103 protein-coding genes (1 of these 103 cut by a window edge) are annotated in these 115,343 nt (G+C 63.6%); 38 read left to right on the top strand and 65 right to left on the bottom strand.

The annotated features are described in order from the left end of the window. Window positions 1-15 precede the first annotated feature (15 nt). A complete protein-coding gene (locus tag PanNE5_RS19660; RefSeq protein ID WP_261939878.1) occupies window positions 16-246 on the top strand; it encodes a PhzF family phenazine biosynthesis protein in 231 nt (76 codons plus the stop codon). Window positions 247-368: 122 nt separating this feature from the next. Here PanNE5_RS19660 and guaA read toward each other — a convergent pair whose 3' ends face one another. Genes guaA through guaB form a run of 3 tightly spaced genes read right to left on the bottom strand, consistent with a single transcriptional unit; the run spans window position 369 to window position 4,086 of the window. After that, window positions 369-1,952 carry a glutamine-hydrolyzing GMP synthase gene (gene guaA / locus PanNE5_RS19665; RefSeq protein WP_261938679.1) on the bottom strand — a complete coding sequence of 528 codons (1,584 nt, stop codon included), beginning with the start codon at window positions 1,950-1,952 and terminating at the stop codon, window positions 369-371. Beyond that, a complete protein-coding gene (locus PanNE5_RS19670; RefSeq protein ID WP_261938680.1) occupies window positions 1,927-2,619 on the bottom strand; it encodes a hypothetical protein in 693 nt (230 codons plus the stop codon). The genes guaA and PanNE5_RS19670 overlap by 26 nt, the downstream gene beginning before the upstream one ends. A gap of 6 nt (window positions 2,620-2,625) precedes the next feature. Then, a complete protein-coding gene (gene guaB / locus PanNE5_RS19675) occupies window positions 2,626-4,086 on the bottom strand; it encodes an IMP dehydrogenase (protein WP_017234118.1) in 1,461 nt (486 codons plus the stop codon). 286 nt (window positions 4,087-4,372) lie between these two features. Here guaB and PanNE5_RS19680 point away from each other — a divergent pair, with 286 nt between their 5' ends. Then, window positions 4,373-5,302: a DMT family transporter gene (locus PanNE5_RS19680; RefSeq protein WP_261938681.1), complete on the top strand. Its 930-nt coding sequence runs from the start codon at window positions 4,373-4,375 to the stop codon at window positions 5,300-5,302. 141 nt (window positions 5,303-5,443) lie between these two features. Here PanNE5_RS19680 and PanNE5_RS19685 read toward each other — a convergent pair whose 3' ends face one another. Both PanNE5_RS19685 and PanNE5_RS19690 read right to left on the bottom strand, forming a co-directional pair. Next, window positions 5,444-5,779, bottom strand: coding sequence for an RnfH family protein (locus PanNE5_RS19685; RefSeq protein ID WP_261938682.1), 336 nt, complete (start codon window positions 5,777-5,779; stop codon window positions 5,444-5,446). Beyond that, a complete protein-coding gene (locus PanNE5_RS19690; RefSeq protein ID WP_026131979.1) occupies window positions 5,769-6,203 on the bottom strand; it encodes a type II toxin-antitoxin system RatA family toxin in 435 nt (144 codons plus the stop codon). The genes PanNE5_RS19685 and PanNE5_RS19690 overlap by 11 nt, the downstream gene beginning before the upstream one ends. A 157-nt stretch (window positions 6,204-6,360) precedes the next feature. On the opposite strand from PanNE5_RS19690, the gene smpB reads away from it, so the two are divergent. Then, window positions 6,361-6,807, top strand: a complete 447-nt coding sequence (smpB, locus tag PanNE5_RS19695; RefSeq protein ID WP_017234122.1) for an SsrA-binding protein SmpB — start codon at window positions 6,361-6,363, stop codon at window positions 6,805-6,807. Between the two features lie 140 nt (window positions 6,808-6,947). On the opposite strand, the gene PanNE5_RS19700 is transcribed toward smpB, so the two are convergent. The 3 genes from PanNE5_RS19700 to ppsA form a co-directional block, all read right to left on the bottom strand. After that, window positions 6,948-7,934, bottom strand: coding sequence for an SPFH domain-containing protein (locus tag PanNE5_RS19700; protein ID WP_261938683.1), 987 nt, complete (start codon window positions 7,932-7,934; stop codon window positions 6,948-6,950). A gap of 138 nt (window positions 7,935-8,072) precedes the next feature. Beyond that, window positions 8,073-8,507 carry an NfeD family protein gene (locus PanNE5_RS19705; protein WP_017234124.1) on the bottom strand — a complete coding sequence of 145 codons (435 nt, stop codon included), beginning with the start codon at window positions 8,505-8,507 and terminating at the stop codon, window positions 8,073-8,075. A gap of 166 nt (window positions 8,508-8,673) precedes the next feature. Next, entirely contained in the window at window positions 8,674-11,064 is a 2,391-nt protein-coding gene (gene ppsA / locus PanNE5_RS19710; protein ID WP_017234125.1) for a phosphoenolpyruvate synthase, read from the bottom strand. Window positions 11,065-11,329: 265 nt separating this feature from the next. Between ppsA and PanNE5_RS19715 the strand changes: the two genes are divergently transcribed. Continuing rightward, the gene (locus PanNE5_RS19715) at window positions 11,330-12,208 is read left to right on the top strand and encodes a pyruvate, water dikinase regulatory protein (RefSeq protein WP_150564786.1); all 879 of its coding nucleotides are present in this window, start codon (window positions 11,330-11,332) and stop codon (window positions 12,206-12,208) included. A 109-nt stretch (window positions 12,209-12,317) separates the two neighbouring features. Here the strand turns inward: PanNE5_RS19715 and PanNE5_RS19720 are convergent, their stop codons facing one another. The 16 genes from PanNE5_RS19720 to rpsB all read right to left on the bottom strand — a co-directional run bounded on the left by PanNE5_RS19720 (window position 12,318) and on the right by rpsB (window position 27,866). Continuing rightward, the gene (locus PanNE5_RS19720; protein ID WP_017234126.1) at window positions 12,318-13,097 is read right to left on the bottom strand and encodes a TrmH family RNA methyltransferase; all 780 of its coding nucleotides are present in this window, start codon (window positions 13,095-13,097) and stop codon (window positions 12,318-12,320) included. After that, a complete protein-coding gene (rnhB, locus tag PanNE5_RS19725; protein ID WP_051060196.1) occupies window positions 13,094-13,729 on the bottom strand; it encodes a ribonuclease HII in 636 nt (211 codons plus the stop codon). The genes PanNE5_RS19720 and rnhB overlap by 4 nt, the downstream gene beginning before the upstream one ends. A 104-nt stretch (window positions 13,730-13,833) precedes the next feature. Next, the gene (lpxB, locus tag PanNE5_RS19730) at window positions 13,834-15,009 is read right to left on the bottom strand and encodes a lipid-A-disaccharide synthase (protein ID WP_026131980.1); all 1,176 of its coding nucleotides are present in this window, start codon (window positions 15,007-15,009) and stop codon (window positions 13,834-13,836) included. A 3-nt stretch (window positions 15,010-15,012) separates the two neighbouring features. Beyond that, window positions 15,013-15,804, bottom strand: a complete 792-nt coding sequence (gene lpxA / locus PanNE5_RS19735; RefSeq protein WP_017234129.1) for an acyl-ACP--UDP-N-acetylglucosamine O-acyltransferase — start codon at window positions 15,802-15,804, stop codon at window positions 15,013-15,015. A gap of 17 nt (window positions 15,805-15,821) precedes the next feature. Continuing rightward, window positions 15,822-16,280, bottom strand: coding sequence for a 3-hydroxyacyl-ACP dehydratase FabZ (gene fabZ, locus PanNE5_RS19740; RefSeq protein ID WP_017234130.1), 459 nt, complete (start codon window positions 16,278-16,280; stop codon window positions 15,822-15,824). Beyond that, window positions 16,277-17,347: a UDP-3-O-(3-hydroxymyristoyl)glucosamine N-acyltransferase gene (gene lpxD / locus PanNE5_RS19745; protein ID WP_017234131.1), complete on the bottom strand. Its 1,071-nt coding sequence runs from the start codon at window positions 17,345-17,347 to the stop codon at window positions 16,277-16,279. The genes fabZ and lpxD overlap by 4 nt, the downstream gene beginning before the upstream one ends. Before the next feature lie 14 nt (window positions 17,348-17,361). Beyond that, window positions 17,362-17,904: an OmpH family outer membrane protein gene (locus PanNE5_RS19750; protein WP_017234132.1), complete on the bottom strand. Its 543-nt coding sequence runs from the start codon at window positions 17,902-17,904 to the stop codon at window positions 17,362-17,364. A 47-nt stretch (window positions 17,905-17,951) separates the two neighbouring features. Next, a complete protein-coding gene (gene bamA, locus PanNE5_RS19755; protein WP_026131982.1) occupies window positions 17,952-20,255 on the bottom strand; it encodes an outer membrane protein assembly factor BamA in 2,304 nt (767 codons plus the stop codon). A gap of 71 nt (window positions 20,256-20,326) precedes the next feature. Beyond that, on the bottom strand, window positions 20,327-21,718 hold the full coding sequence (rseP, locus tag PanNE5_RS19760; RefSeq protein ID WP_261938684.1) for an RIP metalloprotease RseP: 1,392 nt from the start codon (window positions 21,716-21,718) through the stop codon (window positions 20,327-20,329). Window positions 21,719-21,761: 43 nt separating this feature from the next. Further along, window positions 21,762-22,961, bottom strand: a complete 1,200-nt coding sequence (ispC, locus tag PanNE5_RS19765; RefSeq protein WP_017234134.1) for a 1-deoxy-D-xylulose-5-phosphate reductoisomerase — start codon at window positions 22,959-22,961, stop codon at window positions 21,762-21,764. Window positions 22,962-22,963: 2 nt separating this feature from the next. Continuing rightward, entirely contained in the window at window positions 22,964-23,773 is an 810-nt protein-coding gene (locus PanNE5_RS19770) for a phosphatidate cytidylyltransferase (protein WP_261938685.1), read from the bottom strand. Then, complete coding sequence (uppS, locus tag PanNE5_RS19775) at window positions 23,773-24,555, bottom strand: polyprenyl diphosphate synthase (protein WP_026131983.1); 783 nt, start codon at window positions 24,553-24,555, stop codon at window positions 23,773-23,775. Before uppS ends, PanNE5_RS19770 begins: the two co-directional genes overlap by 1 nt. 64 nt (window positions 24,556-24,619) lie before the next feature. Then, window positions 24,620-25,180 carry a ribosome recycling factor gene (gene frr, locus PanNE5_RS19780; protein WP_017234137.1) on the bottom strand — a complete coding sequence of 187 codons (561 nt, stop codon included), beginning with the start codon at window positions 25,178-25,180 and terminating at the stop codon, window positions 24,620-24,622. 85 nt (window positions 25,181-25,265) lie between these two features. After that, window positions 25,266-25,979, bottom strand: coding sequence for a UMP kinase (gene pyrH / locus PanNE5_RS19785; RefSeq protein ID WP_026131984.1), 714 nt, complete (start codon window positions 25,977-25,979; stop codon window positions 25,266-25,268). A 97-nt stretch (window positions 25,980-26,076) separates the two neighbouring features. After that, entirely contained in the window at window positions 26,077-26,958 is an 882-nt protein-coding gene (gene tsf / locus PanNE5_RS19790) for a translation elongation factor Ts (protein ID WP_026131985.1), read from the bottom strand. A 155-nt stretch (window positions 26,959-27,113) separates the two neighbouring features. Further along, window positions 27,114-27,866, bottom strand: coding sequence for a 30S ribosomal protein S2 (gene rpsB, locus PanNE5_RS19795; protein WP_020372913.1), 753 nt, complete (start codon window positions 27,864-27,866; stop codon window positions 27,114-27,116). Window positions 27,867-28,386: 520 nt separating this feature from the next. On the opposite strand from rpsB, the gene map reads away from it, so the two are divergent. The 3 genes from map (at window position 28,387) to PanNE5_RS19810 (ending at window position 33,723) form a co-directional block, all read left to right on the top strand. Further along, a complete protein-coding gene (map, locus tag PanNE5_RS19800; protein WP_254441028.1) occupies window positions 28,387-29,214 on the top strand; it encodes a type I methionyl aminopeptidase in 828 nt (275 codons plus the stop codon). 76 nt (window positions 29,215-29,290) lie between these two features. Further along, entirely contained in the window at window positions 29,291-31,855 is a 2,565-nt protein-coding gene (locus PanNE5_RS19805) for a [protein-PII] uridylyltransferase (protein ID WP_017234142.1), read from the top strand. Continuing rightward, window positions 31,852-33,723 (top strand): pseudouridine synthase, encoded by a 1,872-nt coding sequence (locus PanNE5_RS19810; protein ID WP_261938686.1) that lies wholly within the window; start codon window positions 31,852-31,854, stop codon window positions 33,721-33,723. The genes PanNE5_RS19805 and PanNE5_RS19810 overlap by 4 nt, the downstream gene beginning before the upstream one ends. Before the next feature lie 197 nt (window positions 33,724-33,920). Here the strand turns inward: PanNE5_RS19810 and def are convergent, their stop codons facing one another. The 5 genes from def to PanNE5_RS19835 all read right to left on the bottom strand — a co-directional run bounded on the left by def (window position 33,921) and on the right by PanNE5_RS19835 (window position 42,930). After that, entirely contained in the window at window positions 33,921-34,454 is a 534-nt protein-coding gene (def, locus tag PanNE5_RS19815; RefSeq protein ID WP_017231402.1) for a peptide deformylase, read from the bottom strand. Window positions 34,455-34,470: 16 nt separating this feature from the next. Beyond that, window positions 34,471-36,564: an NAD-dependent DNA ligase LigA gene (gene ligA, locus PanNE5_RS19820; RefSeq protein ID WP_261938687.1), complete on the bottom strand. Its 2,094-nt coding sequence runs from the start codon at window positions 36,562-36,564 to the stop codon at window positions 34,471-34,473. 177 nt (window positions 36,565-36,741) lie between these two features. Then, the gene (locus tag PanNE5_RS19825; RefSeq protein WP_261938688.1) at window positions 36,742-38,265 is read right to left on the bottom strand and encodes a cell division protein ZipA C-terminal FtsZ-binding domain-containing protein; all 1,524 of its coding nucleotides are present in this window, start codon (window positions 38,263-38,265) and stop codon (window positions 36,742-36,744) included. 39 nt (window positions 38,266-38,304) lie between these two features. Next, complete coding sequence (gene smc, locus PanNE5_RS19830; protein WP_261938689.1) at window positions 38,305-41,820, bottom strand: chromosome segregation protein SMC; 3,516 nt, start codon at window positions 41,818-41,820, stop codon at window positions 38,305-38,307. Between the two features lie 123 nt (window positions 41,821-41,943). Then, complete coding sequence (locus tag PanNE5_RS19835; protein ID WP_261938690.1) at window positions 41,944-42,930, bottom strand: DMT family transporter; 987 nt, start codon at window positions 42,928-42,930, stop codon at window positions 41,944-41,946. A 354-nt stretch (window positions 42,931-43,284) separates the two neighbouring features. On the opposite strand from PanNE5_RS19835, the gene dapC reads away from it, so the two are divergent. The 7 genes from dapC to PanNE5_RS19870 all read left to right on the top strand — a co-directional run bounded on the left by dapC (window position 43,285) and on the right by PanNE5_RS19870 (window position 51,496). Beyond that, window positions 43,285-44,487 (top strand): succinyldiaminopimelate transaminase, encoded by a 1,203-nt coding sequence (dapC, locus tag PanNE5_RS19840; protein ID WP_150563529.1) that lies wholly within the window; start codon window positions 43,285-43,287, stop codon window positions 44,485-44,487. A gap of 24 nt (window positions 44,488-44,511) precedes the next feature. Next, window positions 44,512-45,339 carry a 2,3,4,5-tetrahydropyridine-2,6-dicarboxylate N-succinyltransferase gene (gene dapD, locus PanNE5_RS19845; RefSeq protein ID WP_017234110.1) on the top strand — a complete coding sequence of 276 codons (828 nt, stop codon included), beginning with the start codon at window positions 44,512-44,514 and terminating at the stop codon, window positions 45,337-45,339. Between the two features lie 87 nt (window positions 45,340-45,426). Then, complete coding sequence (locus PanNE5_RS19850; RefSeq protein ID WP_017234109.1) at window positions 45,427-45,774, top strand: ArsC family reductase; 348 nt, start codon at window positions 45,427-45,429, stop codon at window positions 45,772-45,774. Between the two features lie 4 nt (window positions 45,775-45,778). Next, window positions 45,779-46,930 (top strand): succinyl-diaminopimelate desuccinylase, encoded by a 1,152-nt coding sequence (gene dapE, locus PanNE5_RS19855; RefSeq protein WP_017234108.1) that lies wholly within the window; start codon window positions 45,779-45,781, stop codon window positions 46,928-46,930. 20 nt (window positions 46,931-46,950) lie between these two features. Next, window positions 46,951-47,844, top strand: a complete 894-nt coding sequence (gene prmB / locus PanNE5_RS19860) for a 50S ribosomal protein L3 N(5)-glutamine methyltransferase (RefSeq protein WP_017234107.1) — start codon at window positions 46,951-46,953, stop codon at window positions 47,842-47,844. A gap of 111 nt (window positions 47,845-47,955) precedes the next feature. Beyond that, complete coding sequence (cls, locus tag PanNE5_RS19865; protein ID WP_017234106.1) at window positions 47,956-49,383, top strand: cardiolipin synthase; 1,428 nt, start codon at window positions 47,956-47,958, stop codon at window positions 49,381-49,383. Window positions 49,384-49,555: 172 nt separating this feature from the next. Then, window positions 49,556-51,496, top strand: coding sequence for an ATP-binding cassette domain-containing protein (locus PanNE5_RS19870; protein ID WP_261938691.1), 1,941 nt, complete (start codon window positions 49,556-49,558; stop codon window positions 51,494-51,496). A gap of 81 nt (window positions 51,497-51,577) precedes the next feature. Here PanNE5_RS19870 and radA read toward each other — a convergent pair whose 3' ends face one another. Together radA and alr are read right to left on the bottom strand one after the other, a co-directional pair. After that, window positions 51,578-52,951 carry a DNA repair protein RadA gene (gene radA, locus PanNE5_RS19875; protein ID WP_261938692.1) on the bottom strand — a complete coding sequence of 458 codons (1,374 nt, stop codon included), beginning with the start codon at window positions 52,949-52,951 and terminating at the stop codon, window positions 51,578-51,580. Window positions 52,952-52,974: 23 nt separating this feature from the next. Continuing rightward, entirely contained in the window at window positions 52,975-54,045 is a 1,071-nt protein-coding gene (gene alr, locus PanNE5_RS19880; RefSeq protein WP_017234103.1) for an alanine racemase, read from the bottom strand. A gap of 337 nt (window positions 54,046-54,382) precedes the next feature. Between alr and lplT the strand changes: the two genes are divergently transcribed. Both lplT and thiD read left to right on the top strand, forming a co-directional pair. Beyond that, entirely contained in the window at window positions 54,383-55,675 is a 1,293-nt protein-coding gene (lplT, locus tag PanNE5_RS19885) for a lysophospholipid transporter LplT (protein ID WP_017234102.1), read from the top strand. Between the two features lies 1 nt (window position 55,676). Beyond that, window positions 55,677-56,501, top strand: a complete 825-nt coding sequence (gene thiD / locus PanNE5_RS19890) for a bifunctional hydroxymethylpyrimidine kinase/phosphomethylpyrimidine kinase (RefSeq protein ID WP_261938693.1) — start codon at window positions 55,677-55,679, stop codon at window positions 56,499-56,501. Window positions 56,502-56,562: 61 nt separating this feature from the next. On the opposite strand, the gene PanNE5_RS19895 is transcribed toward thiD, so the two are convergent. The 5 genes from PanNE5_RS19895 to PanNE5_RS19915 form a co-directional block, all read right to left on the bottom strand. Then, entirely contained in the window at window positions 56,563-57,705 is a 1,143-nt protein-coding gene (locus PanNE5_RS19895) for a DUF1853 family protein (RefSeq protein ID WP_261938694.1), read from the bottom strand. Then, complete coding sequence (locus tag PanNE5_RS19900) at window positions 57,666-58,736, bottom strand: uracil-DNA glycosylase family protein (RefSeq protein ID WP_261938695.1); 1,071 nt, start codon at window positions 58,734-58,736, stop codon at window positions 57,666-57,668. The genes PanNE5_RS19895 and PanNE5_RS19900 overlap by 40 nt, the downstream gene beginning before the upstream one ends. Next, window positions 58,723-59,202 (bottom strand): ribosomal protein S18-alanine N-acetyltransferase, encoded by a 480-nt coding sequence (gene rimI, locus PanNE5_RS19905; RefSeq protein ID WP_017232251.1) that lies wholly within the window; start codon window positions 59,200-59,202, stop codon window positions 58,723-58,725. Before rimI ends, PanNE5_RS19900 begins: the two co-directional genes overlap by 14 nt. Beyond that, complete coding sequence (gene tsaB / locus PanNE5_RS19910) at window positions 59,202-59,972, bottom strand: tRNA (adenosine(37)-N6)-threonylcarbamoyltransferase complex dimerization subunit type 1 TsaB (RefSeq protein ID WP_017232252.1); 771 nt, start codon at window positions 59,970-59,972, stop codon at window positions 59,202-59,204. The genes rimI and tsaB overlap by 1 nt, the downstream gene beginning before the upstream one ends. Before the next feature lie 185 nt (window positions 59,973-60,157). Continuing rightward, window positions 60,158-60,403: a hypothetical protein gene (locus PanNE5_RS19915; RefSeq protein ID WP_150563536.1), complete on the bottom strand. Its 246-nt coding sequence runs from the start codon at window positions 60,401-60,403 to the stop codon at window positions 60,158-60,160. Between PanNE5_RS19915 and PanNE5_RS19920 the strand changes: the two genes are divergently transcribed. Beyond that, window positions 60,402-62,201, top strand: coding sequence for a DEAD/DEAH box helicase (locus PanNE5_RS19920; protein ID WP_261938696.1), 1,800 nt, complete (start codon window positions 60,402-60,404; stop codon window positions 62,199-62,201). The genes PanNE5_RS19915 and PanNE5_RS19920 overlap by 2 nt on opposite strands. A gap of 177 nt (window positions 62,202-62,378) precedes the next feature. Here the strand turns inward: PanNE5_RS19920 and pip are convergent, their stop codons facing one another. The 3 genes from pip to PanNE5_RS19935 all read right to left on the bottom strand — a co-directional run bounded on the left by pip (window position 62,379) and on the right by PanNE5_RS19935 (window position 66,119). Further along, window positions 62,379-63,317, bottom strand: coding sequence for a prolyl aminopeptidase (gene pip / locus PanNE5_RS19925; RefSeq protein WP_261939879.1), 939 nt, complete (start codon window positions 63,315-63,317; stop codon window positions 62,379-62,381). 402 nt (window positions 63,318-63,719) lie between these two features. Continuing rightward, window positions 63,720-65,318, bottom strand: coding sequence for a malate synthase A (gene aceB, locus PanNE5_RS19930; RefSeq protein WP_261938697.1), 1,599 nt, complete (start codon window positions 65,316-65,318; stop codon window positions 63,720-63,722). Between the two features lie 93 nt (window positions 65,319-65,411). Beyond that, complete coding sequence (locus tag PanNE5_RS19935; protein ID WP_261938698.1) at window positions 65,412-66,119, bottom strand: haloacid dehalogenase type II; 708 nt, start codon at window positions 66,117-66,119, stop codon at window positions 65,412-65,414. Window positions 66,120-66,238: 119 nt separating this feature from the next. Between PanNE5_RS19935 and PanNE5_RS19940 the strand changes: the two genes are divergently transcribed. After that, complete coding sequence (locus PanNE5_RS19940; protein ID WP_150563538.1) at window positions 66,239-67,180, top strand: LysR family transcriptional regulator; 942 nt, start codon at window positions 66,239-66,241, stop codon at window positions 67,178-67,180. A 326-nt stretch (window positions 67,181-67,506) separates the two neighbouring features. Beyond that, window positions 67,507-67,941: a universal stress protein gene (locus PanNE5_RS19945; protein ID WP_026131659.1), complete on the top strand. Its 435-nt coding sequence runs from the start codon at window positions 67,507-67,509 to the stop codon at window positions 67,939-67,941. Window positions 67,942-68,175: 234 nt separating this feature from the next. On the opposite strand, the gene aceA is transcribed toward PanNE5_RS19945, so the two are convergent. Further along, window positions 68,176-69,498, bottom strand: a complete 1,323-nt coding sequence (aceA, locus tag PanNE5_RS19950; RefSeq protein ID WP_017232259.1) for an isocitrate lyase — start codon at window positions 69,496-69,498, stop codon at window positions 68,176-68,178. A gap of 333 nt (window positions 69,499-69,831) precedes the next feature. Next, window positions 69,832-70,743 carry a DMT family transporter gene (locus tag PanNE5_RS19955; protein ID WP_039829890.1) on the bottom strand — a complete coding sequence of 304 codons (912 nt, stop codon included), beginning with the start codon at window positions 70,741-70,743 and terminating at the stop codon, window positions 69,832-69,834. Window positions 70,744-70,983: 240 nt separating this feature from the next. Between PanNE5_RS19955 and PanNE5_RS19960 the strand changes: the two genes are divergently transcribed. Continuing rightward, on the top strand, window positions 70,984-71,850 hold the full coding sequence (locus PanNE5_RS19960) for an NADPH-dependent 7-cyano-7-deazaguanine reductase QueF (protein ID WP_261938699.1): 867 nt from the start codon (window positions 70,984-70,986) through the stop codon (window positions 71,848-71,850). Then, window positions 71,847-72,293: a VUT family protein gene (locus PanNE5_RS19965; protein ID WP_261938700.1), complete on the top strand. Its 447-nt coding sequence runs from the start codon at window positions 71,847-71,849 to the stop codon at window positions 72,291-72,293. Before PanNE5_RS19960 ends, PanNE5_RS19965 begins: the two co-directional genes overlap by 4 nt. A 127-nt stretch (window positions 72,294-72,420) precedes the next feature. Here PanNE5_RS19965 and PanNE5_RS19970 read toward each other — a convergent pair whose 3' ends face one another. Beyond that, window positions 72,421-72,915 carry a gamma-glutamylcyclotransferase gene (locus PanNE5_RS19970; protein WP_083902197.1) on the bottom strand — a complete coding sequence of 165 codons (495 nt, stop codon included), beginning with the start codon at window positions 72,913-72,915 and terminating at the stop codon, window positions 72,421-72,423. A 223-nt stretch (window positions 72,916-73,138) separates the two neighbouring features. Beyond that, entirely contained in the window at window positions 73,139-75,775 is a 2,637-nt protein-coding gene (gene clpB, locus PanNE5_RS19975) for an ATP-dependent chaperone ClpB (protein WP_017232264.1), read from the bottom strand. A 284-nt stretch (window positions 75,776-76,059) separates the two neighbouring features. Here clpB and PanNE5_RS19980 point away from each other — a divergent pair, with 284 nt between their 5' ends. Next, window positions 76,060-76,545, top strand: a complete 486-nt coding sequence (locus PanNE5_RS19980) for a group III truncated hemoglobin (RefSeq protein WP_017232265.1) — start codon at window positions 76,060-76,062, stop codon at window positions 76,543-76,545. Between the two features lie 57 nt (window positions 76,546-76,602). Here PanNE5_RS19980 and moaE read toward each other — a convergent pair whose 3' ends face one another. From moaE to PanNE5_RS20010, 6 genes are read right to left on the bottom strand one after another with little or no spacing between them, the layout of a single operon-like run. Beyond that, window positions 76,603-77,085, bottom strand: coding sequence for a molybdopterin synthase catalytic subunit MoaE (gene moaE / locus PanNE5_RS19985; RefSeq protein ID WP_017232266.1), 483 nt, complete (start codon window positions 77,083-77,085; stop codon window positions 76,603-76,605). A gap of 52 nt (window positions 77,086-77,137) precedes the next feature. Further along, window positions 77,138-77,395: a molybdopterin converting factor subunit 1 gene (gene moaD, locus PanNE5_RS19990; protein ID WP_017232267.1), complete on the bottom strand. Its 258-nt coding sequence runs from the start codon at window positions 77,393-77,395 to the stop codon at window positions 77,138-77,140. 39 nt (window positions 77,396-77,434) lie between these two features. After that, window positions 77,435-78,646, bottom strand: coding sequence for a gephyrin-like molybdotransferase Glp (glp, locus tag PanNE5_RS19995; protein WP_261938701.1), 1,212 nt, complete (start codon window positions 78,644-78,646; stop codon window positions 77,435-77,437). Between the two features lie 53 nt (window positions 78,647-78,699). Then, window positions 78,700-80,166 carry a threonine synthase gene (gene thrC, locus PanNE5_RS20000; protein WP_261938702.1) on the bottom strand — a complete coding sequence of 489 codons (1,467 nt, stop codon included), beginning with the start codon at window positions 80,164-80,166 and terminating at the stop codon, window positions 78,700-78,702. 40 nt (window positions 80,167-80,206) lie between these two features. After that, a complete protein-coding gene (locus tag PanNE5_RS20005; RefSeq protein ID WP_150563545.1) occupies window positions 80,207-81,517 on the bottom strand; it encodes a homoserine dehydrogenase in 1,311 nt (436 codons plus the stop codon). Between the two features lie 37 nt (window positions 81,518-81,554). Beyond that, entirely contained in the window at window positions 81,555-82,781 is a 1,227-nt protein-coding gene (locus PanNE5_RS20010; RefSeq protein WP_017232271.1) for a pyridoxal phosphate-dependent aminotransferase, read from the bottom strand. A gap of 324 nt (window positions 82,782-83,105) precedes the next feature. On the opposite strand from PanNE5_RS20010, the gene PanNE5_RS20015 reads away from it, so the two are divergent. The 11 genes from PanNE5_RS20015 to PanNE5_RS20065 all read left to right on the top strand — a co-directional run bounded on the left by PanNE5_RS20015 (window position 83,106) and on the right by PanNE5_RS20065 (window position 94,776). Beyond that, a complete protein-coding gene (locus PanNE5_RS20015) occupies window positions 83,106-83,492 on the top strand; it encodes an Mth938-like domain-containing protein (protein WP_017232272.1) in 387 nt (128 codons plus the stop codon). Next, entirely contained in the window at window positions 83,489-85,249 is a 1,761-nt protein-coding gene (locus PanNE5_RS20020) for a phospholipid carrier-dependent glycosyltransferase (protein ID WP_410007547.1), read from the top strand. The genes PanNE5_RS20015 and PanNE5_RS20020 overlap by 4 nt, the downstream gene beginning before the upstream one ends. A 143-nt stretch (window positions 85,250-85,392) precedes the next feature. After that, window positions 85,393-85,764, top strand: a complete 372-nt coding sequence (locus PanNE5_RS20025) for an SMR family transporter (protein WP_017232274.1) — start codon at window positions 85,393-85,395, stop codon at window positions 85,762-85,764. Between the two features lie 88 nt (window positions 85,765-85,852). After that, a complete protein-coding gene (locus PanNE5_RS20030) occupies window positions 85,853-87,019 on the top strand; it encodes a DegT/DnrJ/EryC1/StrS family aminotransferase (protein WP_261938703.1) in 1,167 nt (388 codons plus the stop codon). Beyond that, window positions 87,016-88,038, top strand: coding sequence for a glycosyltransferase (locus PanNE5_RS20035; protein WP_017232276.1), 1,023 nt, complete (start codon window positions 87,016-87,018; stop codon window positions 88,036-88,038). Before PanNE5_RS20030 ends, PanNE5_RS20035 begins: the two co-directional genes overlap by 4 nt. Continuing rightward, on the top strand, window positions 88,035-88,958 hold the full coding sequence (locus tag PanNE5_RS20040) for a formyltransferase (protein WP_261938704.1): 924 nt from the start codon (window positions 88,035-88,037) through the stop codon (window positions 88,956-88,958). Before PanNE5_RS20035 ends, PanNE5_RS20040 begins: the two co-directional genes overlap by 4 nt. A gap of 7 nt (window positions 88,959-88,965) precedes the next feature. Then, window positions 88,966-90,015, top strand: coding sequence for a bifunctional UDP-4-keto-pentose/UDP-xylose synthase (locus PanNE5_RS20045; protein ID WP_017232278.1), 1,050 nt, complete (start codon window positions 88,966-88,968; stop codon window positions 90,013-90,015). A gap of 210 nt (window positions 90,016-90,225) precedes the next feature. Next, the gene (locus tag PanNE5_RS20050) at window positions 90,226-91,131 is read left to right on the top strand and encodes a polysaccharide deacetylase family protein (protein ID WP_017232279.1); all 906 of its coding nucleotides are present in this window, start codon (window positions 90,226-90,228) and stop codon (window positions 91,129-91,131) included. 58 nt (window positions 91,132-91,189) lie between these two features. Next, a complete protein-coding gene (locus PanNE5_RS20055; protein ID WP_150563550.1) occupies window positions 91,190-91,651 on the top strand; it encodes a peroxiredoxin in 462 nt (153 codons plus the stop codon). Window positions 91,652-91,983: 332 nt separating this feature from the next. Further along, entirely contained in the window at window positions 91,984-93,726 is a 1,743-nt protein-coding gene (locus PanNE5_RS20060; RefSeq protein ID WP_017232281.1) for a PhoH family protein, read from the top strand. Window positions 93,727-93,957: 231 nt separating this feature from the next. After that, on the top strand, window positions 93,958-94,776 hold the full coding sequence (locus tag PanNE5_RS20065) for a C40 family peptidase (protein WP_150563552.1): 819 nt from the start codon (window positions 93,958-93,960) through the stop codon (window positions 94,774-94,776). Window positions 94,777-95,148: 372 nt separating this feature from the next. Here the strand turns inward: PanNE5_RS20065 and PanNE5_RS20070 are convergent, their stop codons facing one another. The 8 genes from PanNE5_RS20070 to PanNE5_RS20105 form a co-directional block, all read right to left on the bottom strand. After that, entirely contained in the window at window positions 95,149-96,159 is a 1,011-nt protein-coding gene (locus PanNE5_RS20070) for an inorganic phosphate transporter (RefSeq protein ID WP_017232284.1), read from the bottom strand. 13 nt (window positions 96,160-96,172) lie between these two features. Then, complete coding sequence (locus PanNE5_RS20075) at window positions 96,173-96,799, bottom strand: DUF47 domain-containing protein (protein WP_017232285.1); 627 nt, start codon at window positions 96,797-96,799, stop codon at window positions 96,173-96,175. A 114-nt stretch (window positions 96,800-96,913) separates the two neighbouring features. Further along, window positions 96,914-98,281: a replicative DNA helicase gene (locus PanNE5_RS20080; protein ID WP_026131664.1), complete on the bottom strand. Its 1,368-nt coding sequence runs from the start codon at window positions 98,279-98,281 to the stop codon at window positions 96,914-96,916. A 301-nt stretch (window positions 98,282-98,582) separates the two neighbouring features. Next, on the bottom strand, window positions 98,583-99,035 hold the full coding sequence (gene rplI, locus PanNE5_RS20085; RefSeq protein WP_017232287.1) for a 50S ribosomal protein L9: 453 nt from the start codon (window positions 99,033-99,035) through the stop codon (window positions 98,583-98,585). Window positions 99,036-99,062: 27 nt separating this feature from the next. Then, window positions 99,063-99,344 (bottom strand): 30S ribosomal protein S18, encoded by a 282-nt coding sequence (gene rpsR, locus PanNE5_RS20090; protein ID WP_017232288.1) that lies wholly within the window; start codon window positions 99,342-99,344, stop codon window positions 99,063-99,065. Window positions 99,345-99,346: 2 nt separating this feature from the next. Next, window positions 99,347-99,649: a primosomal replication protein N gene (gene priB / locus PanNE5_RS20095; RefSeq protein WP_017232289.1), complete on the bottom strand. Its 303-nt coding sequence runs from the start codon at window positions 99,647-99,649 to the stop codon at window positions 99,347-99,349. Between the two features lie 46 nt (window positions 99,650-99,695). After that, window positions 99,696-100,073 carry a 30S ribosomal protein S6 gene (gene rpsF, locus PanNE5_RS20100; RefSeq protein ID WP_017232290.1) on the bottom strand — a complete coding sequence of 126 codons (378 nt, stop codon included), beginning with the start codon at window positions 100,071-100,073 and terminating at the stop codon, window positions 99,696-99,698. A 118-nt stretch (window positions 100,074-100,191) separates the two neighbouring features. Continuing rightward, window positions 100,192-101,103: a LysR family transcriptional regulator gene (locus PanNE5_RS20105; protein ID WP_017232291.1), complete on the bottom strand. Its 912-nt coding sequence runs from the start codon at window positions 101,101-101,103 to the stop codon at window positions 100,192-100,194. A gap of 121 nt (window positions 101,104-101,224) precedes the next feature. Here PanNE5_RS20105 and gcl point away from each other — a divergent pair, with 121 nt between their 5' ends. From gcl to glxR, 3 genes are all read left to right on the top strand, one after another. After that, window positions 101,225-102,991, top strand: coding sequence for a glyoxylate carboligase (gene gcl, locus PanNE5_RS20110; protein ID WP_017232292.1), 1,767 nt, complete (start codon window positions 101,225-101,227; stop codon window positions 102,989-102,991). Between the two features lie 156 nt (window positions 102,992-103,147). Beyond that, complete coding sequence (hyi, locus tag PanNE5_RS20115; RefSeq protein WP_017232293.1) at window positions 103,148-103,939, top strand: hydroxypyruvate isomerase; 792 nt, start codon at window positions 103,148-103,150, stop codon at window positions 103,937-103,939. Window positions 103,940-104,178: 239 nt separating this feature from the next. After that, window positions 104,179-105,060: a 2-hydroxy-3-oxopropionate reductase gene (gene glxR, locus PanNE5_RS20120; protein WP_017232294.1), complete on the top strand. Its 882-nt coding sequence runs from the start codon at window positions 104,179-104,181 to the stop codon at window positions 105,058-105,060. A 126-nt stretch (window positions 105,061-105,186) separates the two neighbouring features. Here the strand turns inward: glxR and PanNE5_RS20125 are convergent, their stop codons facing one another. The 6 genes from PanNE5_RS20125 to PanNE5_RS20150 form a co-directional block, all read right to left on the bottom strand. After that, complete coding sequence (locus tag PanNE5_RS20125) at window positions 105,187-106,227, bottom strand: asparaginase (RefSeq protein ID WP_017232295.1); 1,041 nt, start codon at window positions 106,225-106,227, stop codon at window positions 105,187-105,189. A 186-nt stretch (window positions 106,228-106,413) separates the two neighbouring features. Next, window positions 106,414-107,352, bottom strand: a complete 939-nt coding sequence (locus PanNE5_RS20130) for a CysB family HTH-type transcriptional regulator (RefSeq protein WP_017232296.1) — start codon at window positions 107,350-107,352, stop codon at window positions 106,414-106,416. 269 nt (window positions 107,353-107,621) lie between these two features. Next, complete coding sequence (locus PanNE5_RS20135) at window positions 107,622-108,710, bottom strand: sulfate/molybdate ABC transporter ATP-binding protein (RefSeq protein WP_261938705.1); 1,089 nt, start codon at window positions 108,708-108,710, stop codon at window positions 107,622-107,624. Window positions 108,711-108,737: 27 nt separating this feature from the next. Further along, entirely contained in the window at window positions 108,738-109,643 is a 906-nt protein-coding gene (cysW, locus tag PanNE5_RS20140) for a sulfate ABC transporter permease subunit CysW (protein WP_261938706.1), read from the bottom strand. 20 nt (window positions 109,644-109,663) lie between these two features. Beyond that, the gene (gene cysT, locus PanNE5_RS20145) at window positions 109,664-110,464 is read right to left on the bottom strand and encodes a sulfate ABC transporter permease subunit CysT (protein WP_410007598.1); all 801 of its coding nucleotides are present in this window, start codon (window positions 110,462-110,464) and stop codon (window positions 109,664-109,666) included. Between the two features lie 97 nt (window positions 110,465-110,561). Continuing rightward, window positions 110,562-111,593, bottom strand: coding sequence for a sulfate ABC transporter substrate-binding protein (locus PanNE5_RS20150; RefSeq protein WP_261938708.1), 1,032 nt, complete (start codon window positions 111,591-111,593; stop codon window positions 110,562-110,564). Between the two features lie 257 nt (window positions 111,594-111,850). On the opposite strand from PanNE5_RS20150, the gene lexA reads away from it, so the two are divergent. After that, the gene (gene lexA, locus PanNE5_RS20155) at window positions 111,851-112,504 is read left to right on the top strand and encodes a transcriptional repressor LexA (RefSeq protein ID WP_017232301.1); all 654 of its coding nucleotides are present in this window, start codon (window positions 111,851-111,853) and stop codon (window positions 112,502-112,504) included. Between the two features lie 174 nt (window positions 112,505-112,678). Further along, complete coding sequence (locus PanNE5_RS20160; protein WP_150563581.1) at window positions 112,679-113,089, top strand: hypothetical protein; 411 nt, start codon at window positions 112,679-112,681, stop codon at window positions 113,087-113,089. A 38-nt stretch (window positions 113,090-113,127) separates the two neighbouring features. Here PanNE5_RS20160 and PanNE5_RS20165 read toward each other — a convergent pair whose 3' ends face one another. Together PanNE5_RS20165 and typA are read right to left on the bottom strand one after the other, a co-directional pair. Beyond that, window positions 113,128-114,240 carry an enoyl-CoA hydratase/isomerase family protein gene (locus PanNE5_RS20165; protein WP_261938709.1) on the bottom strand — a complete coding sequence of 371 codons (1,113 nt, stop codon included), beginning with the start codon at window positions 114,238-114,240 and terminating at the stop codon, window positions 113,128-113,130. A gap of 136 nt (window positions 114,241-114,376) precedes the next feature. Beyond that, window positions 114,377-115,343 carry the 3' portion of a translational GTPase TypA gene (gene typA, locus PanNE5_RS20170; protein WP_017232304.1) on the bottom strand. Its footprint extends 854 nt past the window's final position, so the window shows 967 of its 1,821 coding nt (coding positions 855-1,821); its start codon lies beyond the right edge, outside the window — the gene reads right to left on this strand; its stop codon occupies window positions 114,377-114,379.

Genomic DNA, 115,343 nt, shown 5'->3' on the forward strand with positions numbered 1-115,343 from the left:
TCATTCACGCCACGCATGACAGAAGACCCCGCGTCAGGCAGCGCAACAACAGCGACTGCAGCGCTCATCGCACACGTGCGCGGGGTGCTAGAGTTGGCATTATGCGTTGCTCAAGGCGTTGACATGGGCCGACCCAGCATTCTCAGGGCCAGAATTGACTTGCATGACGGGCCGACACGGATTCGTGTTGGCGGGAAATGGTTCAGCGACACGGAGGGATCGTTTCAACTTGAAGGCGATGATTGACGTTCGTGAGTGAATGCCCGGGACACCAGCCATTACCGGACAGGAATACAAAAAAGCCCGCAAAATCGCGGGCTTAGATGTGTTTTACTGCCAGTCGATGCCGGCCGGTGCCGGACGTCAATTCACTCCCACTCGATCGTCGCAGGCGGCTTGCCCGAGATGTCATACACGACCCGGTTCAAACCACGCACTTCGTTAATGATGCGGTTCGACACCTTGCCGAGCAGATCATGCGGCAGGTGTGCCCAGTGCGCCGTCATGAAGTCTTGCGTCTGCACGGCGCGCAGCGCCACCACCCACTCATACGTGCGGCCATCTCCCATCACGCCCACACTCTTGACCGGCAGGAACACCGCGAAGGCCTGGCTCGTCAGCTCGTACCACGTCTTGCCGCTGTTCGGCTCAACCGTGTTGCGCAGCTCTTCGATGAAGATCGCATCGGCGCGACGCAGCAGATCGGCGTAATCGCGCTTCACTTCGCCCAGAATGCGCACACCCAGACCCGGGCCCGGGAACGGGTGACGATAAACCATGTCGTGCGGCAGACCCAGCGCCACGCCCAGCTCGCGCACTTCATCCTTGAACAGGTCGCGCAGCGGCTCCAGCAGCTTCAGACCCAGCGTCTCCGGCAAGCCACCCACGTTGTGGTGGCTCTTGATCGTCGTCGCCTTCTTCGTCTTCGCACCGCCCGACTCGATCACGTCCGGATAGATCGTGCCTTGCGCCAGCCACTTCGCATTCTTCAGCTTCTTCGCTTCCGCCTGGAACACTTCAACGAACTCACGGCCGATGATCTTGCGCTTCTGCTCCGGATCGGTCACGCCCTTCAAATGCCCCATGAACTGCTCGGCGGCATCCACGTGCACAACCTTCGCATGCAGACGGCCCTCGAACATCTCCATCACCATCTGGCCTTCGTTCAAACGCAGCAGACCGTGATCGACGAACACGCACGTCAGTTGGTCGCCAATGGCGCGATGAATCAGCGCCGCCGCAACACTCGAATCGACACCGCCCGACAAGCCCAGAATCACTTCCTCGTCGCCCACCTGCTCGCGAATCGCCTTGACGGCTTCCTCGATGTGGTCGCGCATGATCCAGTCCGGCTTCGCCCCGGCAATCTCCAGCACGAAACGCTCGAGCAACTCACGTCCCTTCACGGTGTGCGTGACTTCCGGGTGGAACTGCACCGCATAGTAGTGACGCGACACGTCCGCCATGCCGGCGATCGGGCAGCTCGGCGTTGACGCCATCAGCACAAAACCCGGCGGCAAATGCGTGACCTTGTCACCGTGGCTCATCCACACCTTCAGCATGCCGTGGCCTTCAGCCGTACGGAAATCCTCGATACCGTCGAGCAGCGGCGTATGGCCCTGCGCACGCACTTCGGCGTAACCGAACTCGCGATGATGGCTAGCCTCGACCTGACCGCCCAACTGAACCGTCATCGCGAACATACCGTAGCAAATGCCCAGCACCGGCACGCCCAGATCCCAGACGGCCTGCGGGGCACGCAGATCCTGATCCTCATACGTGCTCGCATGGCTACCCGACAGAATGATCGCCTTCGGATTGAATTCACGAATGAACTCGTCCGACACGTCGTTCGGGTGGATCTCGCAGTAAACGTGCGCTTCGCGAACGCGGCGGCCGATGAGCTGGGTGACTTGCGAACCGAAGTCAAGAATGAGGATTTTGTCGTGCATCGTGAGGTACGGAGGAAGTGGATTCGTTGGACGTCGGCGCCGTGGCGGAAGGCACGGGCGTGACAATGCCGGTGGTGCCCGCAGGCGCGACCGGCGTGGTATTGACGGAAGCGGAGCCGCCGCGAGGCGCCTCCATGCGCGGCTCAGCGCGCTTGCCTCGGGCCTCGTCGCCGGCCCGGGCATCGGGATCATCGAACGGTGCGTCGCGCCGGGTGTCGCTCACGACCCCGCCACGCCCGCGACCGGCCGCCTGCTGTGCCGCCTGCACGCGCTCTTTCGTACGCACGCTCGACGCCAGCTTGACGAGAATGGCACCCACCACCAGCAAGACGGCCCCGAGCGCCGGCATCAACCACTTGCCGCCCCCCGTCACCGCCAACTGGCCGGAAATCAGCCACCCCAGCACGAAAGCACCGATCACCCAGTTGATATGCCCCGTCACTTTCGCGACGGTCGCCGTCAACTGGCCGTTCACGGTGGCGTGCCATTGCAGCCAGGCCACGCCGACGAAGGCCACACCAAGCGCCTGCGCATACAGCACGGGCGATGGCGCGGGCACTTCAATGGCCGCATACAGCGATGACCAGAACGACGCGATCAACAGCACACCGAGTGCCAGATTCAACGCCGCATCGAGGAACAGTACCGTACGCAACATGGCCTTCATGGGTGATTACTCCACGTGGTAGTTGGGGGCTTCCTTCATGATCTGGACGTCGTGCACATGCGATTCGCGCATGCCGGCGGCCGTGATTTGTACAAACTCCGCCTTCTCGTGCAGGTCCTGGATCGTCGGGCAACCCAGATACCCCATCGACGAACGGATACCGCCCGTCAACTGATGCAGGATGGCCATCACGCTGCCCTTGTAGGCCACACGGCCTTCAATGCCTTCCGGCACCAGCTTGTCGGCGTTGTTCGCCGGATCCTGGAAGTAACGGTCGGCGGCGCCATCCTTCATCGCCCCCACCGAACCCATGCCGCGATAGCTCTTGTACGAACGGCCCTGGTACAGGAACACCTCGCCCGGCGCTTCTTCCGTGCCCGAGAACATGCTGCCCATCATCACCGTGTGCGCGCCAGCGGCCAGCGCCTTGGAGATGTCGCCCGAGTAACGAATACCACCGTCCGCGATGAGCGGAACACCCGTGTCCTTGAGCGCTTCGGCTACGTTGGCAATTGCCGTGATTTGCGGCACACCCACGCCCGCCACAATACGCGTCGTGCAGATCGAGCCCGGGCCGATACCGACCTTGACGGCGTCCGCCCCATGTTCGACCAGCGCCACGGCGGCACTCGCCGTCGCGATGTTGCCGCCGACCACTTCGATCTGCGGGAAATGCTTCTTGACCCACTGCACGCGGTCCAGCACACCCTGGCTGTGGCCGTGCGCCGTGTCGACCACGATCACGTCGACACCCGCCGCCACCAGCAGCTCCACACGCTCTTCATTGTCCGCGCCCACGCCAACGGCGGCGCCGACACGCAGCTTGCCGTGTTCGTCCTTGTTCGCGAGCGGGTGCTCGGTCGCCTTCATGATGTCCTTGACAGTCATCAGGCCGCGCAGTTCGAAGGCGTCATTGACGACCAGCACGCGCTCCAGGCGGTGGCTGTGCATCAAGTGCTCGGCGTCGGCCGGCGACGCGCCTTCGCGCACGGTGATGAGCTTTTCCTTGGGCGTCATGATCGCGCGCACCGGCTCGTCCAGGCGGCTCTCGAAACGCAGGTCACGGTTCGTCACGATACCGATGAGCTGAGCGCCCTCGACGACCGGGAAACCGGAAATGCCATGCTGGCGCGACAACGCGATCACATCGCGCACCTTCATGTGCGGCGGAATCGTGATCGGATCGCGCAGAACGCCTGATTCAAAGCGCTTGACCTTCGACACTTCACGCGCCTGCTCGGCCGGCTTCAGATTCTTGTGAATAATGCCGATGCCGCCCTGTTGTGCCATGGCGATAGCCAGACGCGCTTCGGTCACCGTATCCATGGCGGCCGACAGCAAAGGCATGTTCAAGGTGATGTTGCGCGTGAGCTTGGTTTTCAGGCTGGTGTCGCGCGGAAGAACGGCAGAGTAAGCCGGGACGAGGAGCACGTCATCGAAAGTGAGTGCTTTTTGGATCAGACGCATGGCAAATCCTATAGGCGCAAAACCGAATTATACAGAAATCGCAGGACGCATGGCACGTCTGCCCCACATGTCAAGGGGCTTTTTCCCCGAGGGCCGGAACGAACGCGCATCCGCGCCTCGCGGCGACCGATTTGCCAACCCAGCCGACTGCCGGATTTCACAAGAGCGGCGCCCTGGGCCCATGCTATTCTTCGGCCCTTCCTGCACCGCCCCGGCCGGTATAACGAGGCGATGTCCGGCGCGGATCATCGGCATCTCGCCAACACGAACCACGGGTACGAATTTCATGGGGCAAGGCATTTCTTTCGGACTGGCTGCGGGCGCCTTGTGGGGCCTGGTCTTCCTGGCCCCTCGCCTGCTGCCCGGGTTCTCGCCGCTGGAACTGTCGGCCGCCCGTTACGTCCTGTATGGACTGGTATCCGCCGTGCTGCTCGCTCCCCTCTGGGCGCGTCTACGGCATACCGTCACTGGCAGTGACTGGCGGGCGCTGTTCCGGCTGAGTCTTGTCGGCAATCTCATCTACTACCTGTTTCTCGCGGGCGCGGTCCAGATGGCGGGGATTGCGCCGGCCTCGTTGATCGTAGGCGTGCTGCCCGTAACGGTCACACTGGTCGGCAGCCGTGACCACGGCGCCCTCCCCCTGTCGCGGCTGGCGGGGCCCCTGGTACTGGTCGCGGCGGGCATCGTCTGCATCAACGTCGACGTGTTCGCCCACGCCTCGGCAAGCGGCGGAGACTGGCGGCTCACCCTCGCCGGCATTGGCTGCGCAGTCGGCGCGCTCGTGAGTTGGACATGGTATGCGGTAGCCAACGCCCGCTATCTGGCGCGATTCGGACACTTCACGAGTCAGGAATGGTCGCTGCTGACGGGCGTCGCCACGGGCGTGCTCGCGCTCATGCTGGCGATTCCGGCCGTGTGGCTCCCGCACCCGGTCGTGCTCGACGCGCCGCGCGACTGGCAGATGTTTCTGATCGTGAACATCGCCGTAGCGGTGGGCGCATCGACCATTGGCAATGCGTTCTGGAATGCGGCAAGCCGACGGCTACCGCTCACCCTGTCGGGACAGATGATCGTGTTTGAAACGCTCTTCGCGCTGATTTACGGCTTTGTCTACGAACAGCGCTTGCCACGCCTGCTGGAACTCGCCGCCATCGCGTTGCTGCTAGCGGGTGTCAGCGCTTCGGTAAGATTGCATGCACGGAAATCGGTGCACTGATTCGCGCCCCGTGATTCGAATAAAGACGCTAATCGGCGCCCCCCCCCCGCTAGCGCACCACTTAACACTCCACTCAGCGCCCACGCGAGCGTTTTGGTTAGCTTGCCGGTCAGCGCGGCACCGGGTCACACACCGCAGACGTCAACTGCCGCGACGGCTACCGAGCCATTTCTGCCCTTCTCGGCTCCCTTCGTTGCGTACCTTTTCCACGCGTCGCTGACGCGCGAGCTTGGGATCGGCCTTCAACGCCCGGTAGATTTCGATGCGATCCCCGTCCTCCACGGCGGCGTCAAGCGCGCGCAGCTTACCGAAGACGCCGGCTTTCATGCGCGACATGTCCAACTCCGGAAACCGCTGCGGCAGCCCGCTGCGCTCGATCGCCTCGCGCATTGTGGCGCCTTGCGACAACGTCAGCGCGACGATCGTCTGCTCGGCGGGCAATGCGTAGCAAACCTCGACATTCACCTCACCCGGCATAAACGGTCTCCGCACGTTTGACAAAGGCGTCGACGAACGTATTGGCGATGTGGCTGAATACCGGGCCGATCACCTTCTCGAGCAGAAAACTCGCAAATTCGTAGTGAAGGCCGAACTCGATCTTGCAAGCGTTCTCGCGCAGCGGCGTGAACTTCCAGGTGCCGTGAAAACGTTTGAAAGGCCCTTCGACGAAGGTCATCTGAATGGAATGCGGGCGCTCCTGGAGATTGCGCGTCGCGAACGAGTGCTTCAGCCCTTTGAAGTCGATGATCAGCGACGCCTCCATGCTGTGCTCGTCCTGGTGCCGAATATCGACACCACCGCACCAGGGCAGGAATTTGGGGTAATCGGCGACATTGGTCACCAGGTCGTACATTTGCTCAGCGGAGAAATGCACGAGAACGGTTTTACTGACTTCGGCCATCGTCTGTCGGTCGAGGTGCATGCAGGACGCGTCGGCCATCGAGGTCATATCGATGCGCGCGCGACGCAAGCCGCCTGTTGCCGAGACTCTTTGTTAAAATCGGTATTTTACCCGAGCCCGACTCACCGGGTCCGACCAAGTTACCCGCCAAGGATCCATGAGCATCATCGACAACAAGAAGGCCTTCTTCGATTACTTCATCGAGGAGCGATACGAAGCCGGGATCGCGCTCGAAGGGTGGGAAGTCAAGGCCATTCGCGCCGGGCGGGCGCAGATCAAGGAAGGCTATGTCGTCATCAAGCATGGCGAGATCTTTCTGATCGGCACACACATCAGCCCGCTGCAATCCGCATCGACGCACATCAACCCCGACCCCGTGCGCACCCGGAAGCTCTTGCTCAAGGCCGACGAAATCAAGAAGCTCATCGGCAAGGTGGAGCAACGCGGCTACACGCTCGTACCGCTGAACCTGCACTACAGCAAAGGCCTCGTGAAATGCGAGATAGGGCTGGCCAAGGGCAAGAAGCTGCACGATAAGCGGGAGACGGAAAAGGCGCGCGACTGGGAACGCGAGCGAGCGCGCCTGATGCGCACGCCGACGTAAGGCGCTGCATCAGGGGGCGTGTGCATCGAGGCAGACCACCGCCTCCGCCCGCTACCCAGCGAAAACGGCCCGCATTGCACTGAACCCCAGACGTTGGGTGGTTCAGTTCAGCGCGGGCCGTTTTTCTTTGCGCGGCCGGACTAACGTCGTGCCCCCGAATGGCCGAAGCCCCCCACATCGTCACCGCTCGCCGTCGACCCACCCGCCGTCGAACCGCCTTCGGTACCACGCACAATCTTGAGCGCCGAGGCGATCATGCTGCTCATGTCCGTCAGATTCCCCGGCACGATCAAGGTGTTATTGGTTCGGGCGATCTTGCTGAACGCTTCCACGTACTGCTCCGCGACCTTCAGGTTGACCGCTTCCATGCCGCCCTGCGTCTGAATGGCCGTCGCAACCTTGTGGATGGCCTCGGCGTTGGCTTCCGCCACCGCCAGAATGGCCGAGGCCTGACCTTGCGCCTGGTTGATCGCGGCCTGACGCTCCCCTTCCGACTTCTGAATCGCCGCCTCCCTCGCACCGGACGCCAGGTTGATCTGTTCCTGCTTCTTGCCTTCCGACGCCGCGATCAACGCGCGCTTTTCGCGCTCGGCCGTGATCTGCGCCTGCATCGCATGCAGGATCTCCTTCGGCGGCGTGAGGTCCTTGATTTCATAGCGCAAGACCTTCACGCCCCAGTTCGACGCCGCCTCGTCGAGGGCATTCACCACACTGTGGTTGATGAATTCGCGCTCCTCGAACGTCTTGTCGAGTTCGAGCTTGCCGACCACGCTACGCAGCGTCGTTTGCGCCAGTTGCGTAATGGCGATGATGAAGTTGCTCGACCCATACGACGCCTTCATGGGATCCGTGACCTGGAAGTACAGAATTCCGTCGACCTGCAACTGCGTGTTGTCCTTCGTGATACAGACCTGGCTCGGCACGTCGAGCGGCACTTCCTTGAGCATATGTTTGTATGCCACGCGATCCACGAATGGCACAACGATGGACAGTCCCGGTGTGAGCGTCGCGTGATACTTGCCGAGACGCTCGACCACCCAGGCGTGCTGCTGCGGCACGATCTTGATCGAGCGTGCCGCAATGATCACGGCGATGATGAAGAGAATAAACGCGACGTTGGAAAACATGTTCCCCCCTTGAAGCGCCTGCCATGACGGCGGGCGAATTCCCCGTCACCCGCGACCACGGGCGATACGATGCAATGCATGCCATGCGACGACGCCGAAGCGAAAGCGAGACGCGCGTTTGCGCGCCGGTCCCGGCGACTATGCCGTCACGTGCGCGACGTACAGCCGGCTGCCGCGAACCTCGCAAATGACGAACCATCCTGCGCTGGGCAACTCGCCGGGCAAAAGTTCGACGTCCCATTCGGCACCGCGATACATCGCCCGCGCCTGACCGTCAGGACCCCAGACATCCACGCGCAGACGCTGCCCGATATCGAGGTTGGTATTGGGGTCGGCCGTCGCGTCGACCTTGATGCGCCGCTGACCGAAGCGGCTGCGGCGCAGAATCCAGACCGCCACGCCCGCGACCGCCGCCGCTGCCACCCACTGCAATGGCCAGTCGATACGCAACAGCGCCGCAATACCACCGGCCGTCATGCCGAGCGCCACCATAAGGAGATAGAACGTACCACTTGCCAGCTCCAGCACCACGGTCAATCCGGCAATGCCGAACCACAGCCAAGCCTGTTCCATTGCAACTCCCAGACACAAAAAAACCCCGGTGTGATACCGGGGTTTATAGCACGAAACCCACCGATCAGCGCGCGCATCCCAAGGGATGCGTCAGCCTTTCGGCAGCGTCCGAGGTGCCACTCGGACGCGTCCTAACCGAGGTCGATATCGTGACCGTCGGCGACGGTTACTTCGCCAGTTTGGCGAGTTGTTGCCACGTTTCCATCACCGTGTCCGGGTTCAACGACATCGATGCAATGCCTTCGTTCGCCAGCCACACGGCCAGATCCGGATGGTCCGACGGGCCCTGACCGCAGATGCCGACGTACTTGCCCTTGGACAGGCACGCCTTGATCGCACGACTGAGCATGAACCGCACCGCCGGGTCGCGCTCGTCGAAGTCCTTGGCCAGCAGCTCCATGCCCGAATCGCGGTCCAGACCCAGCGTGAGCTGCGTCAGGTCGTTCGAACCGATCGAGAATCCGTCGAAGTACTCGAGGAACTCATCGGCCAGAATGGCGTTCGACGGCACTTCGCACATCATCACCAGCTTCAGACCGTTCTCGCCACGCTTCAGGCCGTAACCGGCCAGCATGTTGACCACACGCTCCGCCTGGCCCAGCGTACGCACGAACGGCACCATGATCTCGACATTGGTCAGGCCCATTTCGTCGCGCACGCGCTTGAGCGCACGGCACTCCATTTCGAACGCTTCGGCGAAGTCTTCCGAGATGTAACGCGACGCGCCACGGAAGCCCAGCATCGGGTTTTCTTCATCCGGCTCGTAGCGCGAACCGCCAATGAGCTTCTTGTACTCGTTCGACTTGAAGTCCGACAGACGCACGATCACGCTCTTCGGATAGAAGGCAGCGGCAATCGTGGCGATCCCTTCGGCCAGCTTGTCGACATAGAACGCGCGGGGCGATGCATGACCGCGAGCCACCGATTCGACCGCTTTCTTCAGGTCGGCGTCGATGTTCGGGTACTCGAGAATCGCGCGCGGGTGCACACCGATGTTGTTGTTGATGATGAATTCCAGACGCGCCAGACCCACGCCTTCGTTCGGCAGTTGCGCGAAGTCGAAGGCGAGTTGCGGGTTGCCCACGTTCATCATGATCTTCACCGGGATCTTCGGCATTTCGCCGCGGTGGATCTCGGTGATTTCGGTTTCGAGCAGCCCGTCGTAAATCTTGCCTTCGTCGCCCTCGGCGCACGAGACGGTCACGAGCGCGCCATCCTTCAGCACGTCGGTGGCGTCGCCGCAACCCACGACGGCCGGCACCCCCAGTTCGCGCGCGATGATCGCCGCGTGGCAGGTACGGCCGCCGCGGTTCGTCACGATGGCGGCGGCACGCTTCATCACCGGCTCCCAGTTCGGGTCGGTCATGTCGGCCACCAGCACGTCGCCCGGCTGCACGCGTTCCATCTCGCTCGGGTCCATGATCACGCGCACTGCGCCTGCACCGATCTTCTGGCCGATGGCACGGCCCGTGGCCAATACCGGCGCCTCGCCCTTGAGCTTGAAGCGCTGCTCGACCTTGCCGATCGCCTGGCTCTTCACGGTTTCCGGACGTGCCTGCAGAATGTAGATCTTGCCGTCCTTACCGTCCTTGCCCCACTCGATGTCCATCGGACGGCCGTAGTGCTTCTCAATGATCAGCGCGAACTTGGCCAGCTCGACGCAATCGTCGTCGGTGATCGAGTAACGGTTGCGCAGTTCCATCGGCACGTCGATGGTCTTCACGCGGCCCGGCTCGCCCGGTTGCGTGAATTCCATCTTGAGCAGCTTCGAGCCGAGCGTGCGGCGAATGATCGGGTACTTGCCGGCCTTGAGCGTCGGCTTGAAGACGTAGAACTCGTCCGGGTTCACGGCGCCCTGCACAACCGTTTCCCCCAGGCCGTAGCTGGCCGTGATGAAAACGACGTCCTGGAAGCCCGACTCAGTGTCGATCGTGAACATCACGCCCGACGCGCCGCAGTCCGAGCGCACCATACGCTGCACGCCGGCCGACAACGCCACTTCGGCGTGCGTGAAGCCCTTGTGAACGCGGTACGAAATGGCCCGGTCGTTGTACAGCGACGCGAACACGTGCTTCATGCGATCGAGCACGTCTTCGATGCCGACGACGTTCAGATAGCTTTCCTGCTGACCGGCGAACGATGCGTCGGGCAAGTCTTCCGCGGTAGCCGAGGAGCGCACGGCGAACGATGCGTCCGGCTGATCGGCCGTGATACGGGCAAACTGCTCGCGGATATCCTTCTCGAGCTGCGGCTGCAGCGGGGCGTCGACGATCCATTGACGGATTTCGGCACCGGCTTGCGCGAGCGCCTTGACGTCATCCACATCCAAACCCTCAAGGCGCTGGGCGACACGCTCGGTCAGGTTGTTGTGATGGAGGAATTCGCGGAAGGCGTAGGCCGTCGTGGCGAAACCACCCGGCACGCGCACGCCGGCACCGGCCAGTTGGCTGATCATTTCGCCAAGCGATGCATTCTTGCCGCCGACCGACTCGACGTCGGTCATGCGCAGATGCTCAAACGGCACCACGTAGGCGCCGTCGTGTGCTGCGTTAGTCATAAAAGCCCCTAAGGTAAGAAAAAAAATTCTCGGAGGATCGGCTGGGACTGACAGGGGCCGATCGACCTGTTGGATAAGAAATCGCGCATACGCGGCGTCATGAACCGGGGGCAAGGTCTCGACGACGAGCGACGCCCCCTCCAGACTTCCCGCGACGCCCCGCCCCACGGGCCTGAAGCCGGGCGGCGCGCGACGGTCGCACAATTGCTTATCCAACAAGTTGCCGCTATTCTACCGTGCAACGCACCATTTTGCGATTCTGCGCATGACCGACGCCACGACACCCGGAAACTCCCCGACATCCCCCGCCGCACCGACCCAACCGGTGGCTGCGCGCCCGGTCTTCATCGTGTCCGACGGCACGGGGATTACTGCCGAAACCTTCGCGCATTCGATCCTCGCGCAGTTCGAGATGCGTTTTCGTCAGATTCGCGTTCCTTTCGTGGATTCCGTCGATAAAGCCTATGAAACGGCGCAACGGATCAATGAAATGTATCGGACCGACAACATCCGCCCGATCATTTTCAGCACGCTCGTCGATGCCCGGGCCAATGAGATCCTGCGCAATTGCCAGGGCGTGATTCTCGACATGTTCCAGACGTTCATCGAACCGCTGGAACTGGAGCTGGGCCTCAAGTCGATGCACGCCATCGGCCGCGTCCACCAGAACGCCGACAGTGAGGCGTACAAGAACCGGATCGAGGCGGTGAATTTCTCGCTCGCGCATGACGACGGGCAGTCCAACAAGAACCTGCAAAGCGCGGATGTGATCCTCGTGGGCGTGTCGCGCAGCGGCAAGACACCCACGACGCTCTATCTCGCCATGCAATACGGCGTGAAGGCCGCGAACTATCCGTTGATTCCAGAAGACTTCGTGCGTGAGAAGCTGCCCTCCACGCTCGATCAGTACAAGGAAAAGATTTTCGGGCTTTCCATCGATCCGCAACGCCTCTCGGAGATTCGCAACGAACGTCGCCCCGGCAGCAAGTATGCGTCGCTGGAAAACTGCCGATACGAGGTCAACGAGGCCGAGGCGATGATGCGGCGCGAGGGCATCAAGTGGCTGTCCTCGACGCACAAGTCGATTGAAGAAATCGCCACGACCATACTGCAGGAAATCAAGCTGGAGCGTGACGTCTACTGACGTTGCCCGCCGCGCATGCATGCGCCATGCCGAATGCAGGAAGGGACGCCATGAGCGTCCCTTCTTGTTGATATCCCGGATCTCCCCGTGCGCCCCGCCGCGCGTCGCCTCAGGAGAGCCGCTGACGCACCGCTTCGAACAGGCAGATGGCTGCACAAGCCGCCACGTTAAGCGACTCCATGCCGCCCGGCTGCGGGATACGGATCGGCCGTTGCACGCGTTCGAGCCACTGCGGGGACACACCGGCCCCCTCGTTTCCGAACACCCACGCCACCGGCGCACGCAGATCCTGCGCATAGAGCGACGTGCTGGCCTGCAAGCTCGTCGCCAGCAACGGCACCGACAAGCGCGGCGCGAGCGAATCCGGCGTGCAATGCTCCACGATGTTCAGCGAGAAATGTGCCCCCATACCGGCACGTAGCACCTTGCTAGACCAAGCGAGCGCCGTGCCCGACATGCAATACACGTCGCGAACACCGGCCGCCGCCGCGCTACGCAGGATCGAACCGACATTGCCCGCGTCCTGCACGGCGTCGAGAATGACGCAATCCGTCGTTTGCGTTGCCGGCAGGTGCCCCGACGGCATCTCGATCACGAAAAGCAGCGGCACACCGTTGACGAGCGTCGACAACGGCTCGAACAGCGCATGCGGCAGACACACGCGCCGATCACCGTCTACGCGCGCCCAGATCTGTGCCACTTCGGGGTTCTCCAGCGCCGATTCCGCTGCCACGCAAACAAGCGGCTGTCCGAGCGCGTCGAGATAGGCGTCGGCCAGGTGCACGCCTTCGAGCAGCGTCTGGCCGAGTTTGCGCCGCTGCGGATTCGACTGCGCCAACTGTTTTAGCCGCTTGTAGAACGGGTTGTCTTTGGAACTGATCAGCTTCATGACGAATGGCCCACGCGGGCGACGGTAAGCCCGCCGAACAATGCAAAGGCCTCGCGCACCGGCGCGAACGATTGGCGATGATGCGGACTCGGTCCGTGCAGACGCAGCGCGGCGAGATGGCGCGGCGTGCCGTAACCGACATGCTCATCGAAACCGTACTGCGGGAATGCCTCGTGCATCGCGACCAGTTGGCGGTCGCGTGTGACCTTCGCGAGAATCGACGCGGCTGAAATCGCAGGCACCTTGTCGTCGCCCTTGACGATGGCCTCCGCGCGCATCGGCAACGCGGGGCAGCGATTGCCATCGATGAGCGCCAGCGTCGGAACACGCGGGAGTCCGTTCACCGCGCGCTGCATCGCGAGCATCGTCGCGTGGAGAATGTTCAGTGAATCGATCTCCGCCACACTTGCCTCGGCAATGCAATAGGCGAGCGAACGTTCAACGATCTCCTCGTAAAGCGCCTCGCGACGCTGCGCCGTGAGCTTCTTGGAGTCGGCCAGCCCCTTGATCGGACGCGCCGGGTCGAGAATCACTGCCGCCGTCACGACAGGCCCTGCGAGCGGGCCGCGCCCCACTTCATCCACGCCGCAAGTCAGTTCGGCAGCCACGTCGGCGAACAGATCGAGCGCCATTTGCGGTAGCGTCGCCTTGGGCGCGCGGGGACGCGGCTTTGCGGCCGGTACGTCGTCGCCCGAGGTCCCCTTGCGCGCACCGCGACGCCCCTTCACTTCCTCGCTCATAACCGCCCCTTCTCACGCAGCACGCGCTCGATCACTTCTGCCGCGCGCGCGGCCGTATTTTGGCGCAGTTGCTCGTGGATCTTCGTGAAGCGCACCTGCAAGGACGCGCGCAACGCCGGGTCGGTCAATTGCTTCCAGACGGCGTCAGCGAGTGCTTCCGGGGTCGCGAACTGCTGCAACAACTCCGGCACGACGAACTCGCCCGACAGAATGTTCGGCAAACCTACGTACGGCAGATAACCCTGACGCTTCATGATCTGCGCCGTCAACCAAGGCACCTTGTAGGAGATGACCATCGGCTTCTTGTAAAGGGCCGCTTCCAGCGTGGCGGTACCGCTCGCCAGAAGCACGCTGTCCGCCGCCTCCAATGCGAGCGGTGCTCGGCCGTCGATCACGGTCAGGTTGAGATCGCTATGCGCGTCCACGATCGGTTGCATCAACGTGCGCAGCCGCGGCGTCGCCGCCGGGAGCACGAACTGAATCGACGGCTCGCGCTCGGCCAGCAGGCGCATGGCCGCGAAGAACACGGGCGTGAGCCGTTGCACTTCCGACGTCCGGCTACCCGGCAAAATAGCGACGACCGGGCCAGTGCCTTGCAGCGCCAGCCTGGCGCGCGCGCCTGCGACATCGGGCACCATCGGAATCTTGTCGGCCATCGGATGGCCGACAAACGTCGCGTCGATGCCTGCCCGACGGTAAATCTCCGGCTCGAACGGGAACAGGCACAACATGTGATCGACGGCGCGCTTGATCTTCTTGATGCGCCCCCCGCGCCACGCCCAGATCGACGGGCTCACGAAATGAATCGTGGGAATGCCCGCCTCACGCAGCTTGATTTCGAGATCGAAGTTGAAGTCGGGGGCATCGAAGCCGACGAACGCGAGCGGCTTCTCGGCCAGCCAGCGCTCGCGAAGTTGCTTGCGAATCGAGAGAATCTCGCGCAAATGCTTGATGACTTCGACATAGCCCATGACGGAGAGCTTGTCGATGGGCCAATAAGCATCGAAGCCCTCCTCCGCCATATGCGGACCGCCGACACCGGCGTAAGCGATGTCGGACGGAAGGCTCTGCTTGAGACCGGCAAGCACGTTGCCGGCAATGAGATCGCCGGACAGCTCCCCGGCCACCATCGCCAGGGTTCGCTGGCCGGCACCGGGAAGGGTCGGCGGCATGGGTCAGCGCACGATACCGCGCGTGCTGGCGTTGAGGAAGTCGAGCAGCGCGCGCACGGCATCGGACACGTCCGGGGCACCCGCGTTACCGAAGGCTTCGATCTGCACCTTCGCTTCGTCGAGCGTCAGCCCACTCTTGTAGAGCAGCTTGTACGCGTGACGCAGCGCCGTGATCGCGTCAGCCGTGAAGTTGCGGCGACGCAGCCCCTCGACGTTGATGCCGTAAGGCACTGCACGGTCGCCCGAGGCGATGACGAACGGCGGCACGTCCTGCACGAGCACCGACGCGCCACCGATCATCGAGTGCGCGCCGATGCGCACGAACTGGTGCACCCCGGTCATGCCGCCAACGATCGCCCAGTCGCCGACAATGACGTGACCCGCCAATTGCGCGTTGCTCGAGAAGACCGTGTGGTTGCCCACGTGGCAATCGTGCGCGATGTGCACGTAAGCCATGATCCAGTTGTCGTTGCCGACGCCGGTCAGACCGCCGTCCTGCACCGTACCGGTGTGAATCGTCGTGAATTCGCGAATCGTATTGCGATCGCCGATGACGAGCCGCGTCGGCTCGCCGGCGTACTTCATATCCTGCGGACTGCCGCCGATCGAGGCGAACGGGCCAATCTTGTTGCCCTCGCCCAGCGTCGTATGACCGTCGACAATCGAGTGCGAGAGAATCTGCGTACCGGCGCCGACTGTGACATTCGGCCCGATGATCGCATAGGGACCGACGACGACGTCGTCGGCCAGTTGCGCCTTCGCATCGACGACTGCAGTGGGGTGAATATTCGTCATGAGCGTCTTAATTCCGGTTATTCGCCGTTCTTCTTGACCATGCACATGAACTCGGCTTCCGCCGCGATCTTGCCGTCTACCAGCGCCTTGCCCTTGAACTTGTAGAAGCCGCGACGCTCGCTCAGGAAATCGATGTCGAGCACGAGTTGGTCACCCGGTTCGACCGGACGCTTGAAGCGAACGTTCTCGATACCTACGAAATAGTAGAGCGTGTTCTCGTCGTGCACCGGCTCGTCGGAGAACGTCAGGAGTGCGGCGGCTTGCGCCAGCGCTTCGACGATCAGCACGCCCGGCATCACCGGACGCTGCGGATAATGCCCCGTGAAATACGGCTCATTGATCGTGACGTTCTTGATGACCTGGATGTTTTTGTGCGGCTCCAGCCCGATCACGCGATCCACCATCAGCATCGGGTACCGATGCGGCAGCAGCTTCATGATCTTGTGGATGTCGATATTGATTGTGGTCTCGCTCATTTGTCTTGCAGGTCTTTGACCTTCGCTTCAAGTTGACGCACGCGATCGCGCATCTTGTCCAGATTGCGCATGATGGCCGCGTTTTTGTTCCATTCGGCGTTCGGGATGGCCGGAAAGGCGCTTGTATAGGTACCCGGGCCGGGAATCGACTTCGACACCCCCGACTTGGCCGTCACGATGACGCGGTCGCCAATCGTGACATGCCCGGCCACGCCCACGGCGCCGCCGAGCATGCAGAATTTACCGATGGTACTGCTGCCGGCAATGCCCGTGCACGCGGCAATCACCGTGAAGGCGCCGACCCGCACGTTATGCGCGATCTGCACCTGGTTGTCGATCTTGCAACCGCGCTCGATCACCGTATCGGCCATCGCCCCGCGGTCGATGGAGGTCGACGCACCGATTTCGACGTCGTCTTCGATCACGGCGCGCCCGACCTGCGGAATCTTCACCCATTCGCCGCCAGCGGCGGAGAAATCGGGTGCGAAACCGAAACCGTCCGAACCGATCACGGCGCCCGCGTGAATCACGCAACGCGCGCCGATCACACTCGCGTGGTACAGCGTGGCATTCGGATACACGAGCACGTCGTCGCCCAAGGTCGTGCCTCGACCGACGAACACGTTCGCCACCAGACGCACCCGCTCGCCCAGTCGAGCACCTGCCTCGATCACGACATTCGGGCCAATCACGCACGATGTGGGCACGACGGCCGTCGGATCGACGACCGCGCTCGGATGAATGCCTGCTGCGGGAACCGGCGCCGCGGCCTGCGCGAACATCTGCGCGACGCGCGCGAAGTACGCATAAGGATTCGGCGCGAGAATCCACGCCCGCCCCTCATGCGACGGCAGCTTGTCGAAGTCGGCCTTCGAGAGAATCACCGCCGCCGCGCCCGAGTTGGGCACTTCGGCGAGATACAGCGGATTGGACAGAAACGCGAGCTGATTCGCACCCGCATGATCAAGCGGCGCCAGACCGGCCACGGTGACTTCGCCATCGCCCACGAGGTCGCCGCCAAAGCGGGCGACCAGCTGTGCCAACGAAATCGACGGCGATCCCGGCATCAAAGGCGAGACCGTCACTTGCCGGCGGTGCCGCCGCCCGAACTTGCGTTCAGGGTCTTGAGCACCTTGTCAGTGATGTCGATACGCGGGCTCACGTAGACGGCTTCCTGCACGATCAGATCATACTTTTCCGTTTCGGCAATCTGCTTGATGACGCGATTGGCGCGATCGAGCACCGCGGCGAGTTCTTCGTTGCGGCGCTGATTCAGGTCTTCACGAAACTCGCGCTGCTTGCGCTGGAATTCCGTGTCGGCCGCGGCCAGATCGCGCTGACGCTTGGCGCGCTCGGCGTCGGACAACGTCGGGTTGTCCTTGTCGAGCTTGTCCGACATGGCTTTGAGGCGCTGGGCCATGGCCTGCAGATCCGAGTCCCGCTTGGAGAACTCGGCTTCGAGCTTGGCTTGTGCGGCCTTGGCCGGTGCCGAATCGCGCAAAATGCGATCCGAATTGACGGCGGCGATGCGCGCATCCTGAGCCATGGCAGCAAAGGCTGCCCCAGCCAGCAACGCTGCGGCGAAGCCGCGCAGGCAATGCTTACGGATACCGTTCAATGTCATACCCCTTTACAACGATAAAACGTTCGGAACCGATCGACTCGCCGTCGTTAGAACGACGTACCGACCTGGAACTGGAATTTCTGGTACTGATCGCCCACCTTCTTGACCAGCGGGAAGCCCATCGAGAGCTTGAGCGGGCCAATCGGTGAAATCCACGACAAACCGAAGCCGTAGGAATAACGCAGGTTATTGAAGGTAATCGCCTGGCCGTTATCGAACACGTTACCACCGTCCATGAACGTGAAGATACGCAGCGTACGGTCATACCCCGTACCCGGCAGCGGGAACGTCAGCTCGATGTTGCCGATCAGCTTCGACGCGCCCCCGAGCGGTTCGCCATTGGTGTCCTTCGGACCCAGCGAACTCGGCTCATAGCCGCGCACCGAACCGATACCGCCGGCAAAGTAGTTCTTGAAGATCGGGAACGGCTGACCGCCCATCCCGTGGCCGTAGCCGATTTCGCCGTTGAGTGCCAGCGTAAAGCCACGGCTCACCGGGTAGTAGTACTGGTGCTGATAGTAGGCACGGTAGTACTTGGTCGTGCCAATCGGCGTACCGATTTCAATATTGGCCTGCTGATAATGACCGCGGTTCGGGATCAGCGCGCTATCACGCGAATCGCGCGACCAACCGATGGTCAGCGGATAGTTGTTGCTGACGTAGCCGAATTGGTTGGCGTAGTCGATGTAGCGCTGCGGGGTCGAGCCGTCGCTCGTCAGATGCAGACGCGTCTGTTCGAAGCCCAGACCGAAGAACACCGTATCGACTTCCGAGAACGGCACGCCGAACTTCAGATTGCCGCCCAGCGTGTTGATACGGAAATCCGAATCGCTCGTGAGCAGCAGCGGCTGATACGTGCGGTAGTAGATGTCCGTGATACGGCTCACGCCATCGACCGTGAAGTACGGATCGACCTGCGTGACAGCCAACGTCCGGTACGTCTTACCGGTGTTCACGTTGACCGACAGCGACGTACCCGACCCGAACACGTTGTCCTGGCTGATACCGGCTTGCAGCACGACCTTGTCCGTCGACGAGAAGCCCGCACCGACGTTGATCGTGCCAGTCGGCTTTTCTTCGACCTTCACCTGGAGGTCGACCTGGTCGTTCGAACCGGCCACCGGCTCGGTCGTCACGTTCACGTCGGTAAAGTAGCCCAGGCGGTTGATACGATCCTGCGACAGCTTGAGTCGATCGGCGTCGTACCAGGAGCTTTCGAGCTGGCGCATTTCGCGGCGAATCACTTCGTCACGCGTACGCGAGTTGCCCACGATGTTGATCTTGCGAACGTACACGCGACGACCCGGATCGACCGTCAGCGTCAGCGCCACGGTGTGGTCCTTCCGATCGATCGTCGGCTGAGCGTTCACGTTCGCGAACGCGAAGCCGTAGTTGCCCAGCATGTCGGAAATTGCCTTCGTGCTGGCCTGCAGCTTGGCCGCCGAGAACGTGTCGCCGGCCTTGAGTTGCACGAGCTTGCGCACGTCGTCCTGCTTGCCCAGCATCTCGCCGGTCAGCTTGACGTCCGACACTTTGTACGGATCGCCTTCGTGCAAGTTGATCGTCAGGAACATCTCGTCCTTGTCCGGCGTAATGGAAACGTCGGTGGAGTCGATGTTGAATTCCAGATAACCACGGTTCAGATAGAACGAACGCACCTTTTCCAGATCGCCCGTCAGCTTGTCCTTGGAGTACAAGTCGTTCTTCGAATACCACGACAGCCAATTCGGCGTGCCAAGTTGCATCTCGGCCGTCAGATCCGACGACGAGAATGCCTTGTTGCCAACGAAGTTGATCTGCTGGATCGTGGCCTTCGGGCCTTCCGTCACGGCGAACTGGATCCCCACGCGATTACGTTCGAGCGGCGTGATCGTCGTCTTCACCTCGGCAGCGTAGTAACCGCGCGTAAGGTATTGACGCTTGAGTTCCTGTTCCGATTTCTCGAGCAGGTTTCGGTCGAAGCTGCGACCCTCGGTCAGGCCGACCGAACGCAAGGCCTTTTTCAAACCGTCCTTGTCGAATTCCTTGATACCGAGGAAGTCGATGGAAGCAATCGCGGGACGCTCGTTGACGTGCACCACCAGCACGTTGCCTTGCGCTTCGACGCTCACGTCCGAGAACAAGCCCGTTGCATAAAGGGCACGAATTGCTTCGGTGCCCTTATCGTCGTTGAACTTGTCGCCCGGCTTGACCGGCAAGTACGAAAACACCGTACCGGGTTCAATGCGCTGCAAGCCCTCCACTCGGATATCCTTGACCACGAACGGCTCGACGGCCCGCGCCAGGAAACTGTGTGCCGCCAGAACCGCAATCACCAGGGTCTTCGGAACAAGGTGGTATTTATTCGACAACTTGCTTCCCCAAGAAACAATTGAATCGTAACAACTCGGATTTGCCTGCGACGGCAGGCGCGTGACGCCGTCTAGTGCAACAATTTCGACAGGTCATTGAATAGGGCTACGGCAGACAGCGCGAGGATGCAAACGATGCCCACTCGTTGCAGTGCGCCCTGCCACCGCTCGGAGACTGCCCGACCGGTAATCGCTTCGACCGCATAATATAACAGATAGCCACCGTCCAGAACCGGAATCGGCAACAGATTCAATACGCCAAGGCTAATGCTGACAAGCGCGAGAAAGGCGACGAAATAATCCAGGCCGAGTCGGGCCGAACGCCCCGCATAGTCCGCAATCGTCACCGGCCCACTCAGATTCTTGAGCGATGCCTGCCCGGTGATCATCTTCCCGAACATTCGTACGCTGAACGAAGTGACATCCCAGGTGCGCTGCGCCCCCCTGCCGATGGCCTCGATCAGCCCATACCGGACCGTCACCGTATCGACCTGGGACGCCAGCGCCGCGCCGATCTTGCCCACGCGCGCACCGCCCGCCTCGGCCGGATCGACTTCCGCGCTTGGCGTCAGGGTCACGTTGTGCAACGCACCGTCGCGTCGCACGGTGAGCGTCATTGGCTTGCCCGGGTGAGCACGTACGGCGTCCACCAGCGCCTTGGCCGACGCGATGGGACTGCCGTCGACGGCCGTGATTTCGTCGCCGACACGTAGTCCAGCGGGCCCTGCCGCACCACCCGGCAGGAGCTGGCCCACCTTGACCCGCGCCGACGGCGTCAGACCGAGGCGCTGCATGAAGTCCTGCTCGCCATCGGCGTCGAAGTGCTGACCCGCCGCGTCCAGCATGTATTCAGCGCGCCCGTCGCGGGTACGCGCCACGAGCGTCACGCGCTGCCCTTCGATCATCGGATCGACCAGGCGCCAGCGAAGGTCTTCCCAGGACCGAACGGGCATCTCGTCTCCGACGGCTTCGTCAGGACTCTTCCCGTTCTCGCGAACGCCGGTAATCAACTCGCCACCGGACAGCCCCGCGCGAGCGGCCAGCGTACCGGCCGCCGGCGGAGCAATGCGCGCGACGGGTTCGGTCACGCCCGCGAGATTCAGGCCCGCATACAGGGCGATCGCCAGAAGGAAGTTCGCGCCCGGACCGGCCGCCACAATGGCAAATCGCTTATAGACCGATTGGCGGTTGAAGGCCCGCGCGCGATCCTCCGGGGCGACGACCTGGGTTTCATCGCGCTCGTCGAGCATTCGGACGTACCCGCCCAGCGGCAGCGCGCAAACCGTCCACTCCGTACGATCGCGCCCCATCGTCCACTTGAGCAGCGGCGTGCCGAACCCGACCGAAAAACGCAGAACCTTGACGCCGCACAGCCGCGCGACCGAGTAGTGCCCCAACTCATGGAATACCACCAGCACGCCAATGGCGACGGCAAACGCAAGCAACGTGGTCAACAGAGTCATGAGCGAATGGGGGCGCGAAGGCGTTACGACATAGGGTCAGGCGTCAGGACGACGCCCGGGCCGGCAGTTTGGCGACGATGGCCGTCGCCAGTTCGCGCGCGCGGCGATCGGCGTCGAGCACGACGTCGAGCGACGTCGCCTCACCGACGGCAACCGCGTCGAGCACCTGCTCGACCACCTGGCCGATGGCCGTAAAGCGAATGCGGCCTTCAAGGAAGGCGGCCACGGCGATCTCGTTGGCCGCATTGAGCAGCGCGCCCGCCGTACCGCCGCGATGCAGCGCGTCGAATGCCAGACGCAGGCACGGAAAACGGCGCAAATCCGGCGCTTCGAAAGTCAGCTTGCCGATGTCGGCAAGATTGAGGCTCGCCACGCCCGACGTCACCCGATCCGGGAACGCCAGCGCGTGGGCGATGGGCGTGCGCATGTCCGGGTTGCCGAGTTGCGCGAGCGTCGAGCCGTCCGTGTACGTCACCATCGAGTGAATCACGCTCTGCGGATGGATCAACACCTCGATCTTCTCGGGCGGCATATTGAACAGCCAATGCGCCTCGATGACTTCGAGGCCCTTGTTCATCATGCTGGCGGAGTCGACCGAAATCTTGCGGCCCATCACCCAGTTCGGGTGCGCGCACGCCTCGTCCGGCGTCACGTTCTCGAGCGACGCCAGCTCGCGCTCGCGGAATGGCCCGCCCGACGCGGTCAACACCAGTTTTTCAACGCCGCGCGTCGACACGCGGGTCTCGCCGGCCACTTGCGGCAGGCATTGGAAGATGGCGTTGTGCTCGCTGTCGAGCGGCAACAACGTCGCCCCGGCGCGTTCGGCCGTCGCCATGAACAGGGCACCGGAGAGCACCAGCGACTCCTTGTTCGCCAGCAGAATGCGCTTGCCGGCGCGCGCGGCGGCGAGTGTCGACTGCAGCCCCGCGGCACCGACGATCGCCGCAACGACCATCGTGGCCTCGGCCGCTTGCGCGATCTCGACCAGCGCCTGCGGACCGTAGGTCACGTCGATCTTCAGACCGGCGTCAGCCAGACGCGCCGCCAGCGAGCGGGCACCATCGGCGTCGGCCACCACCGCCACTGCTGGGCGATGCGTGACGCACTGCTCGAACAGGCGATCCAGGTTACGGTGCGCCGACAACGCGTAGACGGAGAAGCGGCCGGGATGACGCCCCACCACATCGAGCGTGCTAACGCCAATGGAACCGGTGGAGCCAAGAATGGAGAGTCGTTGCGACATGATCAGACGAGGAGCAAAGCCAGCGGGAGCACCGGGAGCAACGCGTCGATTCGATCGAGCACGCCCCCGTGGCCGGGAAGCAGCGCGCTGGAATCCTTCACGCCGGCCTGCCGTTTGAGTTGAGATTCGAACAGATCGCCCACGACGGAGAAAGCCACCAGCACCGTCAGCGCCAATGCGCCCAGTGCCAGACCTTGCGTGCCGGCGAAATGAGAAACGAGGGTTGGCGCCTGCAAGCCGCTCGCGAGAACCCCGGCAGCGACCACGAGCACCAGCAGCCACCCGCCGATCGCCCCTTCCCAGGACTTGCCGGGACTGATCGACGGCGCGAGCTTGCGACGGCCAAACGCACGGCCGGCGAAATACGCGCCCGTGTCGGCAAGCCAGACGATCACGAGCACCGAGAGCAGGAATGCCACGCCGCGATCACGCGCCAGACACAGCGCCTGCCATGCCGCGATCAGCAACACCGGGCCGGCGACCAGCAACAAACCGCGCCATGCCCCTCGCGTCGCCGGCTTGCGGGCGAGCGTGTAGGGTCCCGCGAGCACCCAAAAGATGGCCGCGGGCTTGAGCCAGATTGACGAGAGCATCCAGCCGCCTGCCCATGTCAGGCCCACCCCCAGGAGGGCGAGCGCCCCATAGAAGACGGCGCCCGTGTCATTCAGACCGACGAGCCGCCCCCATTCCCAGCCGGCGGCGGCCACGATCACGGCGGCAAGTAATGCGAACTGCGCCGGCGTACCGACGAAGATCACAGGCAAAAGAATGGCGAGAAGTACGACAGCGGTAATGACGCGTGTCTTGAGCATCAGGCGGAATGTCCCGGAGGGCTCTGGACTTGCGCGCTGGTACGGCCGAAACGGCGCTCGCGCTGCTGAAACTCGGCGACGGCCCGTTTGAGGGTATTGGCGTTGAAGTCCGGCCAGAATTCTTCGGTGAAATACAACTCAGTGTACGCCAGTTGCCACAACAGAAAATTACTGATGCGTTGATCGCCACCGGTGCGAATGAAGAGATCCGGCTCCGGCGCGTAGGCCATGCTCAGGTAAGGCGCGAGATCGTCCTCGGTGAACGGCGCGTCGAGCGCCGCGGCACCACCGGCCGCCACACGCGCGGCGGCGAGCTTCTGGGCCGCCTGCAAAATGTCCCATCGGCCGCCATAGTTGGCGGCAATGGTCAGCGTGAGGCCCGTGTTGTCCTGTGTGCGGGCTTCCGCACGCCTGACCAGTTCCTGAATGCGCGGCTCGAACGCGTCGAGCGCGCCAATGACGCGAAGGCGAATACCGTTGCTGTGCAGCTTCCCGACTTCACGCTCGAGCGCGAGAATGAAAAGCTGCATCAGCGTCGACACCTCGTCCTGCGGACGGCGCCAGTTCTCGGAACTGAACGCGAACAGCGTCAGATACTCGACGCCGATTTCGGCGCAGGCCGTCACTGCCTCTCGCACGGCATCGACGCCACGCTTGTGGCCCGCCACGCGAGGCAACTTGCGACGGGTAGCCCAACGCCCATTGCCATCCATGACGATAGCAACGTGGCGAGGAATGCTCTCTGTCTTGGGAACGGAGCGCGTAGAGCTGAGAAAACCCATTGAGGTACGGTGCGGGAGTCGAGCGCGAAAGTCAGCGGAGGTCTTGCGGTGAGTGCCGGGGCACTCAGACCGTCATGATCTCGGCATCCTTCTGCTTGACCAGTTCGTCGATCTCGGCGACAAACTTGTCCGTGAGCTTCTGCACTTCGTCGCTGCCACGGCGCTCGTCGTCTTCCGACGCTTCCTTGTCCTTGACCAGCTTCTTGAGCTGCTCGTTGGCATCGCGGCGCAGGTTACGCACGGCGACCTTGGCGGCTTCGCCTTCCGACTTGACCAGCTTGGTCAGCTCGCGACGGCGCTCTTCGGTCGGCATCGGCATCGGCACACGAATCAGATCGCCTTGCGTGGCCGGGTTCAGACCCAGATCCGATTCGCGGATGGCCTTCTCGACCACGCCAACCATCTTCTTTTCCCACGGCTGCACGCCGATCGTACGGCTATCCACGAGGTTCACGTTGGCGACCTGGGAGATGGGCACCATCGAGCCGTAGTAGTCCACCTGAACGTGATCGAGCAGGCCGACGTGCGCACGACCGGTACGAATCTTCGCCAGGTTGTTCTTGAACGACTCGATCGAGCTTTTCATCTTTTGCTCGACACTTTTCTTGACGTCAGCAACGCTCATGACAACCTCCAAACCTTGAATTGTTACGCAAACGTAAATAATACGGCGTCGGCGCGCCCATGCACGCCGACGCCGCAATTTGAACTCAAACGTGGACGAGCGTTCCCTCGTCTTCGCCGAGAATGACGTGCTTGAGCGCGCCCGGCTTCACAATCGAGAAGACTCGCACCGGCATCTTCTGGTCGCGGCACAGCGCGAAAGCCGTCGCGTCCATGACCTGCAGGTGCTTGGAGATCGCCTCGTCGAAGCTGATGGTCGAATACTTTACCGCGTTGGGATCTTTCTTGGGGTCTGCGGAGTATACGCCGTCGACCTTGGTCGCCTTGAGGACCACTTCGGCGCCGACTTCCGAACCGCGCAGCGCCGCTGCCGTGTCGGTCGTAAAGAACGGGTTGCCGGTGCCCGCGGCGAAAATCACGACTTTGCCCTCTTCGAGCTGACGGATCGCACGCGGGCGGATGTAGGGCTCGACCACCTGATCCATGCGCAGCGCGGACTGCACACGCGCTTCGATACCCGCATGGCGCATGGCATCCTGCAGCGCCAGGGCATTCATCATCGTGGCCAGCATGCCCATGTAGTCGGCCGTTGCACGGTCCATACCCGCGGCACCGCCTGCCACGCCCCGGAAAATATTACCGCCGCCGATCACGACGGCCAGTTGCGTGCCCAGGCGAACGACCTCGGCAATGTCGTCAACCATCCGTTCGATGGTCGCGCGGTTGATGCCGAACGCATCGTCACCCATGAGGGCTTCACCAGAGAGCTTGAGAAGTACGCGTTTGTAAGGAGTAGACATGGCGGTCCTTAAGAAGTCTGGTCGGGCACTGTTGGGTATTCTGGATGAAACAACGGGGACGGCACCGCCGCCCCCGGATACTGCGGTACTGCGCGAATTACGACTGCTTGGCCGCAGCCACTTGCGCCGCCACTTCTGCCGCGAAGTCGTCCTGCTTCTTCTCGATGCCTTCGCCGACCACGAACATGGTGAAAGCCTTCACCGTGGTGTTGTTGGCCTTGAGCATCTGCTCGACGCTCGACTTGTCGTCCTTCACGTAAGCCTGGTTGAACAGCGAGACTTCCTTGAGAAACTTCTGCACGCTGCCTTCCACCATCTTGGCCACGATCTCGGCCGGCTTGCCCGACTCGGCAGCCTTCTCGGCAGCGACCTTGCGTTCCTTCTCGATCAGTTCCGGCGAGACCTGATCGCCCGACACGGCCACCGGCTTCATTGCGGCGATGTGCATGGCGACGTTCTTGCCGACTTCGGCGTCAGCGCCGTCATACTCGACGACCACACCGATACGCGTGCCGTGCAGGTAAGCCGCCAGCTTGCCCGCCGTGTCATAGCGCTGGAAGCGACGAATGGTCATGTTTTCGCCGATCTTGCCGATCAGGTCCGCGCGCACTTGCTCAACGGTCTTGCCGTCGAGCGGCAGCGCCGACAGTGCCGCCACGTCGGCCGGGTTGTGCTCGGCGACCAGCTTGGCCACGTCGTTCGCAAACTTCAGGAAGTCGTCGTTCTTCGAGACGAAGTCGGTTTCGCAGTTGATTTCGACCACGGCACCCTTGCCGCCGTCGATGTAGGCAGCGATCACGCCTTCGGCGGTGATACGGCTGGCGGCCTTGCTGGCCTTGCTGCCCAGCTTGACACGCAGGATTTCTTCAGCACGGACCATGTCGCCATCGGCTTCGGTCAGCGCCTTCTTGCATTCCATCATCGGCGCATCGGTCTTGGCGCGCAGTTCGCCCACCATTGCTGCAGTAATTGCCGGCATATCGTTACTCCTGTATATCGAATCAGTCGGGAGTGGATGGCGTCCGGACGGCCTCGCTGCCCGCCCCGTGGCGCCCCGCGCACCCGACGCGGGAAAATCGGACTAAAAAAAAGGGGCGCCACCAGCAGCCCCTTTTGTTACGCAGCGGCGGCCGCTTACGCCTCTTCGTTCACTTCGACGAACTCGTCGTTACCATCGCCGCGAACGGCTTCCACGACTTCCTTGACGGCGTTTGCACGGCCTTCGAGGACAGCGTCGGCAACGCCTTGCACGTACAGCTCGACAGCCTTGCTCGAGTCGTCGTTACCCGGGATGATGTAATCCACACCTTCCGGCGAGTGGTTCGTGTCGACCACGGCGATCACCGGAATGCCCAGCTTGTTGGCTTCCGTGATGGCGATCTTGTGGTAGCCGACGTCGACGACGAAAATGGCGTCGGGCATGCCGCCCATATCCTTCACGCCACCGATCGACTTCTGCAGCTTGGCCATTTCGCGATCGAACAGCAGCGCTTCCTTCTTGCTCATGCGCTCTTGCTCGCCGGCTTCCAGGGCCTGCTCCATGTCCTTGAGCTTCTTGATCGACGACTTCAGCGTCTTGAAGTTCGTCAGCATGCCGCCCAGCCAACGGTTGTTGACGTAGGGCATGCCGGCGCGACCGGCGGCTTCCGCCACGATGTCACGCGCCTGACGCTTCGTACCCACGAACAGGATCGTGCCGCGATTTGCTGCCAGTTGACGCACGTACTTCAGTGCGTCCTGGTACATCGGCAACGTCTTTTCCAGGTTGATGATGTGAATCTTGTTGCGATGGCCGAAGATATAGGGGGCCATCTTGGGGTTCCAGAAACGGGTTTGGTGACCAAAGTGGACGCCCGCTTCCAGCATCTGACGCATAGTGACAGACATGTGATTCTCCGTGAGGGTTAGGTCTTAGACCGGCTGCCGTACCCGTTTCGCCAGACTGCCACACAGCTTTGCATGACCCGTCTGCGAAGATCGGGCACCCTGGGTGCGCCGGCCCGCGATTTCAAAATTTCCAAGCCGACGATCGACAATGCCACCCCGCAATCCGCCGGATGCGGCACCGATCGGCACCACACTGGGGCAAAAACACCCCTGAAAACCCGGCGAAGACCGTTGAAACACAAGGGAAAACCCTTGGGTTTATTAGCAATTCGTCCTCGACTTAGCCCGAGATTATAGCATCGGAGCCCACCTGCACTCAAGCGACGCGTGAACTTGTGATGACAAGTCGGAAACGCCCGATCTGCGCGGTGCTCCGGCCGGTTCACCGCGCGGCCGAGCGCTGCGCCAGGAACCTTGGAAATTCCTCGTCGGAACGCTCCGAAATCCAAGCCGGACGGGGCGAAAACCGTCCGTTGGTGCGATAATGCGGCACTGTTTACGCAATCTCTCCGATTCAGCAATGGCCATCACCCTCAAGAATGCCCACGATATTGAAATGATGCGCGTCGCCTGCCGACTGGCCAGCGAGGTGCTCGATTTCATTACGCCGCATGTGCGCGCCGGTGTCACGACCGGGGAGCTCGACCGGCTTTGCCACGAATACATGCTCAAGGAGCAGGGCACCGTGCCGGCACCGCTGAACTATCAACCGCCCGGTTATCCGCCCTACCCCAAGGCCACCTGCATCTCGGTCAACGACGTGATCTGCCACGGCATTCCCGGCGACAAAACGCTCAAGAATGGCGACGCCCTGAACATCGACATCACCGTCATCAAGGATGGCTACTTCGGCGATACCAGCCGCATGTTCATCGTCGGCGAAGGTTCGATCCTGGCGAAGCGTTTGGCGCAGGTGACGTATGAATGCATGTGGCTCGGCATCAACCAGGTGCGCCCGGGCGCGCATCTGGGCGATATTGGCCACGCCATCCAGACGCATGCCGAAGCCCAGGGATATAGCGTGGTACGCGAATACTGTGGCCACGGCATCGGCCAGGTATTCCACGAGGACCCGCAGATCGTGCATTACGGTCGCCAGGGCACCGGCCTCGAGTTGCAGGCGGGCATGATCTTTACCATCGAGCCGATGATCAACGCGGGCAAGCGCGAGATTCGGACGATGCCCGATCAATGGACGGTCAAGACGCGCGATCGCAGTCTGTCGGCGCAATGGGAGCACACGGTGCTCGTGACGCCAACGGGCCACGAGGTGCTCACGCACTCCGCCCTGACGCCACCGCCGCCGCCCGGTTCGTCGTACGTGACATCGTTCGCCACCGCTACCTGAGCCACTGAAGTCCGGCCGCCTGTCACCGCGGCGGCCGCCCGGCCTGACTCGTTACTTTCACCACCAGGAAGCCGCCATGCACGCGCGTGCGCACGCCCCGTCTCCGCTACGTCAGGCCCTCAAGGACCGCAAGGCCGAACTCGTCGACCGCTTTTCCACACATGGCAAGATCGACGTGCTTCTGCATGGCTTATGCCAGGCGGTCGATCAAGCCATGCGCGACGCGTGGGACGAGTGCGAAATGCCCGATGGTTTCGCGCTCGTCGCCGTGGGCGGCTACGGGCGCGGCGAACTGTACCCGCACTCGGACGTCGACATTCTCCTGCTCCACGCGGACGCCGACGCGCAGGTGCTCACCTCGCACGTGGAGCCGTTTATCGGCTTCCTGTGGGATATCGGGCTCGAGATCGGATCGTCGGTCCGCACGGTCGACGAGTGCATCACCGAAGCCCATGCCGACGTCACGGTACAAACCAGCCTGCTCGAAGCCCGCCTGCTCACCGGCAATGCGGCGCTCTTCGACGACTTCGAGCGGCGCTTCTCCGCCGATCTCGATCCGCGAGCGTTTTTCCGCAGCAAACAGCTGGAGATCCGCCAGCGTCACGCCAAGTATCAGGACACCCCGTACAGCCTTGAACCCAACTGCAAGGAAAGCCCCGGCGGACTGCGCGACCTGCAGGTCATTCTCTGGATGACGAAGGCCGCCGGCCTCGGCAACAGCTGGGCGGAACTGTTCGCGCGGGAACTGCTGACCGATCGCGAGCTCAAGGAGCTGCGACGCAACGAGCAATTCCTCAAGGGCCTGCGCGCACGGCTGCACTTATTGGCGCGACGGCGTCAGGACGTGCTCGTATTCGACATGCAAACGTCGCTCGCGCAAAGTCTCGGCTTCGACGCCACCCCCACCAAGCGGGCCAGCGAGCAGCTCATGCGGCGCTACTACTGGGCCGCCAAAGCCGTCTCGCAACTCAATACGGTGCTGCTGCTCAACGTCGAAGCGCGCCTGTTCCCGCAAACCAGCGGGGTCACGCGGGTGATCAACGAGCGTTTCGTCGAGAAGCAAGGGATGATCGAAATCGTGGACGACGAGTTGTACCAGCGTCACCCGAACGCGATCCTCGAGACGTTCCTGCTTTACGAACAGGTCGTCGGTGTGAAGGGGCTCTCGGCGCGCACGCTGCGGGCGCTGTACAACGCTCGCGAACTGATGAACGCGCAGTGGCGCGCCGACCCCGAGAATCGCAGCACGTTTCTCGGCATTCTCCAGCAGCCACAGGGCATTACCCACGCCTTGCGCCTGATGAACCAGACGAGCGTGCTCGGCCGCTATCTGATCAACTTTCGTCGCGTGGTCGGCCAGATGCAGCACGACCTGTACCACGTCTACACCGTCGACCAGCACATCCTGATGGTCGTGCGCAACATCCGCCGTTTCGCCGTGGCGGAGCACGCGCACGAGTACCCGTTCTGCAGCCAGTTGATCGCGAACTTCGACCGACCTTGGGCGCTGACGGTCGCGGCCTTGTTTCACGACATTGCGAAGGGTCGCGGCGGCGATCACTCCACGCTCGGCATGGCCGATGCCCGACGTTTCTGCACCCGTCACGGCATCGACGAGGAGGACACGGATCTGATCGTCTGGCTGGTGGGTGAGCATCTGACGATGAGCACGGTGGCGCAGAAGCAGGACACCACCGACCCCGAGGTCATCCGCCGCTTTGCGGCGAAAGTGGGGAATGAGCGGCGCCTGACGGCACTGTATCTACTGACGGTCGCCGATATTCGCGGCACCAGCCCGAAGGTATGGAACGCCTGGAAGGGCAAGCTGCTGGAAGACCTGTACCGGCTGACGTTGCAGGTGCTGGGCGGCGCCAATCCGGATCCGCGTTCACAGCTCAAAACGCGCAAGGAAGAGGCCCTCGGGCTGCTGCGCCTTTACACCGTGCCGGAGCGCGCGCAGGAGGCGCTCTGGAGCACGCTGGACGTCGCCTACTTCCTGCGCAACGATCCGGCCGACGTCGCATGGCAGACGCGCCATCTTTGGCGGCACGTGGGCAGCGCGACCCCCATTGTCAAGGCACGTCCCTCACCGATCGGCGAAGGTCTGCAGGTGATGGTCTACGTGCGCGACCAGCTCGATCTGTTCGCGCGCATTTGCGGCTATTTCGAGCGCAAAGGGCTATCGATTCTCGACGCCAAGGTACATACGACCAGTCACGGCTTTGCCCTGGACAGCTTTCTGCTGACCGACCCGGGTCTGGACACGAGCTATCGCGACATCATCAATCTGGTGGAGAGCGAACTGGTGTCGCTGCTCACGCGTGTCGAGCCGCTGGCAGAGCCCAGCAAAGGCCGGCTGCCGCGACGCTCGCGCAGTTTCCCGGTCACGCCGCGCGTCGATTTGCGACCCGACGATCGCGGTCAGTACTACTTGCTATCGGTGTCGGCCAACGACCGCACCGGTCTGCTGTACGCGGTCGCTCGCGTGCTTGCGCGTCACGGCGTAAGCGTGCGTACCGCCCGCATCAACACCCTCGGCGAGCGTGTCGAAGACACGTTCCTGCTCGATGGCAGCCGTTTGCAGGACAGTCGTCTGCAAATCGCCGTCGAGACCGAATTACTCGAAGCATTGGAATCATGAGCGATACCCCGCGCACCAAACTGAGCGCCAAACATCCCCGCACTCTCGACAAGACTCGCGCTCCGGTGCGTTCGTCCGGCGCGCTGAGCCGTCCGACCAAAGCCGTGCCCGCGTCGATGCTCGACGCGAGCGGCGCAAAGAAGAAGCCGGCCGCGAAACCGGCACGACCGCGTCCGGTGGACAATGCGGCTGCGCCGGCGGGTACACGTCGCCCGGCCGGAAGTGCCGCCGCGCCACGCAAACCTGCGGCCGGCAGCACAACGCCGTACGAAAAGCGTTCGACGGGCGAACGTCCGCCCGCACGTGGCCAACGCGAGCGCGTTGCTGGCGCGCGTCCGGCACGACTTGACGACGAATCGCGTCCACGTCGCGCTGCCGAAGGTGGCGCCCGTGGCGATTTCGCCCGCCCGGCCAAACGGGGACCCGACGACCGCGCCCCGCGCCGTTTTGACGAAGATCGTCCGCGTCGTGCCGCCGAAGGTGGCGCCCGTGGCGATTTCGCCCGCCCGGCCAAACGGGGACCCGACGACCGCGCCCCGCGCCGTTTTGACGAAGATCGTCCGCGTCGTGCCGCCGAAGGTGGCGCCCGTGGCGATTTCGCCCGCCCGGCCAAACGGGGACCCGACGACCGCGCCCCGCGCCGTTTTGACGAAGATCGTCCGCGTCGTGCCGCCGAAGGTGGCGCCCGTGGCGATTTCGCCCGTCCGGCCAAACGGGGACCCGACGACCGTGCCCCCCGCCGTTTTGACGAAGACCGCCCGCGTCGTGCTACCGAAGGTGGCGCCCGTGGCGATTTCGCCCGTCCGGCCAAACGGGGACCCGACGACCGTGCCCCCCGCCGTTTTGACGAAGACCGCCCGCGTCGTGCCGCCGAAGGTGGCGCCCGTGGCGATTTCGCCCGTCCGGCCAAACGGGGACCCGACGACCGTGCCCCCCGCCGTTTTGACGAAGACCGCCCGCGTCGTGCTACCGAAGGCGGTTCCCGTGGCGAAGGCGCGCCCGGCGGCCGCTTCGCCCGCGACGATCGTGACGCGCGGACTGCACGGCCGGCACGCCCCGCGCGCGTCGCGCGCGATGCCGATGACGACATCAAGGTCCATCACGACGCCGCTGGGTCGCTGCGCCTGTCCAAGCGCATGTCTGAGCTCGGCCTGTGTTCGCGTCGCGAAGCCGACGAGTGGATCGCCAAGGGCTGGGTTCGCGTCGACGGCAAGGTCGTGACCGAACTCGGCACGAAGATCCTGCCGACCCAGGACATCACCGTCGTGCAGGCTGCGCACAAGGAGCAGGCCAACCGCATGACGATTCTGCTGCACAAGCCCGTGGGCTACGTCTCCGCACAGGCAGAAGACGGCTACGAGCCCGCTGTCGTGCTGGTCACGCGCGAGCATCACTGGGCCGAGGACGATGCCGGCGTGCGCTTCTCGCCGTCGCATCTACGCAGTCTCGCGCCCGCCGGACGCCTCGACATCGACTCGACCGGCCTGCTCGTTCTGACGCAAGACGGTCGCATTGCCAAGCAACTGATCGGGGAAGATTCGGATATCGAGAAGGAGTACCTCGTGCGCGTCTCGTATAACGAGCATGTCGAGAACGTTCAGGCGCATTTCCCGACAGACCGTCTGGCCCTGCTGCGTCACGGCCTGGAACTCGACGATCAACCGCTCAAACCCGCACAGGTCGAGTGGCAGAACCCGGAGCAACTGCGCTTCGTGCTCAAGGAAGGCAAGAAACGCCAGATCCGCCGGATGTGCGAACTGGTCGGCCTGCATGTGACCGGCCTCAAGCGCGTTCGCATGGGACGCATCACGCTGGGCAACCTGCCCGTTGGTGAGTGGCGCTATCTGCGCGCCGGCGAAGGCTTCTGAGTCGGCGACATCGCCCATGAAAAAGCCCGCCATCGAGGCGGGCTCAGCGTTCAGACGAACCCCATGTTTTTCGGAGCATGGGGTTTTGTCTTTCAGGCGAGGGCATTATCGGACTGGCCCGCGATCCGGTCCAGACGCTCGGCAAGATCAGCCAATTGCCGCGTATCAGGTTAACGCGGTGCGGCCTCGTCCCCACGTCAGTCGTCGCTATTGGGATCCAGTCCCGGAAAGAGAATCTCGGTAAATCCAAACTTGCTGAAGTCGGTAATGCGCATCGGGTAGAGCTTGCCGATCAGGTGGTCGCACTCGTGTTGAACGACCCGGGCGTGAAAGCCCTCAGCCACGCGGTCGATCGCTCGGCCATACTGGTCGACCCCCTCGTAGCGCAGCATCGAATAACGATTGACCATGCCGCGCAGCCCCGGCACCGACAAGCAGCCTTCCCAGCCCTCTTCCATGTCCTGCGTGAGCGGCGTGATGACGGGATTGATGAGCACGGTTTCAGGCACTTCGGGCGCGTCCGGGTAGCGCTCGTTATGCTCGAAGCCGAAGATCACCACCTGCAGATCAACGCCGATCTGCGGCGCCGCCAATCCCGCGCCGTTTGCGTGCTTCATGGTGTCGAACATGTCGGCGATCAGCTCCCGCAACTCGGGCGTGTCGAAATGTTCCACGGGTTTGGCGATGCGCAGCAGGCGCGGATCGCCCATCTTCAGGATGTCGCGAATCATCGATTGGATCCTCCCATCAAAGCGCGGCCAACATCGCCCGCATAGCGTCTTCGTCCAGCACGGGCACACCCAGTGCCTCGGCCTTCGCCAACTTGCTGCCGGCTTCTGCGCCCGCGACCACGTAGTCGGTTTTCGCAGAAACCGAGCCGGCAACCTTTGCTCCCCGCTCCTCCAGCATGGCTTTCGCCTCGTCGCGCGAGAGCGTCGGCAGCGTGCCTGTGAGCACGAAGGTCTTGCCGGCCAGCGGCAGCGGTGCCGCAGCCGCCGGCTCAGATTCCACCCAGGTCACGCCCGCCGCCCGCAGTTGCTCAATCACTTCGACATTATGCGGTTCGCCAAAGAAATTGGCGATGGATTGGGCCACAATCGGTCCGACGTCGGGCACGGCCAGCAATTCCTCGGTGCTCGCCGCCATCACATTGTCGAGCTTGCCAAAATGACGCGCGAGATCCTTCGCCGTCGCCTCGCCCACATGGCGAATACCCAACGCGAAGATGAACCGCGCCAGCGTCGTGTGACGGGCCGTCTCCAGCGCCGCCACGAGATTGGACGCCGACTTGTCGGCCATCCGGTCAAGCGCGGCAAGCTTCGCCACGCCCAGTTTGAACAGATCCGCAGGCGTGCGAATGATGTGCTGGTCAACCAGCTGCTCCACGAGCTTGTCGCCAAGCCCCTCGATGTCGAGCGCCCGACGCTGGGCGAAGTGCAGCAACGCCTGCTTGCGCTGCGCCGCGCAAATCAAGCCGCCCGTGCATCGCGCGATCACCTCGTCGGGCAGTTTCTCGATGGCCGATCCGCACACCGGGCACGCCGTCGGCATGACGAACGCTCTTGCATCGTCCGGTCGACGCTCGAGCACCGATCCGACGACTTCCGGAATCACATCGCCCGCCCGGCGCACGATCACCGTATCGCCAATCATTACGTCCTTGCGGCGAATCTCGTCTTCGTTGTGCAGCGTAGCATTCGTGACGGTCGCCCCGCCGACAAAGACGGGCGAGAGCCGCGCCACCGGCGTAATTGCCCCGGTTCGCCCCACCTGCACTTCGATGTCGAGCAACGTCGTCAGCGCCTCCTGCGCCGGAAACTTGTGCGCCAGCGCGAAGCGCGGGGCGCGTGAGACAAATCCAAGCCGATCCTGCTCGTCGCGACGGTTGACCTTGTAGACGACGCCATCGATGTCGTAAGGCAGCGTCTCACGCGCCTCTCCCACCGCGCGGTAGAACGCCAGCAACCCCTGTGCGCCCCGCACGACTTCGCGCCGCCCGTTGACCGGAATTCCGAGCGTGACATACCAGTCGAGCAATGCCGAGTGCGTCTCCGGCATCGGGACACCCACCAGCTCCCCCACCCCGTAAGCAAAGAACGACAACGGGCGCTTCGCCGTAATCCTCGAATCGAGCTGTCGCAGACTGCCCGCCGCCGCGTTGCGCGGATTGACGAACACCTTCTCGTGCGCCGCTTCCTGCGCCCGATTGAGCTTGTCGAAGTCGGCCCGGAACATCAGCACTTCACCCCGCACCTCGAGCACTTCGGGCGGGTTATCGGTCTTCAGGCGCAGCGGAATCGTCTTGATCGTGCGGATGTTCGCGGTGACCTCCTCGCCCGTCGTGCCGTCGCCACGCGTGGCTGCCTGCACGAGCACCCCGCGCTCATAGCGTAAAGCGATCGCGAGCCCGTCAAACTTCAGCTCGGCCGCATATTCGACGGGGGCGCCGAACAGATCGCCGGTGGGTGCGCCACCATCGCGCAGTCCATCCGACACGCGACGATCGAACGCTTCAACATCCTCGTCGGCAAAGCCGTTGTTCAGCGAGAGCATCGGCACGCGATGCACGACCTGCGCGAACCCTTCCACCGGCTTGCCACCCACACGTTGCGTGGGCGAATCGGGACGCTTCAATTCGGGATGATTCGTCTCGAGCGCGACCAGTTCGGCAAACAGGCGGTCGTACTCGGCATCCGGAATCAGCGGCGCATCCTCTTCGTAGTACGCGCGGTTGTGACGCACCAACTCGGCACGCAACTCGGCCGCGCGGCGGGCGGCGGGCGATGCATCGGTAGCGGTAGGGGCGTTCGCGCCCTGACCCGGAACAGAAGTTTGGGACATGCAAGCAGACTCGGGAGACGGGAAGTCAGGACATTATGCCTTCGACGTACGCAACTGCGCGTTGTCGATCGCTTTCATCCATCAATTGGAACAAAAAACGCCGCTCACCCGACGGTGAACGGCGTGCGTCGAACACGGCATCCGACGGGTCGTCGTCTGCCGCGCTTCGGTTCGAAATTACTGGCTGAACAGGCGGCGCGTGACGGGCGAGCCCGCCGGCAAACCACGCGCCTCGAGGCGTTCGTAGAGCTTGAGCAATTGCTTGTCGACGTTTTGCAGCGCAGCATCGGAGAGCGGTCGACGCTGATCGTCCACCACGCGGCCCCCAATGCGTTGTCCGATCGAACGTGCGTAATCGCACATCAGACGGAACGGCAGCAGGTCCTCGTCGGCCACCGGCACATCGAGCAGCATCGTGATCAGATCGCCGCCCTTGTATGTCAGGTCGTCACGCAGGAAGTTGGTGTCGCCGAACTGCAGCATGAACACCGGATTCTGGCGTGCATCGAGCTTGACGAACCGCATGCCGTCGCGTGAGAGCAGCAGCCCGTCTTGCGTGGCGACCGCCTGCACGTAGTTGGCCGACCACGGCGCGCCGTCCGAAAGCACGTTCACCGACAGTTGGGCATCGCATTGCGCGGCAAAGCTGTCGAGTTCGCGGCCGCGGGCGACCGTCTCCACCATGTCGGGCAATTCGGGCAACGCGTCAGCCGCATCGGCGAGGGTCTGCACGAGATTCGAAAACTCGGAGAATTCGACCTCATTCAGGGCGCCCGCGCGGTTGGCCAACTGTACAGCCATGCGCAACTGGTGGTAGCGCCCGCCGGAGCGAATCAACTCCCACGGCGAATGCTCGTCGGCACGGCCCTCGATGTTGACGGGTTTGCTGCCCGCGCGGCGCATGCGTACCGTCAGCGGCATCAAACGCTCCGCCGCGATCACATTGGCCAACGGCAGCGCAACGACGCAGTCGATGCGCTCGTCGATGACCGGCGGCGGACCGCTCGGCGCAGCCGGCGGTGCCGCCACGGGCACCACGGTCGCAGCCGCTGCCTCGGGCGTGGCAGCCGCCGTCGCGACTGCCTCGGCGTTCGCAACGGGTTCGTGGGTGTCGACGTTGGCGAGCTCGGGCTCGGGCGCCCCGGCCGCCGTGGCTACCGAACCGGCCGCCGCAGCGTCCACGGTGTCATCGGCCGCCAGTTCCGCGTCAAAGCGTGCGACCGCGCTCGCGGCCGCCGCTTCCTGCGCGTCGCGGGCCTGCGCTTGCCTGTCGAGAACGCCGTCGTCGGCCTCCACCGCCGTGTAGGCCGTGGCAGTCACGGGCTCCTCGGGGCGGGCGGCATGGGCGGCGGCGTCCTGCGCGGCGCGCTTGCGCGACGCCGGCGGCGCATCCCAGGCATCCTCGTTGATCGCGAAAGCATCCTGCACCGAACTGCCGGCCGCCACCGCTGGCCCCAGCGTGGGCTCACGGCGCTCGCTCGACTGTGCCGGCACCCGCGGCGGAGAAAGCGTCGGTTCGATGAACGGACGGTCGTCGTCGGCATCCGGCACGCCGGCGGTCGCATCGATGCCGGCACCGTCGACCGGCATGCGACGCGGTATTCGTGCGCGTGCCTTGCTGCCCTGCCAGGCGTTATAGGCCACGACTCCCAGCAGTACCACTACCCCTGCGCCAATCAAGCTGAGCTGCAGTTCATTCATGCGCGGCGTTCCTCTCTCTTCTCCATCGTGGGCGCGGGCTCAGACGATCTCGGCCAGATTGATCGCCGACTCCATGTCCACCGCGACGATCCGCGACACCCCTTGTTCCTGCATGGTGACGCCGATGAGCTGATTGGCCATTTCCATCGCGATTTTGTTATGCGAAATAAATACGAATTGGGTACGGTCCGACATGCGCGCCACCATCTTGGCGTAGCGCTCGGTGTTGGCATCGTCCAGCGGCGCGTCCACCTCGTCGAGCAAACAGAACGGTGCCGGATTGAGCTGGAACATGCCGAACACCAGTGCAATGGCCGTGAGCGCCTTCTCTCCCCCCGACAGCAGATGAATCGTGGAGTTCTTCTTGCCCGGCGGTTGCGCCATGACTTGTACGCCAGCGTCGAGGATTTCGTCGCCGGTCATGATGAGCTTGGCTTGTCCGCCGCCGAACAGCAGCGGGAACAGTTCGCCGAAATGCTTGTTCACTTCGTCGAATGTGCCCTGGAGCATCACCCGCGTCTCTTCGTCGATTTTGCGAATCGCGCCTTCGAGGGTGTCGATGGCGTCGTTCAGGTCGGCCGACTGTGCGTCGAGGAAGACCTTGCGCTCACGCGCCGTCTCCAACTCTTCCAGCGCGGCCATGTTGACCGGACCCAACGCGTTAATCGCGTTGTTGATGCGGGTGACTTCGCCTTGCAGGTACGACGGCTTCATATCGGGCGTCAGCTTGACGGCGAGTGCCTCCTCGTCGACCTCGGCCGCCGTCAGTTGCTCGACGAACTGCTCGCGGTTCAGGCGTGCCGCCTGCTCCTTCAACTGGAATTCCGTAATCCGGTCACGCAGCGGTTGCAGCCCGCGCTCCGCCGCCAGCCGCTCTTCGTCGCTCTGACGCAACTTGTGCGTGAGCGCCTCGAGTTCAATGCGTGCGGCCCCGAGAATCTCTTCCTTCTGCGCGCGGAGTTCAAGCGCGTCCTGCAAACCGTTCTCGACCGTCTGTTCGGTGATCTGCGTGAGTTCGGCCCGTGCCTGCTCGATCGACACCACCAAACGTTCGGCCTGCTCGAGCGCCGTCTGGATACTGCGGCGGTGCTCGTCGATCTTGCTTGAAATCCCCTTTTGACCGAACGCCGCTTCCTGCGCCAGACGCTCCAACTCGCGCGCACGGTTGCGGGCATCCGAGAGCCGGCTGTCGAGCGATTCGAATTCGAGCTGCCCGTCTTCGAACGTCGCCTGCAATTCGGCCAGACGCGCGTCGCTCTGCTCGAAGTTCGCCTCCGATTCGGCGCGCAGCGCCAGTTGCTCCTCGATCTGCGCGGCGATTTCACGCAGCTCTTCGTCGATCTGCGTGCTGCGGGCGTTGAAGCGCTCATAGGCTTGCGTGAGCTTGAGCACGTCCATCTGCAGCGCATGCACACGCTGGGTGGCGCGCTCGGCACGCCCGCGCACCTCGCTGAGTGACTGCGCCGCCTGGCTGTAGGCAGCCTCCGCCCGCACGGCGGCAGCCTTGACTTCGTCCGACAGCAACACCTGCGCGCGCAGTTGCTTGCCCAGGTTCTCGATTTCCTGCTGACGCGCGAGCAAGCCAGCCTGCTCGGAGTCGGCGGCATAAAGCTGCACACCCACGCGCGTGACCTGGTGCCCCGCCTTGACGACGAGCGACGCGCCCTCCGGCAGTTGCGCCCGGGCGACCATCGCCTGCGCGAGATCGTCGGCGACGAACACGTGACCGAGCCATTCCTGCAGCACGGCACGAAGGCCAGGATCGTCGATGCGCAGCAACGAAAGCAGCGGGCGCAGCGACGCCGGGGCGTCGAGCGCACGCGCGGCCGGTGGCGGCGAATAGAACGCCAGCTTGGCCGGCGGCGCATCGCTCGCAAACGCCTTCACCCAATCGAGATTGCTGATTTCCAGGGCGGCGAGACGCTCGCGAAGCACCGATTCAAGGGCGTTTTCCCAGCCCGGCTCAATGTGCAGTTTCTTCCATAGACGCGGCAATTGCGCCAACTCGTGCTTGTCGAGCCACGGCTGCACCTTGCCCTCCGTCTGCACACTCTCCTGAAGTTGCTTGAGTGCGGTGAGACGCGCTTCGAGCTGCGCAATGGACGCGGCTTCGGACTGCACCCGCGCCTGCGCCTCGGCACGCTCGGCTTCGAGTCGCGGCAGCCGCTCCTGCGCATCGGCAAGTTCGGCCTGCGCGTCTTCGAGCATCGCCTGATGTTCGGCAAGATCGGCGCGCTGCATCTCCAGTTCGGCTTCGTCGGGCTTGTCGAGCCCGCGCGCCTCGCCTTGCAGACGCTCCTGACGCTGCTGCAACTGTTGCAATGCCTGATCGGCATTGCGCTGGTGCGCCGCTTCGAGTTTCAGACTCTGCTCGACCTGCGAAATCTCGCTGCGCTGCTCGTTGAGCAGGGTCTGCGCGTCGCGCCAGCCGGCTTCCAGCGCTGGCAGCGCATCGTTCTGATCGGCCGCCTGATCCTGCGCCGTGGCCGCGCGCTCCTCGGCGATGATGAGTTCTTCTTCCGCGAGCGTCAGGGCCTCCTCCGACTGCGCCGAGCGCGCCTGCCATTGCTCACGCTGCGAGGTGAGCGCCGCCAGTTGCGCCTGCACGCGGTTGCGCGACTCGACGACGTAGCGGATCTCGGCTTCCAGCCGGCTGACCTCCGAATTCGCCTCGTACATGGCGCTTTGCGCGGCCTGAACGGCATCGGTGGCCGTGTAATGAGCGGCGCGCAGCGTTTCGAGATCCGATTCGGAGCCGCGCAGACGCGCCATCTGCGCTTCGAGATCGACCTGCGCCGATTCGATCGCGCGCTGTTGACGCTCTTGTTCGTTCTGGGCTTCGTTCTTGCGCAGCAGCCACAGCAACTGCTGCTTTTCTTCGCCGTCGCGATGCAAGTCCTTGTACCGATTGGCCACCACGGCCTGCGATTCCAGCTTTTCGAGATTACTGCCGAGTTCGCGCAGAATGTCTTCGACGCGCGTGAGGTTCTCGCGCGTGTCCTGCAGGCGGTTCTCGGTCTCGCGACGACGCTCCTTGTACTTGGAGACGCCCGCAGCTTCTTCGAGGAACACGCGCAACTCTTCCGGCTTGGCCTCGATGATGCGCGAGATCATCCCCTGTCCGATGATGGCGTAGGCGCGCGGCCCGAGGCCAGTACCGAGGAAGATGTCCTGGATGTCCCGCCGGCGGGCCGGCAGGTTGTTGATGTAGTAGCTGGAGGTGCCATCGCGCGTGAGCACGCGCTTGACCGCGATGTCGGCGTACTGGCTCCACTGCCCGGCGGCGCGCCCGGCGCTGTTGTCGAACACGAGTTCGACGCTGGCGCGGCTCGCCTGCTTGCGGGCGGTCGATCCGTTGAAAATCACGTCCTGCATCGATTCGCCGCGCAGCTCCGAGGCGCGCGACTCACCGAGCACCCAGCGCACGGCGTCGATGATGTTGGATTTGCCGCACCCGTTGGGGCCAACGATCCCGACCAGTTGGCCAGGCACCGCGAAGTTCGTCGGATCGACGAAGGACTTGAAGCCGGCGAGTTTGATGGAGGTCAGACGCACGGCAGGTTCGCTTTATCGGTCATGGAATGATGGGAAAGACGCAGACGCGCTTAGCTGGTCCTGTCGGGCCTTGCGCGCACTGCTGCGCACTGGCCGCTGACATCGATATGACATCGGTTCGCATCATACCATCGCATCCCTCGCCGTCGCGCATTTACAACGCCCGGAATCCGGCAAAATGCCTGACAGCACGCCGGCGGCCACAATGCACAGTCCACCCGCGATGTCGCGCACGCCCAGCCCTTCGTTCGCCAGCCACCAGGACGACATCGCCGCCACCACGATCTCGAAGAGCATGATGAGCGCCGCCTGATTGGCGGGCACCTGGGCCAACCCGAACTGCACCACGACGTTGGTCAGCGCAATCGCGCAGCCCAAGGCGAGCGCCACGGCAGCGGCGGCCGTACCCGACGTGAGCGCCGAGACAGCAGCGCGCCCCGTGTCGGCCCCGCCATCGAACGGCAACACCAGCAACCCGCCGACCACGCAGCCGAGATACAGCGTCCAACTACGCATTTCGGCACGCACGTCAGGCATCGCCTGACTGACGCGCCGCAGCAGCACATTGTTGAGCGCAAAGGCCGCCCCGGCAATGGCGCCCGCCCATTCGCCGGGGTTGTTGGGCAGCGGCCAGCCCAGCGCGGGCGACCAAAGCATCAGCCCCGCCCCACCGAGCGCCAGCGCGATCAGCCCCACGCCGCGCACACCGACGCGCTCGCCCAGCAGCCAGTGGGCGAACAGCGCCGTCCAGACCGGCGTCAGGTAGAACAGCAGCAGGACACGCATCACATGTCCGTGCGTCGTGCCCCAGACAAACGCGACGTTGGTCGCGCCGCCAGCGAACGCCACCCCCGCGAGCAGCCACGACCACCGCAGCGTGCCGAGCGAGCCGCGATATACGAGCGTGAGCAACAGCAGCGCGACGCTTGCGGTGCCGATCTGGGCGGGGACCGCCGCCACGCCCCACTGGGCTAGCATGCGATAGGGAAACCAGGCCAGCCCCCACACCGACGACCCCATAAGAATGGCCAGGGCAGGTGCCGCCCGAGCGCGTCGCGACGCGTTCGCCGTCGACGCCGGGCTGTGCGCGCCGTTACCGGCTACGGTCATGCTGTTGACTCCTGAAAAATCTGAGTTATTCCCTGGGCTTGCCCCATCGGCGCCTCGGAATAGGCTGAATTACGCAGCGGTCGCGCTTTGTGCTCGCCATAACGGTATAATTTTCGCTTTGCCGATCTTGCCATTCTTTAGCGCGTTCGGGAACCGTCCTTCGCGCGTTGTTACGAACGATACCGCCGCCCTGTGTGGCCTGCGCCCTGCCAGTCCGGCCCCGGAAAGCGCTCGTCGTGCCGCGCGGCGGCGCGGCGCAACGCCCAGCCGGCCGGCCCGCACGGCGCCGGATTGCCCTCGAAAGTTGCCTTGCTCGGCAGCGCGAACCCTAGCCCTGAGTCTGTTTGAATTCTCGTGAACCCATTACTCGACAAGCTCCAGCCCTACCCCTTTGAACGCCTGAAGTCGTTGGTGGCGGACATCACGCCTGCCAGCGCGTACAAGGCCATCAGCTTCGGCATCGGGGAACCCAAGCACCCGACGCCGCAGTTCATCAAGGAAGCCCTGATCGACGGGCTGGGCGGCCTCTCGAACTATCCGGCCACCGCGGGCGGCGAGCCGCTGCGCGCGGCGATCGCCGAGTGGCTGGAGCGCCGGTACGCACTGCCCAACGTGAATCCGGCCACGGAAGTTCTGCCGGTCACGGGCTCGCGCGAGGCGCTCTTTTCGTTCGCCCAGGCGGTCGTCGACGGCAGCAAGCCCGGCGCGCGCGTGGTGTGTCCGAACCCGTTCTACCAGATCTACGAAGGCGCCACGTTGCTCGCCGGCGCGACGCCCTATTACGTCGACAGCGATCCCGCGCGTAATTTCGCGCCGGACTACGACGCCGTGCCGGCCGACGTCTGGCGCGACGTCCAACTTGTCTATCTCTGCTCGCCGGGCAATCCGACCGGCGCCGTGCTGAGCCTTGCCGACTGGAAACGCCTGTTCGACCTCTCCGACGAATTCGGCTTCGTGATTGCGTCCGACGAGTGTTATTCCGAGATCTACTTCGACGAAGAACATGCGCCACTGGGCGCCCTGGCGGCAGCGCATCGACTGGGTCGGGGCTTCGACCGTCTGGTCGTGTTCTCGAGCCTGTCGAAGCGCTCGAACGTGCCGGGCATGCGCTCGGGGTTCGTGGCGGGCGACGCCGCTGTCCTCAAGAAATTCCTGCTGTACCGCACGTACCACGGCTGCGCGATGAGTCCGGCCGTGCAAGCGGCGAGCGTTGCAGCGTGGAACGATGAAGCCCACGTGCGCCTGAACCGCAGCAAGTACCTGAAGAAGTTCCAGACCGTCACGCCAATGCTCGCCGACGTGCTCGACGTGCGTCTGCCAGACGCGGGCTTCTACCTGTGGGCTCGGGTCGACACGAAAACCGGCCTGTCCGACACGGAATTCACGCGCCAGTTGCTGGCGCAATACAATGTGGCCGTCCTGCCCGGGTCGTACCTGGGCCGCGCGGCGCACGGCACCAACCCGGGCGAGAACTATGTGCGCATCGCCCTTGTGGCCGATGTGGACGAATGCACCGAAGGCGCCCAGCGCATCGTGCAGTTCTGCCAATCCCTTTAATTCTCACTGCAACCGATTCTCGCCATGTCGCAACAACTGCAAACCACCATCGACCAAGCCTGGGACAACCGTGCCGAGATCTCGGCGAAGTCGGCACCTGCCGAGGTGCGTGAGGCCGTCGCCCACGTCATCGCCGAACTGGACAAGGGCGCCTTGCGCGTGGCCCAGAAGCAAGACGGCCATTGGATCGTGAACCAATGGGTCAAGAAGGCCGTGCTGCTGTCGTTCCGCCTCGAAGACAATGTCGTGATGCCGGCTGGCGGCTTCAGCCAGTTCTACGACAAGGTGCCGAGCAAGTTCGCCAACTACACCGCCGACGACTTCGCACGCGGCGGTTTCCGCGTCGTGCCGCCGGCCGTGGCGCGTCGTGGCTCGTTCATCGGCAAGAACGTGGTGCTGATGCCGTCGTACACGAACATCGGCGCCTACGTTGACGAAGGCACGATGGTCGACACGTGGGCCACCGTCGGTTCGTGCGCCCAGATCGGCAAGAACGTTCACCTCTCGGGCGGCGTCGGTATCGGCGGCGTGCTCGAACCGCTGCAGGCCAACCCGGTCATCATCGAAGACAACTGCTTCGTCGGCGCCCGCTCGGAAGTCGTGGAAGGCGTGATCGTCGAAGAGAACTCGGTGATCTCCATGGGCGTGTATCTGGGGCAGTCGACCAAGATCTACGATCGCGAAACCGGTGAAGTGCATTATGGCCGCGTGCCGGCCGGCTCGGTCGTGGTGCCGGGCAACCTGCCCTCGAAGGACGGAAAGTACAGCCTGTACTGCGCCGTGATCGTGAAGAAGGTCGATGCGCAAACGCGCGCCAAGACGGCCATCAACGACCTGCTGCGCGGCGAGTAAGGCAACGCGGTATCCGAGGCTTCGCCGCCAGTTGGGCGGCGAGGGCTTCGGCGCATCTTTGCAATCGCGACACCAGGAGTTTCGGCGATGACGGCAGTGCTGTATGGCATTCCCAACTGCGACACCGTGAAGAAGGCGCGCACCTGGCTCGACGAGCACGGCGTGGCGTACGACTTTCACGACTTCAAGAAAGCGGGCGTGAACGACGCGCTGCTGGACACCTGGCTCGCCCAGGTTCCGCTTGCCACGCTGCTCAATCGCAAGGGCACGACCTGGCGCAAACTCTCGCCGGAACAACAAGCGGCGGCGGCCGATACGTCGGTGGCCCGCACGCTGATGGTCGAAAATCCATCGCTCATCAAGCGCCCGGTGCTGGTGGCCGACGGCCAGGTTTCCGTGGGCTTCGCGCCCGACAGTTACGCCTCACGATTCTGAATTCATGACTTTCTCCCAAGGCGCCACACTGGCGCTCACCGAGCAACTGATCGCCCGTCACTCGGTGACGCCCGAAGACCGCGATTGCCAGGCCATCCTGGCGCGCCGCCTTGAGGCCATCGGCTTCGCGTGCGAGACCATCGCGTCGAACGGCGTGACCAACCTCTGGGCGATCAAGCGCGGCACGCGCGGCCCCGACGGCCGGCTGCTCGTCTTCGCAGGCCACACCGACGTCGTACCGACCGGCCCGCTGGAGCAATGGCATTCGGATCCGTTTGCCCCCACGCATCGTGACGGCATGCTCTACGGTCGTGGCGCCGCCGATATGAAAACGTCGCTGGCGGCGTTCGTGGTCGCCTCCGAGGAGTTCGTCGCCCAACATCCGGATCACACCGGCTCCGTGGGTTTCCTGCTGACCAGCGACGAGGAAGGCCCCGCCACCGACGGTACCGTGAAGGTCGTTGAAGCGCTCACGGCGCGGGGCGAGCGCCTGGACTACTGCGTGGTCGGTGAGCCGACCTCGAGCCAGCGCCTGGGCGACATGGTCAAGAACGGCCGTCGCGGATCGATGTCGGGCAAGCTGGTCATCAAAGGCGTGCAGGGGCACATTGCCTATCCGCACCTCGCCAAGAACCCAACGCACCTGTTCGCGCCGGCACTCGCCGAGCTGACGCAAACCGTGTGGGACAACGGCAACGAGTATTTCCCGCCCACCACGTGGCAAATCTCGAATATCCACGCAGGCACCGGCGCGACCAACGTCATTCCCGGCGAGTTGACGGTGATGTTCAACTTCCGCTTCTCGACCGCCAGCACGTCCGACGGCCTCCAGCAACGGGTGCATGCGTTGCTCGACCGTCACGGCCTGACCTATACGCTCGACTGGTCGATCAGCGGCCAACCGTTCCTCACGCCGCGCGGCGACCTGTCGGCAGCGCTCGCGAGCGCCATCCGCGAGGAAACGGGGCTCGAGACCGAACTCTCGACCACGGGCGGCACGTCCGACGGGCGTTTTATCGCACGCATCTGCCCGCAGGTCATCGAATTCGGTCCGTGCAACGCCAGCATCCACAAGATCGACGAACACATCGCGGTGGCCGACATCGAACCGCTCAAGAACATCTATCGGGGCGTGTTGACGCGCCTGGTGGCCTGAGGCGCACGAGGCATTCCACCATGACGACACAGACCCATCCCTTCCAGACATTACGCGACCTATTGCGCTACGCCGTTTCGCGCTTCACCGAGGCCGAGCTGGCCTTCGGGCATGGCACGGCCACGGCGTACGACGAGGCCGCCTATCTGCTGCTGCATACGCTGCACCTCCCGATCGACACACTCGACCCGTTTCTCGACGCCCGTTTGCTGCCCGACGAAATCGAGCGCGTACTGTCGGTCGTCAACCGTCGTGCGGGCGAGCGAGTGCCGGCGTCTTACATCACGAATGAAGCGTGGATGCACGGTCACCGGTTCTACGTGGACGAGCGCGTCATCGTGCCGCGCTCGTTCATCGGCGAATTACTGGAAGACGCTTTGCAGCCGTGGGTCGATCACGCCGACGACGTGGCCGAGGTCCTCGAACTGTGCACCGGCTCCGGCTGCCTGGCGATTCTGGCCGCCGAGACCTTCCCGGCCGCGCAGATCGATGCCGTCGACATTTCACCCGACGCGCTCGCCGTGGCCAGGATCAACGTGGCCGACTACGGCCTCGACGACCGTGTCGCGCTGCATCTGGGCGACCTGTATGCACCGCTGCCCACGGGCAAGCGTTACGAAGTCATCCTCACCAATCCGCCGTATGTGAACGAAGGTTCGATGCAGGTGCTGCCGGCCGAGTATCGCCACGAGCCGCGTCTTGCCCTGGCGGGGGGTAACGACGGGATGGACGTGGTTCGACGCATCATTGCCGGTGCACGCGAGCACCTGACGGAGCATGGCGTCCTGGTCGTGGAAATCGGCAACGAACGTCACTTTGTCGAAGCCGCGTTCCCCGATCTGCCGATGACGTGGCTCGCCACGAGCGCCGGCGACGACATGGTGTTCCTGGTACAGGCCGCCGACCTGCCGTAATCGCCTCGGTGCTCGCCCATTGCAGCGAGTGCTCGCCTAAGGTCGTGCAGCCCGGTTACACTCGGGTTCCCGGGTCCGCGCGACTCACGGCATGGAGGAAGATTGTCCGTCATGGTGCTCAATTGGCTCGACGTCGGCTTTGCCGTCGCCTGTATCCATGCACTGGGGGCGATCGCCGCGATCCATGCCGTGCTGACGGTACGGACGTCGCAGGGCGCCGTGGCGTGGGCGGTATCGCTCGTCACGATGCCCTACCTCACGCTCATCCCCTACCTGTTCCTCGGCCGATCGAAGTTCATCGGCTACGTCGAGGCCCGGCGCGCCCGGAATCAAGCGTTGCAAACCCGCATCGGCGAAACACAATGGAGCGGTGAGCCGCCTGTCGCGATGGAAGCCCATCCCGAGTTTGCGGCGCTCACCGCCATGACGGGCATGTCGTTCGTTGCCGGCAATCGCGTGCGTCTGCTGGTGAACGGCCACGCCACGTTCGACGCCATCTTTGCCGCCATCGACCGCGCGCGCGACTACATCGTCATTCAGTTCTTCATCGTCAAGGACGATGCCCTTGGACGCGCCCTGTCCGCCCGCCTGCTCGCGCGCGCCGCCACGGGCGTGAAGGTATTCTTTCTCTACGACCGGATCGGCAGCCACGACTTGCCCGGCAGTTACTGCGACACGCTGCGCCAAGGCGGTGTCCTCGTGCACGAGTTCGCCGCCGCCAAGCGCGGTATTTTCGTGAATCGCTTCCAGTTGAACTTTCGCAATCACCGCAAGATTGTCGTGATCGACGGCAACGAAGCGTTCATCGGCGGTCACAACGTCGGCGTGGAGTATCTTGGCGAGAAACCGCCGCTGGCCCCCTGGCGCGACACGCACATTGCCGTGCGCGGCCCGGCAGTGGTCGGCATTCAACGCGCGTTCGCCGAAGACTGGCACTGGAGTACGGGCACGGTACCGGAGCTGAATCGTCAACCGGTCGCCTCCGGCGAAGACATGCACTGCCAGGTGGTGCCCAGCGGCCCCGCCGACCGGCTGGAAACGTCGTCGCTCTTCTTTGTCACCGCCATCAACGCTGCGCAACAGCGGGTCTGGCTCACCACTCCCTACTTCGTGCCCGACGAAGCCGTGTTCTCCGCATTGCGCCTGGCGGTGCTGCGCGGCGTGGACGTGCGCATCCTGATCCCCGACCGGGCCGATCACCGCGTGGTGTTCGAAGCCACCACGTCGTACGCCTTCGAAGCCGCCCGCAGCGGCATCAACGTCTATCGGTATCAACACGGCTTCGTTCACCAGAAGGTCGTACTGATCGACGACAGCGCGGCCGCCGTCGGTAGCGCCAACCTCGACAACCGGTCGTTCCGCCTCAATTTCGAGATCATGCTGCTGACCGTCGACCGCGCCTTTGCCGATGACGTCGCGTTCATGCTCACGCACGACTTCGAGCATGCCACCCTGCTGAACAAGGACGAATTTCGGACGATTCCGAAATGGCGCCAGATTGTGATGCGCGTGGCGCGGCTTTTCGCCCCAATTCTGTAGCCAGTCGACGGCGCGCATCGCATTCGCCTGCGCAGACCGGTAAAATAGCGGTTTTGCCGTCCTCTGCGCGTGGGTTTGCCGGCATGGCACGTTCGGTCCTCATTGGATCGACGGCACATGCCCGCCGCGCAGGCCAAGGACGCACTGACCCGCTTACCCCTCGGCCTTTTTCGTGATCCGATTCGAACACCTTTCCCTCGCGCGCGGCACCAAGCCGCTCTTCGAGGACACCTCCGTCACGCTCAACCCGGGCGAGCGCGTCGGCCTCGTCGGCGCCAACGGCGCCGGCAAGTCCACGCTGTTCGCGCTGTTGCGCGGGCAGTTGCACGCGGATGGGGGCGATGTCTTCGTGCCCAGTAGCTGGCGCCTGGCGCATGTGATGCAGGAGACGCCAGCGGTCGAGCGTACTGCGCTCGACTACGTTCTCGACGGCGACACGCGGCTGCGTGAGATCGAAGGGAATATTGCGGCGGCGGAAGTCGCTCACGACGGCCATGCCCAGGCCGACGCCCACGCGGCCTTCGCCGACGCCGACGGCTACACCGCCCCGGCCCGCGGCGAGGCGCTGCTGCTCGGCCTCGGCTTTACGTTGGCGCAAACGCAGTTGCCGGTCGCCAGCTTCTCGGGCGGTTGGCGCATGCGCCTGAATCTGGCGCAGGCGCTCATGTGCCCGTCCGATCTGTTGCTGCTCGACGAGCCGACCAACCACCTGGATCTGGACGCCATCGTCTGGCTCGAAGACTGGCTCAAGCGTTACCCGGGTACGCTCATCGTGATTTCGCACGATCGCGAATTTCTCGACGAGGTCTGCAACGTCACGCTGCACATCGACAATCAGCAGATCAAGCGTTACGGTGGCAACTACAGTCAGTTCGAAATCCTGCGCGGCCAGCAACTGACGCTGCAGCAAAGCGCCTTCGAGAAGCAGCAAAAGACGATTGCGCACCTGGAGTCGTTCATCACGCGCTTCAAGGCCAAGGCGACGAAGGCACGCCAGGCGCAGAGTCGCGTGAAGGCGCTCGAAAAGATGGAGCGCATCGCCCCCGCGCATATCGCGTCGCCGTTCACGTTTGAGTTCCGCCCGGCTGACAGCGCGCCGAACCCAATGCTCGTGCTCGAAGCCGTCCGTTGCGGCTACCCGCTCGAGGACGGCAGCGAGAAGGTCATCCTGCCGCACGTCACGATGTCGGTGCAGAACGAGCAACGTATCGGCCTGCTCGGCGCCAACGGTCAGGGCAAATCGACGCTGATCAAAACGCTCGCCGGCACGCTGGCGACCCTCACCGGCTCGGTGAAAACCGGCAAGGGCCTGCAGATCGGCTACTTCGCCCAGCATCAGGTCGAAACGCTGCGTCACGACGATTCGCCGTTGCAGCACTTGCAGCGGCTCGCCCCGGATACGCGCGAGCAGGAGCTCCGGGATTTTCTGGGCGGGTTCAATTTCCGTGGTGACATGGCCACGTCGTCGATCGCCCCGTTCTCTGGCGGCGAGAAGGCGCGTCTGGCGCTCGCGCTCATCATCTGGCGCAAGCCGAACCTTCTGCTGCTCGACGAACCGACCAATCACCTGGACCTAGAAACGCGCCACGCGCTCACGATGGCCTTGGCGCAGTTCGACGGCACATTGATTCTCGTCTCGCACGATCGGCATTTGCTGCGCGCGACCACCGATCAGTTTCTGCTCGTGGCCGGCGGCGAAGTAAAGCCGTTCGACGGCGATCTCGACGACTATCGCGACTGGCTGCTGCAACACGCGGCCGACCAACGGGCCGCGGCACGTGATGCCAGCAACGGTAGCGGTGAGAGTGCAGAGGGTGGCGACGGCGTCAATCGCAAGGATCAGAAGCGCGCCGAAGCGCAGGAACGCCAGCGGCTGTCTCAACTGCGCAAACCGCTGCAACGCAAGATCGAGAAGCTGGAGCAATCGATGGCGAAACTCGCGGACGAAAAGGCGCGACTCGACGCCATCCTCGCCGACAGCGGCACCTATGAAGACGCGAAAAAAGCCTTGCTGACCGACAGCCTGAAGCAGCAGGTGGACGTCACGGCCAAACTGTCGGACATTGAAGCCGAATGGCTCGACGCACAGGAAGCGCTCGAGCAGATCGTCTGACAGGCGTCAGACCCTGGCTGCCGGGGCGGTGGCATGGCCTTGAGAAGGCCTGCCCCGGAGCGCCCCCAAGCGCCAGCGCGACTACAACCCCGCCACGACGGAAATCGCGTGCTCCAAACGGTCGACGGCATGCACTTCGAGGCCGTCGATGGGTTGCTTCGGCGCATTCGCCTTCGGGATGATCGCAATCGAAAAGCCCAGTTTGGCGGCTTCCTTGAGACGATCCTGACCGCGCGGGCTCGGCCGGATTTCGCCCGCCAGCCCGACCTCGCCGAATGCTACGATGCCGCGCGGCAACGGCTTGTTGCGCAGCGACGAATGAATTGCCAGCAATACGGCCAGATCGGCCGCCGGCTCCGAGATCTTCACGCCGCCGACGGCGTTCAGGAACACATCCTGATCGAAACAGGCGATGCCCGCATGACGATGCATCACGGCGAGCAACATGGCCAGCCGGTTCTGCTCCAGCCCCACGGCCAAACGCCGCGGATTGGGCACCTGCGCCGTGTCGACCAGCGCCTGCACCTCGACGAGCAGCGGGCGCGTGCCTTCCTGCGTGACGAGCACGCACGAGCCCGGCACGCTTTGCTCATGTTGCGAGAGGAACAAGGCCGACGGATTCGCCACGCCGCGCAGGCCTTTCTCCGTCATCGCAAACACGCCCAACTCGTTGACGGCACCGAAGCGATTTTTGAACGCCCGCACCAACCGGTACGACGAGTGCGTATCGCCCTCGAAATACAGCACCGTGTCGACGATGTGTTCGAGAACGCGCGGCCCGGCGAGACTGCCTTCCTTGGTTACGTGGCCAACCATGATCACCGTTACGCCGCTCTGCTTGGCGCTGCGCGTGAGTTGCGCCGCGCATTCGCGCACCTGCGCGACCGATCCCGGCGCCGAACTGAGCGCTTCTGAGTAGACCGTCTGGATCGAGTCGATCACGACCACGTCGGGCTTCTCCGACTCGATGGCGCCCAGAATCTTCTCGAGCTGGATTTCCGCCAGCAAATCCAATTCCCCGCCGCCCTCGCCCGCGGCGCCGAGGCCCAGGCGCTGCGCACGCAAGGCAATCTGCGCGCCCGATTCTTCGCCGCTCACATACAGCGCACGCCGTTCGCGCGCCAGATTTGCAAGCGACTGAAGCAGCAGCGTCGACTTGCCGATCCCGGGATCTCCCCCGATGAGCACCACGCCGCCGGCAACCAGACCGCCGCCCAGCACGCGGTCGAATTCGCTCACGCCGCTGGAGAAGCGCGGCACATCGGCCGCCTCGATCTGCGCGAGCTTGCGCACAGGCGTACTCTTGGCGAGCGATTGGTATCGATGACCTGTCGGCGCTTCCGCCACCGATTCGACGAGCGAATTCCAGCCGTTGCAGTGGGGACACTGCCCCGCCCACTTGGGCGTCTGCCCGCCGCATTCGGTACAAATATAGACAGTCTTGGCTTTGGCCATGCGTGGCGATCCTGTCCTGATGCTCAGTTCGCGTACACCGGCACGCGGCGCGCCACGGCACACATCAGCTCATAGCCGAGCGTGCCGGCCGACGCTGCGACCTCGTCGATGCAAAGGCCCCGCCCCCACAACGTGACAGGCGCACCCACGCGTGCCTGCGGCACCGGCGTGAGATCGACGGCCAGCATGTCCATCGACACGCGGCCCACGGTGCGCGTGCGCACACCGTCGACCAGTATCGGCGTGCCCGAGGGTGCAACACGCGGATAGCCGTCGGCATAGCCGCAGGCCACTGTGCCCACGCGCATCGGCGTCTCGGCGGTGAATACGCTACCGTAACCGACCGTACCGCCCGCCGGCACGTCCTGAATACCGATCAACTCGGCTTCGAGCGTCATGGTCGGTTGCAGATCAAGCGTGGCCGCCGGGACTTCGAGACCTTTCGGCGAGGAGCCATAGAGCATGATCCCCGGGCGCACCCATGCGCCGTGTGCTTCCGGATGGAACAGCGTGGCGGCCGAGTTGGCCAGGCTGCGCTCGCCCGGCACGTCGCATGCGCCACGCTCGAACGCTTCCATCTGATACGCAATGCCGCGCGGACCGTCGGCATCGGAAAAGTGAGTCATCAGCACGATCTGGCTCACGCCGGGAATCGCGCGAGCACGCTCCCATGCGGCGCGAAATCGCTCGGGGGCAAAGCCGAGACGGTTCATGCCCGAATTCATCTTGAGCTGCACGTTGAGCGGCTTGCTCAGGCGCGTGGTCTCCAGCATGCGCAGTTGTTCGTCGCTGTGCACGGTCGTCGTCAGACCATACTTGTCGACGACGGCCAGATCTTCGGGTTTGAAGAACCCTTCGAGCAGCAGAATCGGACCGGCCCAGCCGAGTTCGCGCAAACGCACGGCCTCGTCGAGATCGAGCAGGCCGAAGCCATCGGCGTCGCGCAATCCGGGATACGCGTTTTCAATGCCATGCCCGTAGGCATTGGCCTTGACCACGGCCCACACCTTGGCGCGGGGCGCACTGCGGCGGGCGACATCGAGATTGTGAGCGAGGGCTGCGGTGTGAATCGAGACTTTGATTGGACGAGGCATAAGCGGACACGGGATCGAAGGAGACGCTCGCCAGGACAGGCTGGCGGCATAACGCATCGGCATATTTTCGTGTTATAAAGCCGTGCGCACAACTTGTTTTGCCAAATTTTTCTCCCGATAACAAGACCGGTCTCAGACCGAGGGCGACCGGGCGCCCGACACGGGGAGCATCAAGGCCGAATATACGGCCGAATAACGACAGTTGATTGGCCGAAGCGCGCCGATACCCCGATGTTTAAGCCCGGTTTCTTCCGTGGGGAAGCCCGTTGCGGGCGCTGCGGATACCGACAACCGAGACACGCAAGTTTTACGCAGCACGGGATCGACTCAAGGAACGATGAAGAAAGGCTTTTATACCATCATGGCCGCGCAGTTTTTTTCGTCGCTGGCCGACAATGCATTGCTCATCGCCGCAATCGCGCTCCTGAAAGATCTGCACTCCCCGCAGTGGATGACGCCGCTGCTCAAGCTCTTCTTCGTGCTCTCCTACGTCATTCTCGCCGCCTACGTCGGGGCCTTCGCCGATTCGATGCCCAAGGGCAAGGTCATGTTCATCAGCAACTCGATCAAGGTCGCGGGCTGCCTGATGATGCTGTTCGGCTCGCATCCACTGATCGCGTATGGTGTAGTCGGCTTCGGCGCGGCGGCCTACTCGCCCGCGAAGTACGGCATTCTCACCGAATTGCTGCCTGCGGAGAAACTGGTCGCGGCCAACGGCTGGATCGAGGGGCTGACGGTCAGTTCGATCATTCTCGGCACCGTTCTCGGCGGCACACTCATCAGTCCACATATTTCCGAATGGGTGCTCCAACGCACGCCAGAGGTCATCAATACGCCGGCGATGGCCTCGATGGTGGTCATCATGGTCATCTACGTGATTGCCGCGCTGTTCAATTTGCGCATCCCCGACACGGGCGCGCGTTACGCGCGTCAGCAACGTAATCCAATCCGACTCGTCTCCGATTTTGCCGACTGCTTCACCACGCTGTGGCGCGACAAGCTGGGCCAGATCTCGCTCGCCGTCACGACCCTGTTCTGGGGCGCGGGAGCAACGCTCCAGTTCATCGTGCTGCGCTGGGCCGAAAAAGCGCTGGGCATGACGCTCTCGGAAGGCGCCATCCTGCAGGCGGTGTCCGCGGTGGGCGTGGCCATCGGCGCCATCGCCGCCGCCTCGCGCATCCCGCTCAAGCGTTCACTCTCAGTACTGCCGGTCGGCATCGCCATGGGCATCGCGGTGATGGCGATGGCCTTCTTCTCGAAGGACCTACTGCCGTGGGGCGCCGATTGGAAAGTGCCGCTGTACCTGATCGTTGCCTACATCTTCCTCATCATCGTCGGTGCGCTCGCGGGTTTCTTCGTGGTGCCGATGAACGCCCTGCTCCAACATCGCGGTCACGTCTTACTCTCGGCGGGCCATTCCATCGCCGTGCAGAACTTCAACGAGAACCTTTCCGTGCTCATCATGCTGTGCCTCTACGCGCTGCTGATCTGGTTCAACGTGCCGGTGGGGGTCGTCATCATTCTGTTCGGCGTGTTTGTCTCGGGCACGATGTGGCTCGTCATGCGGCGTCACCAGGCCAATCAGCGCGAATTCGATTCGGTCGCGCTCATCGGCGAAATCAAGCATTGATATGTCTTCGCGTCAGTCGTCCGTTCCCATCGTTCTCACCATTGCCGGCTCGGATTCCAGCGGTGGCGCCGGCATCCAAGCCGATCTGAAGACGTTTTCCGCGCTCGGCGCCTACGGCGCCAGCGTGATCACCGCCCTCACCGCGCAGAACACGCAGGGGGTCACCGCCATCCACACGCCGCCGGCGAGTTTCGTCACTGCGCAAATGGATGCCGTTTTCCAGGATCTGACGGTCGATGCCGTCAAGCTGGGCATGCTTGGCAATGCCGAGGTCGTGCGCGCCGTTGCCGCCGGATTGCGGCAGTACAAGCCGCGCTTCGTCGTGCTCGATACCGTGATGATCTCTAAGAGCGGCCACGCGTTGCTGCAACCCGACGCCGTCGCCGCATTGCGCGATGAATTGCTGCCGCTGGCGGATCTGATCACCCCCAACCTGCCGGAAGCCGCGGCGCTGCTCGGCGTCGAGCCCGCGACCGACGAACGCGAGATGGAACAGCAAGCGCAAGCGCTGCGCGCGCTGGGCGCTCGCCATGTGCTGGTCAAGGGGGGCCATCTGGCCAGCGATCTCAGCCCGGACTGGCTCGTGAGCGCGACCGGGGTCGAGCGCTTCACCGCCCCGCGCATCGCCGTGCACAACACCCACGGTACCGGCTGCACGCTCTCCGCCGCGCTGGCCGCGTTGCGACCCCGCCGCCACGACTGGTCGGACACCGTGCGCGACGCCAAGGCGTATCTCAACGGCGCGCTTGCCGCCAGTGACACATTGCACATCGGCCACGGTGTCGGCCCCGTGCATCACTTCCACGCGGTCTGGTCCAAGGGGTGACGCAGTGAGGCGCTAACGGGCTGAATGCGCTGAACGCTCGCAATACGCGCAATACGCCGACTCAGATCGACGGTGCGCCGTCGTCGGCACTCTGCGCCAGCGCGCGACGCGCGGCCGCGTCGGCCCGTTCGCTCAATTCCTCGATGCGATGCCGGGCGCGCGGCGCCCAGAAATCAGGCACGATAAATCCGCGCTCTTCCTCGAACCAATCCCCCTCGCCCGCCCGCCGGTTCAGCGACACGACGAGCAACGGCTCGGCGCCGCGTTCTCGCCAGTGCGTCTCGATTCGGGTATGCATCGCCGCCAGCGATAGCGCCGAGGAATCGCTGACGCGCGCGGGGGCCAGCCAACGCGCGCGCGGCAGCAATGCCCACGTGCGTTCGCGTGCGGCGCTCGGCGCACGTTGTGTCGACTGCGCGTGCGCCCACCACTCGTCGAGCGTCGCCCACCAGCCGCGACCGTGCGCCTCGGACGCCACCGCCGGCAACTGCCCACCGTGCGCGAGTGGATGGAAAAGCCAGCCCTTCAGATAGACCTGCGGCAGCCACGGTCCGGCGATAGGCAATGCGCTAAGCGCTGCGTCCAGCGTGGTCAGGCGCAATTGATGATCGAGCAACCGCGCCACCTTGTCGGCCAGGCTGTCGGCCAGATTCGGTCCGAGCCAGTGAAACTGCACGGCACGTTCGTCGAGCCCCGGCGACGGCGTCGCTGGTGGCACGAACAGATACAGCTTCACCGCCAGCTCCCAATGCAGCAATTGACGGTCGGCGCGCCGGGCCAACAGGAAATCGCACTCGCCGAGCGTCATATTGCCGCGCCGGGCGTCACGCACCTGCAAACCGGCGGCGAGCAGATCGAAGCGAGGACTGTGCAGCAGTGCGAAGTGCAGCAGTTGCTCCGCATAGCGCCCCAGGCGATGACTTTCGCCGCGCGCAAGAAAGTCGCGCAACGGCTCGACGTCGGCATCGCAGGCCAGTAGCCAGTCGCGCAGGATTCGGGAATGGGGGACGGGATCGGCGATGTCGGGCTGGCGCGCCACATCGTTCACCGCCTGCACGCAGTCGAACTGCGCCAGCGCCGCCGGAAAGCGGGCGGCACTGAGCAGATCGGCGGACAACAGCAGCCACGCGAGGTCGCGCACCGGCGCCTCGCGCAGCGTTTCGATCAGTTCGCCGTAGGCGTCTGGGAGGGAGTCGATTCGCACACAGCCTCGTAGGTAGCCCGTGCCAGGCACCAATCGGTCCAGGCCTTGGCCTTGTCGGGCAAACTGCGCAACAGGTAAGCCGGATGGTACGTCACGATCACCGGCACGCCTTCATATTCATGCACGCGCCCGCGCAGGCTGGCGATGCTCGCCTGCGTGCGCAAAATGCTCTGCGCGGCGAAACGCCCCATCACCACGATCACGCGCGGCTTGAGCAGTGCCACCTGACGCTTCAGGTAAGGCTCGCAGCTCGCCACTTCGGTCGCTTCGGGATCTCGGTTGTTCGGCGGACGGCACTTGAGGACGTTCGCGATATACACGTTCTCGCCGCGCTGCAATGTCACGGCGCGCAGCATGTTGTCGAGCAGCTTGCCCCCCTGCCCCACGAACGGCTCGCCCTGCAAATCCTCCTGCTGGCCCGGGGCTTCCCCCACGAGCAGCCAGTCGGCCTCGCGGTCGCCCACGCCGAAGACCGTCTGCGTACGCGTTTCGCACAGGCCGCACAGGCGGCAATTGGCGACGCGCTCCGTCAGCGCCTCCCAGTCCAGTGTCTCGACGCCCGGCAGCGCAGGACGCGACGGCGCCCCGGCCTCGCCCGCATCGCGCATGATCGACCACAGCGCAGCATCGGCGGCTGCGTCGCCGTCGCCGCTGCCATCGCTGTCGAGCCACATCGGCCTGTCGTCGGGCGGCAGGTCCTCCATGTGACGGCTGGCCCCACGCGGTGCGGATGTCGGTGCGGGCACCGGTGCCGACTCACGGCGGACAGGGGCCGCGGGTACTTCGCCCGATATCGCGGCGCGTCCGGCAGCACGCGCCATCGCCGGCGTGACGCTCGGCGTCACGTCCCACGGCGGCAGGTCGTCGGCATGGGCTTCGCCCCGAGGGGCGGCCGCATCGACGCGTGTCGCAACGTCGCCGCCCTCGTCAATCGCCGTTACCGTTGCCGTCGCCGCCTGGGCCACGGCCTCGTGCGACATCCACACCGGCCACAGCCCGAACTCTTCCAGAATCGCTTTAGGCCACGGCACGATCAGTCTCCCACGTCAGGCGCATCACAATGGCGTCTTCACGACGCCCGCTCGCCGGATAATATCCCTTGCGCCGGCCAATCTGCACGAATCCGAAACGCTCGTACACGCGCAGCGCCCTCACGTTCGACGGACGCACCTCCAGCAATACGCCGCTCATGCCCTGTGCACGCGAGACTCGCACGACCTCGTCAAGCAACTGCACGCCCAGCCCGTTGCCCTGCATTTCCGGCTCGACGCACACGTTGAGCAAATGTGACTCGTCGACGACCGGCATCATCAGAAAATAACCGAGCAGTGTGCCATCGACCGCGCGCAGGCAGACGCCCTGATGCCCGGCGTCGAGCGAATCGGCGAAGTTCTGGCGGGTCCAGGGATACGGATACGCGCGCACTTCGACGGCTACGACCTCGTCGAGATCGGCCAGCGTCATCGGCGAATAATGGTTCGGACCGGTCTGGCGCATCAGGGCACCTCCGGGGCATTTGCCTTCGCGGTCTGGGCCACGGCCTGCTTGATCGCTTCGCGCTCGGCGGTCGTTTGCGCCACCTTGTTGCGGATGTAGACCGGCATGGCCTGATCGGCGGGAATGGCGCCGCCCCGCGCGAAGGCGCGGGCCGCGAGCGCTGCGACGTAACGGGCACGCGGCATGGCGTTGGCCAGGACCGCCTGCGCCTGCACGCTTGCCTGCAATCGATCGCCGAACGCCAGCGCGGCATTGCCCGCGATGACGAAATCCACTTCGGGTGCGCGCACCCGTTCGGCAGCGTCGAGCGACGCAGGCAGAACTTCGCGCCAGTCGTTCGTGGCGCTGTCCCAGGCGTAATCGGCCCAATAGGCCTCATTCATGCGCGCATCGAGTGCGACAAGCACGCGTTGTGTGTCGACGCGCAATGCGCGCGCCGCTTCGGCACACGCGAGCAACGTGCCCACCGGCACCACGGGCAGTGCGGCGCCAAACGCCAACCCCTGCGCGACACCGCAGGCCGTGCGCAACCCGGTAAACGACCCCGGCCCCGCCCCGAAGGCGATCGCGTCGCATTCGGCGAGCGTGACGCCGGCCTCGCGCAGCACGTCGCGCGCGGCGGGCAGAATATGGGTGCTGGAGACCGGGCCGGTATCGAGGTGGCGCTCGACCACAAGGGCCGGGGCACCGCTGGCGGGATCGTGACGGTATACGGCAACCGAACAGAATTCGGTCGAGGTATCGAGGGCGAGAAGCGTAATCGAAGACATGGCGCTATTGTAATCGGGTGGGCGGCGAGCCACCTAGCGGCACCGACGGTCGCCCGCCCCTGGCCGGTGCCAGCTTGCCGCATTCCGCGTAGCCGAGCATCGCAACCGCCCCATCACTCCGTGCAAATCCGAACGTGCACTTCCCCGAAAACACTGCTATAATCCGCGCTTCGCTTCGCGGATCGTCATTGGACTTCCTGCGAGGCGACGAAAAACTGCGTTTTGCCCCAATCCTGTGATAAGCCGCTGTAGTTCTTGCCGGTACTGGCGCTCCTGATAAAGGAACGACCCGCCACCGTCCCTGGCTTACGATACGGATTTCGATCCGCTTTCTGCCCCATCCGCGATTTGCTTCCTGCTTGCGACGAATTGGGTTTGCCGATTGGCGCCAACGCCCCGACATCACCTTTTTGATCCGCAAGAGGCTTCATGGAACAAACTTCCAAGATGTCTGCGCTCGCGCAGACGTATTTCCCTTCGTCCGAAGAAAACGCTAACGCTATTGTTGTCGATGCTGCTCCGGCAGCCAGCGACGACGGCAAGCCCACGTTCGCCGAACTCGGCTTGAACGCGGCGATTCTGTCGACGCTCACCACCGCAGGCTATACCCATCCGACGCCGGTGCAGCAGCGCGCGATTCCCGCCGCGCTCGCCGGTCGCGATCTGCTCGTGTCGAGCCCGACGGGCTCCGGCAAGACGGCCGCCTTCATGCTGCCCGCCATCCACCGCTTCGCGGAAATGCAGGCCAGCGGCGAGCTGAACAGCCGCGCCCCGGCCGCGCATCCGCGCAACGTGCCGGCAGAGCCGGGCGAAAAGCCCCGCAAGGGCCAGCGCGTGCGTCGCGTGGCCGCCCAGCCGCTGCTGCTTGTGCTCACGCCGACGCGCGAACTGGCGCAACAGGTCTCGACCGCGGCCGACACGTACGGCAAGCAACTGCGCCGCCTGCGCACGGTGAGCATTCTCGGCGGTATGCCCTACCCCCGTCAGCTCGAAATGCTGGCGAAGCAGCCCGAGATCATCGTGGCGACGCCGGGCCGTCTGCTCGATCACATCTCCAGCGGCAAAATCGACCTGTCGCAATTGATGATGCTGGTGCTCGACGAAGCCGATCGCATGCTCGACATGGGCTTCATCGACGACATCCAGACCATCGTCGACGCCACGCCGGCATCGCGTCAGACGCTGCTGTTCTCGGCAACGATCGACGGCCGCATGGGCGAAATCACGCGTCGTCTGCTGCGCGATCCGGAAACCATCGAGATCACGCGCGGCTCCGACCAGCGTACCAACGCCAACATCGAGCAAACGCTCCATTACGTGGACGATCGCGCCCATAAGGATCGCCTGCTCGCACACCTGCTCGGCAACGATTCGCTCGACCAGGCCATCGTATTCACGTCGACCAAGCGCGACGCCGACCTGATCGCCGACCAGCTCGAACAAGCCGGTTTCGATAGCGCTGCGCTGCACGGCGATATGCCGCAAGGCGTGCGTAACCGTACGCTGCGTGCCCTGCGCGAGCGTCGTGTGCGCGTGCTGGTCGCCACCGACGTGGCCGCACGCGGCATCGACGTGCCGGGCATCACGCACGTGTTCAACTACGATCTGCCGAAGTTTGCGGAAGACTACGTTCACCGTATCGGCCGTACAGGCCGTGCCGGTCGTCGTGGCGTGGCCGTGAGCCTGGCCGCACACGCCGAAATCGGCGCGGTGCGTCGCATCGAACGCTACACGCGTGAACTGCTGCCGGTGAATGTCGTGGCCGGTTTCGAACCGCGCCGTGCCGCACCGAAGGCCGGTGCCGGCGGCAAGCGTCCGGGCCCGAGCCGCAATGGTCCGCGTCACGGTCAAGGCAACGGCGGCGGCAGCCGCTGGAGCAACAACGGTCCGCGTCACGCCAGCAGCGCCGGTAACGGCGGCAGCGGTAGCGGCGGTTATCAGGGCGGTCAGCGTTTCGGCGGCAACAAGCCGGCCGGTGCCCCGTTCGAGCGTCGCGAGGGCAATGGCTTCCAAGGGGGTTACCCGCAGAACGGCGCGGGTAACGGCGGTAATGGTGGCAACGGCTTCTCGAACGGCAGCGCGACCGACCGCTTCGAGCGTCGCGCTCCGCGCCCCGCCGAAGGCGGCTATCGTCAGGATCGCGGCACGCGCAGCTTCGACGCCCCGCGTCAAGATCGTGGCTTCAGCAATCGCAACGGTGGCGGCTTCAACAAGCGTCGCGACGACTGAACGGCCTGAGGCCGTCAGGACCGATGCCACATCGGTCCTGCGCAAATACCTGAAAACCCCGGATGTTGACGTCAACGGTCAACGCCGGGGTTTTTTCTTACGCGCGCCGGATCGAAAGAGGCCGACGCGTAGGCGCAAGCACTGCCAATCCGCGCTCGACAAACGACGCCGTCGATCTCACCGCGTCGACACAAACTGATCGGTCGCTTCGATCAACCAGTGCAGAATGGTGGGCTCGTTGAAGGCATGTCCGGCGTCGGACGCCCAATAGAAATCCGCCTCCGGCCACGCCTTGTGCAAGTCCCAAGCCGTGCGGGCAGGGGTCGCTACGTCGTAACGGCCCTGGACGATCACACCCGGAATGTCGCGCAGGCCGCGCGCACCATCAATTAACTGGTTCGGCGCGAGAAAGCCATCGTTGACGAAGTAATGATTCTCGATGCGAGCGAACGCAATTGCGTAGCGCGGATCGCCGAACGCTTCGGCAAGACGGTCGTCAGGCAGCAGCGTGATGGTGCTGCCCTCCCACACACTCCATGCCCGCGCCGCCTCGATTCTCACGGCCTCATCGCGATGAGTCAGCCGCTTCTGGTAAGCACGCATCAGATCGCCTCGCTCTTCAAGCGGGATCGGCGCGAGGAAAGACTCCCAGCGATCCGGAAACAGCCACGATGCGCCCTTCTGGTAATACCACTGCAACTCGTCGCGGCGTACGGTGAAAATGCCGCGCACGATCAATTCGCTGACTCGGTCGACGTGCGCCTGCGCATAGGCCAGTGCCAAGGTGCTCCCCCACGAGCCCCCTAACACCAACCAACGGTCGTATCCGAACTTGACGCGCAAGCGCTCGATGTCATCCACCAGATCCCACGTCGTGTTGTGGTCCAGACTCGCATGCGGTAACGAGCGTCCGCAGCCACGCTGGTCGAACAGCGTGATGCAGTATTTGGCCGGATCGAACAACCGCCGATGCTCCGGCGAGCAACCGCCTCCGGGACCGCCGTGCAGAAACACCGCCGGCTTGCCACGCGGATTTCCGCACCGCTCCCAATACACTTGGTGCCCATTGCCCACATCGAGCACGCCGCACTCGAAAGGCTCGACCGGCGGGTACAGGCCACGCAGCGTCTCCGGGCGAATCTCTACGACCTTGCCAGGCCCCCGCGGTACAAGCGCCTGCGCGCGCGGACCGTTTGGCAGGCTGCGGGCGGCATCATCGGGAAAGTCGAGCGACATCGGCATCCTCACTTGAACACGGGGCTGGGCAGTGTCAACGTCACGCCCCAGCGCAACGCCGACCACGGAAACTCGGGCGAATAGCACGAGAATCCATCCGTCGACGTTCAGTGTAGCGCGGCACCCAAGACAAGACAAAGCGCGCGCTCAAAACGAAATGGAACGATGTTGCCATCGTCCCATTCGTACAGCGATGCGATCACCGAGTCACGATAAGGGCGTGATTTCGACTCAAGCCTAGTCAGACCGTTTCAGCCCCCCATCGGAGCCCTTCATCACGCTTCAAACCACTTCGTACAACGGCAGCGTAAGGAACTCGACAAAGTCGTCGCTGGTGCTCATCTGTTCGAAGATGACGGCCGCGCGATCATACGTCGGCGTCACTTGCCCCACGAGTGCTTTCACATTGGCAAGCTCGTGCGCAATCAGCTCGCGCACCAGCTCGGCGGTGACCTTGCGGCCGTCGTCGAGCTTGCCCTTCGGCGAGCGGATCCACTGCCACACCTGCGAGCGAGAGATCTCGGCCGTTGCCGCATCTTCCATCAGGTTGTGAATCGGCACGCAGCCATTGCCCGCCAGCCAGGATCCCAGGTAGTGGATGCCGACATTGATGTTGTTGCGCAGCCCCGCCTCGGTAATCGGCGCTTCCGGCTGGAACGTCAGCAGGTCACGGCCCGAGACCGTCACATCGTCGCGTTGCTTGTCGATCTGGTTCGGACGCTCGCCCAGCACCTTCACGAACTCCTCCATCGCCACGGGCACGAGCCCTGGGTGTGCCACCCAGCCGCCGTCGTAACCGTCGGCGGCGTCGCGCGCCTTGTCGCCGCGAATGCCGGCCATCGCCCGCTCGTTCGCTTGCGGATCGTGCTTGATCGGAATCAACGCGCTCATGCCGCCAATGGCAGGCGCATTGCGGCGGTGACACGTCTTGAGCAGCAGCAGCGCGTAGGCCCGCATGAACGGCACCGTCATGGTGATGCGACTGCGATCGGCCAGGCAGAAGTCGGCATCGACCTTGAACTTCTTGATGCACGAGAAGATGTAATCCCAGCGGCCGGCGTTCAGGCCCGCGCTGTGCTCGCGCAGTTCATACAGAATCTCGTCCATTTCGAACGCGGCGAGAATCGTCTCGACGAGCACGGTCGCCTTGATCGTGCCCTGCGCCAGGCCCAGTTCGTTTTGGGCGAGCACGAACACGTCGTTCCACAGACGCGCCTCGAGGTGGCTCTCCAGCTTCGGCAGATAGTAGTAAGGCCCGAAGCCGCGCTCGAGCGACGCCTTCGCGTTATGGAACACATGCAGGCCGAAGTCGAACAGGCTGCCTGACATGCGCACACCGTCCACGCTCACGTGCTTCTCGTCGAGATGCCAGCCGCGCGGACGTACGATCAGCGTGGCGACCTTGTCGTTCAAGGCGTAACGCTTGCCGTTCTGTTCGAGACTGATGGTGCCGCGCACGGCGTCGCGCACGTTGATATGCCCTTGCAACTGGTTATGCCAGTTCGGCGTGTTCGAGTCCTCGAAGTCGGTCATGTAGCTGTCCGCCCCCGAGTTCAGCGCGTTGATGATCATCTTGCGCTCGACCGGCCCCGTGATTTCCACACGACGGCATTGCAACGCCGCCGGCAACGGTGCGATGCGCCAGTCGCCGTCGCGGATCGCTTGCGTCTCGGGCAGGAAATCGGGCACTTCGCCGGCGTCGAGTCGTGCGGCGCGGTCCGCGCGGGCCGCAAGTAGTGCCTGACGGCGCGGTTCAAAGGCGCGGTGCAGCTTGGCGATGAAAGCGAGTGCCTCGGGGGTCAGGATCGCTTCGTACTCAGAACGAATATCGGTGCTGGCATCAACATGCAATTGCATGCCGGGGGGCAGAATCAGGGACATCAGGGATCTCCAACGATCTTCATTTATATAAGGGAGTGCGCCGCAAGGAAGAACTTCAGGGGCTTTGCACCAGGCCTCACACCGCGTTGGGCGTCAGGCGCGCGCTCCCGTCACTACCTCGACGAACCGCTGCAAGTCGCGCATGTCGCGCCCCATCCCTTGCGGCGTGACGCCGAGCTGTTCGACCGGCAGCCCGGCCCGGTTGACCCAAAACGTCGGGTAACCGAACCAGGTGGCACCGGCCGCGTCCCAGCCGTTGCTGGAGACGAAAACGATGGCGTCGGCAGGCAAGCCGAACGCGTCGGGGCCGAGTTGATAGGCCTCCGGGGCGGTCTTGAATTTGCGTACCGCGTCGACCGACAGCACATGCTCGAACAGATCCTTGATCCCAGCGCTCTTCAGGCCGACGTCGAGCATGCGGGGATCGCCATTCGAAAGCACGCCGAGCCTGAGACCCATTGCACGCAACGCGCGCAGCACGGACGGGTTTTCGGGGAAGACCGACAGGCAGGTGTATTCGTCCATCAGGCGCTTCTCGGCGACAGGCGAGAGCGTGAGATTCAGACGCGCCGCAGCGTAGCGCAACGCGTCGACGGTGATGTCCCAGAACGGACGGTAGCGTTCGCCGCGCGGGCCCGAGAGCGAGCGCAGTTGCGTGTATTCGATCTGCTTGGCCCGCCACAGCTCGGCAAGCGCCGCCCCGCGTCCCGGGAACTGCTGCTCGGCGGCCGCCGCGACGGAGTACACGTCGAACAATGTGCCGTAAGCATCAAAAATCACTGCCTGAATACGCAAAGCCATAAGCTGGGTATCACTCAATATCACTTGTCATTGCCTGCCAATTGTATTATTGATATCAATCGCCATAAAAGCGCACAAAAATCACTTTATCTTTGACTTTTTAGTACATAATCCGCCGCGTGGATCGCTTCAAACAAATCGAAACGTTCGTCGCCGTGGCCGCCAAGGGGAGTCTGTCGGCGGCCGCAGCGCTCGAAGGCGTGGCGCCGGCCGTGATCGGGCGGCGCATCGACGCGCTCGAGTCCCGCTTGGGCGTGAAGCTGCTCGTGCGCACGACGCGGCGGGTCACGCTCACGTTCGAGGGATCGGCGTTTCTCGAGGACTGCCAACGCATTCTCAACGAGATGCACAACGCCGAGGCCGCCGTATCGGCGGGCGGGGTCAAGGCCAGCGGCCATCTGCGGCTCTCGGCACCGGCCGGGTTCGGGCGACGGCACGTCGCCCCGCTGCTGCCGGTGTTCATCGAATCGCATCCAGACGTCACGGTCACGCTGGACCTCTCCGACCGTCTCGTCGATCTGGTCAACGAAGGCTTCGATTGCGCGATCCGGCTGGGCGAGTTGCCCGATTCGAGCCTCGTATCGCTGCGGCTGGGCGAGAACCGGCGCGTGTGCGTGGCGTCACCGGGGTATCTCGCACGACACGGACGGCCCGAATCGCTCGACGCCCTCGCGCGTCACAATTGCCTCGCCTTCGGATCTACCGCCAACCAGCAGCGCGGCTGGACCTTCTCGCAGGACGGCAAGGTCGTGACCATCCGCGTGAACGGCACCATGGAATGCACCGACGGTGCGGTACTGCACGACTGGTGCCTGGACGGCTACGGCCTCGCATGGCGCTCGTGGTGGGAGGTGGGCGACGATATCCGCGCGGGCCGGCTCATGAGCGTGCTCGACGACTTTGCCGCGCCGCCCATCGGCATTCATGCCGTGTTCCCGCAACGCCGTCACCTGCCGCTGCGCGTACGCCTGTTCATCGACCATCTCAAGCACCACTACAGCAGTTCGGTCTACTGGCGAGATGACGCGGCGCCCATCGCGCCGCACGGCGCGGCCGTCTGAGCGGCGGCGCGTCGCGGTGCGAGGGGGCGTGAGGGGGCGTGAGGGGGCGTGAGGGGGCGTGAGGGGGCGTGAGGGGGCGTGAGGGGCGTGAGGGGACCCGAGGGATCACCGCCCTATCGGGACTATCGGGTTTGCCCCCGTTGTTGCGTCGCGCCAAAGCCATAGAATCGAAACGAAGGGTCCGCTGGCAATGCGCAGGCTTGAGGGCGAGACATGGCCCTGACTGGCACCGGATGTCTCGGGACAGCGGACGGGGTGCAAGACCGTGATACCTGCGCGAGCCTGTGAACGCGTGTTCAGCAACGCCAACTGCGGGAGGTCATATGCTGTTTACCCACATCCTCATTCCGACCGACGGCTCGGAGCTTTCCGAAAAGGCGGTCACGGGCGGACTCGAGCTGGCGCGCGCGCTCGGCGCGAAGGTGACGGGCTATTGCTGCCTCGCGGAGTATCCGTATTCGCCCTTCAGCGAGTATGTACTGGAAGCGCCGGCCACTTTCAGCGAGCGCATTGCCGAAGAGGCATGCGCACACCTCGACAAGCTGGCCGAAGCCGCCGCGGCGGCGGGCGTGCCGTTCGAGCGCGACAGCTCCACCTTCCCGGCGCCTTATCTCGGCATCATCGACGCGGCGCAACGTCACGGATGCGATGTCATCCTAATGGCCTCCCACGGACGGCGCGGGCTGACCAGCCTGCTGCTTGGCAGCGAGACGCAACGTGTTCTCGTGCACTCCAAGATTCCGGTGCTCGTCTACCGCTGATCCATTCGCGGCAACTCGATCGCACATGAAAAAAGGCCCGTGAGCGGGATACGCTCACGAGCCTCCTCTCGTTCAGGCGTGCATGGCACCCTCACCGCGACGGGACCGCAGTCAGGGCCGCCCCGGCCGGATAGGCCGGACGCGCGGTCATAGCGCGATGTCGCACCGCCGGCTGACGATGTGCCCCCACGCGCATCGTCGCTGGCGGGCGCACCGCGCCCTCCCTCAGCCCGGTCAGGCTGCCTTGACCTTTGCCTTCTTCTCGTCGAAGAACTGTTCGTCCTCCGTCGAACCCTTCAGGGCCGTGGTCGATGCGTCACGCTCAATCGTCTGCGTAACAGCATCGAAGTAGCCCGTACCCACCTCGCGCTGGTGCTTCACCGCGGTGAAGCCCTTGTCCGCCGCCGCGAATTCGGCTTCCTGCAACTCCACGAAGGCGCTCATCTGACGACGGGCATAGCCATGCGCCAGGTTGAACATCGAGTAGTTCAGGCTGTGGAAGCCGGCCAGCGTGATGAACTGGAACTTGTAGCCCATGGCGCCGAGTTCCTTCTGGAACTTGCCGATGGTCGCATCGTCGAGGTTCTTCTTCCAGTTGAACGACGGCGAGCAGTTATACGAAAGCATTTTGCCGGGGAAGTGCTTGTGAATCCCCTCGGCAAATTGCCTGGCGAATTCGAGATCGGGCTTGCCGGTCTCGCACCACACCAGATCGACGTACGGCGCGTAAGCCAGACCACGGGCAATCGCCTGATCGAGGCCATTGCGCGTGCGGTAGAAGCCTTCGACCGTGCGCTCGCCGGTGCAGAACGGCTGATCGATCGGATCGACGTCAGCGGTGATCAGGTCTGCTGCTTCGGCATCGGTCCGGGCGATCAGGACGGTCGGCACGCCGAGCACGTCGGCCGCCAGTCGCGCCGCCACCAGCTTGGCCACGGCTTCGCGCGTCGGCACGAGCACCTTGCCACCCATGTGACCGCACTTCTTGACCGACGCGAGCTGATCTTCGAAGTGCACACCGCCGGCGCCCGCTTCGATCATCGCCTTCATCAGTTCGAAGGCGTTGAGCACGCCGCCGAAGCCGGCTTCGGCGTCCGCCACGATCGGGGCGAAGTAATCGATATAGCCTTCGTCGCCCGGGTTCTTGCCTTCCGACCATTGGATCTGATCGGCCCGCGTGAAGGTGTTGTTGATGCGGCGCACGACTTGCGGCACCGAATTGGCCGGATACAGCGATTGGTCGGGGTACATTTCACCCGCCATGTTCGCGTCGCCGGCGACCTGCCAGCCTGACAGATAAATCGCCTTGAGACCGGCCTTGACCTGTTGCATGGCCTGATTGCCGGTCAGCGCGCCCAGGGCGTTCACAAACGGCTCGTCGTTGATCATTTGCCACAGGCGCTCTGCACCGCGGCGGGCGAGTGTTTGTTCAGGCTGGATCGATCCGCGCAGGCGCACCACGTCTTCGGCCGAGTAGCCACGCTTGATGCCCTGCCAGCGCGGATTGTTCGCCCAATCCTGCTCGAGTTGCTTCACCTGGTCTTGACGTGTCGTCATGATGATCTCTCCTGGTTTCTCGATACAAATAAAGCGGTGACGCCTGACTGCCTGTGCGGCTTGAAACCGGCATGTCTTGTATAAGAGTTTAGGGATTTTTCACGCAACGCAACAGAACGAACCACGGCATGGAGTAAAATTTTTTAACTATAAAAATCAATAGCATATGAACTTTATTTCTTGATGCGAAACGATATTTTCCGTTCTGAAATGGCATCGTTGTGCCGAGCAGCGCAAATTTTTACGCACCGCAAGATCATTCCACATCATGAAAAAAGCCGGTGACGGCGAGTCCCGGCTTTGCAACCTCGCGAACAGGCGCGGGCGCGGTGGTTACGATGCGGCCCGACGGGCTGCCGTCGCCGCCCTGGGCGGCTTGCATACGAACCACACGGCGAGCGCGATGAAACAGCCGCCGACAACGTGCGCCATCGTGACCGCTTCATTCAGGAACAAGGCGCCCCACAGCACACCGAACGGCGGAATGAGAAACGTCACGGTCAGCGAGCGCAACGGGCCCAGATCCGCGATCAGGCGGAAGAACATCATGTAGGCCACCGCGCTGCAAAGGAAGCCGAGTGCGGCCATTGCGGCCCAGACGCCGCCGGTCGCCGGGCCGGGAATGCCGGACGTTGCCGACACGTAGCCGAAGAACGGCAGCAGCACGACGGCCGCCCCCAGTTGGCTGCCGAAGGCGACCAGCTTCGCATCGAGGCCGCCCCGGTCGGAAATCCAGCGTTTGGTCAGATAGCCCGCCAGGCCATAGCAGGACGTGGCGACGAGACACGCCAACGCCCCAATGACCACCGGCCCCGACATCGTGACCGGTCCGGCCCGCGTCAATACGGCCACGCCGACAAGCCCGAGCAACACGCCCAACCCCTTGGCTCCCGTCAGGCGCTCACGGAAGAACAACGTGCCGATGATGACGCCCATCAACGGCGTGGTTGCGTTGAGAATCGCCGAGTAACCGGCCGGGAGCACGCGCGCGGCGAGGCAGTACATCGCGAACGGAATGCCGGAATTGATGACGCCGAGCAGCATCGACGCCCCGAGCCGCCCCTTGAACTCCCAGCGCACGCGCATTACCAGCAGGATGACCGCCAGACCGATGGCGCCCAGGGTCACGCGAAGGAACGCCGTGGGCAGCGGCCCGAGCACAGGGACGATGATGCGCATGAAAAGAAAGCTCGCGCCCCAGATGGCGGAGAGCGTCAGCAAACGGGCAATGTCGGACGAACGCATAGTCGGCATGACGGCACGGTTGGCCGCCGGGAAGAATGGGAACGCGTGAATCGTCCCACATCGACGCCAGGCCTGCTGGTCAAAATCGGACATGGCGGCAACGGCACAGTGGCGTTCATCGTCAACCCGTATCGCCCGCCATGGCGGGTCACGCACGGTCCATTTTCGGAATCGGCGCATTGAGCAAGCAAGTGGTCGCGCGCTATGGTGACTGACCGATCGATCGGAGATTTCATACTCATGACGTATCACGATTCACGCGCCGTCTCTCCTCGCGAGGTCCGCCCTCCGTCCGACGGGCGACCTCTCACTCACCAGACCGTCATTCATCCGATTCTCCGCACCCGCCCTCCCGCCCAGACGACCTCACTGCACGCATCGCCCGCCGTGGTGCCACGCGGTTACGACCTATGGAATCACTATGAGGTCGCTTGGCTCGACATGCATGAGCGCCCCCAGATCGCCGTGGCGGAAATCGTGATTCCGTGCGATTCCCCGTACACGCTGGAGATGTCGGACGCGCAACGCTATTTCCTGACGTTGCGCGAGCGATGCTTCGAATCTCCCGACGCGCTGGAAGCGCACGTGGCGGGCGAATTATCGCGCTGCCTGCAAGCGTATGTCCTGGTGCGCACGACACCGGTCAGGCAAGCCGTTCGCACCACGGCCGCCTGCGGGCCGGGCACGGAGAGTCTCGACCTCGCGCCGGTCAGCGTGATACGCGGTGGCGTGCAGGCTCATGCCCTTTGCCTCGCCAGCGACGCCGATGGAGCGCTGGCCTCGCCGATTCGCGAATGCCTGGTCTCCGACCTGTTGAGCGTGCGATGCCCGCTCACCGGCGGCGTCGACTACGGAACCGTCTGGTTCGACTATACCGGCGCGCCGATCTGTCGCCGCGCACTGCTCGCGTACGTCCTGTCGTTTCGCGATAGCGCGATGCTGATCGAGCACTGCGTAGATACGCTCTTCAGTGACGTGCTCACGCGATGCGCGCCAACGCGACTGGCAGTCGGCGCACGCTTCACGCGGCGTTACGGACTCGATATCAATCCCGTGCGCTCCACACATGCCATCGCCCTCACCAATCTGCGCACCATTCGCCAATGACCTCGACGATCTCCCCTGCCTCGCTGCCCTCAGCGCTCGCCGCACGCCAGGCCACGCGCATGACGCCCGCCGTCATCGTGCTTGCGATCGCCTTCGTGAGCTTCCTGCTGATCTCGAACGCATTGGGCGCTCGCGTATGCGAGGTCGCGCTGCCCTGGTCGGTCGGCGACGAGCCGTTGCGGCTGACATTCTCGGCCGCCCTCATCGGCTTCCCGTTTGCTTACCTCTTTGCATCGGTGCTCACGGAGGTCTACGGCTATCGCATCAGCCGCATCGTGATCTGGAGCGGACTCGCGGCCAATCTGGTGATGATCGGATTTCTCTGGCTGATGACCCGGCTGCCCACCGAAGCAGCCTGGGCGGCAGAAACCGGCTTCACGGACGAGGTGCAGCGTCACTGGTACGAGGCCATTGCGCATATGTTCCTGGCATCGGTGTCGTGACGTCGGCACCTCGCTCAATCCATTCCGCTTTCGAGCATCGATGCCGCGGCAATCCGTCGAGACTCAATAGCGCATGTCGCTCGCGCTGTCACAGCCGTGCCGCAGCGACACCACAGCTACACCAGGATTACGCCGCGTTGGCGTCGCGCGCGCGACGATACTTGACCCAGTCTCCATCGGCAATCTGCGGCAATGCGTGGACCGCCGATTCGCTCACCGGATAGACGATGCAAGCGTAGGTTGCGCCGTCACAGGCGACCTCGCGCATGTCTCGAACGAACAACCCCGCCTCGCCCGGATACACGGCTTCGATCTCGTCGAGCACGGGGACCAGTGCCGTTGCGATGCGATAGACGTCGCCAGTGACGCGGCCTGCGCTGTGGCCGTCGCACGCCGTGGCGTCGAGCACCATGCCCGGATAGTCCCCGAAATCGTACAGCCGCCCGCCGAGTGATGTGGTGCCGACATAGACCGGCGCCTCGATGCCGTGTCGCTCGGCGGCATACGACACGTCGTTGATTTCGCCGGCACGCAGCGTGCCATAGACAAAAACGTAGACCCCCTCGTCCTGCGAGTCATGGGCATCGTGGGCGTCGACCCGGTCACGCGTTGCAGTATTCATCACCAGCATCCAAATCGGAAAAAAGTGGGGAAGCAGGCAACGCGTCGGCCCCGAACTGCGCATGCCGTGCCCAACACGTCCTCTGTCCGAGCCAATCGTCGTCCTGATGACCGACGGCGGACACGATCGCGCGTACCCCTGAAGTAAAAAAATCCCCGCGCACATTGCAATACGCGGGGACGGATCATGCGGTCCAAGCGAGTTGCAGGAACCGCGTTCGCGCTTACTCGGCGGCCGGTGGCGTCGCTTCGGCCGCTTCTGTCACCGGCCCGGCGGCGTCGCCCTCGAACGTGAATCGCCCGTTGCGCCAGTCGACCGGGATGGTGTCCTTCGGCCCGAACTTGCCCGCCAGCACCAGCTTGGCGATCGGGTTCTCGATTTCCTGCTGGATCGCCCGCTTGAGCGGCCGCGCACCGAACACCGGGTCGAAGCCTTCCCGCGCCACATGCGTGAGTGCCGCCTTGGTCACGTCGAGCGTCATTTCAAGCTTGGCCAGACGTTGACGCAGGATCTCGATCTGGATCGTGGCAATCGACTCGATGTGCTTCTGGTCGAGACCGTGGAACACCACGACTTCGTCGATCCGATTCAGGAACTCCGGACGGAAGTGATCCTTGATCTCCCCCCACACGGCATCCTTGATGCGGTCCTGCGGCTCGCCGACCATCGACTGAATCATCGACGATCCGAGATTCGACGTCATCACGATCACCGTGTTCTTGAAGTCCACCGTGCGGCCCTGGCCATCGGTCATGCGCCCGTCGTCGAGCACTTGCAGCAGCACATTGAACACATCCGGGTGCGCCTTTTCGACTTCGTCGAGCAGGATCACGCTGTACGGCTTGCGACGCACGGCTTCCGTCAGGTAGCCGCCCTCTTCATAACCGACATAGCCCGGAGGCGCGCCAATCAGCCGAGCGACGCTGTGCTTCTCCATGAACTCGCTCATGTCGATGCGGATGAGGTGATCGTCGGCATCGAACAGGAACATCGCCAGCGCCTTGCACAGCTCGGTCTTGCCCACACCGGTCGGCCCGAGGAACAGGAACGAACCATACGGACGGTTCGGATCCGACAGCCCGGCACGCGAACGCCGGATGGCGTCGGCCACGGCGGTAATCGCCTCGTCCTGCCCAATCACGCGCTCGTGCAGCTTGTCTTCCATGTGGAGCAGCTTTTCGCGCTCGCCCTGCATCATCTTCGAGACCGGGATGCCGGTCGCCCGCGAGACCACTTCGGCAATCTCTTCGGTGCCCACCTGCGTGCGCAACAGGCGTGGATGCGACTGCTGGCCCGCCGCTTCCGCCGCGTCGGCGTCCTTCAACTGGGCTTCGAGCTGCGGCAGCTTGCCATATTGCAGTTCAGCCACCTTGTCGAGCTTGCCTTCGCGTTGCAGCTTCGTAATGTCGGCACGCACGCGCTCGATCTCTTCCTTGACCTGGGCGCTGCCCTGTACCGCCGCCTTCTCCGCGGTCCACACTTCTTCGAGGTCGGCGTACTCGCGTTCCAGGCGCGAGATCTCTTCCTCTATCAGCGCAAGGCGCTTTTGCGAGGCTTCGTCGGTTTCCTTCTTGACGGCTTCGCGCTCGATCTTCAACTGGATCAGGCGACGGTCGAGCTTGTCCATCACTTCCGGCTTCGAGTCGATTTCCATCTTGATCTTCGACGCGGCCTCGTCGATCAAGTCGATGGCCTTGTCCGGCAGGAACCGGTCGGTGATGTAGCGCTGGCTGAGTTCCGCCGCCGCCACGATGGCCGGGTCGGTGATCTCCACCCCGTGGTGCAGCTCGTATTTCTCCTGCAAGCCACGCAGAATTGCGATCGTTGCCTCGACACTCGGCTCGTCGACGAGCACCTTCTGGAAACGACGCTCCAGCGCGGCGTCCTTCTCGATGTACTTGCGGTATTCGTCGAGTGTGGTCGCGCCGATGCAATGCAATTCGCCGCGCGCGAGCGCCGGCTTGAGCATGTTGCCCGCGTCCATGGCGCCTTCGGCCTTGCCGGCCCCCACCATCGTATGAATTTCGTCGATGAACAGGATCGTGCGCCCTTCATCCTTGGCAATGTCGCTCAGCACGCTCTTCAGCCGCTCTTCGAATTCGCCACGGAATTTCGCGCCGGCGAGCAGCCCCGCCATGTCCAGGGCAAGCACGCGCTTGTTCTTGAGCGACTCCGGCACTTCGCCATTGATGATGCGCTGCGCAAGTCCTTCCACAATGGCGGTCTTGCCCACCCCCGGCTCACCGATGAGCACCGGGTTGTTCTTCGTGCGGCGTTGCAGAATCTGGATCGTGCGACGAATTTCGTCGTCGCGGCCGATCACCGGATCGAGCTTGCCAAGCGACGCGCGCTCGGTCAGATCCAGCGTGTACTTCTTGAGGGCTTCGCGCTGATTCTCGGCATCCTGGCTGTTGACGGATTGTCCGCCGCGCACGCCTTCGATGGCGGCTTCGAGCGACTTGCGCGTCAGGCCACGCGCCCGCGCCAGTTTGCCCGTTTCGCCCTTGTCGTCGGCCAGCGCGAGCAGAAACATTTCGCTGGCGATATAGCTGTCGCCATGCTTCTGCGCTTCCTTGTCGGCCTGATTGAGCAGGCCCGCGAGTTCACGGCCGACCTGGACGTTGCCGTCGGTGCCTTGAACTTGCGGCAGCTTCGCGAGGGCCGTCTCGATGTCGTGCGCGAGCGGCTGCACCTGCACGCCGGCGCGCTGCAGCAACGAGCGTGCGGCGCCCTCGGGTTGAGCAAGCAGCGCTGCGAGAAGATGCAGCGGCTCGATGTATTGCTGGTCGCGACCGACTGCCATGCTTTGGGCATCAGCCAGCGCTTCCAGGAACTGCGTGGTGAATTTGTCTTGTCGCATCTAGGGCTCCGGTAAGAAATCTTTCTGGATCGGATGTGCGGACAAGCCCCTGCGGTTTCAAGGGGCATGGCAGCGCGACGATTGACATTGTCGTGCGAGGCCGGAACGGGTCAGCACCCGCCCCAGCATCGGGCGAGATGACGCCATACGGGGAGCGTGAAACGACCGCGGGACACGCCCGGCATTGAAGCTCATAATAGCGATTTTCAGCCTCCCGCACCACGCGTCGCGCTGACGGTAGAACGTCGAGAAGTGCCGGCGCGCCCGCCCGGGTGCCACTCGAAATGTCAGCACAAACCTCCCGCCAGCCGCCGGATCCGTGGCCCGCAACGCGCCTCGCCGAGATCGACGAAGACGCCGTGCGACTGCTCGTGAACACCTTCTACGGGCGCATCCGCGACGACGAGATGCTCGGCCCGGTGTTCCGGCAGGCGCTCGAAGGCCGCTGGGATATGCATCTGGAAAAAATGGTGGCGTTCTGGTCCAGCATCGTGCTCGGCGCCAAACGCTACCGCGGCAATGTGACGCAGGCGCATCAGCCGTTCGGCCACCTGAGCGGCGAGCATTTCAGCCGCTGGCTCGCCCTCTTCTTCGATACGCTGGACAGGCTCTTCGAACCGCAGGCCGCCTTCGCCTTCGCGGAACCGGCCATCCGGATCGCGGAAAGCCTTCAGTTGAATCTGTTCGGATGGGAATACACGCTGCCCCCGGCGCAACGGGCGCTACTCGACAGCGTGAAGCAGGCGAGGCCTGCACGGCCCCGAGAATGACACGATCGGCGATGATGGGAAATCTTCGCCGATGTTATTTGATAATCAAAGAAGAAATCAGCGGTTACCAGTCGACTCGGGCGCCCCTTCGGTCGCCCAGCGCTCGCGTGCTGCCGTGTCCGTCTCGCGCGCATCGACCCAGCGCTCGCCCTGCGGCGTCGCTTCCTTCTTCCAGAAGGGCGCCTCGGTCTTCAGATAGTCCATGATGAACTCGCAGGCAGCAAACGCATCCCCCCGATGGGCGGACGTGACGGCCACGAGCACAATCTGATCGCCGGGGCCCAGTTCGCCGTAGCGGTGAATCACCAGCGCGTCGAACAAGCGCCAACGCGCGCACGCCTGCTCGACAATCGCCGCGAGCGCCTTCTCCGTCATGCCCGGATAGTGCTCGAGCGTCATGCGCGAAACGTCGTTGCCGTCGTTCAAATCGCGCACCGTGCCCACGAAGCTCGCCACGGCCCCCACGCGCAGATCGCCTGCGCGCAGCCGTCGAATCTCCTCCGACAGGTCGAAATCCTCGGTCTGTACACGAATCGGCATGCTGGCGGTATCTCCTGTCCCGTGAATCGCTACGCTGGCGACGACATGCGGCTCAACCGCCCGTCACGGGCGGGAAGAACGCGACTTCACAACCGTCGGTCAGCCGCGTGGCCGCCGGCACCATCGTATGGTCGAGCGCCATGCGCAGCGCGCGCTGTGCGCCGAGCGTCTCGGCCCACACCGGTCCACGGCCGCACAGCCACTGGCGCACGTCGCCCACCGTGGCAATCCCGGCGGGAACATCCACACGCTCCTCAGCGACATTGAGCGCCTCGCGGACGCTGGCGAAAAAACGAAGTTCGATCTGCATAGTCTGGCTGGCACGCCGCATCGGCGACGCACCTGTCTCTCAATATAGGAGGTCGGAGAACGGCAGGAACGCCACCGTCTGGCCGGCTTCGATACGATGCCCCGGCGGATTGTCGATGAGGCCGTCGCCCCACACGGTCGACGTCAGCACCGCCGAGCTCTGGTTGGGAAACGCGTCGAGGCCGCCCTGCTCGTTGATACGGGCGCGCACGAATTCATTGCGACGGTCCGCCTTCGTCTGCGTGAAGTCCGCGCGCATGGGAATGCGACGCGGCGTCACCGCCGTCGCGCCCAGCAAACGCAGAATGAACGGGCGCACGAACAGCAGGAACGTCACGAAGCTGGACACCGGATTGCCGGGCAGGCCGATGAAATGCACCGTCTCGCCGCCAGCCCGATTGACCTCACCATACGCCAGCGGCTTACCCGGCTTGAGCGCGATCTGCCACAGATTGAGGCGGCCTTCGGCTTGCACGGCGGGTTTGACGTGATCCTCCTCGCCCACCGACACGCCGCCGGACGTGATGATCAGGTCGTTGCTGCGCGCCGCGTCGCGCAGAATCGCGCGCGTGGCGGCCAGATTGTCGGGCACGATGCCGTAATCGGTCATCTCGCAGCCCAGATTCTCCAGGAGCCCGCGCAGCACGAAGCGGTTCGAGTTGTAAATGCTGCCTGCACGCAGCGCCTCGCCAGGCATGGTCAGCTCGTCACCGGTGAAGAAGACGGCCACACGCAAGCGACGTGCGACTTGCAGCTTCGCCATGCCTACGGACGCCGCGAGCCCCAGCGCCGGGGCCCTCAGCCGGGTTCCGGCGGCAAGCACGACGCTGTCACGGCGAATATCCGACCCTTGCCGATTGATGAACTCCTCGACCGCCGGCCTATGGCGAATCACGATGGTCCCGTCCTCGCGCGCGTCGCACTGCTCCTGCATGACGACGGCGTCGGCACCCGGTGGCACCGGCGCGCCGGTGAAGATGCGCGCCGCCGTGCCGCGGGCGAGCGGTTCAGGGGCGTGCCCCGCCGCAATGCGCTGCGAGACCGGCAGCACGGTCTCGTCCCCGACCAGGTCCGCGACCCGCACGGCGTAGCCGTCCATGGCACTCGTATCCATCGGCGGCACGTCCAGCGTGGCGATCACGTCGGCGGCCAGCACGCGAGCGTTGGCCGCAAGCGTGTCGACCGTCTCCTGCCGATCCAGCGGTCGGGCTGCTGCCAGCACGGCATCCAGGGCGTCTTGTGTACTCAGCATGGTGAAGGCGCGCAAGTCAAGGGAGACATCAGGGGGACAGGGCGAGCGCCGCCTTACAGGCCGGTGTGCTCGGCGATATAGGCCTTCACGCTCGCGACGTCGTTCGGCACCGTCTCGAAGCGCTGCGGCAGCGATTCGAGCTGCTCGAAGCCAGCCGGGCGCGGCGGCTCGCGATGCAACGCCTCGCGAATCGTCTCGGCGAACTTCGCCGGCTGGGCGGTCTCGAGCACCACCATCGGCACGCCGGGTTCGAGCGCTTCGCGCGCGACCTTCACACCGTCGGCCGTGTGGGTGTCGATGACCACGTCGTAACGCTTGGCGACGTCCTGGATCGTCGCCAAGCGATCGGCATGCGTACTTCGCCCTGAGACAAAACCAAACTGTGCCACGCGGGCGAAGGCTTCGGTGCCCGACAGGTCGAAGCCGCCTTCGCGCTCGACTTTCGAGAGCAGCTCGGCGGTCGCGTTCGCGTCGCGGCCGAGCAGGTCAAACAGGAAACGCTCGAAGTTCGACGCCTTCGAGATATCCATGCTCGGGCTGCTGGTGTGGAACGTTTCGGCGGACTTGCGCACGCGGTAGTGACCGGTGCGGAAGAATTCGTCGAGCACATCGTTCTCGTTCGTGGCCACGACCAGCTTGCGGATCGGCAGGCCCATCATGCGAGCGATATGGCCGGCGCAAACGTTACCGAAGTTGCCCGACGGCACCGTGAACGACACCTCGCTGTCCTGGCCCGACTGACCGCCCGTCGCCGCGAAGTAGCCCTTGAAGTAGTACACGACCTGCGCCACGACCCGCGCCCAGTTGATCGAATTGACCGTACCGATCTTGTAGCGCGCCTTGTAGGCGTGATCGTTCGACACCGCCTTGACGATGTCCTGCGCGTCGTCGAACACGCCCTCGACCGCGAGGTTGAAGATGTTCGGATCCTGCAGGCTGTACATCTGGGCCGTCTGGAACGCGCTCATCTTGCCGGCCGGCGAGAGCATGAAGACGCGAATGCCTTCCTTGCCGCGCATGGCGTACTCGGCCGCGCTGCCCGTGTCGCCGGACGTCGCGCCAAGAATGTTGAGTGCATCGCCATGCTGCGCCAGCGCATACTCGAACAGGTTGCCCAGCAACTGCATGGCCATGTCCTTGAAGGCCAACGTCGGGCCATTCGAGAGCGCCAGCAGCGAGAGCTGCGTGCCCCCTTCGTCACCCAGCGGCAGCAGCGGCGTGATGTCGGCCGCGTCTTCGCCCGGACGCACATTGCGGTACACCTCGGCGGTGTACGTGCGCGCCGTCAGGTCGGCCAGGATCTCGGCCGGAATATCGCCCGCGAATTTGGCCAGCACCCTCGCGGCCAGCTCGGCGTACGACAACTGGCGCCAGGCGCGCAGCTCGTCCGCTGTCACCTGCGGGTATTGCGTCGGCAAATACAGACCGCCATCCGGGGCCAGGCCGCCCAGCAAAATGCTGGAGAACGATTGCGGCTCGCCCGAGGTCAGGCCCGCGCCGCGCGTGGAGATGTATTTCATGGGGGTCGTGTCCTGTCGTATCGGTTCGTGTGGCCGGCGCTCAGCTGAGCGCCTCCATACGGATGCGCGTGACCTTCGAGAGCACGGTGTCCATCGACTCGATCTTCGCGATAGCCGAATTGATGTGCTTCTCCTGGGTCTGGTGCGTCAGGATGATGATGTCGGTCTGATGCTCACCTTCGCGCGATTCCTTCTGCAGCAAGGCGTCGATGGAGATGTCGAGATCGGCGAGGATGCGTGTGAGTTCCGCCATCACGCCCGCGCGATCGACCACGCGAAGACGCAGGTAGTAGCTGGTCGTGACCTCGTCGATGGGCAGCACCGGGGTGTTCGACAGCGCGTCGTGCTGGAACGCCAGGTGCGGCACGCGATGCTCCGGATCGGCCGTTTGCAGACGCGTCACGTCGACGATATCGGCCACCACGGCCGAGGCGGTCGGCTCGGCGCCCGCACCCTTGCCGTAATACAGCGTGGCGCCCACGGCGTCGCCCTGCACCAGCACGGCGTTCATGGCGCCTTCCACGTTGGCGATCAGGCGCTTGGCCGGAATCAGCGTCGGATGCACGCGCAGTTCGATACCGGCCTCGGTGCGACGCGTGATGCCCAGCAGTTTGATGCGGTAGCCGAACTCCTCCGCATACTTGATGTCCAGCGCCGAGAGCTTGGTGATGCCTTCGACATAGGCACGCTCGAACTGCACCGGCACGCCGAACGCGATGGCGCTCATGAGCGTGAGCTTGTGCGCGGCATCAACGCCTTCGATGTCGAACGTCGGGTCCGCTTCCGCGTAGCCCAGACGTTGGGCATCGGCAAGGGCCACGTCGAAGTCGATGCCCTTGTCGCGCATCTCCGAAAGAATGAAGTTCGTGGTGCCGTTGATGATGCCGGCGATCCACTCGATGCGGTTGGCGGTCAGGCCCTCGCGCAGCGCCTTGATGATGGGAATGCCCCCAGCGACGGCCGCTTCGAAGGCGACCATCACGTTGGCCTTGCGCGCGGCAGCGAAAATCTCGTTGCCGTACAGGGCCAGCAGCGCCTTGTTGGCCGTGACCACGTGCTTGCCGTTCTCGATCGCCTTGAGGACCAGTTCCTTCGTGAGGTCGTAGCCGCCGATGGTCTCGACCACGACATCGATGTCCGGATCGTTGACCACGTCGAACGGATCGCCCGTCACGACAGCGGCGCTGCCCACGAGGCCTCGGGCGCGTTCGACATTGCGCACTGCGACCTTCGTAATCTCGATCCCCCGGCCGGCGCGACGTTGAATTTCTTCCTGGTTGCGAGCCAGTACCTGGAAGGCACCGTAGCCTACCGTGCCAAGGCCGAGCAGGCCCACTTTGATCGGTTTCATGCGGTTTTACTCAAAAGTCGAAATCGGGTGGCGCGCATCACTTGCCGTGGCGACGGCGATAACCGTCAAGGAAGCGGGCAATGCGACTGATGGCGTCTTCCAGGTCGCCCTCGTGAGGCAGGAACACAACGCGGAAATGGTCGGGATGCATCCAGTTGAAGCCGCTGCCCTGCACCAGCAGGACCTTCTCTTCAAGCAGCAACTGGAGAATGAAGTCCTGATCGTTGGCGATGGGATACATCGCCGGATCGAGACGCGGGAACAGGTACAGCGCGGCCTTCGGCTTCACGCAGGTCACGCCGGGAATGTCGGTGAGCATGCGGTGCGCGATCTCGCGCTGCTCGTACAGGCGTCCGCCCGGCACGATCAGGTCCTTGATGCTCTGGTAGCCGCCGAGCGCCGTCTGGATGGCGTACTGGCCCGGCACGTTCGGGCACAAGCGCATCGAGGCCAGGATGTTCAGCCCTTCGATGTAGTCGCTCGCCGGACGCTTGTCGCCCGACACGACCATCCAGCCCGCGCGGTAACCGCACGCGCGATAGCTTTTGGACAGGCCGTTGAACGTGATGGTGAGCACGTCCTCGGACAGCGAACCGATCGAGGTGTGCTCCGCGCCGTCGTAGACGATCTTGTCGTAGATCTCGTCGGCGTAAATGATGAGCTTGTGCTCACGCGCGAGGGCGACGATGTCTTTGAGCAGTTCGTCCGAGTACAGCGCGCCGGTCGGGTTGTTCGGGTTGATGATGACGATCGCGCGCGTATTCGGCGTGATCTTCTTGCGGATGTCGGCGAGATCCGGCTGCCAGTCCGCCTGCTCGTCGCAGACGTAATGCACCGGCGTGCCGCCCGACAGGCTGACGGCGGCCGTCCAGAGCGGGTAGTCGGGCGCGGGCACCAGCACCTCGTCGCCATCGTTGAGCAGCGCCTGCATGGCCATCACGATCAGCTCGGAGGCCCCGTTGCCGAGGTAGATGTCGTCGAGCTGGACGTCCTTGATGCGCTTTTGCTGGCAGTAGTGCATGATCGCCTTGCGCGCCGCAAACACGCCCCGCGAGTCCGAATAACCGGCCGAATTCGGCAGATTTCGGATCATGTCCTGCACGATCTCGTCGGGCGGCTCGAAACCGAACGGCGCCAGATTGCCGATGTTCAGTTTGATGACGCGATGACCCTCGTCTTCCATGCGCTTGGCATGTTCGAGCACGGGTCCACGAATGTCGTAGCAGACATTCTGCAATTTCAGCGATTTGAGGATCGGTTTCACGGCGGTTGTGGTCTTGGCGGGCGGCGCAGGGGTCCGGACGAGCCGGCAGGCAGGCGGGACGCACGACGCACCGGCGATCGGACGGCGATGTGCGCGAAGCGCACAGGGCACCGCATTTCCCCGGTTTAGGCGTGGCAAATGCCGCACTGCAACGGTTTTGCCGTGCTGCGTACGGCAAAAAGCTATAATTTAGCCAATTATGACAGAGTTCGGCAATGCATCATTGACGGTTTGCGCCATGCGAGGCAAGATGCCCGCCCGTTGAACGATCTGCCGACGTGCATCCACCCCCGGGGCAAGCCCTGGGCAGGGAATCTTTCTAAAGTGAAACTGCATCAAGACCCGTCGCAAGCATTGAACACGGTCACCGGCTACGGCCGGGGCTATGTCGAGGTCAACAAGATTCGTCACGAGCACAGCGTGATCATTGCGCCCGAGGGCGAGATCCAGGCCTGGCCGGTGTCGCGCTTCGACGCGCTCGAATCCGCCCATTTCGACCAATTGCATGCCCTCGCCCCCGAAGTCGTGATCTTCGGCAGCGGTGAGCGCCTGCGCTTCGCGCATCCGCGCCTGACCACGTCGCTCACCAGCCGGCGCGTTGGCGTCGACTCCATGGACACCCAGGCCGCCTGCCGCACCTACAACATCCTGATGAGCGAAGGGCGCCGCGTCGTGCTCGCCCTGCTCATCGAGACCGAGGCGACTGCGTGAGCCGCCGCCCGCTCGCCTCCGGCCTGCAGGCTGCCGCCCCCCTCGCGTCCTCTCCCCTGCCCGCCCCCGCCTCGCCGCCCGCGGCCTACCCGCTCTCGCCGACCGCTTTCTGGCTACTGCTCGTGGCGTTCGCGCTCGTGTGGTTCGGCGTGCTCGACTACCGCCACCTGATCGCGAGCGACGAAGGCCGTTACGCGGAAATGGCGCGCGAGATGTGGGTCACGGGCGACTGGATCACGCCGCGCTACAACGGCTACAAGTATTTCGAGAAACCGCCGCTGCAAACGTGGATGAATGCGCTCACGTTCGCGGCATTCGGGCTTGGGGAATGGCAAGCCCGGCTGTGGACCGCGCTCACGGGGTTCGCGGGCGTGCTGATGGTCGGTTTTACCGGCCGGCGCGTGTTCAATGCCCGCGTGGGTCTGTTCGCGGCCGTCGCACTCGCCAGCGCGCCGCTGTGGTCGTTGCTCGGGCACTTCAACGTGCTGGACATGGGCCTGTCGTTTTTCATGGGGCTCTCGCTGTGCGCCCTGCTGCTGGCACAGCGCCCGGGGCTTGCGCGCCCCGCCGTGCGCGCCTGGATGTGGCTGTGCTGGGCGGCCATGGCGCTCGCCGTGCTGAGCAAGGGGCTCGTCGGCATCGTGCTGCCGGGCGCCGTGCTCGTGCTCTATACGCTCATTGCACGGGACTGGGCCTTGTGGCGACGCCTGTACCTGGGCAGCGGCCTGATCGTTTTTTTCGCGCTGGCGGCCCCGTGGTTCGTGCTGGTGCAAATGCGCAACCCCGAATTCTTCGACTTCTTCTTCATCAACGAGCACTTCCGACGCTTCGCGATGGAGGGCCATAACCGCGATGGCGCGCCGTGGTATTTCGTGCCCGTGTTCCTCGTCGGCTTCCTGCCCTGGCTGTCGGTCCTGCCGGGCACCGTACGCGCCACGCTGCGCATGCCCCGCCAGCCCAACGGTTTCGCCCCCGCGCTGATGCTGTGGGTGTGGTCGGCGTTCATCTTCGTGTTTTTCAGCGCCTCGCACTCGAAGCTGATCTCGTATCTGCTGCCCATCGCGCCGGCCATGGCGCTGCTCGTCGGCCTGTATCTGGCGCAATTGCGGCGCGACACCGTGCGCTTGCACCTGGCCGGTTATGCGATCCTGCTGATTGCCGCGCTCGTGATGGTGGCCATCTTCGCGGGACGCCCCGGGAACGTGCGCAATCCGAACGAGTTGTACAAGGCGTTCCAGATCTGGCTGTATGTCGCGATCGGCCTCGGCCTGGCCGGCACGCTCGTGGCATGGCGACTGGCGTGCCATAGCGCGCGGCGCGCGCTGCTCACCTTTGCCGGCGGCATGCTGTTGCTCGTGAGCGTCGGCGGCATGGGACACGAAGTGTTCGGGCGCCAAAGCTCAGGCGTGTTGCTCGTGCCGGCCATCAAGGCCGAGATGCAGCGTCTCGGGCCGAATGTGCCGTTCTATTCGGTCAATGTGCTCGATCACACCCTGCCGTACTACCTCGGCCGCACGATGATCATGGTGCAGCACCCGGACGAACTGGAATTCGGTGTGAAGCAGGAGCCGCAGAAATGGCTGCCCACGCTCGACGACTTCTACGCCCGCTGGCGCACCGCCCCGAAAGCGCTCGCGCTGGTCGATCCGGACACGTTCGGCAAGCTCGAAACCGAGCACTTGCCCATGCGGATCGTCGCGCGTGACGCGCGCCGTATCGTAATCGCCAAACCGCAGGCGGAAGACAACGTAAAATAGCGCATCTGGCTTTCGTTCGATCCGTTTGCCGTTGACGGCTTTGGCCGGAGACAGCGACGACAACAGGCTGATGCGCTTAGGGAAACTAAGCGCCAGCCCATTTGCGGTATCCATAATTATTCACAAACGTTCATCAACGTTCCATGAATCTCGCCACATTTTCACTTATTCTCACGGGCGTACTGCTCAATGCATGCGCCCAGTTGTTGCTCAAGGCCGGCGCCAGCTCGATCGGCGCGCTTGAGTTCACGCGTGCCAACATCGTGCCCATCGGCCTCAAGCTGGCCACGCAAGTGCCGATCATGGGCGGGCTCGTCTGTTATGCGATCAGCGTGGTCGTCTGGATTCTGGCACTCTCGCGCGTCGAGGTCTCGATCGCGTACCCGATGCTCTCGCTCGGCTACGTGGTGAATGCCTTTGCCGCGTGGTACCTGTTTGGCGAGGCGCTGTCCATGCAGCGTGTCGTCGCCATCGGCATCATCCTGGTCGGCGTTTATATTCTTGCGCGCAGCTAAGGCTGCTGACGGACCGAAATCACGGACGCGCCGCAACAAGCAAGCGCTGGCGCGTCTCCCCCTGTTTATCTGAGGCTTGGTCTTAATCATGAGCGACTCGGCAACCGCCCAACCGAATCTTCCGTTTCTGCCGTTCACGCGGCCGAGCATCGACGACGCCACCATCGCCGGCGTTACCGAGGTGCTGCGTTCTGGCTGGATCACCTCCGGCCCGCAAGTGCAGGCCTTCGAGAAGGCCTTGTCCGACTATTTTGGCGGACGCCCGGTGCGCGTCTTCAACTCGGGCACCGCGACGCTGGAAATCGGCCTGCGCCTCGCCGGCGTGCAAGACGGTGACGAAGTGATCACCACGTCGCTGTCGTGGGTCGCCACGGCCAACGTGATTCTGGAAGTCGGCGCGACGCCCGTATTCGTCGACGTCGACCCGGCGACCCGCAATCTCGATCTCGATCTGCTCGAAAAGGCGATCACGCCCAGGACGCGCGCGATCATCCCGGTCTATCTGGCCGGGCTGCCGCTCGACATGGACCGGCTGTACGACATCGCGCGCCGTCACAACTTGCGCGTGATCGAGGACGCCGCGCAAGCCATGGGCTCGACCTGGGGCGGCAAGCGCATCGGTGCCTTCGGCGACCTCGTCTCGTTCAGCTTCCACGCCAACAAGAACCTGACCTCCATCGAAGGCGGCGCGCTCGTCTTCAACAATGAGGACGAAGCCCGCCTGGCCGAGAAGTACCGTCTGCAGGGCGTGACCCGCACCGGCTTCGATGGCATGGACGTTGACGTGCTCGGCGGCAAGTTCAACCTCACGGACGTCGCTGCACGCGTGGGCCTCGGCCAGATGCCGCATCTGGCGGAATTCAACCGCCGTCGCTCGGCGCTGGCGCGGCTGTATTTCGACACGTTCGCGGGCGGCGCGGCCGTGGCGCTTGGCCTCGGCCTGCCGCACGCCGACTTCACGAACTCGAACTGGCACATGTTCCAGGTCGAGCTGCCGCTGGCGCGCCTCACGATCGACCGCGCGGGTTTCATGGAAAAACTCAAGGCGCGCGGCATCGGCAGTGGCGTGCATTACCCGGCCATCCACCTGTTTACGCTCTACCGCGGGCTCGGCTTCCGGGAAGGGCAGTTCCCGCATACGGAGCGTCTGGGCCGTTCGATCCTGACGTTGCCTCTCTTCCCCGCCATGGCGGATGCCGACGTTGCGCGCGTCTGCGAAGCCGTCAACGCCCTCTGCGCCGACCATCAAAAATGACCTGTCCCCAACTCTCCATCGTCATCCCGGTATATAACGAAGAGGCCGGACTCGCCGCCCTCTTCGCCCGGCTGTATCCGGCGCTCGACAAGCTGGGCGTGGCTTATGAAGTGGTGTTCGTCAACGACGGCAGCCGCGACCGCTCGGCCGCATTGCTTGCCGAGCAGTTCCGTGCGCGCCCGGACACGACGCGCGTGGTGCTGTTCAACGGCAACTACGGACAACACATGGCCATCCTGGCCGGCTTCGAACACACGCGTGGCGAATGGGTCGTCACGCTCGACGCCGACCTGCAGAACCCGCCCGAGGAAATCGGCAAGCTCGTCGAGAAACTGGCGGCCGGGCACGACTACGTGGGCACGGTGCGCATGAACCGTCAGGACACATGGTTCCGCCGCCATGCCTCGCGCGCGATGAACCGCTTGCGTGAGCGCATCACGCGCATTCGCATGACCGACCAGGGCTGCATGCTGCGCGGCTACAGCCGTCATATCGTCGACACGGTCAATCAGTGCCGTGAGATCAACACGTTCATTCCGGCGCTGGCCTACACGTTTGCGCAGAACCCCACCGAAGTCGACGTCGCCCACGAAGAGCGCTTCGCCGGCGAGTCGAAGTATTCGCTCTATAGCCTGATTCGTCTGAATTTCGACCTCGTCACCGGCTTCTCGGTGGTGCCGTTGCAGTGGCTCTCGGGCGTCGGCATCACGCTGTCGGCGGCCTCCGGTCTGCTGTTCGTCGTGCTGATGGCCCGCCGCTTCCTCTTCGGCTCGGAAGTTCAGGGCGTGTTCACGCTGTTCGCCGTCACGTTCTGCCTGCTGGGCGTGATTCTGTTCGGCATGGGCCTGCTCGGCGAGTACATCGGCCGCATTTATCAGCAGGTTCGCCAGCGTCCGCGCTATCTGGTACAAGCAGTGCTGGAGGACCCGTCGTCCGGCCAATCAGACAAGGGCACCAGCGTGACGTCGAGCGTGCGTCAGACGACCGGCGCCACGGAACTGGGATCGCACGCCTCATGAGCGCCCCCGTGCCCCAAGCCGCCAAAGCTGTCGTCTTTGCGTATCACAACGTGGGCGTGCGCTGCCTGCAGGTGCTGCTCGCGCGCGGTGTCGACGTCGCACTCGTCGTCACCCATCAGGACAATCCGAACGAGAACATCTGGTTCGGCAGCGTGGCCCGTGTCGCCGCCGAGCACGGTATCCCGGTCGTCACCCCCGACGATCCGGCCGATCCCGCACTCGCCGCACAACTGCGCGTCATCGCGCCGGATTTCATCTTTTCCTTTTACTATCGCCACATGATTCCCGTGGCGGTGCTCGAAATCGCCTCGCGCGGCGCGTTCAACATGCACGGGTCGCTGCTGCCGAAGTATCGCGGCCGCGTACCGGTGAACTGGGCCGTTTTGAAGGGCGAAACGGAAACGGGTGCGACGCTGCACGAGATGGCCGCCAAGCCGGATGCCGGCGCCATCATCGACCAGACCGCCGTGCCGATCCTGCCGGACGATACGGCGGGCGAGGTCTTCGAGAAAGTCACGGTCGCCGCCGAGCAGACGCTCTGGCGCTGCCTGCCAGGCCTGATCGCCGGCACGGCACCGCGACAGGTGAACGAACTGAGCGCAGGTAGCTACTTCGGCGGACGCAAGCCGGAAGACGGCCGCATCGACTGGTCGAAGCCCGCAAAAGACGTCTACAACCTCATTCGCGCGGTCGCGCCGCCCTATCCGGGGGCGTTTACCGATGTGGCGGACCGTCGCTGGGTTGTCACGCACGCCCGTTTGTCACGCGCGCCGGCGCCCGCCGGTTTGCCCTGCGGACTGCAAGTAGTGGATAATGCGCTCCTTGGCGTTTGTGGCGACGCAAATGCTGTCGTCATTCATGAACTAATGCTGGACGGCAAAGCAGTCACGCCGGCACAGTTTTCCCAGCTCAATCACTGACCGCAATATGAAAAAAGTCCTGATTCTCGGTGTCAACGGGTTCATCGGCCACCATCTGTCGAAGCGCATCCTGGAGACGACCGACTGGGAAGTTTATGGCATGGACATGCTCACCGATCGCCTCGGCGATCTGATCAACCACGAGCGCATGCACTTCTTCGAAGGCGACATCACGATCAACAAAGAGTGGGTCGAGTACCACATTCGCAAGTGCGACGTGATTCTGCCGCTCGTCGCCATCGCCACGCCGGCCACCTACGTGAAGGCTCCGCTGCGTGTGTTCGAACTCGACTTCGAGGCGAACCTGCCGATCGTGCGCTCGGCCGTGAAGTACGGCAAGCACCTGGTGTTCCCGTCGACCTCCGAGGTCTACGGCATGTGCACCGACGGCGAGTTCGATCCGGAAAACTCGCCGCTGATCTATGGCCCGATCAACAAGCCGCGCTGGATCTACGCGTGTTCGAAGCAGCTCATGGATCGTGTGATCTGGGGCTACGGCATGCAGGAAGGCCTGAATTTCTCGCTGTTCCGCCCGTTCAACTGGATCGGCGCCGGCCTCGACTCGATCTACACGCCGAAGGAAGGTTCGTCGCGCGTAGTCACGCAGTTCCTCGGCCACATTGCTCGCGGCGAGAATATCAGCCTGGTCGACGGCGGCAGCCAGAAACGCGCCTTTACCGACATTGACGACGGTATCGACGCCCTGGTGCGCATCATCGATAACAAGAACAACATTGCCAGCGGCAAGATTTACAACATCGGCAACCCGACGAATAACTTCTCGGTGCGCGAGCTGGCCAACATGATGCTCAAGCTGGCCGCCGAATATCCCGAGTACGCTGACACGGCCAAGAAGGTTCAACTCGTCGAGACCTCGTCGGGCGCCTACTATGGCAACGGCTATCAGGACGTGCAGAATCGCGTGCCGAAGATCGAGAACACCATGCAGGAACTCGGCTGGGCACCGACCACGTCGATGGACGACGCGTTGCGCAAGATTTTCGAAGCGTATCGTGGCCATGTCGCCGAAGCGCGCCGTCTGGTCGAGGCCGAGTAAGGAACAGTCAGGGACATCCGCGACACGGTCGGGCGGCCTGCGTCAGGCCTACCGCCTCGGGGTTACGGGCAGCGCATTGCCGCCCATTGCAGCCCTTCGCATTGCACGCCCGGTGCGCCCTCGGCGCATCGGGCGTTTTTGACTCGGTAGTTTGTTTCGCAGTTCAGGATATCGCTCGAAGTCATTGCGATATCTCACTCAAGGGCGGCTATGGCCAACATTGTCCTGAAGATCGACGTCGACACGCTGCGCGGCACACGCGAAGGCGTGCCCAATCTGCTCGCCGCACTGGCCGAGCACGAGGCGCAAGCGACGTTCCTGTTCAGCCTCGGGCCGGACCACACCGGTTGGGCACTCAAGCGTGTCTTCCGTCCTGGCTTTTTGAAGAAAGTTTCACGCACTTCGGTGGTCGAGCACTACGGCTTCAAAACGCTCATGTACGGCACGTTGCTCCCCGGCCCGGACATCGGGCGGCGTGCGGCCGACGTCATGCGCACTGTGCGAGACGCGGGCCACGAGACCGGCATCCACACGTGGGACCACACGTATTGGCAAGACAACGTGCGCACACGCGACGCCGCCTGGACGCAACATCAGATGTCGCAAGCCCATGCGCGCTTCCTCCAGGTCTTCGGTGCGCCGCCGCGCACGCATGGGGCAGCCGGCTGGCAGATGAATCCGCACGCGTTTCGGCAGATCGACGCCTGGGGCATGAAGTATGCGTCTGACGGACGCGGCATCGCCCCGCACTACCCCATCGTCGATGGCGTGCGTCTACAGCATGTGCAGATGCCGACGACCCTGCCGACGGTCGACGAGTTGCTGGGCATCGACGGTCGTGACCTCGACGGCGTGGCCGAGCATCTGCTTGCCCTGACCCGCGATCCGGCGCAAGATCACGTGTTCACCCTTCACGCAGAACTCGAAGGGCAGAAACTGGCCCCGCTGTTCCGTCAATTGCTGGCTGGATGGCGCCGCCAGGGACACGCCCTGGTGACGATGGGCCAATACTACGAGACGCTCGATCTTGCCTCGCTACCGGCGCATCCCGTCGTGTGGGGCGAAATTCCGGGCCGCTCGGGCGATCTGATTCTCGAGGGCCAGGCCACTGCCTGAACCCGCTTTCGATCCACTTCCCCGTTCCGGCCTTGCAAGGCCACCCAAGGAGACCATAGTGACGGTAGCCATCGACACCCCCGTGCCCGATTTCACCGCACCGGCCACCGGCGGCGATTTTTCGCTCAAGGCGCATCGCGGCCAGAAGGTGGTGATCTATTTTTACCCGAAGGACAATACCCCCGGCTGCACGACGGAAGGCATGAACTTCCGCGACAACTACGATCAGTTTCAGGCAGCCGGGGCGCAAATCGTTGGCGTGTCGCGCGACAGCCTTCGCTCGCATGAAAACTTCCAGCGAAAACTCGAACTGCCCTTCCCGCTGATCTCGGACGGCGACGAAGCAGTTTGCCAATTGTTCGGTGTCATCAAGCTGAAAAAACTGTATGGCAAGGAACATCTGGGGATCGAACGCAGCACGTTCCTGATCGACGAAAAAGGCGTATTGCGCAACGAATGGCGCGGCGTACGTGTGCCCGATCACGTTACCGAAGTGCTGAGCGTCGTGCAGGCGCTCTGATCCGCTGGAGGGCTTGTCAGTGCCGCGGCGCATCGGGCGCCGGGCATCGTCGCCGGCCCCGCGCAAGCGCGCTTCTGTCGCGTGTTGCACGAGGACCGAAGGCGACCGCCAGTGCGGACATTCGGCGCTATACAAGCACGGCAAGAGACGTTATAGTCAGCCGTAATGATGAAGCGCATTGAACCAGACTATTGCAGGCGTTGCCACGGCGGCGCCTTCAGCCAAGCCGCCTCTCCGGTGCGTCCGGGCAGGCGGCTTTTTTGTTGCCGGGACGTGGGGTACCGCAGTCTGTCCCGGCCGAGTCGTGTTGTGTTTTCTTGAACGGGAAATCTATGCCATTGCCATCGGCGCCGACCAAACCGGGCTCGTTGCTCGCCCCGGAACAATTCCCCACTCGCCTCAAACCTTCGCGCACGGAGGCCAAGAAACCGATCCCCTCGTCTGAGCAACTCGCACTGGGCGAGACGTCCGGTGCCACGGGTGCCGGCGCGGCCGAATTGAAGGTCGTGCCTAAACCCTCGGCGGCACCGCAGACGACAGTACAACCGTCGCCTGTCGCACGCTCGCCCCAGTCGCCGCCGGCGGCCGAGTCGAACGGGGCAACACCGTCCCTCAAGGCCGTCAAGCCTACGTCAACGGGCACGGGTTCGAAACGGGCACGTCTGAAGGACCAGGAACCCGCCAAGCTCTTCGTGCTCGACACGAACGTGCTCATGCACGACCCAAGCAGCCTGTTCCGCTTCGAAGAGCACGACGTCTATCTGCCGATGATGACGTTGGAAGAGTTGGACAATCACAAGAAGGGCATGTCGGAAGTGGCGCGCAATGCGCGTCAGGTGAGCCGCACCCTTGACGGGCTGGTCGCCGAGAGCGGCACGAAGTCGATGGTCGAAGGCATCCTCCTCTCGCGGCTTGGCAACAAGGACGCCACGGGGCGCCTGTACTTCCAGACCGACCTGACCGACGTGCCGCCGCTCGACGGGTTGCCGCAAGGCAAGGCCGACAATCAGATTCTCGGCGTCGTGCGGGCATTGCAGGACAAGTTCCGCGATCGCCAGGTCGTGCTGGTGTCGAAGGACATCAACATGCGCGTCAAGGCGCATGCGCTTGGCCTGCCCGCGGAAGACTACTTCAACGACAAGGTGCTCGAGGACAGCGATCTGCTCTACTCGGGCGTGATGCCCCTGCCGACGGACTTCTGGACCAAGCACGGCAAGGGTATGGAGAGCTGGCAGGACAATCGCACCGGCACCACGTTCTATCGCATTACCGGGCCGCTCTGCGCGAGCTTCCTCATCAACCAGTTCGTCTATCTGGAGACGAACAACGGCGAGGCGCCGTTCTACGCGCAGGTTCGCGAGATCAACGGCAAGACGGCGCTGCTGCAAACGCTGCGCGACTATGGACACCACAAGAACAACGTGTGGGGCATCACGGCGCGCAACCGGGAGCAGAACTTCGCGCTGAACCTGCTGATGAATCCCGAAGTGGACTTCATCACGCTGCTCGGTCAGGCCGGTACCGGCAAGACGCTACTGGCGCTGGCCGCTGGTCTGGCGCAAACGCTTGACGAGAAGCGCTACAACGAAATCATCATCACGCGCGCGACCGTGCCCGTCGGTGAAGATATCGGCTTCCTGCCGGGCACCGAGGAAGAGAAGATGCAACCGTGGATGGGCGCGTTCGACGACAACCTGGAAGTGCTGCAAAAGACCGACGATTCCGCCGGCGAATGGGGCCGCGCGGCCACGCAGGAACTGATTCGCTCGCGACTCAAGGTCAAGAGCATGAACTTCATGCGCGGTCGTACGTTCGTGAACAAGTTCGTCATCATCGACGAGGCGCAGAACCTTACGCCGAAGCAGATGAAGACGCTCGTCACGCGTGCCGGCCCGGGGACCAAGCTGATCTGTCTGGGCAACATCGCGCAGATCGATACGCCGTACCTGACCGAAGGCAGCTCGGGCCTCACCTACGTGGTCGATCGATTCAAGGGATGGGGACACAGCGGGCACGTCACGCTGGCGCGCGGCGAACGTTCGCGTCTGGCCGACTACGCGGCGGAAATCCTCTGACGTCTGCCGACCGCGGACGGCGAGCCTCTTCGCTCTACGCGCTTCGCTCCATGCTCAACACGACGGCGCCTTCGGGCGCCGTTTTTTTTGACCGCCGGCGTCGCCAAGGCGGAGCGCACCGACGACAGCGTCATCCGGGAATCCGCTGATTTGTGACGTCGATGCCACAGAACGCCCGTCTTTCGGCGCTTTTACGGTGCATCGACCCGATAAGCGTCGTAAACTCGGCGCATGCGACTGTTCTCTCGCCTCCTCGCTCGCGACGTGACGCATCCGGCTATCCCGCCGAACGCGTGGGGCCGTTGCGTGGGCACGCTGGCGCTGACGTTGCTGGTCGCGGCTTGTTCGTCGGGTCCATCAATCCGACAAGGCGGCAGTGCGAACTATGGCAACCGAACGATGGGGCCGGAGCGCAGCGCGGGTCAGGAGGAGATTACGCTCGAAGCGATGAGCCTCGTTGGCATTCCTTACCGCTACGGCGGCAACACCCCGGATTCCGGTTTCGATTGCAGCGGCCTCGTGCGCTATGTCGTGGCGCGCGCCGCCGGCGTGAACCTGCCCCGCACGACGGCCGACATGAGTGGTGTGGGCACACCGTTGGCGCGCGACGACCTCGCCTCGGGCGATCTTATCTTCTTCAACACGACGGGACGCGCCCACTCGCACGTAGGCATCTACGTGGGTCAGGGGCAGTTCGTACACGCGCCGAACACCGGCGGCACAGTGCGCCTGGAGAGTCTCTTCATTCCATATTGGGCACGCCGGATCGATGGTGTTCGACGCGTCGCAGCGAACAAGGCACCCGCAGGTAATACGACTTACGTGAATCGGTCGGCGCCGGCCTCGCTCGCTCAGTCGCCCGCCGCGGCAACGCCACCGAGCGAGCCTGTGAACCCATCGAATACCGCACCGAACCACCCGCTTACCGGGGCGACTCCGTCTCCGATGGTAGCGCCGCAGGTCTTGGTGCCGAGTCGCACAGCCAACCTTGCCGCCCCAGCCCCGCAGGACGACGATCCCATCGCTCGCTTCGCCAACAGCTCGATGTAATCACTTCCGGCAGACGAGCATCGGTTGAGCGTGAATTGAAGGATCAGCGCAGGTGGGCAAGCAGCGTCGCCGCGCCGCCGACATTGATCGCGACGCCCACCAGTGTGGTGACCGGACGGCGATGCAAGAAACGATGGATCAATGCAGTCATGTTAGCCTCCCACGGGAATCGATTAAACACTATGACGGAATAGTAATTGATCGCTATTGGCTATAGAAATTGATTCTCTCGATGGCCTCGATGCGGCCTGCCAATGGCGCCATGCCGCCCGCGGGGGGCTAAAGCAGGACACAAAAAAAGCGGCCGAAGCCGCTTTTTTTGTTGCCCTGGCGGGTCACACCGTCATGAGACGGCAGCCCGCCGAACCGACATCACAGAATCTGCTTGCCGACCCACCACGCGATCGCGGCGATGAACGCCGAGGCCGGGATCGTCAGCACCCATGCCCAGACGATGTTGCCTGCCACCCCCCAGCGCACCGCAGAGAGCTTGCGCGTGGCGCCAACGCCCACGATGGCGCCGGTGATGGTGTGCGTGGTCGAGACCGGCACGCCGAGCCACGACGCGAAGAACAGCGTAAACGCCCCGCCGGTTTCGGCACAGAAGCCACCGACCGGCTTGAGCTTGGTGATCTTCTGCCCCATCGTGCGCACGATGCGCCAGCCACCGAACATGGTGCCCAGACCGATCGCCAGATAGCAGCCCACGATCACCCACAGCGGCGGTTCCGCAGCCTCCTGCGGCCACATGCCCGCGGCGATCAGCAACATCCAGATGATACCGATGGTCTTCTGGGCATCGTTACCGCCGTGTCCCAGGCTGTACATACCGGCCGAAATCAGCTGCAGGCGGCGGAACCAGCGGTCGACGCGCGCGGGTGGCGTTCGGAAGAACAACCAGGACACCAGCAGCATGAAGAACGAACCGAGCACGAAACCGAGCAGCGGCGAGATGAAAATGAACGCGACCGTTTGCAGCAGTCCACTCGTGACAAGCGAACCCGTGCCGGCCTTGGCCACCGCAGCGCCGACCAATCCACCGATCAGCGCGTGCGACGAACTCGACGGAATGCCGTAGTACCAGGTAATCACGTTCCACGCGATCGCCCCGACGAGGGCGCCGAAGATCACGTAGTGATCCACGATTTCGGGATGAACCGTCCCCTTGCCCACCGTCGCCGCGACTTTCAGATGAAAGACGAACAGCGCGATCACGTTGAACATGGCGGCGAAAGCCACCGCCTGATGCGGCTTGAGCACGCCCGTCGAGACCACCGTGGCGATCGAGTTGGCGGCGTCGTGGAAGCCATTCATGAAGTCGAACAGGAGCGCAAGTGCGACCAACAGTCCGATCAGCCAAAGGCTGATGTGCAGCGTTGCCATCGAAAGTCTCCGCTCAGGCGTTTTCCAGCACAATGCCTTCGATGATGTTGGCAACGTCCTCGCACTTATCGGTCACCGATTCGAGCAATTCGGACACGGCCTTTTGCTTGATCAGCTCCTTCACGTCGGATTCTTCGCGAAACAGCTTCGAGAGCGACGCACGCAACAGGCGGTCGGCGTCCGATTCGAGCCCGTCGATTTCCTCGCAGAGCTTCAGGATCTCGCGCGCGCGATCCATGTCATTGAGCAGCGCCACGGTGCTTTGCACCCGTTCGCAACACTTCACACAAATCTCGCCCAGCGTGCGCGCCTCGGACGGCACGCTCTTGACGTCGTACATCCACACGGCTGTCGCCACGTCCTCCATCAGATCCAGGATGTCGTCCATCGTGCTGATCAACTTGTGGATTTCATCGCGATCGAACGGCGTGATGAACGTCTTGTGCATCAGGTCGATGGTCTCGTGCGTGATGCGATCCGCTTTCTTCTCGTTGTTCTGCACGGCAACGGTGCGTGCCTCGGCATTGGGCAGATCGTTGAGCATGGCAGACAGCTCGCGGCTGCCGGCAACCATACACGCCGCGTGCTGGTTGAACAGCTCAAAGAACTTGCCCTCGGTGGGCATGAAGCGACCGAACATTATTGGAAAACTCCGGATATTAATAGGGGACGGGTCGACACAAAAACGTCACATTCTACCTCGTTGCGGGCGCGCGTTACCGCACGCCCTTACGAATGGGCGGAAATCAATGCGTCAATATTGGGGACCGGCCAGATTGTCGAACTTGGTATACGCACCGATGAACGCCAGACGCACCTGACCGATAGGACCATTACGCTGTTTTGCGATGATGATCTCGGCAGTGCCCTTGTCGGGCGTATCGGGGTTGTACACTTCGTCGCGATAGATGAACAGGATGATGTCGGCATCCTGTTCGATAGCACCCGATTCACGCAAGTCCGACATGACCGGACGCTTGTTCGGGCGTTGTTCAAGACTGCGGTTGAGCTGTGAGAGCGCGATCACCGGCACGTTCAGCTCCTTGGCGAGCCCCTTGAGCGAACGCGAAATCTCGGAGATTTCGGTCGCGCGGTTCTCGCCGTTGCCCGAACCGCTCATGAGCTGGAGGTAATCGATGATGATCAGCCCCAGCTTGCCGCATTGACGTGCCAGACGCCGTGCGCGCGCGCGCAACTCCATCGGATTGAGCGCAGGCGTCTCGTCGACGAAAAGCTGCGTCTCGTTCATCTTCTGCATGGCGTGCGTGAGCTTCGGCCAGTCTTCGTCGACCAGCTTGCCGGTGCGAAGACGATGCTGATCGAGACGCCCCACCGACCCCAGCATACGCATGGCCAACTGCGTGCCTGGCATTTCCATCGAGAACACGGCGACCGGCAGCCCCTCTTCCACGGCGATATGCTCGCCGATGTTCATCGAGAAGGTTGTCTTACCCATCGACGGACGGCCCGCCACGATGATCAGATCGCCGCCGTTGAAACCCGACGTCATGCGATCCAGGTCGACGAAGCCCGTCGGAATACCGGTGATGTCGCTCCCGCCTTCGCGGTGGTACAACTCGTCGATGCGCTCGACCACCTGCGTGAGCAGCGGCTGCAGTTCAAGGAAGCCGTTCGTGCTGCGCGAGCCTTCTTCCGCGATGGCAAACACCTTCGCTTCCGCCTCGTCGAGCATCTGACGCACTTCCCTGCCCTGTGGATTGAAAGCATCTGACGCAATTTCGTCGGCGACTGTCACGAGCTTGCGCAACACCGCACGGTCGCGCACGATTTCCGCGTAACGACGAATGTTCGCGGCACTCGGCGTATTCTGCGCCAGGGCGTTCAGGTAGGCGAGCCCGCCCACGTCCTCGGCTTTGCCGGCCGAGGTGAGCGATTCGAAAACGGTGATCACGTCGGCAGGACGGTCGCTGGCGATCAACCGACCGATGTGCTGATAGATCAGCCGGTGGTCATAGCGGTAGAAGTCCGATTCAGCCAGAAAGTCGCCGATTCGATCCCACGCCCCGTTGTCGAGCAGCAGCCCACCGAGCACGGATTGCTCCGCCTCGATAGAGTGCGGCGGCACTTTGAGGGAATCGAGTTGGGGATCGGGAGCGTTCATGCCGGGCATTATACCGCCCCCGCGCTCACGATCCGATCCGGCGAAATCGCGCTTGCGCGGCGATTTTTCCGAACGTGTTTTGTTCAGCAGTTTCCCGGGAGGCAACATAAGGCAGCGCTATCGAACGTGAGGAACGTGGAAGGGAGTGCGCAACCGGGACGCGGTCGGCATAGACCTGCGCATGCGCGGCCATCGGAAAGCCCGGCAACCGACACCACAGAGGGGACAGACATAAAAAAACGGAAGCCGGCGGACCGACTTCCGTTTTTTGTTCGCGTCGGGAAGCTGACGCGGATACGGCTTACGCGTGCTCGCCCAGCACCGACACGTTCACGTCGACGACGACGTCCGTGTGCAGCGACACTTGGACCGGGAAGTCACCCACGGTCTTGAGCGGGCCATTCGGCAGGCGCACTTGCATCTTTTCAACCTTGAAACCTTGGGTGCCCAGGGCTTCGGCGATATCGAAGTTGGTGACCGAACCGAACAGACGACCGTCAACGCCGGCCTTCTGCGAGATTTGCACGGTCAGGCCCGACAGCTTTTCGCCTTCGGCTTGTGCGGCAGCCAGCTTCTCGGTGGCAGCCTTTTCCAGGTCGGCACGGCGAACTTCGAACTCGGCGATCGCGTCCTTGGTGGCGCGACGCGCCTTCTTGGTCGGGATCAGGAAGTTACGTGCGAAACCATCCTTGACCTTCACGATGTCGCCCAGGTTACCCAGGTTGACGACTTTTTCCAGCAGAATCACTTGCATTATCTATTCTCCTTCGTCGACTGGCGATTAAGCACCGTGCAGATCGGTGTACGGCATCAGCGCGAGGAAACGCGCGCGCTTGATGGCCGTGTCGAGCTGGCGCTGGTAGTGCGCCTTGGTGCCCGTCAGGCGAGCCGGGGTGATCTTGCCGTTGTCGCCGATGAAGTCCTTCAGCGTCTCGATATCCTTGTAATCGATCTGGTCAACACCAGCGACGGTGAAGCGGCAGAACTTCTTGCGCTTGAACAGCGGGTTTTGCTGTTGGCGGCGGCGATCAAACTTCTTGTTTTTACCGTTAGGACGCGGCATGTTCAACAATCCTTTTCAAATACTTGCAATGCTGTGATGTGAAACACCAGGGTGCGGCTATTGCGATGCTTCTTGGCCAGAAACCCTGCCCACTGGGCCGGTTTCTCCAGTCCCAACGCCATGACTTTGGCACTGAGGGGACCGATCGCAACGGCTGGCATCGAGAACTCGACTTGCCGGGCCACGCCCGACTCTTCGACGGTTCCCGCATAGGCCAGCGTGACCTCGATCACGGGAAGCCCGGCTGGGGTATAGCGCAGCGTGCCGATTTCGACGATGCTGGCTTCAAGCCGTAAGCGATTCACGCGGTCGACGTTTCCGTGGATTCCCTGATGCGCTCCGGTGCGCTAATTACGATGCGGCAGCTTCGGTCGCGGGCGTCGCGGCAGCCTTCTTGGCTTCTTCGCGGGCCACTTCCTTCATCATCGGCGACGGTGCGGTCTCGGCCTTCTTCATGCGAACCACGAGGTGGCGCAGCACGGCGTCGTTGAACTTGAATGCGTGTTCCAGCTCGTCCAGGGTTTCCTGGTCGCATTCGATGTTCATGCAGACGTAGTGAGCCTTGGCCAGCTTCTCGATCATGTACGCCAGTTGACGACGGCCCCAGTCTTCGATGCGATGGATCTGACCGGCCTTGGCCGTCACCATGCTCTTGTAGCGCTCGATCATCGCAGGCACTTGCTCGCTCTGATCGGGGTGAACGATAAATACGATTTCATAATGACGCATATATAAGCTCCTTATGGACAAAGCCGCCCGGGCGTCAAAACCAGTGCAGCAAGGTTGCAGAACCCGCGATTCTAGCGGATTTCACGTCGATCATCAACTGCCGTCTCATCAGGACCGGTCAAGTGTTTTCCAGCCAATAGTTCGGACGGGCATAGATTTGCCGCAGTTGCTCGATGAACAGGCGCACCCGCGCGGGCTGGAAGCGCTGTTGGGGGTACACGGCGAGGATGTCGTAGTCAGGTAACGCGTACTCGTCGAGCACGGTCTCCAGTTCGCCGGAGAGCAGTTCGCGCTGGATTTCCCACGTCGAGCGCCAGCCCAGCCCGATGCCCTCCAGTGACCAGCGGTGCAGCAACTCGCCGTCGTTGCAGTCCAGACTGCCCGCCACGCGAATCGTCACGAGCTTGCCCTGGCGCTTGAAGTACCAACCGCGCTGCTGGCCGCCTTGCAGGTTGAACGCGAGGCAGTTGTGCCTGGCCAGGTCTTCGAGCGTCTTCGGACGACCGTAGCGGGCGAAATATGCCGGGGTGCCGCACACCACGCGCCGGTTCTGGGCGAGTTTGACAGCCACGAAATTCGGATCGACCGAGCCGCCGATGCGAATGCCCATGTCGTACCCCTCGCGCACGAGGTCGACCACGCGGTCGGTCAGGTTGAACGAAATCTGCACCTCGGGGTGCAGGCGCAGGAACGCCGGCGCATGCGGCGCGACGTGCTTGCGCCCGAACGCCGCCGGCGCCGACACGATCAGGTGCCCCGAAACGGCATGACGCCCCGCGCTGATTTCGTTCTCGGCCATCTCCCAGTCGCCGAGCAACTGTTTGCACCGCTCTAGGAACGCGCCGCCCTCTTCCGACAACGCAAGCCGTCGTGTCGAGCGGTACATCAGCTTGATGCCCAGACGCTTTTCGAGCGCGTCGATGCGCCTTCCGAGGATCACCGGCGAGACCCCTTCCTTTAAGGCCGCGGCGGCCAGACTGCCCGCTTCGGCCACCTGCACGAAGGTTTCGATCTGTTTGAATCGGTCCATGCCCCCTCCATTCGATACTTTTTGTTCTTAAAAAAACGATCTTTTGTGATCTTATCAAACAAATCGTACCGGCTTAAAGTGGCTTCCAACACATTGACTCATTACCCATTGGAGACGTCACATGGCCAAGATGACCGCCGTAGAGGCCGCAATTCGAGTGCTCGAGAAAGAAGGTGTCACCACCGCATTCGGTGTGCCCGGTGCTGCCATCAACCCGTTCTATTCGGCAATGCGCAAGGCCGGCAGCGTGGAGCACGTGCTCGCACGCCACGTCGAGGGCGCGTCCCACATGGCCGAAGGTTACACCCGCGCCGAAGCCGGCAATATCGGCCTGTGCATCGGCACCTCGGGGCCTGCGGGCACCGACATGATTACCGGCCTGTACTCCGCCTGGGCCGATTCGATTCCCATCCTCTGCATCACGGGTCAGGCGCCGCGCGCCCGTCTGTACAAGGAAGATTTCCAGGCTGTCGACATCGAGACGATCGCCAAGCCGGTCACCAAGTGGGCCGTGACGGTGCGCGAGCCCGCGCTCGTGCCGCGCGTGTTCCAGCAGGCATTCCACCTGATGCGCTCGGGCCGTCCGGGTCCGGTGCTCATCGATCTGCCGTTCGACGTGCAGGTTGCCGAGATCGAATTCGATCCGGACACCTACGAACCGCTGCCGGTGTACAAGCCCGCGGCCACGCGCGCCCAGATCGAGAAGGCCATTCAGATGCTGGTCGCATCGGAGCGCCCGCTTATCGTCTCGGGCGGTGGTGTGATCAATGCCGACGCCGCCGACCTGCTCGTCGAGTTCGCCGAGACCGTGAACGTGCCGGTCGTGCCCACGCTCATGGGCTGGGGCACCATTGCCGACGACCATCCGCTCATGGCCGGCATGGTCGGACTGCAGACCTCGCATCGCTTCGGCAATGCGACGATGCTCGCGTCGGACTTCGTGATGGGCATCGGCAACCGCTGGGCCAATCGCCACACGGGCAGCGTCGACGTGTTCACCAAGGGCCGCAAGTTCGTGCACGTCGACATCGAGCCGACGCAAATCGGCCGCGTGTTCGGTCCGGACTACGGCATCGTCTCCGACGCCAAGGCCGCGCTCACGCTGTTCGTGGAAGTTGCCAAGGAACTGAAGGCCGCCGGCCGTCTGCCGGATCGTGCGCAATGGGTGGCCGATTGCCAGAAGCGCAAGCGCACCATGCTGCGCCGCACGGACTTCGATCAGGTGCCGATCAAGCCGCAGCGCGTGTATCAGGAAATGAACGCATTCTTCGGTCGCGATGTGCGCTATGTCTCGACCATCGGTCTGTCGCAGATCGCCGCCGCGCAGTTCCTGCACGTGAACAAGCCACGCCACTGGATCAACTGCGGCCAGGCAGGCCCGCTGGGCTGGACGGTGCCGGCCGCCATCGGGGCGAAGGTTGCCTCGCCGTCGTCGGACGTGGTGGCGATCTCGGGCGACTATGACTTCCAGTTCATGATCGAAGAACTGGCCGTGGCCGCGCAGTTCAAGGTGCCGTACATCCACGTGGTCGTGAACAACTCGTACCTGGGCCTGATCCGTCAGGCGCAGCGCAACTTCGACATGGACTACTGCGTGCAGCTCGCGTTCGAGAACGTGAACTCGCCGGAAGTCAACGGTTACGGCGTCGATCACGTGAAGGTGGCCGAAGGCCTCGGCGTGAAGGCGATCCGTGTGTTCCAGCCGAACGACATCCAGCCGGCGTTCGCCCAGGCCCGCAAGCTGATGGCCGAGTTCTCCGTGCCGGTGATCGTGGAAGTGATTCTCGAGCGTGTGACCAACATTGCGATGGGCACCGAGATCAACAACGTCAACGAGTTCGAAGACATCATCGACGTGGTGGAAGAAGACAACGCAGTGTCGGCGTAAGTCAACGCTGTAAAACGGTTTGCGGGGCGCGTGCGTCCCCTGCGCTCTCGGCTAGACCCCTTGAACGAAAAAAGCAGGCGCCCCGCAACCTTGCAACACCCTGGCATCGAAATCGTCGAAACCACCCCCTAAAAGAGAGAAAGAGGAGTCAGCGCAATGCCGAAATTTGCCGCCAATCTGACCATGCTGTTCAACGAGGTGCCGTTCCTCGACCGCTTCAAGGCGGCCGCCGCAGCGGGCTTTCGCGGCGTGGAGTTCCTGTTCCCGTACGCGTTTCATCGCGACCAGATCGCTGACAAGCTGAACCAGTACCAGCTCGATCTCGTGCTGCACAACCTGCCCGCCGGCAACTGGGATGCGGGCGAGCGCGGCATCGCGATCTTCCCCGAGCGCGTGGCCGAATTCCGCGACGGCGTGGGCGAAGCCATCACCTACGCCAAGGCGCTGGGTGTGAAGCAACTGAACTGCCTCGTGGGCAAGCAAGGCGCGGACCTGTCGACGCAAGTCGCGCAAGACACGCTCGTGGGTAACCTGCGCTTCGCCGCCGATGCCCTCAAGGCCGAAGGCATCCGACTGCTGGTCGAGCCGATCAACACGTACGACATTCCCGGCTTCTTCGTGAACCGCACGAAGCAGGCGTTGGAGATCTTCGACGCCGTGGGTTCGGACAACCTGTTCCTGCAGTACGACATCTATCACATGCAGCGCATGGAAGGCGAACTCGCCAAGACCATCGAGACGAATCTGGCGCGCATCGCTCACGTGCAACTGGCGGACAACCCGGGCCGCAACGAGCCGGGCACGGGCGAGATCAACTACGCCTACCTGTTCGCGTTCCTCGACCGCATTGGCTACCAAGGATGGATCGGTTGCGAGTACAAACCGGCCACCACCACGACCGAGGGCCTCGGCTGGTTCAAGGCAGCGGGGCTGCGCGAAGCGGCGTAATTCCTACGCGCCCCCATACCCACCGCGCGACACCTCCCCCGGTGGCACGCGGAAGAAACGAAGGCGTATCCGCCCGAGGCGGTGCGCCGGCTGACCGGGTTTCGACGAGGAAGGGCCCCGCCGGCCGCATGCAGGGGGCATGCGGCCGGAGCACGGGGGCGCCGCGATAAGGCGTCACCGCCCCGCTCGTCTGAGCGTCAGCGACACCACATCACACTTTGGCAACAAGGAGTTACGAAATGGCACAACTCGGTTTCATTGGTCTGGGCATCATGGGCGCGCCGATGGCGAAGCATCTGCAAAATGCCGGTCACAAGCTGTTCCTGTATGAGCGCCGCACGCCCCCGCAAGACCTGATCGACGGTCAGGCCACGGTTTGCACGTCGGCCAAGGAAGTCGCCAAACGCGCCGACATCGTCTTCGTGATGGTGCCGGATACCCCTGATGTGGGTGCCGTCCTGTTCGGTCAGGACGGTCTGGCCGAAGGCCTGTCGGCAGGCAAGATCGTCGTGGACATGAGCTCCATCTCGCCGATCGAAACGAAGGAATACGCCAAGAAGGTCAAGGCGCTGGGCTGCGAATACCTCGACGCCCCGGTCTCGGGCGGTGAAGTCGGCGCAAAAGGCGCCACGCTGTCGATCATGGTCGGCGGCTCGCAAGCGGCGTTCGACGATGTGAAGCCGTTCTTCGAACTGATGGGCAAGAACATCACGCTCGTGGGCGAGAGCGGTGCCGGCCAGACCTGCAAGGTCGCCAACCAGATCGTGGTCGCGCTGACGATCGAAGCCGTAGGTGAGGCTTTGCTGTTCGCGTCGAAGGCCGGTGCCGATCCCGCGAAGGTGCGTGAGGCGCTGATGGGCGGCTTCGCATCGTCGCGCATTCTCGAAGTGCACGGCGAGCGCATGGTCAAGCGCAACTTCGAACCGGGCTTCCGCATTGCCCTGCACCAGAAGGATCTGAATCTGGCGCTGCAGAGCGCCAAGGCCCTCGGCGTGTCGCTGCCGAACACGGCCACGTGCCAGGAGCTGTTCAACGCGTGTGCCGCAAACGGCGGCGCCGCGTGGGATCACTCGGGCATGGTGCGCGCGCTGGAAATGCTGGCTAACCATACCGTGGCGTAAAGCATTGACCGCGTAGGGAGCGTCAGGCCATCAGGGAGATGCGGTGGATGACGACGGGCGCCGGGCCGCAAGGTTCGGCGCCTTTTCGTTGAGGGTCGCTTTTTTATGCGCTGGCGCTTGGCTGGTTCAATACTCGTCAAACAAGCTCTGCATGCGCTCGCGCGGCACGCCCGCCTGCAACGCGAGCATCAGCAAGACACGCGCCTTGAACGGATGCAGGTTGCCTGCGCTCACGAAGCCATACTGATCGTCGGGTGCCGCGCCGTTGTGCATGACATGTCCGCTGCCCACCCGCGCGGCGCGCACGACCGTCACACCGCGCTGCACCGCTTCGGCCAGCGCCTGTTGCAGCAATGAATGCAGCGAGCCGTTGCCCGTGCCCGCCACCACGATGCCCTGCACGCCGGCTTCCACCAGGGCGTCGACGGCGATCCGCGACACCCCCGCATAACTCGAGACCACCTCGACAGCCGGCAACTCGCCCGACAGCCCGACGAACTCGCTTTCGACGGTGTGGTACTGCAACGCCGCACGTTGATACGCCACGCGCTCGTCCTGCACCCAGCCAAGCACGCCGATCTCCGGCGAGTGAAACGCATCGACCTTGTAGGTACTCGTCTTGATGACGTCGCGCGCGCAATGAATCTGGTTGTTGATGGCGACCATCACGCCGCGCCCGGCCGAAATCGGGTCGGTGGCCACGCGCACGGCGTTGAGCAGGTTGAGCGGGCCGTCAGCCGAGAGCGCCGTCGCGGGCCGCATCGCCGCGGTCAGCACCACCGGCTTGCGACTGTTGACCGTCAGATGCAGGTAGTACGCCGTTTCTTCGAGCGTATCGGTGCCATGGGTAATCACCGCACCGGCCACATCGGGCTGCGAGAGCAACGCATTCACGCGCGCGGCCAGCTTCTGCCAAAGCGCCACGCTCATGTCCTTGCTATCGATCTGCGCGACCTGCTCCGCGTGGATATGCGCAACGCTGCCCAGCGCCGGAACCGCCGCGAGCAAGTCCTGGACACCGAGCGCCCCGGCTTGATAAGCGGCGGTACGCGTGGCGTCGGACGCGCTGCCCGCGATCGTGCCACCCGTGGCGAGCAACGCAATGCGCGGCAGATCGCCCGATGACACCGTGTAGTGGGGAATCGGGTTGAATGAGGTCGAAGTCATGGCAGTAATTGTATCCAATACTGCCCGGCTTCCCAATCGCTGAAAATATGGAACCCGCCGCGTTGAACGGGATCGCGGCCGGGTCACGGCCGACGGGCAGCGGCGCGCCCGACAACGCGGGACGACATCAGGCAACGCCCGGCGCCGCTTGAGCAGGCCGCCCATGCGGCCCGGCGCGACGACGCATCAGGCCGCAAATTCAAGCGCTTCGCGCAGTTGCGTCGAGATGTCCTGCTCCTTGAGCGCCGGGGCGAGCATTTCGATGAAGCGGTAAGCATACGAGCGCAGAAACGCCCCGCGGCGAACGCCGATGCGCGTCGTGCTCGGCTCGAACGCGTTGTCGAGTTCCAGCACCACCAGATCCTGGTCCTTGCGCGGATCGACAGCCATCGCCGCCACGATCCCCACCCCCAATCCCAGCTCGACGTATGTCTTGATCACGTCCGTATCGAGCGCGGTGAGCACGATGTCCGGCACCAGACCCTGGTCCGAGAACGCCTTGTCCACGTGCGAGCGCCCCGTGAAGTCGCCGTCATAGGTGATGATTGGATAGTCGGCGATCTCCGCCAGCGTGACGCCCGCTCGCCCGACGAGCGGATGATCCTTCGGCACGACGGCGACGTGATGCCACGAGTAGCACGGGAACGTGACGATATCGGGAAAGCGATCGAGCGCCTCGGTCGTGATGCCGATGTCGGCCTCGCCGTCGATCACCATCTGTGCAATCTGACGCGGGCTGCCCTGCCTCAACGCCAGTTGCACCTTTGGGAACACGCTCGTGAATTGCTTGATGACCTGCGGCAGCGCATAGCGCGCCTGCGTGTGGGTCGTCGCCAGCACGAGATGGCCGCTGTCCTGATCCGCGAACTGACGCGCCACACGGCGCAAGTTCTCGGCGTCGAGCAACATGCGCTCGATCAGTTGCAGCACGGCCTTGCCTGGCTCGGTCAGCCCCGTGAGCCGCTTGCCGCGACGCACGAAAACATCCACGCCCAGTTCGTCTTCGAGATCCTTGATCTGCTTGCTCACGCCCGACTGCGACGTGTACAGCGCACTGGCGGCTTCCGTCAGGTTGAGATTCTGCCGAACGGCTTCGCGCACGTAGCGCAATTGCTGAAAATTCATGAGGGGACTCCACCCTGTGGCTTGCCGGTTCATGACGTCTTGTTCATGACGTCTTGTTCGTAAGGTCCTGTACGTGACGTCGTGTTTGCTACGTCGTGTTTGCTACGTCGTGTTTGCTACGTCGTGTTTGCTACGTCGTATTTGCTACGTCGTATTTGCTAGGCCTTGTTCGCTACGTCTTGTCCGGTCGTTGGTTAGATCGTCTGTCAGGTCGTTAGGCGTGGCGCCCCCAGGTCGCGTGGACTAGCGCCGTCGTTTTGTCGTGCGGCTCACGCCGGCGCGGCAAACACCCGCAACTGACGCGGCACCGCCCGCATCGGCGCACCACTTTGCGCGCCGAGCGCCTGCCAGCCAGCGCGAGTCAGTTCCGCTTCCCACACCGCCCCTCCCGGCGCGGCAAGTTCCACGCGCACGGTGCCGCCCAGCGGAATGGCGCGGCGCACGGCCACGTCGATCCCCGGCCCACCGTCGTGCGCCGGCAGCAGCGCAAGATCGTGCGGACGCACATACGCCATCACGCGACCGTCCGGCGGCGCAGCGGGCAAATCGTCCTTGTGCACCGTCACGCGAAACGCGCCGGCACCGGCACCGACATCGGCAATGAAGTCGTGCGTGCGCAACTCGCCCGGCAGCCGGTTCACGGCGCCGAGAAACTCATAGACGAACGGGCTGCGCGGCGTGTCGTACACGTCCTGTGGCGCGCCGATCTGTTCGACGCTGCCGCGATTCATCAGCACTATACGGTCGGCCACTTCGAGCGCCTCTTCCTGGTCGTGCGTGACGAAGATCGTGGTGATGTGCAGCTCGTCGTGCAGACGGCGAAGCCAGCTACGCAATTCCTTGCGCACCTTGGCATCGAGCGCCCCGAACGGTTCGTCGAGCAGCAGCACCTTCGGCTCGACGGCCAGTGCACGCGCCAACGCAATGCGCTGACGCTGACCGCCCGAGAGTTCCGCCGGATAGTGATCGGCCAGCCAGTCGAGTTGCACCAGGCCAAGCAGTTCATGCACCTTGGCGCGGATCTGCGCGTCCGTGAGCCGCTCGCGGCGCGACTTCACGCGCAGCCCGAACGCCACATTCTCGAACACGGTCATGTGACGGAAGAGCGCATAGTGCTGAAACACGAAGCCGACCTGACGCTCGCGCGTGCCGACCGTCGCCACGTCCTCGCCGTTGAGCACGACGCGACCGGCGTCGGCGAACTCCAGGCCCGCGACGATACGCAGCAGTGTGGTCTTGCCGCAGCCGGACGGCCCCAGCAGCGCGACCAGTTCGCCTGTCGGGAATTCCAGCGTGACGTCATCGAGCGCCGCAAAATCGCCGAAGCGTTTTGACACCCGTTGTACCTGAATGCTCATGGTCTTGCTCCTCGAATCAATATCGGCTCAGGCCGGCACGACGTCTTCGCGACGCGCTGCCTTGTCCTGCGCCAGCTTGCGCTCAGCCCACAGCTTCAGCGCCAGCGTGGCGAGCGCGAGCATCGCGAGAATCGACGCCGCCGCGAACGCGCCCACCGTGTGGTAGTCGTTGTATTCAATTTCCACGTGCAGCGGCAGCGTGTTCGTCTCGCCGCGAATATGGCCGGAGACGACCGACACGGCACCGAACTCACCCATCGCCCGGGCATTGCAAAGGATCACGCCATACAGCAGGCCCCATTTGATTTTCGGCAGCGTCACGCGCGTGAATATCTGCCACCCGCTGGCCCCCAGCACGCGCGCCGCCTCCTCCTCTTCGCTGCCCTGCGCCTGCATGAGCGGGATCAATTCGCGCGCGACGAATGGGAACGTGACGAACACCGTCGCGAGTATCAGTCCAGGCAGCGCGAACACGACCTTCAGGTTGTGCGCGTCGAGAAAGTCCCACAGCGGCCCCTGACGACCGAAGATCAGCAGGAACGTGATGCCCGCGATCACCGGCGAGACCGAGAACGGCAAGTCGATGAGCGTCGTCAACACGCTCTTGCCCTTGAAGTCGAAACGCGCAATCGCCCACGACGCCGCCACACCGAACACCAGGTTCAGCGGCACGGCAATGACGGCGACCAGCAGCGTGAGACGAAGCGCTGACAGCGCGTCGTCGTTCGTCAACCCGTCCCAATACGCGGGGAAGCCTTTGCCCAGCGCGGTGACGAAGACCGACGCGAGCGGCAAGAGCAGAAACAAAGCGAAGAACAACAGCGCCACGGCAATGAGTGCGCCCTTGACGAACGCCGGCTCGTCGGTCGGATTGACCTGGCGGGCCTGGATCGGTTGCAGCAAGGCGCGCGACAGCGCAAGTGAATCGGACATGAGCGAGACGTTCTCTTGAATCAAGCGCCACTGGCGCGTCGGCCCGCATGGCGGCGTTGCAGCCACCATTGCAGGGTATTGATCAGCAGCAGCAACACGAACGAGATCACCAGCATCACCACAGCCAGTGCCGCGGCGCCCGCATAGTCGTACTGCTCGAGCTTGGTGACGATCAGCAGTGACGCGATTTCCGAGACCATCGGAATGTTGCCGGCAATGAAGATGACCGAGCCGTACTCCCCCACCGCGCGCGCAAACGCCAGCGCAAAACCGGTCAGTAGCGCAGGCAGCACCGCGGGGAGAATGACGTGACGCAGTGTCTGCCAACGTGTTGCGCCCAGACACGCGGCGGCCTCTTCCTGTTCGCGTTCAAATTCCTCGAGCACCGGCTGGAGCGTGCGCACAACGAACGGCAATCCGATAAATGTCAGCGCCACGAAGATGCCCAACGGCGTAAACGCGATCTTGAGATCGAGCAGCGCGAACCAGCGTCCGATCCAGCCGTTCGGCGCGTAGATCGAGGCCAGCACGATCCCCGCGACCGACGTCGGCAAGGCAAATGGCAGGTCGATCAGCGCATCGACGAAACGCTTGCCGGGGAATGAGTAGCGCACGAGCACCCACGCCAGCACGACACCGAACACGGCGTTGAGCATGGCCGCCGCGAGCGACAGGCCGAACGTGAGGCGGTATGAGGCCAACACGCGCGGCGAACTCACGGCGGCGATAAAGCTCGCCCAATCGAGCGAGCTGGCCTTGATGAAAACCATCAGCAGCGGCACCAACACCACGAGGCTCAGATAGCCGACCGTGTAGCCCATCGTCAGGCCAAATCCTGGCAAAGCACTCGGCTTGCGCCAGAGCGGAAACAGTACGGTACTCACGCTTGCATCCCTTTGTCTTCTCGGGCCCTGGGGGTCACTTCTTCGTGTAGATCTGGTCGAAGATGCCACCGTCGGCAAAATGCTTGGCCTGCGTTTTCGTCCACCCGCCCAGATCGGCGTCGACCGTGTAGAGCTTGAGCTTCGGATACTGCGAGGCATACTTCCTGGCGATGTCCGGCGAGCGTGGACGATAGAAGTGCTTCGCGGCGATCTCCTGCCCTTGCGGCGAATACAGCCATTGCAGATAGGCTTCAGCGGCTTTGCGAGTTCCGTGCCTGTCGACGTTCTTGTCGACCACGGCGACCGGCGGCTCCGTGAGAATCGACGACGACGGCACGACGATGTCGAACTTGTCCGGACCGAGATCCTTCACCGAGAGCAGCGCCTCGTTTTCCCAGGCGATCAGCACGTCGCCGACGCCGCGCTCGACGAAGGTCGTGGTGGCGCCTCGCGCGCCGGAATCGAGTACCCCCACGTTGCGGTAGAGCGCCGCGACAAAGGCCTGGGCGGTCTGCTCGTTGCCGCCTGGCTGCTTTAGCGCGTAAAGCCATGCAGCGAGGTAATTCCAGCGGGCGCCGGCCGACGTCTTCGGGTTCGGCGTGACCACGCTGATGCCCGGCCTGGTGAGGTCGTTCCAGTCCTTGATGTGTTTGGGGTTGCCCTTGCGCACGAGCAACACGATGGTCGACGTGTATGGCGTGGCGTTATCGGGCAGACGCTTCTGCCAATCTTTGTTCACGAGTCCGGCCTGCGCCAGTTCGTCGATGTCGGCGGAGATGCCGAGCGTCACGACGTCGGCCGGTGCGCCGTCGAGTACCGTACGGGCCTGCTTGCCCGAGCCGCCATGCGAGGCCTTGAGCGTCACCGTGTCGCCCGTGGTCTGCCTGTAGTGCGCCTCGAATGCCTTGTTGTAGTCGGCATATAGCTCACGCGTCGGGTCATACGACACGTTGAGCAGGGAAAAACTCGCGGCGCGCGCCTGAAGCGACAGCCCGGCAGTCAGTGCCAGCCCTCCCAGTGCGATCGCCAGCGCCCTGGCTTTTCCCCCCCGTATCACTTGACCCATGACTTGCGCTCCCTCGTGTTCTTTCGTGTGTAGGAGGCCAGTCTATGGGGACAGCTAAATACTTAAAAATAATATTTATACGATTGTTTATATCAAATCATGGATTAGCCCGCTCGTACCGACGCCGGTTTGATCCCGCGGGGGTCCCACGACGCGGGCGTGGGACAGACACATCCTGCAGGCGACGAAGTTTTCCCTTGCGTTTTTACAAACACTGTACAAAAATACAGCCACCTGTGCTTCCATACAGTGATGCCATGATCAAACTTACTGCTCGTCAACAGCAGGTCTACGAACTGGTCCGACAAGCGATCGAGCGCACCGGCTTTCCGCCGACGCGCGCCGAGATCGCCGCCGAACTCGGCTTCTCTTCCGCCAACGCCGCGGAGGAGCACCTGCGGGCGCTGGCGCGCAAAGGGGTGATCGAACTGGCCGCAGGCCAATCGCGCGGCATCCGCCTCAAGCGGCTCGACGAAGCGGGCGGCATGCATCAGTTCACCTTGCCGCATATGGGCCTGATGCAACTGTCGCTGCCGCTCGTCGGGCGCGTTGCCGCAGGTAGCCCGATCCTGGCGCAGGAACATATCGAACGCAACTTTCAGTGCGACCCGAACATGTTCGCGCGCCAGCCCGATTACCTGCTGAAGGTGCGCGGTATGTCCATGCGAGACGCGGGCATTCTCGACGGCGATCTGTTGGCGGTACAGAAAGCCGCCGACGCGCGCGAGGGCCAGATTGTCGTGGCACGCATTGGCGACGATGTGACCGTCAAACGTTTTCACCGTGTACCCGGCGGCGTCGAGTTGATCGCCGAAAACCCCGACTTCGAGAACATCGATGTCAATGAAGGCAGCGGTGACTTTGCGCTGGAAGGGATTGCGGTCGGCCTGATCCGCAACAACGACCTCTAGACGCAAACCTGGGTACTGCGCCGCGTCTCGATCACGCAGCAGCCCACTCACTGAAGTTTCGCATTTCCGACTGCGCCGGGCTGGGTCCGGCGCCCGTGCCCTGCTGCGCCCGCGATTTGTGAAGGTCGTGGCAGGACGCGCCCCTCAGACCCACATTGGAGGAAGGATCGCATCATGGCTCGACTCTTTGGTTTGCTGCGTACGTCTTTTGGTCAACCGCGCGTCCGCGTGCCGTCGCAGGCGCGTCTGTCTGCGGTGTACGGGCTGTCGGCCCTGTCCGGCCCGTTTGCCGCCGCCCCGGCCATCGCACGCTCGTACACCGTGCCTGCGCGCTCGCGCTCCACGGCCCTGCCCCGTACACTCGCCGCTGCCATGGCGTCGGCCTCGCGTCGCGCGTGCCCTACCGGAAAAGCGGTCAAGACGTCGCGCAGCGTGCGAGACGTTCAGCAACGCGACACACAAGGTGAGCACGAGGTGCGCGTGTATCGCGACATGTCGCACATCGTGATGGTCGGCAGCATCGCCGACATCTGCCGCAAACTCGATCTGGCCGTTGGCGATCAGTTCTGTCAGGCTGCGGTATAAGCCCTCGGGCCACCGCGACCCTCCATGGCGCGACGGACTTATCGCCCGAGTTCGCGCAGTGGATGGTCCGCGCCATGCCGATCGCCATCGAAGAATCGCGCGATGTCGGCGGGCGTGACCGCTTCGATGCTGCCGTGCTGCCAGCGCGGCACATGATCCTTGTCGACGACCATCGCGCGAATGCCTTCAACGCCCTCCGCCCCGGTACGGCCGTCGAGATTGAAGACACAGCGCATCATCAGCCACTCCTCGCGCAACTCGTCGGCGAGTGACAGCTTGCGTGCGCGGCGCACCTGTTCCAGCGTGACGCAAACCATCAGCGGCGAGCGCTTGGCGCGCAACAGATCTTCCGTCTCCTGCGCCCAGCCGGAGAACTCGCAGCGGGCTTCCCGCTTGAGCGACGACAGGATGGCCGGCAGATCCGGCAGGCCGAAGTGATGGTCGATCACGTCGCGCAGCGGCGCAAGCTTGCCCGGGGCCAGTCCGGCAGGCGGCACGCTTTGCCGGGCGAACGCGCGCGCCGCGTCGAGTACCGCATCACTGTCCGGCCAATCGCCGCTCGCCAGCCGTTCACAGAGCACCGGTAATTCGGTACGCGGTACCACCGCGTCGGCCAGACCGATTTCGCATGCGTCAACGGCACCGAACACCACGCCCGTCGTGCCAAGGTACTCGCCAAGATGACCGGCAAGATTCGCGAGAAAGCGTCCGCCGCCCACATCGGGAAACAGTCCGATGGCCGTCTCGGGCATTGCCATGCGCGTGGCTTCCGTGACCAGTCGCAACGCCGCCCCCTGCGAGATGCCCATGCCGCCGCCCATCACCACGCCGTCCATCAGCGCGATATAGGGCTTCGGGTAGGTGGCGATCGTGTAGTTCAGCGTGTACTCGTCCGTGAAGAAATCCATGATGTCGGTGCGCCCCGCGCTCACCGCCTCGTGGAAATAGCGAATGTCGCCGCCCGCGCACAAACCCTTCTCCCCCTCGCCCCGCAGGACGACGGCGAGCACGCGCGGATCGTCGCGCCATGCATCGAGGGCCGAGGCCATCGCACGAATCATGTCGTGCGAGAGCGCATTGAGCGCCTTCGGGCGGGTCAGGGTGATAAAGCCGATGCGGCCGCGGATGTCGGTACTCACAAAGTCGGTCATGTCTGGCAATGGCTTCAGTGACGTCAACGAAAGGGATAACAAAAAAGCCGGTGCGAGGCACCGGCTTTCTTTCCAACAGACTGGCATCGGCGCGTAGCAGAAGTTTCTCCGCTACGCCACGACACCCTCGCCGGCTTTACTTCTCTTCACGCGATGCGCGCTTGCGCTCGTGTTCCTTGAGGTAGCGCTTGCGCAGGCGAATCGTCTGCGGCGTGACTTCGACCAGTTCGTCGTCGTCGATGAATTCCACGGCGTACTCGAGGCTCATCGAGATCGGCGGCACCAGGCGCACGGCTTCGTCGGTGCCCGACGCGCGCACGTTCGTGAGCTGCTTCCCCTTGATCGGGTTGACCACGAGGTCGTTGTCACGGCTATGGATACCGATGATCATGCCTTCGTACAGGGCGTCACCCGGCGACACGAACATGCGGCCGCGATCTTGCAGCTTCCATAGCGCGTAGGCCACGGCAGCGCCGTCGTCCTGGGAGATCAGAACGCCATTGCGACGCTCGCCCAGCGTGCCATCCTTGAGCGGTGCGTAAGCATCGAAAATGTGGCTCATCAGGCCCGTGCCGCGGGTCATCGACAGGAAGTCGCCCTGGAAGCCGATCAAGCCACGCGCCGGAATGCGGTATTCAAGACGCGTACGGCCGCGACCGTCCGACACCATGTCCAGCATTTCGCCCTTGCGGCGGCCGATTTCTTCCATGACCGCGCCCTGGTGATCGTCTTCCAGGTCGATGGTCAGCATTTCGTACGGCTCATGCTTCACGCCGTCGATTTCCTTGAGCACCACGCGCGGACGCGACACGGCCAGTTCGTAGCCTTCGCGACGCATGTTCTCGATGAGAATCGTCAGGTGCAGTTCGCCACGGCCGGACACTTCGAAGACGGAATCTTCGGCGGTGTCTTTCACGCGCAGCGCTACGTTGTGATTGAGTTCCTTGTGCAGACGGTCGCGAATTTGACGGCTCGTCACGAACTTGCCTTCACGGCCGGCCAGCGGCGACGTGTTCACGCAGAAGTTCATGGTCAGCGTCGGCTCGTCTACCGTCAGCAGCGGCAAGGCTTCCGGCGTGTCGACGTCGCAAATCGTTGCGCCG

Origin of the sequence: Pandoraea sp. NE5 (genome assembly GCF_024363545.1) — a bacterium.
GTDB classification, from domain to species: Bacteria; Pseudomonadota; Gammaproteobacteria; order Burkholderiales; family Burkholderiaceae; genus Pandoraea; species Pandoraea cepalis.

Coding starts and splice junctions, on each gene's coding strand:
- PanNE5_RS19660 (WP_261939878.1), top strand. CDS start 16: ATGACAGAAGACCCCGCGTCAGGCAGCGCAACAACAGCGACTGCAGCG.
- guaA (WP_261938679.1), bottom strand. CDS start 1,952: ATGCACGACAAAATCCTCATTCTTGACTTCGGTTCGCAAGTCACCCAG.
- PanNE5_RS19670 (WP_261938680.1), bottom strand. CDS start 2,619: ATGAAGGCCATGTTGCGTACGGTACTGTTCCTCGATGCGGCGTTGAAT.
- guaB (WP_017234118.1), bottom strand. CDS start 4,086: ATGCGTCTGATCCAAAAAGCACTCACTTTCGATGACGTGCTCCTCGTC.
- PanNE5_RS19680 (WP_261938681.1), top strand. CDS start 4,373: ATGGGGCAAGGCATTTCTTTCGGACTGGCTGCGGGCGCCTTGTGGGGC.
- PanNE5_RS19685 (WP_261938682.1), bottom strand. CDS start 5,779: ATGCCGGGTGAGGTGAATGTCGAGGTTTGCTACGCATTGCCCGCCGAG.
- PanNE5_RS19690 (WP_026131979.1), bottom strand. CDS start 6,203: ATGGCCGAAGTCAGTAAAACCGTTCTCGTGCATTTCTCCGCTGAGCAA.
- smpB (WP_017234122.1), top strand. CDS start 6,361: ATGAGCATCATCGACAACAAGAAGGCCTTCTTCGATTACTTCATCGAG.
- PanNE5_RS19700 (WP_261938683.1), bottom strand. CDS start 7,934: ATGTTTTCCAACGTCGCGTTTATTCTCTTCATCATCGCCGTGATCATT.
- PanNE5_RS19705 (WP_017234124.1), bottom strand. CDS start 8,507: ATGGAACAGGCTTGGCTGTGGTTCGGCATTGCCGGATTGACCGTGGTG.
- ppsA (WP_017234125.1), bottom strand. CDS start 11,064: ATGACTAACGCAGCACACGACGGCGCCTACGTGGTGCCGTTTGAGCAT.
- PanNE5_RS19715 (WP_150564786.1), top strand. CDS start 11,330: ATGACCGACGCCACGACACCCGGAAACTCCCCGACATCCCCCGCCGCA.
- PanNE5_RS19720 (WP_017234126.1), bottom strand. CDS start 13,097: ATGAAGCTGATCAGTTCCAAAGACAACCCGTTCTACAAGCGGCTAAAA.
- rnhB (WP_051060196.1), bottom strand. CDS start 13,729: ATGGCGCTCGATCTGTTCGCCGACGTGGCTGCCGAACTGACTTGCGGC.
- lpxB (WP_026131980.1), bottom strand. CDS start 15,009: ATGCCGCCGACCCTTCCCGGTGCCGGCCAGCGAACCCTGGCGATGGTG.
- lpxA (WP_017234129.1), bottom strand. CDS start 15,804: ATGACGAATATTCACCCCACTGCAGTCGTCGATGCGAAGGCGCAACTG.
- fabZ (WP_017234130.1), bottom strand. CDS start 16,280: ATGAGCGAGACCACAATCAATATCGACATCCACAAGATCATGAAGCTG.
- lpxD (WP_017234131.1), bottom strand. CDS start 17,347: ATGCCGGGATCGCCGTCGATTTCGTTGGCACAGCTGGTCGCCCGCTTT.
- PanNE5_RS19750 (WP_017234132.1), bottom strand. CDS start 17,904: ATGACATTGAACGGTATCCGTAAGCATTGCCTGCGCGGCTTCGCCGCA.
- rseP (WP_261938684.1), bottom strand. CDS start 21,718: ATGACTCTGTTGACCACGTTGCTTGCGTTTGCCGTCGCCATTGGCGTG.
- ispC (WP_017234134.1), bottom strand. CDS start 22,961: ATGTCGCAACGACTCTCCATTCTTGGCTCCACCGGTTCCATTGGCGTT.
- PanNE5_RS19770 (WP_261938685.1), bottom strand. CDS start 23,773: ATGCTCAAGACACGCGTCATTACCGCTGTCGTACTTCTCGCCATTCTT.
- uppS (WP_026131983.1), bottom strand. CDS start 24,555: ATGGGTTTTCTCAGCTCTACGCGCTCCGTTCCCAAGACAGAGAGCATT.
- frr (WP_017234137.1), bottom strand. CDS start 25,180: ATGAGCGTTGCTGACGTCAAGAAAAGTGTCGAGCAAAAGATGAAAAGC.
- pyrH (WP_026131984.1), bottom strand. CDS start 25,979: ATGTCTACTCCTTACAAACGCGTACTTCTCAAGCTCTCTGGTGAAGCC.
- tsf (WP_026131985.1), bottom strand. CDS start 26,958: ATGCCGGCAATTACTGCAGCAATGGTGGGCGAACTGCGCGCCAAGACC.
- rpsB (WP_020372913.1), bottom strand. CDS start 27,866: ATGTCTGTCACTATGCGTCAGATGCTGGAAGCGGGCGTCCACTTTGGT.
- map (WP_254441028.1), top strand. CDS start 28,387: ATGGCCATCACCCTCAAGAATGCCCACGATATTGAAATGATGCGCGTC.
- PanNE5_RS19805 (WP_017234142.1), top strand. CDS start 29,291: ATGCACGCGCGTGCGCACGCCCCGTCTCCGCTACGTCAGGCCCTCAAG.
- PanNE5_RS19810 (WP_261938686.1), top strand. CDS start 31,852: ATGAGCGATACCCCGCGCACCAAACTGAGCGCCAAACATCCCCGCACT.
- def (WP_017231402.1), bottom strand. CDS start 34,454: ATGATTCGCGACATCCTGAAGATGGGCGATCCGCGCCTGCTGCGCATC.
- ligA (WP_261938687.1), bottom strand. CDS start 36,564: ATGTCCCAAACTTCTGTTCCGGGTCAGGGCGCGAACGCCCCTACCGCT.
- PanNE5_RS19825 (WP_261938688.1), bottom strand. CDS start 38,265: ATGAATGAACTGCAGCTCAGCTTGATTGGCGCAGGGGTAGTGGTACTG.
- PanNE5_RS19835 (WP_261938690.1), bottom strand. CDS start 42,930: ATGACCGTAGCCGGTAACGGCGCGCACAGCCCGGCGTCGACGGCGAAC.
- dapD (WP_017234110.1), top strand. CDS start 44,512: ATGTCGCAACAACTGCAAACCACCATCGACCAAGCCTGGGACAACCGT.
- PanNE5_RS19850 (WP_017234109.1), top strand. CDS start 45,427: ATGACGGCAGTGCTGTATGGCATTCCCAACTGCGACACCGTGAAGAAG.
- dapE (WP_017234108.1), top strand. CDS start 45,779: ATGACTTTCTCCCAAGGCGCCACACTGGCGCTCACCGAGCAACTGATC.
- prmB (WP_017234107.1), top strand. CDS start 46,951: ATGACGACACAGACCCATCCCTTCCAGACATTACGCGACCTATTGCGC.
- cls (WP_017234106.1), top strand. CDS start 47,956: ATGGTGCTCAATTGGCTCGACGTCGGCTTTGCCGTCGCCTGTATCCAT.
- radA (WP_261938692.1), bottom strand. CDS start 52,951: ATGGCCAAAGCCAAGACTGTCTATATTTGTACCGAATGCGGCGGGCAG.
- alr (WP_017234103.1), bottom strand. CDS start 54,045: ATGCCTCGTCCAATCAAAGTCTCGATTCACACCGCAGCCCTCGCTCAC.
- lplT (WP_017234102.1), top strand. CDS start 54,383: ATGAAGAAAGGCTTTTATACCATCATGGCCGCGCAGTTTTTTTCGTCG.
- thiD (WP_261938693.1), top strand. CDS start 55,677: ATGTCTTCGCGTCAGTCGTCCGTTCCCATCGTTCTCACCATTGCCGGC.
- rimI (WP_017232251.1), bottom strand. CDS start 59,202: ATGCGCCAGACCGGTCCGAACCATTATTCGCCGATGACGCTGGCCGAT.
- tsaB (WP_017232252.1), bottom strand. CDS start 59,972: ATGTCTTCGATTACGCTTCTCGCCCTCGATACCTCGACCGAATTCTGT.
- PanNE5_RS19920 (WP_261938696.1), top strand. CDS start 60,402: ATGGAACAAACTTCCAAGATGTCTGCGCTCGCGCAGACGTATTTCCCT.
- PanNE5_RS19915 (WP_150563536.1), bottom strand. CDS start 60,403: ATGAAGCCTCTTGCGGATCAAAAAGGTGATGTCGGGGCGTTGGCGCCA.
- aceB (WP_261938697.1), bottom strand. CDS start 65,318: ATGTCCCTGATTCTGCCCCCCGGCATGCAATTGCATGTTGATGCCAGC.
- PanNE5_RS19935 (WP_261938698.1), bottom strand. CDS start 66,119: ATGGCTTTGCGTATTCAGGCAGTGATTTTTGATGCTTACGGCACATTG.
- aceA (WP_017232259.1), bottom strand. CDS start 69,498: ATGACGACACGTCAAGACCAGGTGAAGCAACTCGAGCAGGATTGGGCG.
- PanNE5_RS19955 (WP_039829890.1), bottom strand. CDS start 70,743: ATGCGTTCGTCCGACATTGCCCGTTTGCTGACGCTCTCCGCCATCTGG.
- PanNE5_RS19960 (WP_261938699.1), top strand. CDS start 70,984: ATGACGTATCACGATTCACGCGCCGTCTCTCCTCGCGAGGTCCGCCCT.
- PanNE5_RS19965 (WP_261938700.1), top strand. CDS start 71,847: ATGACCTCGACGATCTCCCCTGCCTCGCTGCCCTCAGCGCTCGCCGCA.
- PanNE5_RS19970 (WP_083902197.1), bottom strand. CDS start 72,915: ATGAATACTGCAACGCGTGACCGGGTCGACGCCCACGATGCCCATGAC.
- clpB (WP_017232264.1), bottom strand. CDS start 75,775: ATGCGACAAGACAAATTCACCACGCAGTTCCTGGAAGCGCTGGCTGAT.
- PanNE5_RS19980 (WP_017232265.1), top strand. CDS start 76,060: ATGTCAGCACAAACCTCCCGCCAGCCGCCGGATCCGTGGCCCGCAACG.
- moaE (WP_017232266.1), bottom strand. CDS start 77,085: ATGCCGATTCGTGTACAGACCGAGGATTTCGACCTGTCGGAGGAGATT.
- moaD (WP_017232267.1), bottom strand. CDS start 77,395: ATGCAGATCGAACTTCGTTTTTTCGCCAGCGTCCGCGAGGCGCTCAAT.
- glp (WP_261938701.1), bottom strand. CDS start 78,646: ATGCTGAGTACACAAGACGCCCTGGATGCCGTGCTGGCAGCAGCCCGA.
- thrC (WP_261938702.1), bottom strand. CDS start 80,166: ATGAAATACATCTCCACGCGCGGCGCGGGCCTGACCTCGGGCGAGCCG.
- PanNE5_RS20005 (WP_150563545.1), bottom strand. CDS start 81,517: ATGAAACCGATCAAAGTGGGCCTGCTCGGCCTTGGCACGGTAGGCTAC.
- PanNE5_RS20025 (WP_017232274.1), top strand. CDS start 85,393: ATGAATCTCGCCACATTTTCACTTATTCTCACGGGCGTACTGCTCAAT.
- PanNE5_RS20030 (WP_261938703.1), top strand. CDS start 85,853: ATGAGCGACTCGGCAACCGCCCAACCGAATCTTCCGTTTCTGCCGTTC.
- PanNE5_RS20035 (WP_017232276.1), top strand. CDS start 87,016: ATGACCTGTCCCCAACTCTCCATCGTCATCCCGGTATATAACGAAGAG.
- PanNE5_RS20040 (WP_261938704.1), top strand. CDS start 88,035: ATGAGCGCCCCCGTGCCCCAAGCCGCCAAAGCTGTCGTCTTTGCGTAT.
- PanNE5_RS20045 (WP_017232278.1), top strand. CDS start 88,966: ATGAAAAAAGTCCTGATTCTCGGTGTCAACGGGTTCATCGGCCACCAT.
- PanNE5_RS20050 (WP_017232279.1), top strand. CDS start 90,226: ATGGCCAACATTGTCCTGAAGATCGACGTCGACACGCTGCGCGGCACA.
- PanNE5_RS20060 (WP_017232281.1), top strand. CDS start 91,984: ATGCCATTGCCATCGGCGCCGACCAAACCGGGCTCGTTGCTCGCCCCG.
- PanNE5_RS20065 (WP_150563552.1), top strand. CDS start 93,958: ATGCGACTGTTCTCTCGCCTCCTCGCTCGCGACGTGACGCATCCGGCT.
- PanNE5_RS20070 (WP_017232284.1), bottom strand. CDS start 96,159: ATGGCAACGCTGCACATCAGCCTTTGGCTGATCGGACTGTTGGTCGCA.
- PanNE5_RS20075 (WP_017232285.1), bottom strand. CDS start 96,799: ATGTTCGGTCGCTTCATGCCCACCGAGGGCAAGTTCTTTGAGCTGTTC.
- PanNE5_RS20080 (WP_026131664.1), bottom strand. CDS start 98,281: ATGAACGCTCCCGATCCCCAACTCGATTCCCTCAAAGTGCCGCCGCAC.
- rplI (WP_017232287.1), bottom strand. CDS start 99,035: ATGCAAGTGATTCTGCTGGAAAAAGTCGTCAACCTGGGTAACCTGGGC.
- rpsR (WP_017232288.1), bottom strand. CDS start 99,344: ATGCCGCGTCCTAACGGTAAAAACAAGAAGTTTGATCGCCGCCGCCAA.
- rpsF (WP_017232290.1), bottom strand. CDS start 100,073: ATGCGTCATTATGAAATCGTATTTATCGTTCACCCCGATCAGAGCGAG.
- PanNE5_RS20105 (WP_017232291.1), bottom strand. CDS start 101,103: ATGGACCGATTCAAACAGATCGAAACCTTCGTGCAGGTGGCCGAAGCG.
- gcl (WP_017232292.1), top strand. CDS start 101,225: ATGGCCAAGATGACCGCCGTAGAGGCCGCAATTCGAGTGCTCGAGAAA.
- hyi (WP_017232293.1), top strand. CDS start 103,148: ATGCCGAAATTTGCCGCCAATCTGACCATGCTGTTCAACGAGGTGCCG.
- glxR (WP_017232294.1), top strand. CDS start 104,179: ATGGCACAACTCGGTTTCATTGGTCTGGGCATCATGGGCGCGCCGATG.
- PanNE5_RS20125 (WP_017232295.1), bottom strand. CDS start 106,227: ATGACTTCGACCTCATTCAACCCGATTCCCCACTACACGGTGTCATCG.
- PanNE5_RS20130 (WP_017232296.1), bottom strand. CDS start 107,352: ATGAATTTTCAGCAATTGCGCTACGTGCGCGAAGCCGTTCGGCAGAAT.
- PanNE5_RS20135 (WP_261938705.1), bottom strand. CDS start 108,710: ATGAGCATTCAGGTACAACGGGTGTCAAAACGCTTCGGCGATTTTGCG.
- cysW (WP_261938706.1), bottom strand. CDS start 109,643: ATGTCCGATTCACTTGCGCTGTCGCGCGCCTTGCTGCAACCGATCCAG.
- cysT (WP_410007598.1), bottom strand. CDS start 110,464: ATGGGCTACACGGTCGGCTATCTGAGCCTCGTGGTGTTGGTGCCGCTG.
- PanNE5_RS20150 (WP_261938708.1), bottom strand. CDS start 111,593: ATGGGTCAAGTGATACGGGGGGGAAAAGCCAGGGCGCTGGCGATCGCA.
- lexA (WP_017232301.1), top strand. CDS start 111,851: ATGATCAAACTTACTGCTCGTCAACAGCAGGTCTACGAACTGGTCCGA.
- PanNE5_RS20160 (WP_150563581.1), top strand. CDS start 112,679: ATGGCTCGACTCTTTGGTTTGCTGCGTACGTCTTTTGGTCAACCGCGC.
- PanNE5_RS20165 (WP_261938709.1), bottom strand. CDS start 114,240: ATGACCGACTTTGTGAGTACCGACATCCGCGGCCGCATCGGCTTTATC.